A 103952-nucleotide genomic window follows, 5' to 3' on the forward strand; every position below is an offset into this window, starting at 1 on the left:
TTCCGACTCTATCAGACTCTTTCGTGTCCGATTTCCTCGGTGCCTTTCCGGTTCCCGCTTTCGCGTTTCCCTTTCCGGCGGCTCCGACTCTATCAGATCCTTTCGGGCCTGACCCCCAGTCAGCGGGGCTTGTCTTCCCGGCTGTTGGGCCGTTCCGACGAGTGAGACTTTAGCGGAATCCCGGCCCCCGACCTAATCGGGGTTGCGCTCTTTCGAACACGGATTCCTCATTCCGCAAAAGCACACGAAAACGAGCCCATGCCGGAGCGTGGTTCGTTCTAGTGGGTCTTGCGGGATGGTTGCCCGGGGACCGACCAGGAGTCGGCGCTCACGTCGGGCAACCCGGAGAACACTACGGAGGGGGTATGGGCGTGTCAACTCGACGCAGGGCTTCATCCTCCTGGGGTCACCGGCAGAGTTGGGGTGGCTGTGTCCCTTGCTTGACCGTCACCACAGCCACCCCTCCTCAGGGCTCAACCCTGAGGAGATCTCTGCCGTCGACCAGTGCAGGGGGCACGGTGGACGTAGAGCACCAGCGGCGCCCCCGTCGCCCGGTCATGGACGTGTCGTTCGCGCGGCTCGCCCGGTGTGATGGGCCGGTCGCAGCGGTAGCAGATCACGGTCCGCGCGGCGTTCAGCGCGTCGGCCAAGTGCTGGCCGTCCGGGCACAGGGCCGCCCCGGCGCGGCATGTCGGGCAGGCGACGGCGTGGTCGAGCAGCGCCACGTACGCGTTCCGGGTGGCGGGTCTCACCGGGTCCCCTTCCGGGCGCAGCAGGCGCACTCGCAGGGCGGGTACGCCAGCGTCTCGGGCGGGCGCTCGGCGGGGGCCAGCACCCGCGTATAGCCGGAGGTGCGCGCCATGGTTCCTGAGTTGACCCGGTAGACCGTGATGGTCAGGCCCGGGTGTGCATCGTCGGCGATGTCCTCGCCCTTCGACAGCTCGCTCGTCACGCCACCGCCTCCGTACCGATCAGGTGCCGGTCGAGATCGATGCCGTACTCGGCCGCGAGTACGAGAGCCAGGCGCCGTCGCCGCTGCCGGGCGCGTTCCTGTCGCCGCTCGTACTCGACCAAGTACGGGCGGACCAGTGCGCTGTCCGTACCGTCCAGCGGTACGTCCAGCCCGTACGGCGAGCGAGGTCGCGCCCGTTCCGGCCGGGGCGTGACGGGAACAGACACGAGGTGCAGGGGCGCCCTGTCGGTCATGGGTGGTGCTGTGGGCCGGGCATGGTGTCGGCTGCACCCCCGCAAGCCGAACATGAGAATCGCCCACAGAATCAGGGCATGGATAATGCTCACCGTCATCAACCTCCGAGGGTTGGTGGCCACGCCCCGGGGCCCTGCCAGGCCGCCGGGGTCTTCCATCTACAGCGTAGCCTAGCTAGCTAGGGTAGCTAGGCGATCCTGGCTATCTCGTCTCGCTGATCCTGATAGGGCCGCCTAGCGTCCACGGCATGGAATGGGAGCCGGACGTACCACGCTGGAAGCAGGTCTACGCGGTCATTGAGGACCGGATCTCAGACGGGACCTATCCGCCTGGATCACAGCTGCCCGGCGTTCTGGCGATCCAAGGAGAGTTCGGCATCGCACAGATGACCGCACGGCGTGTGTTGACGGAACTGCGGGCCGCGGGTCTGGCACAGATGCACCCGGGGGTAGGAACCTTCGTCCCCGAGCTTCCCGATCGATCCGAGTAACTGACAGTGCCCCGTGCCCCGGATATGGGGCACGGGGCACTGAACGCCGGGGATCAGCCCTTGCCTGAGGCGAGTTCCTTGCTGCGGTCGCGGGCCGCTTCCAGGGCGGCGATGAGGGCTGCTCGTACGCCGTGGTTTTCCAGTTCGCGGATGGCGTTGATCGTCGTGCCCGCGGGTGAGGTGACGTTCTCGCGGAGTTTGACCGGATGCTCGCCGCTGTCGCGGAGCATCACGGCCGCGCCGATCGCGGCCTGGACGATCAGGTCGTGGGCCTTGTCGCGGGGCAGGCCGAGGAGGATGCCCGCGTCGGTCATCGCCTCGACCAGGTAGTAGAAGTACGCCGGGCCCGAGCCGGACAGGGCGGTACAGGCGTCCTGCTGGGCCTCGGGGACGCGGAGGGTCTTGCCTACGCCGCCGAAGATCTGCTCGGCGTGGGCGAGGTGCTCCGCGGTGGCGTGGCTGCCCGCCGAGATGACGGACATCGCCTCGTCGACGAGGGCCGGGGTGTTCGTCATGACGCGGACGACGGGGGTGTTCGGGGCGAGCTTCTCCTCGAAGTACGAGGTGGGGATGCCTGCCGCGCCGCTGATGACCAGGCGCTCGGCGGGGACGTGCGGGGCGAGCTCGTCCATCAGGGTGCCCATGTCCTGGGGCTTGACCGTGAGGATGAGGGTGTCGGCCGTCTTGGCCGCCTCGGCGTTGCTGACCGGGGTGACGCCGTAGCGGGTGCGGAGCTCGTCGGCACGCTCCTGGCGGCGGGCGGTGACCAGCAGGTCGGCGGGGGCCCAGCCGGCCCGGATCATTCCGCTGAGCAGGGCCTCGCCGATCTTGCCGGTGCCGAGTACGGCGACTTTCTCTGTCATCTCGGGTTCGCCCTCCGGGTGCTGGTGTCGTACGGGGCCATCCTCGCACCAGGGGTCCGGCTCGGGCGGGTGTGTCCGATGGGCGGGCGGTACGTGTGGTGCACCCGGGTCCGGGCCGGGTACGGGTCCGGGCTCGGGTGCACCGTACGGCTCAGCTGCCCGGCGTCCAGTCGCCCAGCCAGTCCGTCGGCTCCTGGTCCGCCGCCTGGGCGTCGGTCAGGTGGGGGCGGTCGCCGCTGGCCGGTCCCGCGCCGGGGCCCGTGTTGCCGTACTCGGCGAAGCGGTCGGCCTTCCAGGGGAAGCCGCCCATGTCGGTCCACGGGGTGGACTTGATCGCGGCGCTGAGCGAGGTGTTGCGGACGGTCGCCTGCGGGGAGAGGGTCGCGTTGCCGCCCGCGTGCCAGTTGCGGCCGAGGTGGAAGCTGCCGTCGGAGACGTCGCCGTTGACGACGGAGCGGTTGATGAGGATGCCCTTGCGGTCGGGGGCGGTGCTCGGGGCGAGGATGTAGCCCGCGGAGGTGCCGTTCCAGCGCTTCTTGAGGGTGATCACCGAGCGGTCGATGACGGCCGTCGCGCGGCCGAAGATGAAGTCGACGTTGCCTATGACGTAGGAGTTGGTGACGTGAACGCGGCCCAGCTTGTCCCGGCCGGCCGTGTCGAGGAGCAGGGTGTCCTGGTCGCCGCTGACGATGACCCCGTCGAGCAGGACACGGTCGGCGGCGGTACGGACGGCTACCGCCTGGTGGCCGTCCATGTTCTGGTGCGCCGCCTCGTCGAAGTCGTTGCTGACGCTGAGGTTACGGAGCTGGACGTCGTCGGCCTCGACGGCGAGCGTCGCGCTGCCGGACGTGCCGTAGGTGCCCGATCCGTTGGGCTTCGGGGTGCCCGCCGCGTTGTTGAAGACGATCACGGTGTCCTTGCGGCTGCCGCCGGTGCCCTGGAGGGTGACATGCGGCTTGTTCCTCGGGATCTTCACCGTTTCCCGGTACGTGCCGGGCGCGACGGCGATGACGACGCGGGCGGCGTTGTTCGTGGGCACGGCGTCCACGGCCTGCTGCACGGTCCGGTACTGGCCGCTGCCGTCCTTGGCGACGGTGAGCGTGGTGTCGGCCGCCGTACCGATGGAGCTCTGCGGGCCGGAATCGGCCGTCACGCGCGCGGGGACGTCGGCAGCGCGGTCGAGGCGGTAGTCGTAGTGGGCCTTCGGATCGAAGGCCGTGCCGCCGCTCTCGTTGCGGCCCGAGGTGCCGGAGAAGATGTTGCCGCGCTGGACGAGGCTCGCGGTGCTGTCCTTGATGACCGGGTTCCGCATGCCCTGGAAGTAGCTGTTCTCCAGGACCATCTTGGTCTTGCCGCGGGAGTAGTTGCCGTAGGACGAGGCGATGTCCGTACCCGGGTCGTCCTGTAGGTAGTTGTTGTAGAGGTGGGCGCGGGCGACGTTGTCGGTGGAGGGGTTGCGCTGGGCGGTCTCGTGGAACCAGTTGTGGTGGATCGTGAGGTTCGCGGTGACGTTGTCGGTCCAGCCGATGCCGAAGGTCTTGTTGTTCTCGCTGAGCCGGTTCCAGGACACCGTCACGTAAGTGGTGTCCTTGCGGCTGTCGATCAGGCCGTCGGCCATGTTGCGCAGGTCGTTGTGGTCGATCCAGACATGGTGGGCACCGTCCATCTGGATGGCGTCGAAGTCATGGTCCTTGTCGTTCCACTCGCCCTCGTGGGTGTCGCGGATCGTCAGGTTGCGGATGATGACGTTGTGCACGCCCTTGCCGAGGAAGAAGCCGCCGCCGACGATGTGGCCCGATGTCCCGGCGCCGACGATGGTCTTGTCGGAGGCGACCTTGAGCTCCCGGCCCTTGGGCCGCATCGTGATCTCCCCTGCGACCACGATGACGTACGGCTCGGGCGCGGTCGCGTACTTCTCCAGGTCGGCGAGCGTCTTGACCGTGACGGTCTCACCGCCGCGACCGCCGTACGTGCCCTTCTGGCCCAGCGCGTTGACCGAGGCGAAGCCGTCCGCGGTGTCGTCGGCCCAGACCGGCGCGGCGGCGGCCTGGGGCGCGGTGTCGTCACCTATCGCCAGGCCGTAGGTCAGACCGGCCGCGGTGAGCACCGCCAGCGGGAGGGCGATATTCCGTACGGCCTTGCCTCTGCGGTGCCGTGCCTTGCTGCGGGTGTCGCTCACGTGTGTCGTTCCTTCGCGTGCGGGTGAGGGGACTGATCACGTGAGAGTCGCCGCTGGGGGCTGAAGGGTTGCCGCTTGAGGCTCAGTCAGGGAGTGCGGCGGCGGAGGGTGGCCGCGCCGAGGGCGAGGACCAGCAGGGCGCAGGCGGCGACGATCACGACGTCCCGGACGAAGTCGGCGGTGATGTCGGGGTGCCGCAGGACTTCGTTCATGCCGTCTACCGCGTAGGACATGGGCAGGACGTTGGAGATCTTCTCCAGTACCGGCTGCATGTTCTCGCGGGCGGTGAACAGGCCGCAGAGGACGAGCTGCGGGAAGATCACGGCGGGCATGAACTGGACCGCCTGGAACTCTGACGAGGCGAAGGCCGAGACGAAGAGGCCGAGTGCGGTGCCGAGGATCGCGTCCAGCAGGGCGACCAGGAGGAGCAGCCAGGGGCTGCCGATCACGTCGAGGCCAAGCACCCACAGCGCGAGGCCGGTGGCCAGGAGGGACTGGATGACGGCCAGGGTTCCGAAGGCGATGGCGTAGCCGACGATCAGGTCGGCCTTGCCGAGCGGCATGGCCAGCAGCCGTTCCAGGGTGCCTGAGGTGCGTTCGCGCAGGGTGGCGATGGAGGTCACCAGGAACATCGTGATCAGCGGGAAGATGCCGAGCAGTGAGGCGCCGATGTTGTTGAACGTGCCCGGGCTGCCGTCGAAGACGTACCGGAGCAGGAGCAGCATCACGCACGGGACGAGCAGCATGAGCGCGATGGAGCGCGGGTCGTGGCGCAGTTGGCGCAGGACGCGGGCGGCGGTGGCGAGGGTCCTGGGGGCAGAGAGTACGGAGGGGCTGGCGGCGCTTGAGGGGCTGGCGGGGCTGGCGGTACTCATCGCGTGGACTCCTTGTCGTGCTGGGCCTGCTGAATCCTTTGGCGGGCGTTCGCCTCGTCGACCAGGCGGAGGAAGGCGTCCTCGACGGTTGCGCAGTCCATGCGGGTACGTAGGGCGTCCGGGGTGTCGTCCGCGAGGAGTTCGCCGTCGCGCATCAGGAGCAGGCGGTGGCAGCGCTCGGCCTCGTCCATGACGTGGGAGGAGACGAGGATCGTGGTGCCGCCCTCGGCGATCGTAGAGAAGAGCTTCCAGAGGTCGCGGCGGAGTACGGGGTCCAGGCCGACGGTCGGCTCGTCCAGGACCAGGAGTTCGGGGGTGCCGAGCAGGGCGACGGCGAGGGAGACGCGGCTGCGCTGGCCGCCGGACAGGTTTCCGGCGAGGACGTCGGCGTGTGAGTCGAGGTCGACTTCGGCGATCGCGCGGGTGACGTGCTCGTGTCGGCGGTCGGTGGCGGCGCGGCCTGGGTCGAGGATCGCCATGAAGTAGTCGAGGTTCTGGCGGACGGTCAGGTCGTCGTAGACGGACGGTGCCTGGGTGACGTAGCCGATGCGCGAGCGGAGCCAGGCGTCGCCCGCGGGGTGGCCGAGGACCTCAAGGGTGCCGGTGACCTTGGCCTGGGTGCCCATGATCGACCGCATCAGCGTCGACTTTCCGCAGCCGGACGGCCCGAGGAGGCCGGTGATCTGGCCCCTCGGGACCGCGAAGTCGATGCCCCGGATCACTTCGCGTGAGCCACGGACGACGGTGAGATCCGCGGCGCGGATGGCGGCTGACTGGGGGTCTGCCGCCTCGTCTGGCCCGTTGGTGGCGGAGCCTGAAGCGAAATTCATCATGTGATGAATAATGCGCCTGGGGGCTTCGCCGCGTCAAGCGGACTGGCCCGGTGCGGGCTACGGGGTTTGCTGGGTGGCGGGGTTGCGGGGTTGCGGGGTTGCGGGCTACCGGTCGGCGGCCCCGTCGCGAGCTATCGGGCGGCCTGCCGGATGAGGCGGACGGTGTAGCGGACGATCTGTTCCTTGGTGAACGCCGCTACGCGGCCCCTCAGGATCAGTTCGCGCGGCGTGTCGTCGGAGTGGACCGTCTGGACCAGGCCGTTGCGGCGGCCCAGGCTGACGCACTGGAGCTGGTAGCCGAAGCGGAACGGGCGCGGCTCGGTGCCGTCCAGTGACGCGCGGAGTGCGGCGGCGGCCTGCGTTCCGGTGGGGAGTGCGGTGGCACAGGCCATCCGCAGCGGCCCGGCTCCGGGTGCGGACGCGGCGGCCGCGTCCCCGGCGACGTACACCTCGGGGTGGGAGGCCGAGCGCAGGAACGCGTCGACCTCGACGCGGCCGTTCGACGGGTGCAGGGCGAGACCGGAGCGGGCTGCCAGCTCGGTGTTGGGGACCATCGAGGCCGACCAGAGGACAGCGTCCGCGTCCACGTCGTCGGCGCTGGTGACGCGCTCACCCTCGGCGAGGGAGACGCCGAGTGCGGTGAGGGTCGTACGAACGTGGGCGCGGCCCTTGGCGGACAGGCCTGCGCCGACCTCGCGGGACAGCAGGCGGACGTCCCAGTCAGGGTAGGCCTCGGCGAGTTCCGCGGCCATCTCGATGCCGGTGAGGCCGCCGCCCACGATGGCCAGGCGGCCGGGGCGGTCCCGCAGCCGCTTGCGCAGCGCGTCGGCGGTCTCGGCGGTGAAGGCGCGTTCGCCGCCAGTGTCGGCGGTGTCGGCGGTGCGACTGCCGAGGGCGTAGACGAGGCGGTCGTACGGCAGGCTGCGGCCGTTGTCGGTGGTCACTACGCGCGCGTGGAGGTCGATGGCGGTGGCGCGGGCCGCGATGTGCTCGACGCCCGTGGTGCCGAGGAAGGAGCGCAGCGGGTGGGTGATGGCGGGTCGGCCTGCGGCGAGTTCGTGCTGCCTGACGCGTTCGGTGAAGTGTTCGCTCGGGTCGACGAGCGTGACGCGCGCGTGGGGCGCGAGGGACAGGGCGGCCAGCAGGCCCGCGTAGCCCGCGCCGAGTACCAGGACCTGGTGGTCGTTCTTTGCCGTTGAGTTCGTCATGCAGGGGAGACGACGCGGCGGGCGGGAGTGTGACAGCTCGGCTCGGGACGTTCGAAGCGCGGTACGTGTGGGGTCGTCGGGCGTTCAGAGCTGGTTCGGGTCCAGGTGGCTCAGCTTGTCCGGGTTGACCACCGCTGCGACCTCGGTGATCAGTCCGTTGTGCACCGTGAAGGCGAAGACGGTCACCTGACCCTCGACCGGGTCGACGAAGACCAGACCCGGGGCGCCGTTGACGTCCCGTACGGACATCCGCACCGCCGCCCCCTGGCCGAGGCCACGGGCCAGCCGCTGGGCGAAGCGCGCGACCTGCTCGGCGCCGTGGATCGGAACCCGGGCCGCCACCGCCTTGCCGCCGCCGTCCGAGCGCCACACGACCCCGGGGTCGAGCACCTTCAGCAGCCCGTCGAAGTCCCCCTCCACGGCGGCGGTCAGGAAGGCGTCGACGGCCCGCCGGTGCTCGCCCCGGTCGACCGAGCGGCGGGGTGCCTCGGCACGTACCCGCTTGCGGGCACGGGAGGCGAGCTGCCGTACGGAATCCGGGGTCCGGCCGACGGCTTCGGCGATCTCCGGGAAGGGGACCGCGAACACGTCGTGCAGGACGAAGGCGGTGCGCTCGGCCGGGGTGAGCCGTTCCAGGACCGTGAGCAGGGCGAAGCCGACCGACTCGTCCAGGGTCACCCGGTCCTCGGGGCCCGTGGTGTCGTCGGCGGTCAGTACCGGTTCGGGCAGCCACGGGCCGACATAGCGCTCGCGGCGGGCGCGGGCTGAGCCGAGCTGGTCGTAGCAGATGCGGCTGATCACCGTCGTGAGGTAGGCACGGGGGTCGGCCACCTCGCCATCGGGCAGGGCCTGCCAGCGCAGCCAGGCCTCCTGGACGGCGTCCTCGGCGTCCGACACCAGGCCCAGGATGCGGTAGGCGATGCCCCACAGCCGGGGGCGCTGCTCCTCGAACGCCGCCAGGTGCCGTGCGGACGGAGTCGGGCCTGGCGGGTCCGTCGCGTCCGTCGCGTCCGTCGGGTCCGTCGGGTCTGCCATGTTCTGGGTCCTCTCCGCTGAACTCGCCACACTGTGCGGGGTTTGACGAAGTGGATCAGCGGAGTGTGACAGTGAGGTCCAGGGCGTAGGCCTCCTCGACGACCCCGTCCGGGAACTCGCGCAGTACGTACGCACGCTCCTCCGCCAGCACCGGCGCCGCCCGCTCGGGCCCCATCTCCGCGAAGTGGGATCTGCTGCCCAGGTGCGCCAGATGGACGTCGATGGGTACGCGGCGGGTCCAGTGCAGGCGCCGGGACACCGGCTGGCCGGGGGCGAGCCGGGTGATGATCTCGCCGACGCGGGAACTGAGCTCGTTCGCGTGGTATCCGGCCAGCGTGCGCTTGAGTCGGGCCTCCTGCTCGGCGGCCCAGGCGACGTCGGGGTCGGGCTGGTTCCACCACATAGCGAGGGCACCCCCAGGTGTCAGCACCCGCAGCGCCTCCGGAACGGAACACTCCGGGTCCGTCCAGTGCCAGGCCTGGGCGTACGTGATCAGGTCGGCGCTGCCGTCGGCGAAGGGGAGGGCGTCGCCCACGGCGCGTACGAGCGGGACCATGGGCAGGGCCTCGCGGAGCTGGGCGCCCATCTCGGGGCCCGGCTCGACGGCGATGACATGGGCTCCGCGTTCGGTGAGCAGGCGGGTCGCGATGCCCGTACCGGCGCCCACGTCCAGTACCCGGGCGCCCCGCAGCCCGCTTCCCGTCAGCTCCTCGACCGCGTCGAGGACTCGGGGTGGGTAGCTGGGGCGGGCGGTGGCGTACTGGGCCGCGACCCTGTCGAAGGACAGGGCGTGAGGGGGCAGGGGCCGGGGGTGAGCCGTCGGGACTGGTGTGGTCGGGGCGTGCGCGGTCGAGAAATCCGCGGTCGGGACAGGCGTGGTCGGGACATGCGTGGTCGGCGCGTGATCCGTCATGCCGCCCATCGTGGCCGAACGGAGGGTGTCACTTCTTGCGATTTGGCTTCTTTGTTCGAGCCTTTGGGTTGCCCGAGCGGCGGGCCTGGCGACGTTCGTACTGGTCGCGGGCCGTTTCGTACTCCGCGCGGCGGAGCTTCTCGCCGGGGGCCTCGGACAGCGAGCGGAAGAAGTACGCGAGGAGCGCGCCGACGAAGCCGATGGTCATCATGGTGCGCAGCTTCTGCTGGGACTCCGGGTCCAGGCGCTTGGTGTACGCCTCCCAGGTGCGGCGGAACGCGATCGCGCTGCACACCGCGAACATCACCACGACCAGCACCCCGACGAAGTTGCCGACCTCCGCGATCTGCAACCCCTGGTAGCCGAGCCGCAGCGCCAGGCAGCCGACCGCCGCGGCGGCCAGCGAGCCGACGGCGACGCCGACGCGGCGCAGCGCGTATCCGCCGTCGTGGTCGACCCAGGTGGTGCCGAAGAAACGGATCTCCTCGGGCTCGGGTCCACCGGCCGAGACTGGGGAGACCGAGGTGGCCGGGGAGGCCGGGGAGGCCGGGGAGGCCGGAGAGCCAGCGGCGCTGGGGGTGCGGGTGGTGTCGAGTTCGTCGCTCACGCCGTCGATTATCCCCGGTGCCCCTGGCTCGTCGACGGTCAGCCCAGCTTGGTGACGTCCCGCACCGCGCCCTTGTCGGCGCTGGTGGCCATGGCCGCGTACGCCCGGAGGGCCTGCGAGACCTTGCGCTCACGGGACTTCGGTGCGTACACGCCGTTCAGAGCGGCGCGGCGGGCAGCCAGCTCCTCGTCAGAGACGAGGAGCTCGATGCCGCGGTTCGGGATGTCGATACGGATCCGGTCGCCGTCCTGGACCAGGGCGATCGTGCCGCCCGACGCGGCCTCCGGCGAGGCATGGCCGATGGACAGGCCCGAGGTGCCGCCGGAGAAGCGGCCGTCGGTGACGAGCGCGCAGGTCTTGCCGAGGCCACGGCCCTTGAGGAAGGACGTCGGGTAGAGCATCTCCTGCATGCCCGGGCCGCCCTTGGGGCCCTCGTAGCGGATGACGACGACGTCGCCCTCCTTGATCTGCTTGGTGAGGATCTTGTCGACAGCCTCTTCCTGCGACTCGCAGACCACGGCGGGGCCCTCGAAGGTCCAGATCGACTCGTCGACACCGGCCGTCTTCACGACGCAGCCGTCGACGGCCAGGTTGCCCTTCAGTACGGCGAGGCCGCCGTCCTTGGAGTAGGCGTGCTCGACGGAGCGGATGCAGCCGCCCTCGGCGTCGGTGTCCAGGGTCTCCCAGCGCTCGGACTGCGAGAAGGCGGTGGCGGAGCGGACGCAGCCGGGGGCCGCGTGCCACAGCTCGACGGCCTCGGCGGACGGCGAGCCGCCGCGTACGTCCCAGGTCTTGAGCCACTCGTCGAGGGAATCGGCGTGCACGCTGTGCACGCCCTCGTTCAGCAGACCGCCGCGGTAGAGCTCGCCGAGGATGGCGGGGATGCCGCCCGCGCGGTGCACGTCCTCCATGTAGTACGTGCCGCCGGGCGCGACGTTCGGGGCGACCTTGGCCAGGCAGGGGACGCGGCGGGAGACCTCGTTCATGTCGTTGAGGCCGAAGTCGAGCTCGGCTTCCTGGGCCGCCGCCAGCAGGTGCAGGATCGTGTTGGTGGAGCCGCCCATGGCGATGTCCAGGGCCATGGCGTTCTCGAAGGCCTCGCGGCTGGCGATGGCGCGCGGCAGGACGGTCTCGTCGCCCTGCTCGTAGTGGCGCTTGGTGATCTCGACGATCGTCCGCCCGGCGTTCTCGTACAGCGCCTTGCGAGCGGTGTGCGTGGCGAGGACCGAGCCGTTGCCGGGCAGGGCCAGGCCGATCGCCTCGGCCAGGCAGTTCATCGAGTTGGCGGTGAACATGCCGGAGCAGGAACCGCAGGTCGGGCAGGCGTTCTCCTCGATACGGAGGATGTCGGCGTCCGAGACCTGGTCGTTGACGGCGTCCGAGATCGCGTCGACCAGGTCGAGGCTGCGGACCGTGCCGTCGACCAGCGTCGCCTTGCCCGCCTCCATCGGACCGCCGGAGACGAAGATCGCCGGGATGTTGAGGCGCAGGGCGGCCATCAGCATGCCGGGGGTGATCTTGTCGCAGTTGGAGATGCAGATCAGGGCGTCGGCGCAGTGGGCCTCGACCATGTACTCGACCGAGTCCGCGATCAGGTCGCGGGACGGCAGCGAGTAGAGCATGCCGCCGTGGCCCATCGCGATGCCGTCGTCGACCGCGATGGTGTTGAACTCTCGCGGCACGGCGCCCGCGGCCTGGATGGCCTCGCTGACGATCCGGCCGACCGGGGCCAGGTGCGTGTGGCCGGGCACGAACTCGGTGAAGGAGTTGGCCACCGCGATGATCGGCTTGCCGATGTCCTCGCTCGCTACGCCCGATGCCCGCATAAGGGCGCGGGCGCCCGCCATATTGCGGCCGTGGGTGACTGTGCGGGACCTCAGCTCGGGCATCGTCGCTCGCTCCTTCAGACAGGTGGGGCTGGTGTTGAGCGTACGCCGCTCATCCAAGATCCGGACACCCCGTCCGGAATACGGGACGGCTTGCTCAGAGCCTGGTCACGTCTCGGTGTCACTTCTCGGTCAGGTACCGCTGAAGGGTCGGCGCGACTATCGCGATGATCTCCTCCGGGTCCGCCGAAGCCAGCGGCTCCACCTGGACCACGTACCGCAGCACGGCGATGCCGACCATGTGCGAGGCCGCCAGCTCCGCGCGGAACTTCGGGTTCGGTACGTCCAGGTCGGCCGCGACCGACTCCAGGAGTCGGCGCAGCAGGAACGCGCGCAGGACCTTCGCCGCCGCCTCGTGGGTCACCGCCGAGCGGATCACCGCGAGCAGCGGCTTGCGGGTCACCGGGTTCTCCCAGGTGGAGAGGAAGAAGCGGGCCAGCCGCTCACCGATGCCCTCCGGGCTCTCGCCCAGCACCTGCGGGATGACGAGCGTCGGCTCGAAGGACATCTCGATGGCGGCCGCGAAGATCTCGTCCTTGGTGCCGAAGTAGTGGTGGACCAGGGCCGGGTCCACGCCCGCGGCCTTGGCGATGCCCCGTACGGACGTCTTGTCGTAGCCGCGCTCGGCGAACTCCTCGCGGGCCGCGGTCAGGATGCGGTCGCGGGCCGCGGGGGTGTCCGCGGACTCCGTACGGGACGGGCGGCCCCGGCGCCGGGGAGCGGCGGCGGGGGTCACGGGCGCTCCGTGGGAGTGGGAGTCGGGAGTGTGGTGGGGGCCTGGCGGGTGGTGGGGGCCGAGTGTGCGTCGGAGGCCGGGCGTGGGGTGGATGCCAGATGCAGGCGGGTGAACGCCAGGGCCTCCGCGAGGTCGGCCTCACGTTCGGCGCTGGACATCGCCCGGCGGGTGTTGACCTCGATCACCACATGGCCGTCGAAGCCGGTGCGGGCGAGGCGCTCCAGGAGCTCGGCGCAGGGCTGGGTGCCGCGGCCCGGGACCAGGTGCTCGTCCTTGGCGGAGCCGTTGCCGTCCGCGAGGTGAATGTGGGCGAGCCGGTCGCCCATGCGGTCGATCATCTGCATCGCCTCGGTGCGGGCGGTGGCGGTGTGCGAGAGGTCGACGGTGAAGTGCCGGTAGTCGTCCTTGGTCACGTCCCACTCGGGGGCGTACGCGAGGACCTCGCGGTCGCGGTAGCGCCACGGGTACATGTTCTCCACGGCGAAACGTACGTCCGTCTCGTCCGCCATCCGCCACAGGCCGCTGACGAAGTCGCGCGCGTACTGGCGCTGCCAGCGGAACGGCGGGTGCACCACCACCGTGGACGCGCCCAGCCTCTCGGCGGCGGACCTGGCCCGCTGGAGCTTCACCCACGGGTCCGTGGACCAGACCCTCTGGGTGATCAGCAGGCAGGGCGCGTGGACGGCGAGCACCGGCACCTGGTGGTAGTCGGAGAGCTTGCGCAGCGCTTCGATGTCCTGGCTGACGGGGTCCGTCCAGACCATGACCTCGACTCCGTCGTAGCCCAGGCGCGCGGCGATCTCGAAGGCCGTCGCCGTCGACTCCGGATAGACCGAGGCCGTCGACAGGGCGACCTTCGCACCCTTCACACCCTTCGCGTCCGGGATGCGCACCACTGGTTCTGCCACGAGGGACAGCGTACGGGCCGGGGCGCGCCGATCGGCAGACGCCCTCAGGCCGATGCTCGGCGCGGTGGTGCCACGGTGGTGCCGTGGTGGTCGGCCAGCGCCGTGGTGGTTGCCGCGGTGGTCGCCCAGTGCCGTGGTGTCAGAGCGTGGGCAGATCTTCCGGCATGTGGTCCAGGCGGCGCAGGATGACGCCCTCGCGCAGGGCCCAGGGGCAGACCTCCAGCGTCTCGACGCCGAACAGGTCCATCGCGCCCTCGGCGACCAGCGCCCCGGCGAGCAGCTGGCCCGCCCGTCCCTCGGAGACGCCGGGCAGCTCGCCGCGCTCGCGCTCGGTCATCGCGGCCAGCCGGGGCACCCAGTCCTCCAGGGACCTGCGCTTGAGCTCCCGCTGTACGTAGAGCCCGTCGGCCGAGCGTGCGGCACCCGCGAGGCGGGCGAGCTGCTTGAACGTCTTCGAGGTCGCCACGACGTGGTCGGGCTTGCCGAAGCGGCTGAACTCGCCGACCGTACGGGCGATCTGGGCGCGTACATGGCGGCGCAGCACCTTGACGTCGTGCGGGTCGGGCGGGTCGCCCGGCAGCCAGGCGGCGGTGAGCCGTCCCGCGCCCAGCGGGAGGGACACCGCGGCGTCCGGCTCCTCGTCGATGCCGTACGCGACCTCCAGCGAGCCGCCGCCGATGTCGAGCACGAGGAGTCGCCCGGCCGACCAGCCGAACCAGCGGCGGGCGGCGAGGAAGGTGAGTCTGGCCTCCTCCTCACCGCTCAGGACCTGGAGGTCGACGCCGGTCTCGGCCTTGACGCGGGACAGTACGGCGTCGGCGTTGACCGCCTCGCGGACCGCGGAGGTCGCGAAGGGCAGGACGTCCTCGCAGCCCTTGTCCTCGGCCGCCTGTAGGGCGTCCTGGACGGTGGCGATCAGCTGGTCGACGCCGTCCGGGCCGATCGCTCCGCCGCTGTCGAGGAGTTGCGCGAGCCGCAGCTCCGCCTTGTGCGAGTGCGCGGGGAGCGGGCGCGCGCCGGGGTGTGCGTCCACCACCAACAGATGCACCGTGTTCGATCCCACGTCGAGGACACCGAGTCTCATAGGGAAAACGCTACTGCCCGTTCAGTGGTCGGCGGTCCACACGACCTCCAACGCCCGCATACCCTTGCTGTGTGGCCAAGACGAAAAAGGCGAAGACCGACAAATCCTCCAAGTCGAAGAACGGGGCGAAGAAGGGCGCGGTGGCGGCTGTGCCCGTGGCCTCGGACTCGGCCCCGGACGAACAGGGGCTGGACTTCGCCCGGGCTTGGGTCGAGTTCCCCGACCCGGCCGACGACGAGCAGATCTTCCGCTGCGACCTGACCTGGCTGACGTCCCGCTGGCACTGCGTCTTCGGTAGCGGCTGCCAGGGCATCCAGGCCGGACGCGCGGACGACGGCTGCTGCACGCTCGGCGCGCACTTCTCGGACGAGGAGGACGAGCAGCGGGTGGCGGGCCATGTGGCGAGGCTCACGCCGGACATCTGGCAGCACCACCCCGTCGGTACGGAGAGCGGCTGGACTCAGGAGGACGAGGACGGCGACCGGCAGACCCGCCGCTACAACGGCTCCTGCATCTTCCAGAACCGCCCCGGCTTCGCGGGGGGTGCGGGCTGTTCGCTGCACATTCTGGCGCTGCGCGAGGGGCGGGAGCCGCTGGAGACGAAGCCGGACGTGTGCTGGCAGCTGCCGGTGCGGCGTACGTACGAGTGGATCGACCGGCCGGACGACACCCGGGTGCTTCAGGTGTCGATCGGCGAGTACGACCGGCGGGGCTGGGGCCCTGGCGGGCATGACCTGCACTGGTGGTGCACCTCGGCGACGTCGGCGCATGGCGCGGGTGAGCCGGTGTACGTCTCGTACCGGCCGGAGCTGACGGAGATGATGGGCAAGGCGGCGTACGACCGCCTCGCGGAACTCTGCGAAGCCCGCCTGGCGTCTCGGCTCCCTTTGCTGGCCCCGCACCCGGCGGACCCGGGCCCTCCGGACGCCTGACGCGTCTGCTGGCTGGGTCGTCGGACTTGTGCGGGCCCGCTGTGGCTGGGCGCGCAGTTCCCCGCGCCCCTGAGCGGCCCGAGCGCCGCCGCGACGGCAGGGGTGCGCTGGGTTCCCGCCCGACCGTCGGACATCTGCGGGACCGCCGTGGCCACCGTCGCGCAGTTCCCCGCGCCCCTGAGGGGCCCAACCGCCGCCGCGGCGGCGGGCTGCGCTGGGGTCACCAGCCCGGCGGTTGAACGTGTGCGGGTCCGCGGTGGTCGGTCGCGCAGTTCCCCGCGCCCCTGGGGGGGTCCGAGCACCGCCTCGACGGCGGGGGTGCGCTGGAGTTCGGCCCGGCCGTCGGACATCTGCGGGTCCGCCGTGGTCGGTCGCGCAGTTCCCCGCGCCCCTGGTGGGCCCGAGCGGTCGCCGCAGCGGCGAGCTGCGCCGGGGGTTCCAGACCGGCTCTCGGGCATCTGCGGGACCGTCGTGGCTGGGCGCGCAGTTCCCCGCGCCCCTGGTGGGCCGAGCACCGCCGCGGCGGCGGGGGTGCGTCTGGCGAAACGGTTCACTCCGTGGGGGCGGGGCTCGTGTCGTCGTCGTTTGGTGGTGTCGACGGTGAAGGGTCGGGGGCGGGGGCCCGGTCGGATGGAGTCGGCGTCGGGGTCGGGGTCGGGGTCGGGTCGGGGGGCGATGGTGTGGGCGTGGGGGTGGGGGTTGGCTCGGGGGTGGAGGGGGGTGGGGTGGGGTCCGTGGGTGTGGGTGTGGGCGAAGGGGGTGGGCTTGATGGGGCCGGGTTGGACGGGCCCGGGGGCGACGGGGGTAGGCCGTAGCCGTCGATCACTACCGTCGAGCCTCCCGGGTTCACTGAGATGCGTGCGCGCCAGTGGCCCGTGGGCTGGCGACGCTCGTCGACGTTCACGCGGATCGTGGCGGTTTCGCCCGGCCGGAGTGTCCCGGATGTCTGGCTCAGCGAGAGCCAGGACGCCCCCGTGCCCGCCGACCAGGGCACCGGCTCACCGCCCGAAGCCGTGAGGGTGATCAGCGTCGTGGTGCCGCTCGGCTGCGCGTCGACCGTGAGCCGCCCAGGGCCCACCCCCTCCGTCGCGCGCCCGCGCCCCGCGCCCGAACTGATCACCTCGACCGAGACATCCGGCGAGCGGCCGCCCGCGGTGAAGCGGGAGCCTGGCTCGGTCCTGGCGTTGCCCGCGTTCTCGTACGCGTCCCGCGCCCGCTCGCCGCTGAGCCCGTCCGGCCTGTCCGCCTCGCGCGCCGAGATCGGGTGGCCGTCCTGGCCCTCACCGGTGACCGGCGCTCCCCGGTACGCCGCCCACAGCGCGAGCACCGGCGCGGCCACCACCGTCGCCACGACGGTCGTCGTCACGGCACGCGCGCGTAGCCGGTCGCGCCGCGCTGCACGGTCCTTGGGGTCCATCGGGAATCCACGCCCGTCAAAGCGCGGCCCCGCACCACGCGCGCGTGAACGCGAGCGCGAGCGCGGCGGATGGGCCATGGCCAGCCATACGGCGGCCCGTGGCGCCTGGAGCACCGGCAGCTCCACCGGAGTGATCGCGGTGCCGGGCCAGGCCGCCGGTCCCGCGCGCTCGGCGGTGCGGCGACAGCGCGGGCAGTCGTCCACATGCCGTACGAGCTCCAAGCGCAGGGCGGTGCCCAGCAGCACCTGGTGGTCGCCGGTGAGCCGGGCGACGATCGGACAGGTGCCGGTCTCGACAACCGCGAGCGCGGCCCGGGTGCGCTCCACCTCGCACGCCGCCGCGGCCAGCAGCTCACGGGCCGCCGCGAGCTCCAAGCCGAGTACGGCGGCGACCTCACCGGGCGCGAGCTGGTGGCGTACGGCCAGCTCCAGGGCCTCGCGCTGCTCGGGCGTGGTCCCGGCGGCTTCCGGCCAGGCGAGCAGGGCCAGGTCGCTCCTGCGGCGATGGACCGTGTCCGTGTCGGTGTCCGTGTCGGTGTCCGTGTCGATGTCCGTGACGGTGCCGGTGCCGGTGTCTGTGCCGACGTCTTGGGAGCCTTGGGAGGTGGAGGTGCCGTCCGTGGCCCCCGCCGCATGCGCCCCCTGCCGTCGGCGTCTCGCCTCCGCCAGCTCCCGCAGGCACGTCCAGCGGGCCAGCGCGTAAAGCCAGGCCCTGCGCTCGCCCTCGTCCTCGGGGGCGCGCGCCAACCGGCGTTCCGCGAGCGCGAGGACATCGCCGAGCGCCTCGGTCGCGGAGTCGTGATCGCAGAGCACGGACAGGCAATAAGTGAACAGCCCGTCCAGATAGGGCTCATAGCGCTCAGGGGGCGCCTGCGACGCCGACTGGGGCGCACGGCGATGCGCCCCGCGTGCGCCGGTGCTGGGTGTGGGGTGCTCCGGGCTGGTGGTCGTCACCTGTGCGACCGTAGGCGGCCATAGCGGGGCGGACCCGGCCCCACGGGACCTTTAATCCTTACGGGTGAACAGGCGCCTCAGGTCGGGACAGGAACCTTTCTGTAAGACTGGCATCAAATCGGTGCCGGAGACCGGTCTACGGCCGGTGGACGACGGGTGGAGACCGTGCGGGACCGGTGCCAGCGCCCGTGGTGGGCCCCGCTGTCAGTGGGTGCGGCTACGGTTCCCGCATGGCTGCTCGTACGAAATCCGGCAACGTCGGGAAGCAACGCCCGTCCTATCGCTGCACCGAGTGCGGCTGGCAGACGGCCAAGTGGCTCGGCCGCTGCCCCGAGTGCCAGGCCTGGGGCACCGTCGAGGAGTACGGCGCGCCCGCCGTCCGTACCACCGCGCCCGGCCGGGTCAGCAGCTCCGCGCTGCCCATCGGCCAGGTCGACGGCCGCCAGGCCACCGCACGCTCCACCGGTGTCGACGAACTGGACCGGGTGCTCGGCGGCGGCCTGGTCCCCGGCGCCGTGGTGCTGCTCGCGGGCGAGCCGGGCGTCGGCAAGTCCACGCTGCTGCTGGACGTCGCGGCCAAGGCGGCGAGCGACGAGCACCGCACGCTGTACGTCACGGGCGAGGAGTCCGCGAGCCAGGTCAGGATGCGCGCCGACCGGATCAGCGCCATCGACGATCATCTCTACCTCGCCGCCGAGACCGACCTCGCCGCGGTGCTCGGCCACCTGGACCAGGTCAAGCCGTCCCTGCTCGTCCTGGACTCCGTACAGACCGTGGCCTCGCCCGAGATCGACGGCGCGCCCGGCGGCATGGCGCAGGTCCGCGAGGTCGCGGGTGCGCTGATCCGCGCCTCCAAGGAGCGCGGCATGTCCACCCTCCTGGTCGGCCATGTCACCAAGGACGGCGCGATCGCCGGACCGCGCCTGCTGGAGCACCTGGTCGACGTCGTCCTGTCCTTCGAGGGCGACCGGCACGCGCGACTGCGGCTCGTCCGCGGGGTCAAGAACCGCTACGGAGCCACCGACGAGGTCGGCTGCTTCGAGCTGCACGACGAAGGGATCACCGGCCTCGCCGACCCCTCGGGGCTCTTCCTGACCCGGCGCGCCGAGCCTGTCCCCGGCACCTGCCTGACCGTCACCCTGGAGGGCCGCCGCCCCCTGGTCGCCGAGGTGCAGGCGCTCACGGTCGACTCGCAGATCCCCTCACCCCGGCGTACCACCTCCGGCCTGGAGACCTCCCGGGTCTCGATGATGCTGGCCGTCCTGGAGCAGCGCGGCCGGATCAGCGCGCTCGGCAAGCGCGATATCTACAGCGCGACGGTCGGCGGAGTGAAGCTCTCCGAGCCCGCGGCGGACCTCGCCATCGCCCTCGCGCTGGCCAGCGCCGCCAGCGACACCCCGCTACCCAAGAACCTCGTCGCGATCGGCGAGGTGGGCCTCGCGGGCGAGGTCAGACGGGTCACCGGGGTCCAGCGACGGCTGTCCGAAGCACACCGGCTGGGCTTCACCCACGCCCTGGTTCCGAGCGATCCGGGGAAGGTGCCACCGGGCATGAAGGTCATCGAAGTCGCCGACATAGGAGACGCGCTCCGGGTGCTGCCCAAGAGCCGTCGTGCGGAGGCACCCCGGGAGGTCGATAACCGCCGGTAGACTTTGCCCCGGTCTCGCCCATCCGTACGAGGTCCGGGCGCCAAGGCCCGAGCCAAGTCGCGACCGGAGGAGTGCAGTGGCAGCCAACGACCGGGCGACAGCTCCCGGCAAGCTGGGCGTGAGCGCCAGTACCGACCGGCTGATGCGCGCCTCACTGAGCGCGGTCGCGCCCGGTACGGGACTGCGTGACGGCCTGGAGCGCATCCTGAGGGGCAACACCGGCGGTCTCATCGTCCTGGGCTGGGACAAGACCGTCGAGTCGATGTGCACCGGCGGCTTCGTGCTGGATGTCGAGTTCACCGCGACCCGGCTGCGGGAGCTCTGCAAGCTGGACGGCGGCATCATCGTCGACAAGGACATCACCAAGATCCTGCGAGCCGGGGTCCAGCTCGTCCCGGACCCGAAGATCCCGACCGAGGAGACCGGCACCCGGCACCGCACCGCGGACCGGGTCAGCAAGCAGGTCGGCTTCCCCGTCGTCTCCGTGTCCCAGTCCATGCGGCTGATCGCGCTGTACGTCGACGGGCAGCGACGGGTCCTGGAGGACTCGGCCGCGATCCTGTCCCGGGCCAACCAGGCACTGGCGACGCTCGAGCGGTACAAGCTGCGCCTCGACGAGGTGGCGGGCACGCTGTCCGCGCTGGAGATCGAGGACCTGGTCACCGTGCGGGACGTCACCGCCGTGGCGCAGCGCCTGGAGATGGTCCGCCGGATCGCCACCGAGATCGCCGAGTACGTGGTCGAGCTGGGCACCGACGGGCGTCTGCTCGCCCTCCAGCTGGACGAGTTGATCGCGGGCGTCGAGCCCGAGCGCTCGCTGGTCGTACGGGACTACGTACCCGAGCCGACCGCGAAGCGGTCCCGTACGGTCGACGAGGCGCTCGCCGAACTGAACGCGCTCTCCCACACCGAGCTGCTCGAACTGCCCATCGTGGCCCGCGCGCTGGGCTACACCGGGTCGCCCGAGACGCTCGACTCGGCGGTGTCGCCGCGCGGCTACCGGCTGCTGGCGAAGGTGCCGCGACTGCCGGGTGCGATCATCGACCGGCTGGTGGAGCACTTCGGCGGGCTACAGAAGCTGCTCGCCGCGAGCGTGGACGATCTCCAGACCGTGGACGGGGTCGGGGAGGCGCGGGCGCGGTCGGTGCGGGAGGGACTGTCGCGGCTCGCGGAGTCGTCGATCCTGGAGCGGTACGTCTAGGGCGAAGCGGCGGGAGTTGGTTCTCCTGCCGCCCCGCCGCCCCGCCGCGCTGATCAGGACTTGGTCAGTTCGAACGAGGCGAAGGCCTTCGGGAGGCCGGACGCCTCGGCCTCGACCAGGTAGCGGCCCGGCTTCGCTGAGCCCGGGCGGGGCGTCGCGCACTCCGGTGCGCTCGGCTTGCGGTCCCACTCCACGGTGTGGGTGATCCGGCCCTCGCCCGGCAACCGCAACAGCAGACTGCCGGGGCCGCTCGGGCAGTCGTCGGACGACCAGAGCGGGTCGTCGTCCTCCACCGGCGTGATCGACAACACCGCCTGCTTCGGGCCGAGGTCGACCTTGCAGTCCTTGCCCGACGTGGACTCCGCGATGAGTTCGAACTTCGGCTTCTCGCCGGACTCGTACTTCTTCTTGACGCTCTTCACCGTCAACTTGACGCCGCTCGAGGTGCAGTTGGGCAGCGCGGACCCGGCGGGCACCCGCTCCCCCGCACCGCCGCCCGAACCCGAACCGGAGCCCGCGGCTCCACCAGCGCCAGCGCCGCCACCAGCGCCAGCGCCGCCACCAGCGCCGCCGGTGTCGCCGCCCTTGGCGTCGTCCCCGTCGGAGCCCGTACCGCCGCTGCCAGAGCCGCCTCCCGAGCCCGAACCACCGTCGCCGTCACCGCCGTCGCCGGGTTCATCGCTCGACTCGTCCCGGCCGCCCGGCCGTTCAGTGATCGGCGTGCCAGAGCCGGAGGGGCCAGGGGTGATCGACGGGGTGGGGCCACCCTTGTCATTGGCGCCGTTCGCGCCCGTACTGCCGCTGCCGCCAAGCGAGCTGACGATCCATGCGATCAGCAGCAACAGCGCCGCGGCCATGGACAGCAGAACAGCCCTCCGTCGCCAGTAGATGGAGGAGGGAAGCGGCCCGATCGGATTGCGCAGAGATCCCACGGCGCAAACTGTACGAGAGATCGGCGCCAACTCCCTCCCCACCCGCCGCCTGGCGCCACAACTTTTCGCAGATCATCATCCCGGTTCACGTTTGGTCCACTCCGTCGTTGACCATGTAGGGCATGGACCCGAACACTCCAGTGGACACCTCAGACCTCTATCGAGACATTCTCGACTTCGCGCACACCACCCCCGAGTGGTTTCAAGTGTTCAGCGAGGTCGGGACGGATGCCGGTCTGCTGATCTTCGGCGCGCTCTTCGTCGTGGTGTGGTGGCGCGCCCGCCGTGACGACCCGCGCGCCCTCGCCGTCGCGGTGCTGGCGCCGCTCGCCACGGCGGTCGCCTACGTGTGCAGCGAGGTACTGAAGTCGCTGATCCAGGAGGAACGCCCCTGCCGGGCCGTGTTGGAAGTCGTGGGCCCGCTGGCGGAGTGCCCCCCGTACGGCGACTGGTCCTTCCCCAGCAACCACGCCACCATCGCGGGCGCCTGTGGGGTGTCGCTGGCGCTGGTCTGGCGCGGGATCGCCTGGCTGACGCTGCCGTTGGCGGTGGTGATGGCCTTCTCGCGGGTGTTCGTGGGCGTCCACTATCCGCATGACGTCGCCGCCGGTCTGGTACTCGGCACGCTGGTGGTCTACCTGGTCCTACGGCTGGCCGCGCGGCCCGTGTCCCGGGTGACGGAGACGATGCGGGGGTCGTCGGCGGGTGCGGTGCGCTGGTTCGCGGGGCCGGGGGGGGCCACCGCCGCGCCGATGCCCGCGCCCGCGCCCGCCCCGGCACAACGGCCGTACGGGTCCCAGGAGACGTACGGGTCCTACGGGTCGCACCAGTCACACCAGCCGCACCAGCCGCACCAGCCCACCGACCCGAACGCCACCGCCCCCCACCACAGCGCACACCGGCGCTGACCCAGCGCGACCGCACCCCGACGCACCGCGCCGCCCGCACCCCTCATTGGGCCATTCGCGGGCGGCCCCGTGGGAGGATCGCCCTTGCCATGACTGCGACCGCACTCACTCCCGAACCCGAGCCAGCCGCCGCCCACCCCACGGCCTCCCACGCCACCGACTCGCACACCGCCCTGCACACCCCCGTCATCGCGTGGTTCGCGCAGAACGCCCGTGACCTGCCCTGGCGCCGCCCCGACGCGGGCCCCTGGGCCGTACTGGTCAGCGAGTTCATGCTGCAGCAGACCCCGGTCAGCCGGGTGCTGCCGGTGTACGAGCAATGGCTGGCCCGCTGGCCGCGCCCCGCCGACCTGGCCAAGGAGCCCCCGGGCGAGGCCGTACGCGCCTGGGGCCGACTCGGCTACCCGCGCCGCGCGCTGCGACTGCACGGCGCGGCGACGGCGATAACCGAACGGCACGGCGGCGACGTACCCACGCAGCACGCGCAGCTGCTCGCGCTGCCCGGGATCGGCGAGTACACGGCGGCGGCCGTCGCCTCGTTCGCGTACGCCCAGCGGCACGCGGTGCTCGACACCAATGTGCGCCGGGTCCTGGCCCGCGCCGTCAGCGGCCTGCGCTACCCGCCGAACGCGACCACCGCGGCCGAGCGCAAGCTGGCCAGGGCGCTGCTGCCGGACGACGAGACGACCGCCGCGCGCTGGGCGGCCGCCTCGATGGAGCTGGGCGCGCTCGTGTGCACCGCGCGAAACGAGGACTGCGCGCACTGCCCGATCGCCTCCCAGTGCGCCTGGCGGCTGGCGGGCAAGCCCGAGCACCAGGGCCCGCCACGCCGTGGCCAGAGCTACGCGGGGACCGACCGGCAGGTGCGCGGCAAGCTGCTGGCGGTGCTGCGCGAGGCCTCGGCGCCCGTACCGCAGTCCGTACTCGACCGGGTGTGGGACGAGCCGGTGCAGCGGGCCCGCGCGCTGGACGGGCTGGTCGCCGACGGCCTGGTGGAGCCGCTGCCCGGCGGGATCTACCGCCTGCCGCAGAGCTAGTGCCGAGCTGACTCCGTACTGACGCCGCGCTGGCTCCGCGCTGACGCCGCGCTGACGCCGATCCGACTCCGCGCTGACGCCGCCCCTACATCGCTCATACCGGGTCCCACCGCGCAAAAGATTCACAGGTTTTAGGCGGCTCTTACCTTTGTTACATAACCGAGGGATAGCCGTGCTCCCACCGAAGGCCTCTTCACGAAGCCTCGTTACACCCCATCCGTAGCTTCGTAGATGAGCCGGAGGACGATCCGGTTCCACGGCGTAAACGGAGGCGGTTGAAGATGGCGCACGGAGAGGTGCTCGAGTTCGAGGAGTACGTACGCACGCGGCAGGACGCCCTGCTGCGCAGTGCCCGCCGCCTCGTGCCCGATCCGGTGGACGCGCAGGATCTGCTGCAGACGGCGTTGGTGCGTACGTACCACCGCTGGGACGGCATAGCCGACAAGCGCCTCGCTGACGCCTACCTCCGCCGTGTCATGATCAACACCCGTACGGAGTGGTGGCGCGCCCGCCGCCTCGAAGAGGTCCCCACCGAGCAGCTGCCGGACGCGAGCGTGGACGACTCCACCGAGCAGCACGCGGACCGCGCCCTGCTGATGGACGTACTGAAAGTGCTGGCACCCAAGCAGCGCAGTGTCGTGGTGCTGCGACACTGGGAGCAGATGTCCACAGAAGAGACGGCCGCCGCACTGGGCATGTCGGCCGGTACGGTCAAGAGCACCCTGCACCGGGCGCTGGCCAGGCTCCGGCAGGAGCTGGAAAGCCGGGCCAGCGACGAGGTGGCCGGGCGGGTGCTCGAACGTGAGGAGCGGCGTTGCGCGGCCTAGAAGGCAGCGACCCCGAACAACGACGACGGGGTCCATGGGCGGTGGGTACGGCAGGGGCCGGGCTCACCGCCGCGGCGCTGTTCGCCGGTTCCCTGGTCGCCTGTGGCACAGGGGGCACCGGCGCGCGCGACGAGGGCCCGGCGCGCAGTGGCGACCCGGCGGCCCCGGCCTCACCACTGCCGTCCGCGTCGGACGCGGTCAAGCGGGTGGACCCGGTACAGCTGGTGATGTCCGACCCGAAGGTCAGCAAGTCCGTCAAGCGCGATCTGAAGCCCTGCAACGGCAACGGCTACCCGGTGGACGTGTCCTACGGCAACCTGACCGGAGGATCGTCGTCCGATGTCGTCGTCAACGTACTGACCTGCGCTGACGCGGTCGGCATCGGCAGCTACGTGTACCGCGAGAAGTCCACCGAGAAGTCCAGCGAGAAGTCCAAGAAGTACGAGAACGTCTTCCAGGCCGAGCAGCCCCCGGTCTACTCCGAGATCGACCAGGGTGATCTGGTGGTCAGTACCCAGGTGTACAACGAGGCGGACACGGCTCCGTACCCCTCCGCCGAGGAAGTGGTGACGTACCGGTGGCAGGGCACCCAGTTCGTCAAGCGGGACGTCATGTACAACGAGTACAGCGGTGCGGTGAGCGGCGAGAGCCCGCCGCCCGAGCAGAACTGAGAGAACAGAGAGCAGCGGATGGCTGAGCAGACCCATGTCCTGTTCGTCGAGGACGACGACGTCATCCGCGAGGCCACGCAGCTCGCCCTGGAGCGCGACGGCTTCGTGGTCACCGCCATGCCCGACGGACTGTCCGGCCTTGAGGCGTTCCGCAGCGACCAGCCGGACATCGCGCTGCTCGATGTGATGGTGCCGGGCCTGGACGGGGTGAGCCTGTGCCGCCGCATCCGGGACGAGTCCACGGTTCCGGTGATCATGCTCTCCGCGCGGGCCGACTCCATCGACGTGGTGCTGGGCCTGGAGGCCGGTGCGGATGACTACGTGACCAAGCCGTTCGACGGCGCGGTCCTGGTCGCGCGTATCCGGGCCGTGCTGCGCCGCTTCGGGCACGCGGGGGGTCCGGCCGCCGCGCAGGGGGCGGCCGACGACGGGCGGCAGCCCGCTACGGGCGCGGTGCTGAACTTCGGTGGCCTGGAGATCGACACCGAGGGCATGGAGGTACGCCGCGACGGCGCTCCGGTGGCCCTGACGCCGACCGAGATGCGGCTGCTTCTGGAGTTCTCGCACGCGCCGGGCACGGTGCTCTCGCGCGACAAGCTCCTGGAGCGGGTCTGGGACTACGGCTGGGGCGGGGACACCAGGGTCGTGGACGTCCATGTCCAGCGGCTGCGTACGAAGATCGGCCAGGACCGGATCGAGACGGTCCGCGGCTTCGGCTACAAGCTCAGAGGATGAAGCTGTCCGGCAAACTGTCCAGCCGCCTGCCCAGCAAGCTGTCCGGCGGGCTGTCCAGCAAGGGCAAGCGGCCTGGCGGGCTGTCCGCCAAGCTGCTCGACAGGCTCCCCCGAGGGCTGCGTACCGGCCTGCGCTGGAAGCTCAGTGCGGCGATCGCGCTGGTGGGGGCGCTGGTGGCGCTGGTGCTCAGCCTGGTCGTGCACAGCGCCGCGCGGGTCTCGATGCTGGACAGCTCGCGCGATGTGCAGAACGAGCGCGTCCAGTACGCCCAGCGGATCTACGAGTCGACGGGGCGTACGCAGTTCGGCTCCAAGCTGGACGACCCCGAGCTGCCCGGCGAGCTGCGGGCCAAGGCCGAGGCGGGCCGACGCGCCACCTACGTACAGGAGAACGACGAGGGCGTGCCCGACATCTGGGCCGCGACCCCGGTGAGCGGCGGGCACATCCTGTCGCTGCACACCCGGTTCACCGACCGCAGCGCCACCGTGATCGACGACCTCGACCAGGCGCTGTGGATCGGCTCCACCGCTGCCGTCTTCGGCGGCTGCGCGCTGGGGGTGCTGATCGGCGGGCATCTGTCGCGGCGGCTGCGCAGGGCCGCGGCCGCGGCGCACGAGGTCGCGCGGGGCAACAGCGACGTGCGGGTACGTGAGGCCATCGACGGGGTCGTACGCGATGAGACCGACGACCTCGCCTACGCCGTCGACGCGATGGCGGACGCGCTGAAGCAGCGGTACGAGGCGGAGCGCCGGGTCACCGCGGACATCGCGCATGAGCTGCGCACCCCCGTCACCGGGCTGCTCACGGCGGCCGAGCTGCTGCCGCCCGGGCGGCCGAGTGAGCTGGTCAAGGACCGTGCGCAGGCGATGCGGACGCTGGTCGAGGACGTACTGGAAGTGGCCCGGCTGGACGGCGCCACCGAGCGGGCCGAACTCCAGGAGATCGACCTGGGGGAGTTCGTGTCCCGGCGGATCGCGGCGCTGAATCCCGATGTGACGGTACGCGTGGTGCACGAGTGGCGGGTCAGCACCGACCCGCGCCGCCTGGAGCGCATCCTGGGCAACCTGCTGGCCAACGCCGCACGGCACGGCAAGCCGCCGATCGAGGTCAGCGTCGAGGGCCGGGTGATCCGGGTACGTGACCACGGCACCGGCTTCCCGCCTGACCTGCTCGCCGACGGGCCGAGCCGCTTCCGTACCGGCAGCAGCGACCGCGCGGGGCACGGCCATGGCCTGGGGCTGACGATCGCGGCGGGGCAGGCGCGGGTGCTGGGGGCCCGGCTCACCTTCCGCAATGTCGGCCCTGAGACCGGTGACGGGCCCGCGGAGGGCGCGGTCGCCGTGCTGTGGCTACCGGAACACGCTCCGACGAGCACCGGCAGCTTCCCGATGGTGCGGCTGCCGGGGGACTAAGGCCTAACTAAGGCCTGTCGGCCTGTGGTGCTTCAGGGGTTAGAGCGAGACGCCCACGGAGCGGAGGAAGGCGACGGGGTTGATCGACGAACCGTAGTTCGGGGTGGTGCGGATCTCGAAGTGCAGGTGCGGGCCGCTGGAGTTTCCGGTGTTGCCGGAGAGGGCGATCCGCTGGCCGGCCTTGACCTTCTGGCCGGTCGAGACGTTGATCTTCGACAGGTGGGCGTACTGCGAGTAGCGGCCGTCGCTGTGCTTGATCACCACGGCGTTGCCGTACGCGGGCCCGTCACCCGCGCCGTTCCCGCCGGACTTGACCACGGTTCCGGCGCCCACGGACTCGACCGGGGTGCCGACCGGCACCGCGAAGTCCTGTCCGGAGTGCTTGCTGGCCCACATGCTGCCGCCCTTGCCGTAGCTCGCGGTCAGCGTGTACTTGTCGACCGGGTCCGACCAGGCGGGAGCCTTCTTGGCTGCCTTGGCCTTCTTGGCAGCCGCAGCCTTCTTGGCCGCCGCTGCCTTCTTCGCAGCCGCCGCCAGCTGGTCGGCGGCCTTGAGCTGCGCCTTCGCCTGCGCCTCGATCGAGGCGGCGGCACCGGTCAGCTTCGTGCTCTTGCTCGCGCTCGTCTCGGCGGCTACCGCGACCCCGGTCCCCAGCAGCGCCGATGCTCCCAGGCTGACGGCCACGACGGTGGCCCGCGTACGGAGCAGGGACGAGAGGGGACTGTGGGAGTGGCTGCGCTTCGACATCGTGGGATGACCTCCGTGGCCGGGACAAGAAGAGACCCGGCCACGAGCACCCTTGCGGGAACCCGGAGACCGGGATGGCCATCCCTTGGTAACCCCCACCCCCACTCTCGCCCAAAACCCCCATCTACTACCCAAGCTCGTATAACACCTCCAGATTCACACCCCCTTGACACGACTAAACCTCACTCATCCCCCATACCCGACACTGTCCGAATTGGATCTCCAAAAGAGGTTTAGCCCCACTTCGCGCCCCTGCCCCGAGGCCGGTCAGCCGCCTCTCACCCTCGGCCACGCCGGGCAGGACCAAAGTCCCTTCGGTTCATCGCCAAAGGGCCCGGCCCATCCACCCACGCTCACCACTATTCCTCCTAGTAACGGACAAATCGCCTGTGCGGCATGTCACCGAGCGGCAAGATCCGCCCCCTGCCGAATGTGACGGCGGCTACTCTGACCTGGCCGGTCACCCGGCTGGCAGACCCTTGGCAGGCTCTGTCGCACGGCTTCTGGGGGGAGCAGCGCAATGGACCCGGCACTGATCGGCGTACGGCTCGCGTCGAACGCGGTGTTACCCCTGGTCAAGAAGCTCTTCGTGGCCGAAGGGGCGGGCGCGGGCCTTGTCGACAAGCCGATACGCATCTCGCGGCTGGTCTCCTTCCGCGCCGCCCTGAGCGGCGAAAAGCGCACCCTCGTAGAGGCCGACCTGCGCAAACTCTCCGCGGAGCTGGTCAAGCAGGCCGTGCGCGCGGGAGAGCGCCCCGTACCACCAGACGAGGAGCGGGCGGTCGCCGACGCGCTGGCCCACACGCTGCACACCCTCGGCGACCTGGACCTGAGCGATGTCGAGGCGGTGCAACTCGGGCACGAGGCGTTCGCGGCCTCGCTGCGCCGGGCGAGCGACCGCCCCGACCGCCACCTGTCGGCCGACGCGACGCACCTCTACGCCCGCCTCCTGGACACCGCGTGCCTGCACATCCTGCACTTCTTCACCCAGCGCTCGACGTTTGTCCCGCGCACCCTGGTCGAGCAGAGCCGCCGCCAGGGCGAGCTGGTCGCCAAGGTCGACGAGCTGATCGCCCGGACGCCCCGGCCGGACGCGCGGGACGCGGAGTTCGAGCGGCGCTATCTCGCGTACATCGCGAAGAAGCACAGCAAGCTCACGATCTACGGTCTCGACCTGGCCAACTCGCCGGGGCGGTGGCCGCTGGACGCGGCGTATCTGAGCCTGGAGGCGACGGCGCCGGGGCCACTCCAGAAGGATCTGCCCCAGCTGCTCAGCAGCCTCTCCCATCGGCGCCAGCGGTTCGACCAGTTCCTGGACGCCAAGCTCGACGGCCGCGACACCGGCGTCTTCGAGTTCACGGCTGATGAGGTGGCACAGATGCTCACCGAACCCCGCCCCGCCGACCAGGCCCTGGCCAGCCACGAGCGCGTCCTGCTGCGCGGCGAGGCCGGGTCCGGCAAAACCACCCTCGTCCAGTGGCTGGCCGTGAGCGCCACCCGCCAGGACCCCGACGACCCGATGGCGTACGTCCAAGGCCGCGTCCCGTTCGTCCTGCCGCTGCGCACCCTCACCCGGCACGGCGAGCGCCTCCCCTCCCCCAGGGACTTTCTGTCCGCCGTTGGCTGCCCGCTCGCCGGGACCCAGCCGGACGGCTGGGAGGCCCGCGTACTGGCCTCCGGGCGGGGCCTGGTCCTGGTGGACGGGATCGACGAGGTCCCCGACGCCGAGCGCGCCCGCGCCCGGATGTGGCTCAGCGATCTGATCGAGGCCTATCCCGGCAACCGCTGGCTGGTGACCTCGCGCCCCTCCGCCGTACGCGAAGACTGGCTCGCGGACGAGGACTTCGCCGAGCTGACGCTGACCGAGATGGGCCGCGGCGCCGTGACGGCGTTCATCCAGCGCTGGCACCAGGCCGCGCGCACGGGCGCGGCGGACGAGGACGCCGACCTCGCCGCGTACGAGAGTCAGCTTCTGGAAGCCGTACGCGCGAAGTCCGACCTGGGCCGCCTGGCCACCAACCCGCTGATGTGCGGCCTGATCTGCGCCCTGCACCGGGACAGACGCGGCTTCCTGCCGCACGGCCGCAAGGACCTCTACACCGCCGCACTCTCGATGCTCCTCACCCGCCGCGACCGCGAACGCGACATGCGCGTCCCGGACCTGCGGGAGGAACCCCAGATCCAGCTGCTGCAACGCCTCGCGTACTGGCTGATCCGCAACGGCCGTACGTCAATGGACCGCGCGCGGGCGGAAAGCATCATCCGCGACACGCTGCCCGCCGTCCCTGAGGTGGCCGCCCTCGGCGACACCGGGGCCGTGTACACCCACTTCCTGCACCGCAGCGGCCTGTTGCGCGAACCAGCCCCGGGGACAGTGGATTTCATTCACCGCACCTTCCAGGACTTCCTCGGCGCACGGGCCGCCGTGGAGGAGGGCGACTTCGGCGTCCTGGTCTCACACGCGGCGGACGACCAGTGGGAGGACGTCATCCGGATGGCGGTCGCCCACGCCCGCCCGCGCGAACGCGCCGAGATCTTCAGCGAGTTGCTCGCACAGGGGGACGCCGCCCCGGACAAGCGGACGCGGAGCCGCGTCTACCTGCTGGCGGCCGCCTGCCTGGAACACGCGACGGACCTGGCCGCACCCGTACGGGAAGAGGTCGAACGCCGTACGTCCACGCTCATCCCGCCGCGCGGCCTGGAGGATGCCCGGGACCTCGCGGCGATCGGTCCCATGGTGCTGGACCTGCTGCCTGGCCCGGAGGAACTGCCGCACCATGAGGACGCGCACCGTGTGGTGATCACCGCGACGGATGTGCGGGCAGAGGCCGCGATCCCGTTCCTCGCGCGGTTCGCCCGGCATGAGTCGGTCTTCGTACGCAGACAGTTGATGTGGGCCTGGGACCGCCACGAGTGCCGACCGTACGCGGAGCAGGTCATCGCCCACCTCGACGACGGCGAAACCCACTTCACCGTCGTCAAGGACGAGCAGATCGCGGAGATCACCCGGCTGGGGCTCCGCCCACGGCAGCTGGACATCCGGGCCACGGTGTCCGCCGCCGCCGCTTCCGAGTTGATCACAGCCTGCGCCCCCACACTGCTACGGCTCTCCATCCCGCCCGGGCGCCTCACGCCCGAGGCGCGGGGCGCCGCCCTGCGCGACTTGGAGGCGCTCCGTCTCAACGAGATCGCCGAGCCCTGGAGCCTGGCCGAGTTCCCCGCCGAGGCCCCGCTGCGCGACCTCGGCCTCTTCGACGCCCGCCAGACCCTGACCGACGTGGAGCACATAGGCCGCTGGCCACAGCTCGAATGGGTCATCTTCGGCCGCTCCGACGGTCCGGACTCAGCTGCGGACTGGCAGGCCCTCGCCCGCCTCCCCCACCTCACCCAGCTACACCTGTCATCCGGCAGCCTCACTCACGCGCCGCCTGGGCTGTCCTTGCCCGGCATCACCACGCTGTGGCTGAAGCACTCGGGCGACTGGACCACGGCGGCGGGCCACGTCTCCCGCCTCTTCCCCCACGTCACAGACCTGCGCGTGGACCTGCTCGCCGCCACGGAGCGCATCGACGTCGCCCCCCGGCACTTCCCTCTCCGCCGCCTCGCCCGTGTGCGTGTGTCCGGCGGGCAGACAGACGGCCTGGACGCCCTCCCCGACCACGTCGAGGTGACCCTGCTCCCCTAACCCGTGTCGCGGCCGTGTCACATTCCCGGCGACCGGTCCGTCATAGGTGTGTAGCCACCAGCAACGGCAGAGGAGCACACCATGGAAGCCCGTCTGAACGTCTTCGCCAGCCCGGTCGCAGGCAAGCTCATCAAGCACCTCGGCTCGGCAGGCAAGGTGATCGCGGACTCGGAACTACCCGCCGCCACACAGGAACTGGTGAAGATCCGCGCGAGCCAGATCAACGGCTGTGGCTTCTGCACCGACATGCACACCAAAGACGCCACCGCCGCCGGAGAGACCTCGCTGCGCCTCAACCTGATAGCGGCCTGGCGCGAGGCCACGGTCTTCACCGACGCCGAGCGCGCCGCCCTGGAACTGACCGAGCAGGGCACCCGCATCGCGGACGCGGCCGGTGGCGTCACGGACGAGGCCTGGGCGAACGCCGCCAAGCACTACGACGAGGAACAGCTCGTCGCCCTGATGTCCCTGATCGCCCTCATCAACATGTACAACCGCCTGAACGTCATCGTCCGGCAGCCCGCCGGCGACTACCAGCCCGGCCAGTTCGGGTAACAGGCAAGCCCGGGAGGCCCGGGAACAGATACGGGCGTACGAAAAGGGGCCGCCCCGGAACCGAAGTTCCGGGGCGGCCCCTTGTGCGTGCGCGGTGCGAGCGTCACACGTCCTTCGTCAGGTTCGGGCCAGAGCCGCCCGTGGCCTGCTCGATCGGCGGAACGTCCGGCAGCGGGGACTTCTCCTCGCCGCGGAAGGTGAACTTCTGCTCGGCGCCCTCGCCCTCCGTGTCGACGACCACGATGTGACCGGGGCGCAGCTCGCCGAAGAGGATCTTCTCCGAGAGGATGTCCTCGATCTCGCGCTGGATCGTGCGACGCAGCGGCCGCGCGCCCAGCACCGGGTCGTAGCCACGCTTGGCGAGGAGCGACTTGGCGGTCGAGCTGAGCTCGATGCCCATGTCGCGGTCCTTCAGGCGCTCGTCGACCTTGGCGATCATGAGGTCGACGATCTGGATGATGTCTTCCTCGGTGAGCTGGTGGAAGACCACGGTGTCGTCGACGCGGTTGAGGAACTCGGGGCGGAAGTGCTGCTTGAGCTCTTCGTTGACCTTGTTCTTCATGCGCTCGTAGTTGGTCTTCACATCCCCCTGGGCGGCGAAGCCCAGGTTGAAGCCCTTGGAGATGTCCCGCGTGCCGAGGTTGGTCGTCATGATGATGACCGTGTTCTTGAAGTCCACGACGCGGCCCTGGGAGTCGGTCAGTCGACCGTCCTCAAGGATCTGCAGGAGCGAGTTGAAGATATCCGCGTGGGCCTTTTCGACCTCGTCGAAAAGCACGACCGAGAACGGCTTGCGGCGCACCTTCTCGGTGAGCTGGCCGCCCTCTTCGTACCCGACGTAGCCGGGAGGCGAGCCGAAGAGCCGCGAGACGGTGTGCTTCTCGCTGAACTCCGACATGTCGAGGGAGATCATCGCGTCCTCGTCCCCGAAGAGGAACTCGGCGAGGGTCTTCGACAGCTCCGTCTTACCGACACCGGACGGACCGGCGAAGATGAAGGAGCCACCGGGACGCTTGGGGTCCTTGAGGCCAGCGCGGGTGCGGCGGATCGCCTGCGAGAGCGCCTTGATGGCGTCTTCCTGGCCGATGACGCGCTTGTGGAGTTCGTCCTCCATGCGGAGCAGGCGGCTGGACTCCTCCTCGGTCAGCTTGAAGACCGGGATGCCCGTCGCCGTGGCGAGGACCTCGGCGATGAGCTCGCCGTCGACCTCGGCGACAACGTCCATGTCGCCGGCCTTCCATTCCTTCTCGCGCTTGGCCTTGGCGGCCAGGAGCTGCTTCTCCTTGTCGCGGAGGGAAGCGGCCTTCTCGAAGTCCTGGGAGTCGATGGCCGACTCTTTGTCGCGACGGACTCCGGCGATCTTCTCGTCGAACTCGCGGAGGTCCGGCGGCGCGGTCATCCGGCGGATACGCATCCGGGAGCCGGCCTCGTCGATCAGGTCGATCGCCTTGTCCGGGAGGAAGCGGTCCGAGATGTACCGGTCGGCCAGCGTGGCGGCCTGTACGAGGGCCTCGTCCGTGATGGAGACGCGGTGGTGGGCCTCGTAGCGGTCGCGCAGACCCTTGAGGATCTCGATGGTGTGCGGCAGCGACGGCTCGGCGACCTGGATGGGCTGGAAGCGGCGCTCCAGCGCGGCGTCCTTCTCCAGGTACTTGCGGTACTCGTCGAGCGTGGTGGCGCCGATGGTCTGGAGCTCACCACGGGCGAGCATCGGCTTCAGGATCGAGGCGGCGTCGATCGCGCCCTCGGCGGCGCCCGCACCCACCAGGGTGTGGAGCTCGTCGATGAACAGGATGATGTCGCCGCGGGTGCGGATCTCCTTGAGGACCTTCTTCAGGCGCTCTTCGAAGTCACCGCGGTACCGGGAGCCGGCGACCAGGGCGCCGAGGTCCAGGGTGTAGAGGTGCTTGTCCTTGAGGGTCTCGGGCACCTCGCCCTTGACGATGGCCTGGGCGAGGCCCTCGACGACGGCGGTCTTACCGACGCCGGGCTCACCGATCAGGACCGGGTTGTTCTTGGTGCGGCGGGACAGCACCTGCATGACCCGCTCGATCTCCTTCTCGCGCCCGATGACCGGGTCGAGCTTGGATTCACGAGCGGCCTGGGTGAGGTTCCGGCCGAACTGGTCCAGGACGAGAGAGGTCGAGGGCGTGCCCTCGGCCGGGCCACCTGCGGCGGCGGTCTCCTTGCCCTGGTAACCGGAGAGCAGCTGGATGACCTGCTGCCGTACCCGGTTGAGGTCTGCGCCCAGCTTGACCAGGACTTGGGCTGCGACGCCCTCGCCCTCGCGGATCAGGCCGAGCAGAATGTGCTCCGTGCCGATGTAGTTGTGGCCCAGCTGAAGGGCCTCCCGGAGCGACAGCTCCAGGACCTTCTTGGCACGGGGGGTGAAGGGGATGTGACCGGACGGGGCCTGCTGCCCCTGGCCGATGATCTCCTCCACCTGCTGGCGGACCGCCTCGAGCGAAATCCCGAGGCTCTCCAGGGCCTTAGCGGCGACACCCTCACCCTCGTGGATCAGGCCCAGGAGGATGTGCTCGGTGCCGATGTAGTTGTGGTTGAGCATCCGGGCTTCTTCCTGAGCCAGGACGACAACCCGCCGCGCGCGGTCGGTGAACCTCTCGAACATCGTTAATCGCTCCTCAGAGCGGTCAGGCAGTAAGGGGTCGGTCCCCTCCCTGTCCTTCCGCAGCTTAGTCCCGCAAGCGGGGACCGCTCATTCCAACTGCCGACACCCGTCCATGGCCTCCTGACCCCGAACGCCGACAACTACTCCAACCCCATGGTCCGAGACGATGTTCCCGCAGGCCAGGCAGATACCCTCTTCGCCAGTACGCCGATGGCGAACGTGAGACGGCCAGGCCAGCGTGTCGCCCCTCCCCACTAGGAATGTCTTACCCGTTCCGACGGACACTCCATGCGGCGCACCCCGGTTCCCTCCGCTACGGGCGAACAGGCTTGCGCCCTCGAACGCGCCCGTACGCCCCCATAGCGGACACCCTGTGCGTCCGTCACGGAACTAAGCGTAACCATGGTGGCTTTCGGGAGTTGCTCCAGACATGGCCCACACCCCGCCCGCTTCCGTACCCGCTCCCCGCGGCCCGTTCCCCGTGCGCGACCCGGTGCGGCAGTGGTACGAGACCCAGCTGGGCTGGGCGACGGCGCCAGGGCCGCCCGTACAACTGCTGACGGGCCTACGGTTCGACGTCCTCCAGATGCCCGCCGAGGCCGGGTTCGCCGTGCTCCGGCGGCTCGGGGGCGCGCCGCCCGCGGGCCCGGTCGCCCTGGCGCGGCAGGGCGACGTGATGCGGTGGCTGGTCGCGGCGGGAAGCGCGGACGAGCTGCCGGGGCTGCTCGCCTGGCTGGAGTGGGGTTCGCTGGCGCTTGACCTGACCGCCATCGGCGCGGGCGGCCAGATCACGGCGCCAGCGCCCCCTGGAGGGCCTGTGCCGGTGCCTGGCTCGCGGGAGACCGCCAGGTGGGTGCGGCCCCCCGAGCCGGGGTGCGAGGTGGAGCCGACGCTGCCGGCTTTCACCGGGTTCGGACCGCGCACGGACGCGGGCGGGGGCGCCTGCGGCTCCGCGCGCACCGATTTCGTACGCCTCGTGGAAACGGCGGCGACGCAGTGCCACCGCGTCCGGCTGTCGCGCGGCTGCGCTCAGGCGTTGGCCTTCTCGTAGGCCTCGCGGATGGAGGCGGGAACGCGGCCGCGGTCGTTGACCTCGTAGCCGTTCTCCTTCGCCCAGGCGCGGATCTGCGCGGTGTTCTCGCTGCCACCAGCGGCCGCGCGCGCCTTGCCACGGCCACCCGAGGCACGGCCTCCGGTGCGCCGGCCACCCTTGACGTAGGGCTCGAGCTGCCCGCGCAGCTTCTCCGCGTTGGCGGTGGTGAGGTCAATCTCGTACGTCTTACCGTCCAACGCAAACGTCACGGTCTCGTCTGCCTCGCCGCCGTCGAGGTCATCGACAAGAAGGACCTGAACCTTCTGTGCCACGGGATTTCCCTTCATCGATAACTTCAGAGACCGGTGTCAACGGCGCGCCCGCCGCTGTTTCACCGTCTCCGGTTATATGGAGTACGTCCGAAAGCAAACCGCTTTTCTCCGGAAAACACAAACCCTTGGGGAGAAGAGGACGGCTGAAGAGACCTTGAAACGTGCGCGTTTCGGACATAGCTACCGCATCGCTGGTCGCTCGGTAACGGATCGGGAACGGGAAAGCGCGTAGTCGATCACAGATGCAGAAGCATCCGACTGTTACCCAGGGTGTTGGGTTTCACTCGTTCGAGTCCCAGGAACTCGGCGACACCTTCGTCATAGGAACGCAGTAGCTCGCTGTAGACATCTCCGTCGACCGGCGTCTCACCAATCTCCACGAAGCCGTGCTTGGCGAAGAAGTCGACTTCGAAGGTGAGACAGAATACCCGGCGCACACCGAGCCAACGCGCTGTCTGCAGCAGCTTCCCGAGTAGCTGATGGCCCACACCGGAGCCCCTGAGCTCGGGGTTCACCGCGAGGGTGCGGACTTCTGCCAGGTCTTCCCACATCACATGCAGGGCACCGCAGCCGACGACCTGTGCGTTGTCGTCGCGTTCCGCGATCCAGAACTCCTGGATGTCCTCGTAAAGCGTCACGGTCGCTTTGTCGAGCAGGATGCTTCGGCGGGCGTACGCGTCGAGGAGCTCGCGCACCGCCGCGACATCGCCGGTCCTCGCCCGGCGGATCGTGACGGCTTTGCCAGGGGCATCGGGATACGCGGGGAGCTCTTCGGACATGAAGCGGACGCTATCGCCCCGCGTCGCCCGCTGCCTCGTCGGGGCTCTCGGGAGTCTCGGAGGTCTTGGGGGGCTCGGAGGGCTCGGCGGTCTCGGACGCCTCGGGTCCCTGCACCATACGTACCGCGTCCGTGAGTGCTTCTCGTTGCTTTGGGGACATCATCCCGAAGAAGGCGACGAGCGCGGCGGCCTGGTTGTCGCTCTGCGACCAGGCCTCGTTCATCAGTGCGGCCGCGTAGGCGGCGCGGGTCGAGACCGCCTCATATCGATAGGCCCGGCCTTCCGCTTCCCGGCGTACCCAGCCCTTCTGATGGAGATTGTCCAATACGGTCATGACCGTCGTGTAGGCGATGGACCGTTCCTGCTGAAGGTCTTCCAAGACTTCTCGAACGGTGACCGGGCGGTTCCAGTTCCACACCCGCGTCATGACCGCGTCTTCGAGATCTCCCAATGGGCGAGGCACAGCAGGAACAATAGTGGGAGATGAGCCTCGGATGCACTATTTGGCCAACAAAAAGGGCGTACGGCTCGAAAAGTGAGCGAGCCGTACGCCGCTGAGGTGCTGTGCGCTGGGTCAGGCCTCGCCGGGGCCGGTTGCCGGGGGCGAGGCCGCCGCGGGCTGGTGGTGGTGGACGTGCGCGGCGCGGGCGACGGCCGCGTCGACCGCGCCGTCCTCCTTGGCCTTGTTTGCGCCGCCCTGGGTCTTGACGATCGTCACGATCAGGCCGATGAAGAACGCGGCCATCACTACGGGTGGCAGGAGCGCGGAGACGTAGTCCATGCCCTCCAGAGTAGCTATCCCGCGACGAGCTTCTGCGGCGGGGCGGGTCGCTCCGGGGCCGGTTCGCGCTCGGGGGCTGGCGTGGGGCCAGGGGCGGCCGGGCGGCGGCGGGGCGGGAAGGCTTCGGCCGGGGTGGGCACCGGGCGGGCGGGGGCGGGGCGGCTGGCCGGGGTGGGCTTCTTGGGGTCGGCGGCGGCCGCCTGAGGCTGTGGCTGTGCCTGTGCCTGTGGCCTGCCGCCGGGCAGGGCGCGCAGGTGGGAGCGGGACACCGGGACCGTGCGGCCTGCCAGCTTGGCGCGTACGGCCTGCTCGGCGAGGGCCTGGCAGTGGGCGAGCAGGGCGGCGGCGGCCGGGTTGCCGCGCAGGGCGCGGAGCGCGGCGAGGTCGTCGGGCTCCGGGCGGTAGCCGGTGGTCAGGGCGTCGGCGAGCAGGTCCAGGTAGCCGGTGGCGGTGCCGGGGAGCGCCTGCCGGTAGCGGGCCAGGTCGGCCAGCAGGAAGGCGCGGAGTCTGGCGCCCTCACGGACCGCCTCCTGGACCGATCCTGCGAGCCGCAGGCAGTCCTGGACGTCCTGGTCGGAGGTAGGGCTGGGGTGGAGGGCAAGGGCGAGGGCGCGTCGGAGCACACGCAGCTCGTCTGCGCTGAACGCCATGCCGCCGCGGGTTCCGTATGGCGTGGGCATGAAACGACGATACGCACTAATCAGACAAAACCCGCTGCACGTTCACTCAGTGGGCGCGGCGGGCGCGGGCCGCTGCTCGACGATCCGGACGTGGAGGCGGTCAGGGCGGGCTCGACCAACGGGCCGCCGCTGGCCTTGGACTTCCCCCGGGGTGGGCGGCTGCGGCTAGTTGCGGGACACGTTGCGTTCGTAGACCATGCGCAGCCCGATCAGGGTGAGCCAGGGCTCGTGCTCGTCGATCACGGTGGACTCGCCGAGGACCATGGGGGCCAGACCGCCGGTGGCGATCACCGTGACGTCGTCGGGGTCGCCCGTGGGGCCGACGAGCTCGCGGGCCATACGGCCGACGACGCCGTCGACCTGGCCGGCGAAACCGTACAGGATGCCGGACTGCATGGCCTCGACGGTGTTCTTGCCGATGACGCTGCGCGGGCGGGTCAGTTCGATCTTGCGGAGCTGGGCGCCCTTGACGCCAAGTGCCTCCACGGAGATCTCGATGCCGGGGGCGATCGCGCCGCCCGCGTACTCACCGCGCGCGGTGACCGCGTCGAAGGTGGTCGCCGTACCGAAGTCGACGACGATCGCCGGGCCGCCGTACAGCTCTATCGCCGCGACCGAGTTGATGATGCGGTCGGCGCCGACCTCCTTGGGGTTGTCGGTGAGGATCGGCACGCCCGTCTTGACGCCGGGCTCGACCAGCACGGCGGGTACGTCGCCGTAGTAGCGGCGGGTGACCTCGCGCAGCTCGTGCAGCACGGAGGGGACGGTGGCGCAGATGGCGATGCCGTCGATGCCGTCGCCCAGTTCCTCGCCCAGCAGAGGGTGCATGCCCATCAGGCCGTTGAGCAGGACGGCGAGTTCGTCGGCGGTGCGGCGGGCGTCGGTGGAGATGCGCCAGTGCTCGACGATCTCCTCGCCGTCGAAGAGGCCGAGGACGGTGTGGGTGTTGCCGACGTCGATCGTGAGCAGCATCAGACCTTCGCCTCACGCAGGTCGAGGCCGATGTCGAGGATCGGCGATGAGTGGGTGAGCCCGCCCACGGCGAGGTAGTCGACGCCGGTCTCGGCATAGGCGCGGGCGGTGTCCAGGGTGAGGCGTCCGGAGGACTCCAGCAGGGCCCGGCCCTGGGTGAGGGCGACCGCTTCGGCCGTCTCCTGGGGCGTGAAGTTGTCCAGGAGGATCAGGTCGGCTCCCGCGTCCAGGACGTCGCGGAGCTGGTCGAGAGTGTCGACCTCGACCTCGATCGGCAGGTCCGGGAACCGCTCGCGTACGGCCTTGAACGCGGCCGCGACACCGCCCGCCGCCACGACGTGGTTGTCCTTGACCAGGGCGGCGTCGGAGAGGGCCATCCGGTGGTTGACGCCGCCGCCGCAGCGCACCGCGAACTTCTCCAGGGAGCGCAGTCCTGGGGTCGTCTTGCGGGTGTCGCGGACCTTGGCGTTCGTCCCGTCGAGCACGTCCGCCCACGCGCGCGTGGCGGTCGCGATGCCGGACAGGCGGCACAGGATGTTCAGCGCGCTGCGCTCGCCGGTGAGCAGGTCGCGGGTGCGGGTGGTGACCGAGATCAGCTTCTGGCCCGCCGCGACCCGGTCGCCGTCCTCGACGTGCCGCTCGACCTCGAACTCGTCCGTGCAGACCACCGAGAGGACCGCTTCGGCGACGCGCAGGCCCGCGACGACGCCCGCCTCACGGGCCGTGAAGTCTCCGGTGGCGACGGCGTCCTCGGGGATGGTGGCGACGCTGGTGACGTCCACACCACCCGCCAGGTCCTCGGCGATCGCCATATGGGCGATGTCCTCGACCTCTACGGGGTCGAGCCCGGCATCGGCGAGCAGGGCCGCCAGTGAGGGGTCGAGGCCGCACTCCATGGGGTCGGGTCCGTCGGCCGCTAGGTCGCCTTCCGCCGCGCAGCCGCAGGCGTCACCGCAGCCGCCGCCCGGGTTCTGGGCGAGCGGGAGCTCGGAGCTTTCGGGGGTGCCAGGGGTGCTGGGGGCGCTCACTTCGGTCACTGCTCCTGGGGCCTGGTGGGAGGAAAGTCGGGCGAGTCGGTGGTGTGTACGGCGAGGGTGCGGTCGGGGTTCAGGCGTACGACGATGTGGCGCCGCCAGTCGGTGTCGTCGCGCTCCGCGTGGTCCTCGCGCCAGTGGCAGCCGCGGGTCTCCTGGCGGCGCTGCGCCGCGGCGACGAGCACGCGCGCGACGCAGAGGAGGTTGGTGGTCTCCCAGGTGTCGGTGCCGGGTTCCGCGGTCTTGCCGTTCTCGGTGAGCTCGCCGCGGGCCTCGGTGTGTACGCGCTGGAGTTCGGCGTCGGCGTCGGCGAGGCTTTCGGCGGAGCGCAGCACTCCGGCGCCGGTGGTCATGATCCGCTGGATGGTGAAGCGGGCGGCGGCGGGGAGCAGGGGGTGGGCGGGCCGCTCGGGTTCCGGAGTGATGACCGGGGTGGCGACCGGGGCGGAGGCCTCCTCGCCTACGCGCGCGTGGGCGGCGATGTCGTCCGCGATGCGTTCGGCGTAGACCAGGCCTTCCAGCAGGGAGTTGGAGGCCAGGCGGTTGGCGCCGTGTACGCCGGTGCAGGCGACCTCGCCGCAGGCGTAGAGGCCGTCGACCGTGGTGCGGCCCAGCCGGTCGGTACGGACGCCGCCGGACGCGTAGTGGGCGGCCGGGGCGACGGGGATCGGCTCGGTCACCGGGTCGATGCCGTGGGCGCGGCAGGCGGCGAGGATGGTGGGGAAGCGGGTGGCCCACATCTCGGCGCCGAAGTGCCGGGCGTCCAGGTACATGTGCTCGGCGCCCTGCTCGGCCATCCTGCGCATGATCGCCTTGGCGACGATGTCCCGGGGGGCCAGTTCGGCGAGTTCGTGCTGGCCGAGCATGAAGCGGGTGCCGTCGGCGTCGACGAGGTGGGCGCCCTCGCCGCGTACCGCCTCGGAGACCAGCGGCTGCTGGCCCTCGGCGTCCGAGCCGAGGAAGAGCACCGTGGGGTGGAACTGCACGAACTCCAGGTCGCTGATCTCCGCCCCGGCCCGCAGCGCCAGGGCCACGCCGTCGCCCGTCGACACCGAGGGGTTGGTGGTGGCCGAGAAGACCTGGCCCATGCCGCCGGTCGCGAGCACCACCGAGCGCGCGTGGACCGCGCCGACGCCGTCGTGCTGGCCCTCGCCCATGACGTGCAGGCTGACCCCGGCCGCGTGGCCTTCGGCGTCCGTCAGGAGGTCGAGTACCAGGGCGTTCTCGACGGTACGGATCCCCCGCTCGCGTACCGCGTCGACCAGGGCGCGGGAGATCTCCGCGCCGGTCGCGTCGCCGCCCGCGTGGGCGATACGGCGCCGGTGGTGGCCGCCTTCGCGGGTGAGCTCGATCTCGCCGGAGGCCGAGGTGTCGAAGTGCGCGCCGGTGGCGATGAGGCGGCGTACCGCGTCGGGGCCTTCCGTGACCAGGAGCCGTACGGCTTCCTCGTCGCAGAGGCCCGCGCCCGCCACCAGGGTGTCGTCCAGGTGCTGTTCGGGGGTGTCGCCGTCGCCGAGCGCGGCCGCGATGCCGCCCTGCGCCCAGCGGGTCGAGCCGTCGTCCAGGCGGGCCTTGGTGACGACGACGGTGCTCAGGCCCGAGGTCGCGCAGCGCAGTGCGGCGGTGAGGCCCGCCACGCCGGAGCCGACGACGACCACGTCGGCGTCGATGGCCCAGCTGGGGGCCGGGGCGTGCAGCCGTATGCCGGTGCCGGTGCCGGTCACGGAGGTGCCGTTCAGGGGGCTCATGAAGCGGCTCCGAACGTGAGAGGGATGTTGTCGATCAGGCGGGTGGCGCCGACCCGTGCGGCGACCGCGAGGATCGCCTCGCCGGTGAAGCCGTCCGGGACCTCGGTGAAGTCGGCCGGGTCGACCAGGGCCAGGTAGTCCAGGACCAGCGGGGGCCGGGCGGCCGCCGCGTCGTCCAGTACGGCCCTGGCGGCCGCGCGAACCGCGGCCGGGACGCCGAGCGACGCCTGCGCGACCGCGTGCGCGTCGGCCGCGGCACGGGCCTCGCCGAGGGCGCTGAGGGCGACGGCGCGCTCTCGGGCCGCCGGGGTGGCCGCCGCGCGCGCGTGCAGGGCCTGCTGGGCGGTGAGCCGGTCGCGGCCCGCGAACAGGGCGGTGGCCAGGGCGAGCGCGGTACGGCGCTCGGCTGGCGAGAGGTAGCGGTTGCGGCTGGACAGGGCCAGGCCGTCCGCCTCACGCACGGTCGGTACGCCGACGATCTCCACCGGGAAGTTCAGATCGCGGACCATGCGGCGGATCAGGGCGAGCTGCTGCGCGTCCTTCTGCCCGTACAGCGCGACATCGGGGGCGGTGAGGTGCAGCAGCTTGGCGACGACGGTGAGCATGCCGTCGAAGTGTCCGGGGCGGGTGCGGCCTTCGAGGAGCTCGCCCATGGGGCCCGCGGAGATGCGGACCTGCGGCTCACCGCCGGGGTAGACCTCCTCGACCGAGGGGGCGAAGACCAGGTCGGCGCCGGACTGTTCGGCGGTCTTGAGGTCGGCGTCCAGGGTGCGCGGGTAGCGGTCCAGGTCCTCGCCCGCGCCGAACTGGAGCGGGTTGACGAAGACGGTGACCACGACCTGCCCCTCGGGGCCGACCAGGTCGCGGGCTTCGCGGACGAGGGTCGCGTGTCCCGCGTGCAGGGCGCCCATCGTCATCACAACGGCCCTGCGGCCCTGGCCCTGTACGCGCGCGTGGCCGTGCGGGTGGAGGTCGGCGGCGGTGTGCGCCAGCGTGGTGGTCATCGGGTGCCGCCTCCCTCGGCGTTGCCGTGGCCCTGGCCGTGGCCTGGGTCGTGGCCTTCGTGGGACAGGACGCCCAGCAGGTCCTCGGCGAGCTCCGGCTTGAGCAGGCCGTGGGCCAGCGCGCGGTCGGCGGTGGCGCGCGCCATGGCCAGGTACCCGGCGACCGTGCCGGGAGCGTGCTCGCGCAGCTCGGCGACATGGGCGGCGACGGTACCCGCGTCTCCGCGCGCGACGGGGCCGGTGAGCGCCCCGTCGCCGGAGCGCAGCGCGTTGTCGAGCGCCGCGCCGAGCAGCGGACCGAGCATCCGGTCCGGGGCCTCGACGCCTGCCTGCCGCAGCAGGTCCATGGCCTCGGCGACCAGGGTGACCAGGTGGTTCGCGCCGAGCGCGAGGGCCGCGTGGTAGAGCGGGCGGGCCGCTTCGGCGATCCACTCGGGCTCGCCGCCCATCTCGATGACCAGGGCTTCGGCGGCGAGCCGCAGCTCGTCGGGGGCGGTCACGCCGAAGGAGCAGCCAGCGAGGCGCTGTACGTCGACGGGGGTGCCGGTGAACGTCATGGCGGGGTGCAGGGCGAGCGGCAGCCCACCGGCCCGGAGCACCGGATCGAGGACCCTGGTGCCGTACCGCCCCGAGGTGTGCACCACCAGCTGGCCCTGGCGTACGGCACCGGTCTCGGCCAGCCCCTCGACCAGCCCGGGCAGCGCGTCGTCCGGGACGGTGAGCAGGACGAGGTCGGCGCGCGCGAAGACCTCGGCGGGCGGCACCAGGGGCACGTCGGGCAGCAGCAGAGCCGCGCGGCGCACGGATGCCTCGGAGACGCCGGACGCGGCGACCGGGCGGTGCCCGGCGAGTCGCAGCGACGCCGCGAGCGCGGGTCCGACCCGACCGGCGCCCACGACGCCGACGGTGAGCCGGGCAGGGCGGTCCTTCGGGTCCGGTGGGGGACCCGGGTGCTGAGTTGCGTTCACGCGTCGACGGCCTTCCGTTCCAGTCCGCGCGGGGTACCGGACGATTTCTCGTCATGCTAACGCGAGGTGTTCGCGTGAGGCTCGGGCTGTCCACAGGCGACGGTGGGGCCAGCGCGGAGTTATCCACAAGCGAGGTGATCCACACGAGGTGATCCGTGAAACAAGAGGTGATCCGCAAAAGGTGTGGCCGGGGCGGAGACGCCTACGAGAGCATCAGCGGATGAGTGAACTGGAACGGCGACGGGCGGCACGGCGGGGTGCCACACGAGCCCTGTGGGAGCCGATGTTCGACCTCACGCTCGGGGAGCGGCTCGCTCACCTGACGGCGGAGGCGCCCGCTGTGTACGACCTCGACCAGGTGACCGACATCTACGGCAACGGCGTGGTCGAAGAGCTGGAGCGCCGGGTCGCCAACCTGCTCGGCAAGGAGGCGGCCGCGTTCTTCCCCACCGGGACCATGGCGCAGCAGGTCGCCCTGCGGTGCTGGGCGGGGCGTACGGGCGACAGCACGGTCGCGCTGCATCCGCTCGCCCACCCCGAGCAGCACGAGCGCGGTGCCTTCGGCGCGGTCAGCGGGCTGCGGACGGTGCACCCCACCCGGGAGCCACGGCTTCCCACGGCGGACGAGATACGGGACTTCGACGAGCCCTTCGGGACGCTGATGCTGGAACTGCCGCTCAGGGAGGCCGGTTTCGTCCTCCCCACCTGGCAGGAGCTGACCGAGGTCGTCGAGGCCGCGCGGGAGCGGGACGCGGTGGTGCACTTCGACGGGGCGCGGCTGTGGGAGTGCGTCACGCACCTCGGGCGGCCGCTGGACGAGATCGCCGCGCTCGCGGACAGCGTGTACGTGTCGTTCTACAAGTCGCTGCAGGGACTCGGCGGGGCGGTACTGGCCGGTCCCGAGACGCTGGTCGAGGAGGCGCGGGCCTGGCGGCACCGGTATGGCGGGCAGGTGTTCCAGCAGTTCCCGACCGCGCTGTCGGCGCTGCTCGGCCTGGAGCGGGAGCTGCCCCGGCTACCGGAGTACGTCGCCCACGCGCGCGTGGTCGCCGAGGCACTGCGGGAGGGGTTCGCGGCGGCGGGAGTGCCGTGGGTTCGGGTGCACCCGGAGGTGCCGCACACCCACGAGTTCCAGGTGTGGCTGCCGTACCCGCCCGAGACGCTGAACGAGGCGGCCGTCACCCAGGCCGAGGAGACGAAGACCGTGCTCTTCCGGTACTGGGACGCCGTCGGCCCTGGGCTGTCCCGTATCGAGTTGACGGTGGGGGGCGCGGGGCTGGAGTGGACCGCTGAGGACGTCCGGGGCGCGGTCGCGGACTTCGTCCAGCGCGTGGACTCTGCGGCGATGGGCGCGGACGGCTGAGGGCACGGCGCGGCGCCCCAGCGGGAGCGGCTCACGAGCCGGAGCGGCTCACGCAACGCGTCCCCGGAGCAGGCGGGTGAGGAGGCGGCCGTGGGGCTTGCGTACGGGCACCCTGGGGGCGTCGCGGAGTTCCTCAAGCAGGCCTCGGTCGTAGCTTCCCGGCGCTGGCAGCTGGGGTTCACCGTGCTGGGCGGCGCGGTAGGAGTCGAGGGCGAACTGGGCGGTGATGCTCATGGCGTTCCTCCGGTACGGATGGGGTGAGGTGCTTCGAGACTCCGCCCGGCACCCCGCCCCGGTCACGTCGATTGATGGGAGCCGTCAATCGACGGGGCGTTGTCAGACCCCGGGTGCACCATGGGGTCGTGAGCGTGACGATCGACATCAGCGGACTGCCAGCCGAGCGGGTCACCGCCGCCCCCTCGCCGTTGGCCGAACTGGGCATGGCACTGCACGCGTTGACCGAGCCCAGCCACCACCCGAGCCTGCGCGGCTGGGCGAGCGCCACCGCCACGCGGCTGGACTGCTGCCTCGCGGACCGGCTCTCCGAGGCCGAGTTCCTGTGGCGTACGTCGTTCTCGGACGTCTTCCTGCCGTTCGCCGGGGCACCAGGGGGCCGTGCCCTGCCGGGCGCCACGCTCGCCGACGAGCTCGACCAGCTGGACAAGCTGAGCGACAGCCAGTTCGTGGCCGCCGCGCTGGAGTTCACCTGCCAGACCTTCTACGGCACAGTCGCCGAGCCCGACGCGCTGACCGACCCCGCCGCCCGGCAGCGTGCTCTGGACCTGACCGCGACGCGCGGGCCGCAGCAGCTCAACTTCACCCGGCGGCTGCTGGATGACCCGCCCGTCCTCCGCCGCTGGTTCCGGGAGCTGGTGCAGGACTGCGACGAGGCGTTCTTCGCGGACACCTGGGCCCGCCTCGGCCCGGAGCTCGCCGCCGACGCCCGGCACAAGAACGAGCTGCTCAGGCACCGAGGGCTCGGCGAAGCGCTGGCCGCGACCTCCAAGGCCGTCGTGCTGGACGAGAAGACGTCCACCGTGTCCGTCGACAAGCTGGCCGACGGGCACACCCGCACAGGAAGCGGCGGGCTTCTGCTGGTGCCGACCAGCCTCGGCTGGCCGCACCTGATGGTGCTGTCCCGCTACGCCTGGCAGCCGGTGATCCACTATCCGGTCACCCCGTCCGCGTTGTCCGCCCGTTCGTCGGTACGGGAGCTGACGCGGCGTATGGAGGCACTGGCCCACCCCGCGCGGATGCGGTTGTGCCGGTTCCTGGCCCGTGCCCCGCACACCACCAGCGAGCTGGCGGACGCGCTGGGCATGAGCGCGCCGGAGATATCCCGGCACCTGGCCGTGCTGAAGAAGGCCGGTCTGCTCACGTCCCAGCGGCGCGGACGCTATGTCCTGCACCAGCTGGACCTGACCACGGTGGCGCGGCTCGGCAGCGACTTCATCGAGGGCGTACTCCGCTGACCCCGGCCGCGCGCCCGCTCAGGCCGCGCCCGCTCGGGCCACTCCAGTTCAGGCCGCGCCGGTTCAGGCCGCGCCGCCCCCGGCCCGTACCAGCCCCGTCTCATAGGCGAGCACCACCACCTGCACCCGGTCGCGCAGCCCCAGCTTGGTGAGGATGCGGCCCACATGGGTCTTCACCGTGGCCTCCGAAAGCACCAGCCGCGCCGCGATCTCACCGTTCGACAGGCCCTGGGCGACGAGCACCATCACCTCGCGCTCGCGGTCGGTGAGCCGCTCCAGCTCCTTGAGCTGGGGCTGCGCGCCGGTCGACGGCAGCATCGACGAGAAGCGGTCCAGGAGCCGCCGCGTAGTGGACGGTGCCACCACCGCGTCCCCGCTGTGCACCGAGCGGATCGCGGCCAGCAGTTCGCCCGGCGGCACGTCCTTGAGCATGAAGCCGGACGCCCCGGCCTTCAGCCCCGAGAAGGCGTACTCGTCCAGGTCGAAGGTGGTGAGGATCAGCACCTTGGGCGGATCGTCCTGGGCGCAGATACGGCTGGTCGTCTCGACGCCGTCCAGCTTCGGCATCCGTACGTCCATCAGCACCACATCGACCTCGGTGGAGCGCAGCCGCTCCAGGGCCTCGACGCCGTCGCCCGCTTCCGCGACGACGTCCATGTCCGGCTGGGCGGCGAGCACCATCCGGAAACCGGTACGCAGGAGCGCCTGGTCGTCGACGAGCATCACGCGAATCGGCATGCGGGTCCCTCCAGGGGATCACGGGGTCTCGATGACAGGTGTCAGTGGGCAGGCTTGAGCGGCAGCAGCGCGCTGATCCGGAACCCGCCGCCTGGCCGGGGTCCGGCGTCCAGCGTGCCGCCGACCATACCGACGCGCTCGCGCATGCCGATGAGTCCGTGGCCGGCGCCGTCGGCGCCGCCATCCTGGTACAGCTCCTGCGGCGCGCCCTTGCCGTCGTCCTCGACGAGCAGGCCGAGCCCGTCGTCGAAGTAGACGATGCGGACGCTGGCGCCCGCGTTGGGGCCGCCGTGCTTGCGGGTGTTGGTGAGGGCTTCCTGGACGATGCGATACGCGGTGAGCTCCACGCCGCTGGGCAGCGGCCGCGGGGTCCCCTCGATCTTGAAGTCGACCGTGACGCCGGCGTCCCGTACCTGCTCGACCAGCTCGTCGATCTGCTGGACGTCGGGCTGCGGCACGTACTCCCCGGCCTCCTCGTGCTCGCCGGTACGCAGCACCCCGAGCAGTCTGCGCATCTCGGCGAGCGCCTGGCGGCCGGTGCCCGAGATCGTCTCCAGGGCCTGTTTCGCCTGCTCAGGGGCGGTGTCCAGGACATAGGCCGCGCCGTCGGCCTGGACCACCATGACGGAGACGTTGTGCGCCACGACGTCGTGCAGCTCGCGGGCGATCCGCGCGCGCTCGGCCGCGACCGCGACCTTGGCCTGCGCCTCGCGCTCCTTCTCCAGCCGGGTGGCGCGCTCCTCGACCTCCGCGAAGTAGGCGCGGCGGGTGCGGACCGAGTCGCCCATGACCCAGGCGAGGGCGAACGGCACCATCATCAGCGCCGCGTAGAGGCTGTTCCCGAACGCGCCCGTATCGGCGGCGGGCCAGCGCAGCTGCGCGAGTGGCGCCGCGACCAGCCCGCCGACCAGCGCGAACCTACGGGCCCAGGGCGCGCCGATGGCCGCCACGGTGTAGATCACGACCAGCATCGCGAAGTCCGCCACCATCACCCCGACCCCGGTGAGCAGCTGGACGACACCGGCCCCGGCGGCCAGGAGCAGCATCTTCTCGGGCGCGCGGCGGCGCAGCGCGACCACGGTGGCCAGGGCAAGGACGACCAGCAGCGCGGGGACCCGCGGGCCCCGGTGCTCGTAATCCGCCGTGGAGAGCTCGCCGACCCCGGACACCATCAGCAGGACGACGGCCCAGAAGCTGTCGACGCCCGTCGGGTGTCTGCGGAGAAAGTCATAGAAGCGCTGCACGTAACCCAGCGTAGGGATACGTCCTGTGTGCGGGGGTCAACCGCAGGTTCGATCCGGGGCCCGGCCGCGTACTCCCCAAGGTGGAGGGCCGCATACCCTTTCCGCTGTGACTTCCGCTGTGACGAACGACCGGTCTGGTGCGTGGCGCGGGTGGCGGGAGGCGACCGAGGCCGCGTTGTACGGGCCGGGCGGCTTCTATCTGCGCCCCGAGGGGCCCGGAGGGCATTTCCGCACGTCAGTGCACGCGTCCGGGCTGTTCGCCGAGGCGGTGGCGCGGCTGCTGTGCCGGGTGGACACCGCCCTGGGGCGGCCGCCCCGGCTGGACTTCGTGGATGTCGGCGCGGGGCGCGGCGAGCTGGTCACGGGGGTGCTCGCGGCGCTGCCCGCCGAGGTGGCGACGCGGGTGCGGGCTTACGCGGTCGAGCGGGCGGCGCGCCCCGCGGACCTGGATGATCCCCGGATCGAGTGGACCGGCGGCGTCCCGGACGGCGTCACCGGGCTGCTCTTCGCCAACGAGTGGCTCGACAACGTACCGGTTGACGTGGTGGAGGTGGACCCGTCCGGGGTTCCGCGCCGGGTTCTGGTGCGCGCCGACGGTACGGAGTCGCTGGGCGACCCGGCGACCGGCCCGGACGCGCGATGGCTGGCGCGCTGGTGGCCGCTGTCGGATGAGCCGGGGCTGCGGGCGGAGCCCGGGGCGCCCCGGGACGCGGCGTGGGCGGCGGCGGTGGGGCGGCTGACGCGGGGGCTGGCGGTCGCGGTGGACTACGGGCACGCGCGCGGGGACCGGCCCGCCTTCGGGACCCTCACCGGTTTCCGGGAGGGGCGGGAGTGCCGTGCGGTGCCGGACGGTACGTGTGACATCACCGCGCATGTGGCGCTTGACGCGTGCGCCGAGGCGGGCGCGGGTGTGGTGGATGGTGCGGGCGCGGTGGTGGAAGGCGCGGCGGGCGTGGCGCCGCGGCTGCTGACACAGCGGGACGCGCTGCGCGGGCTCGGGGTGCGCGGGTCGCGGCCGCCGCTCGCGCTCGCCTCCAGTAACCCCGTGGGCTATCTGCGGCGCCTGTCCGGCGCGGGCGAGGCCGCCGAGCTCACCGCGACCGGTGGGCTCGGGGACTTCGGGTGGCTGGTGCAGCCCGTGGGCGTCGGTATCGGCGTACCAGCCGGGCTATTTGTCGACGTCACCGACGACGAAGAACAGTGACCCGAGGATCGCGACCATGTCGGAGATCAGCGTGCCGGGCAGCAGTTCGGTGAGTGCCTGGATGTTGTTGTACGACGCCGAGCGCAGCTTCAGCCGGTACGGGGTCTTCTCGCCCTTGGAGACCAGGTAGTAGCCGTTGATGCCGAGCGGGTTCTCCGTCCAGGTGTAGGTGTGCCCTTCAGGGGCCTTGAGCACCTTCGGCAGGCGCTGGTTGATCGGGCCGGGGGGCAGCTCGGCGATGCGGTCGAGGCAGGCGTCCGCGAGGTCGAGGCAGTTGTGGCTCTGCTCCAGCAGGCACTCGAAGCGGGCCAGGCAGTCACCCTCCTGCCGGGTCGCCACCTTCAGTACGGACTGCAGCTCGCCGTACGCCAGATACGGCTCGTCCCGCCGCAGGTCGAAGTCCACGCCCGAGGCACGGGCGATCGGCCCGCTGACTCCGTACGCGTGGGCCACCTCGGGCGTCAGCACGCCGACACCCCTGGTGCGCGCGCGGAAGATCTCGTTGCCCAGGACGAGGCGGTCGTACACCTCGATCCGCGACCGTACGGACGCGACCGTGTCACGCACCCGGCCGAGCCAGCCCGCGGGCAGGTCCTCCTTGAGGCCGCCGACGCGATTGAACATGAAGTGCATACGACCGCCGGAGACCTCCTCCATGACGGCCTGGAGCTCCTCGCGCTCCCTGAAGGCGTAGAACACCGGGGTGATTCCGCCCAGTTCCAGCGGGTACGAACCAAGGAACATCAGGTGGTTGAGCAGACGGTTCAGCTCGGCCAGCAGGGTCCGGGTCCAGACCGCGCGCTCGGGCACCTCCATGCCGAGCATCCGCTCGACGCCCAGGACCACACCGAGTTCGTTGGAGAAGGCGGAGAGCCAGTCGTGGCGGTTGGCCAGCATCACGATCTGCCGGTAGTCACGGGCCTCGAAGAGCTTCTCCGCGCCACGGTGCATATAGCCGATCACCGGCTCCGCGCGCTGGATGCGCTCGCCGTCGATGACCAGGCGCAGGCGCAGTACACCGTGGGTGGACGGATGCTGAGGCCCGATGTTGAGCACCATGTCGGTGCTCTCCGCGGCGCCGCCGATGCCGACCATGGTCTCCGTCTTGGGCGTCATGGAGACAGTCTGTCGTACGTAGGGTGGGTCTATGGAGACCGGGACAGCGGAGATGCCGGACACACCGGATACACCAGACACGTCGGGCGGGGAACCTGCCTGGATCGGGCTCCCGCGCGCTCTGCTGAGCCTGCGCAGGCTGCTGCTCGTGGTGTGGCTGACGCCGCTGACCGTGGCCACGGGCGTGCTGCTGGGGGTGTTCGCCGGGCCCGTGTGGGCCGTGTTCGCGGTGCTGCCGGGGGGCCTGATGGCCTGGGGATGGCTGCTGCTCGGCCGTAACTGGCGCTCCTGGCGGTACGCGGAACGCGTCGATGACCTGCTGATCAAGCGCGGGGTGTTGTGGCGTGAGGAGACGGTCGTGCCGTACGGGCGGATGCAGCTCGTGGAGGTGACGTCGGGGCCGCTGGCCCGGAAGTTCGGGCTGGCGAGCGTGCAGCTGCACACGGCGGCCGCGGCGACGGACGCGACCCTGCCGGGGCTGGTCCCCGAAGAGGCGCAACGGCTGCGAGACCGGCTCACGGAGCTGGGCGAGGCACGATCGGCGGGCCTGTGAGCACGCCACCGCCGGACGCGCGGTCGGAGCACCAGGACGCGTCGCGGCCCGACGGGTCCCGCGCCCCCGATCCCGTACGAGACGCCGGGGCCGACGCCGACGCTGCGGCCGAGGCAGAGGCCGCGGTCGAAGCAGAGGCCGACGCCGCGTCGGAGAGTGGGCGGCGGGAGCGGCGGCTGCATCCCGTTACGCCTTTTCGGCGTGCCTGGGCGCCGATAGCGGTGCTCGCGGGTACGGCGTTGCACGACCCCAACCGGGCACAGCGCACGTTCACCGAAATGACCTTCACCTCGCTGCTCTTGGTCATCGGGGTCGTCGTGCCGCTCGCGGCCCTCTACGGCTTCCTGAGCTGGTGGGTCACCCACTTCTCGGTCACCGACACCGAGCTGCGCATCCGCACCGGGCTGCTGTTCCGGCGCACCGCGCACATCAGGCTCGACCGGCTCCAGGCCGTGGACATCACCCAGCCGCTGCTCGCCCGCTTCTTCGGCGTCGTCAAGCTCAAGATGGACGTCATCGGCACCGACTCCAAGGACGAGCTGGCCTATCTGAGTGAGCGGGACGCCCGCGCGCTGCGGGCCGAACTCCTGGCGCGCGCCGCCGGGTTCGCGCCGGAGACCGCGCACGAGGTGGGTGAGGCGCCGGTGGAGCATCTGCTGTACGTCCAGCCGCGCACCCTGGTCGTGTCGTTGCTGCTCAGTGGGTCGGTCTGGGCGCTCGTCCTGGCCGGACTGATCGTTCCGCCGCTGCTCTGGATGGCCACCCACAGCGTCGGCGTGCTGATCGCGACCGGGCTGCCGCTCCTGGGTATGGCCGGGGCGAGCAGCGTGGGGCGGTTCGTGAAGGAGTACGGCTGGACGGTGGGCGGCTCCCCGGACGGGCTCCGCATCGACCACGGGCTGCTCGACAAGCTGCACGAGACGGTGCCGCCGGGGCGGGTCCAGACGGTGCACATCGTGGAGCCGCTGTTGTGGCGGCGGCGCGGCTGGGTACGGGTGGAACTGGCCGTGGCGGGCTCGTCCAATGACCTGCTGGTACCGGTGGCGCCGCGCGCCACCGCCGAGGCGCTGGTCGCCCGGGTCCTGCCGGGGGTGACGGTGCCGCGCGAGCTGAGCCACGCGCCGGGCCGGGCGGGGTGGGTCACGCCGGTCTGGTGGCGCGGGTACGGACTACGGGTCACCGACACCGTCTTCGTGGCCCGGACGGGGCTGCTGACCCGGCGTCTCTCGCTCGTGCCGCACGCCAAGGTGCAGAGCGTACGGCTGACCCAGGGCCCGTGGGAGCGGAAGCACCGGATCACGGACGTCCATGTGGACACGGGCGCCAACAAAACGGTCACCGCCCGGCGGCGGGACGCCGACGAGGCCGCCGCGCTGCTCTCCGCGCAGGCGGACCGCTCCCGTACGGGCCGCCGCGAGGCCCGCCCCGACCGCTGGATGGCGTCACCCGGGACTGACCGGCCGGGCGACCCGGAGGGCGACCGGCCAGGCTGACGGCGACTTCGGTATCGGTATCGGTATCGGCGTCGGCGTCGGCGTCGGGCGGGGCTGTCGTCCTACGAGATCGCGGTACGCAGCTCGCTCATGTTGATCTGCTCGGTCTCGTCGTGCTCCGTCAGGTCGATGACCTGACCCGCCACCCGCTGGCCCGGGGGCAGCGCCTTGGCGTCCGGGCCCTCGGACGCCGTGTCGGCGTCGTCCGCCGCCGCGGACGCCTCCGCCAGGTCCGCCTGGGATTCAGCCTCATGGATGGCCATGACCTCCTCGCCCACCACATCGGCGAGGTCGTCCTGCGTACCGAAGAAGTCGAAGCCGCCCACCACGCCGCGCCGCACGGGCGTGTGCGGTACGACGGCCGCGGCGGCCGGAACCGTGTAGTGCCCGGCGGCCGCACGCTCGTGCACGGCGACCGCCTCGGGCTTCCCCTGCCCCGCGCCCGCCTCCTCGGCCGCCGTGGCGTCGCGCCGCTCGGGCGCACCGCCCCGGGCGAGCCGGTCGAGCGCGTCGTTGGCCCGCGCGTACAGCGAGGCGCGCGGCACATCACCGGAGGTGCCACCCCCGGACGCGGCGCCTGACGCGGCATCGGACGCACCGCCGGACGCACCGCCGTCAGCGAGCGCGGGCGGCAGCGCCGCCCGAGTCGGCTCGGCCGCCCCGATCGCGAGCTGCCGACGTCCCTCCAGGGCGCTGGCGCGCTCGGTCTCCGCCGTGGCGTACCGGCGCAGGAGCGCGGCGTGCTCCGTGCGCAGAGCGGCCAGCTCGACGCGCTTGGCCCGGAGCTTGGCCTCCAGTTTCCCGCGCAGCTCCCGGGACTCCTCCAGGTCGGCCTCCAGCTCGGCCGTCCGCTCCTCGTGCCGCCACCCGTCGCTCGTTCTGGCGCGGGTGAGTTCCGCGACCCGCTTTCCGGCCTGTAGGTCCCACTGGCGCGTCACGACCGCGCCCACCACAGCGGCGGCAGCGGCGGCCGCCGCCAGGGCGCGGATCATCACGGGTTCCGCGAACAGCCAAGCGGCTGCCGCGCACACGACGGCGGCGCCCGCGACCCCGGAGGGGGGAAGCAGCCTGTGCAGGGGTGGGGAATGGCGGTGGCGTCCTCGTGGCATGGCCAAAAACTTACCGTGCGTGCGTACGGCGCGGGGGCCCGCCCGTCAATCCGCCCCGTTTTTTGCCGCCACAGCCACCACCGCCCGTCCCGCGGCTACTTCTTGAGCAGTCCCTTGGACTCCAGATACTCCTTCGCCGCGTCCGCCTCCTTCACGCGTTCCGCGTCGACCTTGCGATTCAGTTCCATCAGGTCGTCGGTGGTCAGGGTGTCGGTCAACTTCCCCAGTACGTCGGCTATCTCGGCGCTGCCCGCGTCCTTGGCGTTCACCACGGGGACGACGTTGTCGGCGTTCTGGAGCTTCTTGTCGTCCTCAAGCAGGACGAGGTCGTAGTTGTCCAGCGTCGCGTCCGTCGTCGTAGTCAGCACCAGTTGGTCGGTGCCGTCCTGGACGGCCTTCTTGGACTGCGGGGTGCCGACGCCCTTGGGGTCGATTCCGGCGACGTCGATGCCGTACGACGCCTTCAGCCCGGGAGCGCAGAACGGCCGGACCTCGCACTCGTCACCGGCCGCGATCCTGACCTTCAGCTTCGACTTGCCGAGATCCGACAGGGTCTTGAGGTTGTGCTTCTTCGCGTATCGCTCACTCACCGCGAAAGCGTTCTGGTCGACCGCTTCGCCGTGCGGCAGCACCTTCAGCCCGCGCGGCTTGGCCAGCTTCCGCAACGCGGCCACCGTGTCGTCCGCGTCGCTGGAGGCGACGGGCTTCTCCTCGGGGGCCTTCGGGCCGTTCTCCTTGGCGTTCAGGAATTCGGCGAGGGTCGCGGCGTATTCCGGCATGACATCGATCTGGCCCTTCTCCAGGGCGGGCGCATAGATCTCGCGGTTCTCCACCGTCTTGATCGACGTGCTGTATCCGGCGTCGCTCAGCAGTTGCGCGTACAGCTCCGCCAGCACCTTGGACTCGGTGAACTTGGCCGCGCCGACCACGAGTGAGCCCTTCTTGTCCTTCTCACCCGCCTTGCCCGAGTCCTTGTCCTCCAGACTGTCGCCGCCACAGGCGGTGAGCCCTACGGACAGCGCCAGGGCACCGAGCACCGTCCCGGCCATGCGCGTACCGCGCGGAAACGTCTTCATATCCCTCACCATCCATAGGAATGTCATGTCGCTGGCCGCTAGGCCGTTCTGCCCCGCATCGGGTCGCACCACCTGCCCGCCAGCACCAGCGCCCCCTCCACCAGCAGCGCGAGCGCCGCGACCAGGGCCGCACCGGCCACCACCTGGGGCGTGTTCTGCAGGTTGAAGCCCTCGGTGATGATCCGGCCGAGGCCGCCTTGGCCCGCCATCGCGGCCAGCGTGGCCGTGGCGACCACCTGGACCGCGGCGGACCGCAGCCCGGTCATGATCAGCGGGTACGCGAGGGGGAGTTCGACCCGTAGGAAAACCTGGCGGCCGCTCATCCCCATACCCCGCGCCGCCTCCACCACCGCCCGGTCCACCTCGCGCATCCCGATGTAGGCGTTGGTCAGCAGCGGCGGCACGGCGAACAGCACCAGCGCGATCAGCGTGGGCAGGTCGCCGTACTTCCCCAGCGGGGTGAGGGTCAGGAGCACCAGCACCGCCAGGGTGGGTATCGCCCGACCCACATTGGAGATGTTGATCGCGAGCGCGCCCCCCTTACCGAGGTGGCCGAGCAGCAGCGCGACCGGCAGCGCGATCAGACAGGCCACCAGCAGGCAGGTCCCGGTGAAGTACAGGTGCTCGCCGAGCCGGTTCCAGACGCCCTTCTCGCCCTGCCAGTTGGCGCTGGTCGCCAGCCAGCCGTAGGCCTCCGAGAGCATGTTCATATCGCCCCGGCCGCCTCTGGCTTAGCGTCCGACGTCGCGTCCGACGTCGCGTCCGACTCCGCGGGCAGCTCCGCCGCCGCGCGCCCCGGCGTGGGAGCCGCGCGCCGCGTGCGTATGCGAGTCCAGGGCGTCAGCCACCGCTGGAGCCCGAGAAGGAGCAGATCGGCGGTGACCGCGAGCAGGACACACAGCACCGACGCCGCCAGGACCTGCGCCTTGAAGTCCGTCTGCAGCCCGGACATGATCAGCCCGCCCAGACCGCCGTAGTCCACGATCGCGCCCACGGTCGTCATCGCGACGGTGGCGACGGTCGCTATCCGCACCCCCGCGAACAGCGCGGGCAGCGACAGCGGCAGCTCGACCTCCCACAGCAGCCGCCAGGAGCCGTACCCCATCCCCCGCGCCGCCTCCCGCGCGTCCTCGGGGACGGCTTCGAGTCCGGCCAGGATGTTCCGTACGAGAATCGTCAGCGAGTACAGCACCAGGCCGGTGACGACCAGCGCGGCAGAGAGCCCGAACACCGGCAGCAGCAGCGAGAACATGGCCAGCGACGGAACCGCGTACAGCACGGTGGTCAGCCCCAGCACCGCGCCCGCGAAAGCGCGGTGCCGACGCGCGAACAGCGCCAGCGGAAACGCGATCAGCAGGCCGATCACCACCGACACCGCGGTGATGCCCAGGTGCTGGACCGTCGCGTCAGTCAGCTCCTGGCTGCGCGTGCGGAGGTACTCACCGCACACCCAGTCATTGGCCACCAGGCAGTTGGGCTCACTCACCCCGCCGCACCTCCCCCGATCCCCGCCCGCGCCGGAATCCCGAATCCGCGTGGTCCCGAACGCGTGTCTGACAACTCCTCAAGACCCTAACCCTGAGCACTGACAATCGCCGAGAGCCACCGTCGTGCAGCACCATGGTGGGTCCGCGAACCCACCACAATGGGGAGTCATGATCCGGTTCGAGCACGTCAGCAAGCGGTACCCCGACGGCACCACCGCCGTGGACGACCTGTCCTTCGAGGTCGCCGAGGGCGAACTGGTCACCCTCGTCGGCCCGTCCGGCTGCGGCAAGACCACCACGATGAAGATGATGAACCGGCTCATCGAACCCACGTCGGGCCGGATCCTCCTCGACGGCGAGGACATATCCACCGTCGACCCGGTCCAGCTCCGGCGCCGTATCGGCTATGTCATCCAGCAGGTGGGCCTGTTCCCGCACAAGACCGTCCTGGACAACACCGCCACCGTCCCGCACCTGCTCGGCTGGAAGCGGGGCAAGGGCCGCGAGCGCGCCGCCGAACTCCTCGACCTGGTCGGCCTGGACCCCGGCGTCTACGGCGACCGCTACCCCGACCAGCTCTCCGGTGGACAGCGTCAGCGCGTCGGCGTCGCCCGCGCGCTGGCCGCCGACCCGCCCGTACTGCTGATGGACGAGCCGTTCGGCGCCGTGGACCCGGTCGTACGCGAGCGCCTCCAGTCGGAGTTCCGCAAACTGCAGTCGACGCTGCGCAAGACCGTCCTCTTCGTCACCCACGACATGGACGAAGCGGTCCGCCTCGGCGACCGCATCGCCGTCTACGGCGCTGGCCGCATCGAGCAGTTCGACGCCCCGGCCGCCGTGCTCGGCGCTCCCGCCACCGAGTACGTGGCCGACTTCGTCGGCGCCGACCGGGGCCTGAAGCGCTTGTCGGTCACCCCCATCGAGGAGAGCGACCTCGAACAGCCCCCGGTGGTACGCCTGGACGACCCGGTCGCCGATGCCGCGCGACGGCTGCGCGCCAGCGACGCCCGCTGGGCGGTCGTCCTGGACGGCGAGGACAATCTGCACGGCTGGATCTCCGCCGAACACACCCAGCTCGCCGGGACCGTACGCGACCACGCCCGCCGTATGGAGGCCTGGCTGCCCGTCGGCGCCCCGCTGAAGCAGGCGTTCGCGACGATGCTCCAGCACGACGCGGGCTGGATCGCGGTCATCGACGAGCGCGGCGACGGCCGCTTCCTGGGGGTGCTCACCCCCGCGACACTGCACGAGGCGCTGCGCCGCTCGACCACCGCGGACGCGCGCGACGTCGCACGCAGCGAGGTGGAGTTGGAGACCGTCAGCGGCCGCTGAGAGCCTTTCTTCAAGTGGCGGAGAGGCGGCCGCTGAGCCACTCCAGGGCAGGCGGGATCTCCCGCCGCCAGGTGGTGAAGTTGTGCCCGCCGCGCTCGAGGATGATCGATGACACCCGGGTCGGCGGCCGCACCTTGTCGATGAGCCGCAAGGTGTCGCGGTAGTTGCCCTCGCCCTCCTTGCTGCTGGTCACCAGCAGCGAGACGGGCGGCGGCGGTTCGTGGTCCAGCAGCCACAGCAGGTCGGCGCGCCGCTCCAGGCGCTTGTCACCGTGGAAGAGGTCGCCGGTGTCGCGGTCCTGGGGGGCCTTGTAGCCAGCGGAGAGCCCGGCGCCCGCGGCGAAGCGGTCGGGGTGCTTCACCGCGATCTTCAGGGCGCAGTAGCCGCCGGTGGAGTTGCCGATCACGCCCCAGTTCTCGGGTTTCTCACCGACCCGGTAGTGGCGGGAAATCGCCGTGGGCAGGTCCTGCGCGAAGAACGTCTCGGTCTGCGGGCCGTTCGGAACGTCCACACACTCGGTGTCCCGTGGCGGGGCGACCGTCGGCCGCAGCATCACCAGGACCATGGGCCGCATCGTGCCCTTGCGGGCCTGCTCATGGGCGGTTGCCGGGTAGCGCAGGCCGTTGAGCAGGTTCTCCGCGGTGCCGGGGAAGCCGGTGATCACGACCGATGCGGGGAAGGTACGGTCCTCGTACTCCGGCTGAAAGTACTCCGGTGGCAGATATACGTAGGCGTTGCTGGCGATCCGCGACGTCTGCCCCGAGATCTCGACCCGCTGGATCTGGCCACCGATGGTGGGCTCGGAGCTGCCGGGCACATGGTTCACGCGCTGCTTGCCCAGCACCTTGACCAGGGTGCTCGCGCCACCGCCCGCGGCGTGGTCCTGGACCACGCCCATCTGCCGCTCCTGGCCGAAGAGATCGGACCAGGAGGCGTAGAACTCGAACGTCCTGTTGGCGGAGAGCCCCACCGTGGAGAACACCAGCGCCTGGGTGGCCGCCAGCAGCGTGACGCGGCCGAGTACGGCGCGCCAGGTACGGCCAGCGAACCTCGGCCACAGCCAGACGGTGCCGATGAACAGCAGGAGTGCCAGCGAAGCCGCCAGTGCCAGCACAAGGTTGCTCTTGAGACCCATGGGGTGTTCCTGTCCGCACTTCCTGCCCGGTCCGAAGTCCTGGCTGAGGTTCTGGCTGAGGTTCCAGCTGAGGTTCTGGCTGAGGTTCTGGCTGATCTGAGTAAACCGGCCTCCCGTCCGGAGCGTCCTAGAGAGCGCAAATTGTCCCGCCATAAAGGGCGGGCTACGGCTCTCTCGCGGAACTACGGGATGCGATGTCTGTCAGAGTAGATGGGGAAATATCAGCAGAGGTTCCGGGGAAGCTGCGCCGCGCACTCCGAGGTCCAAGCCCGGCGAAGGTCCCCGCCCTGGTCGCCACCGCCTGCACCATCGTGGGTCTGCTGGACATCGCCGCGGGCGCGATCCCGCGCTTTCGGCACAGCCGTATGCACGCCATCGCCGAGGTGCTCCCCGGCGCACTCGGCCCCTTCGCCGCCGCCCTCTCGATCAGCGCGGGCGTCCTGCTGCTTCTGCTCGGCCACGGGCTGCGGCGTGGGAAGCGGCGGGCCTGGCGGGCCGCCGTGGTGCTGCTGCCGGTCGGTGCGCTGGCCCAGCTGCTGTACCGGAACTCCTTCGTCGGCACCCTGATCTCGCTGGTTCTGCTCGCACTGCTGCTACGGCACCGCGGCGAGTTCGCCTCCCTGCCCGATCCGCGCAGCCGCTGGTACGCGCTCGCCAACTTCGTGCTGGTGGGCACCGGTTCGATCAGCCTGGGCCTGGTCATCGTGAGTACCCGCCCGCGCCACGTCGTCGGCGACCCGAGCATCGCCGAGTACCTCTCGCACGTACTGTTCGGCCTGGTCGGCTTCGCGGGCCCGGTCGAGTACACCGGACGTACGGCCACGACCGTGGCGTACTCGCTGGGCGCGCTTGGCCTGCTCACCGCGATCACCACCGTCTATCTGGCGTTCCGCCCCGAGCACCCGGCGGCCCGCCTCACCGAAAGCGACGAAACCCGGCTACGCGAACTCCTCGCCCGGCACGGTGCCCGCGACTCGCTGGGTCACTTCGCGCTGCGCCGCGACAAAGCCGTCGTCTTCTCGCCCAGCGGCAAGGCGGCCGTCTGCTACCGCGTCATCTCCGGCGTGATGCTCGCCAGCGGTGACCCCATCGGCGACGTGGAGGCCTGGCCGGGCGCGATCGAGCGCTTCATGGACGAGGCCAAGCGGCACTCCTGGACCCCCGCCGTGATGGGCTGCTCGGAGACCGGCGGCGAGGTGTGGACCCGCGAGACCGGTCTGGACGCCCTTGAGCTGGGCGACGAAGCGGTGGTGGATGTCCCGGATTTCTCCCTGTCCGGGCGCCCGATGCGGAACGTGCGCCAGATGGTCAAGCGCATCGAACGGGGTGGGTACGAGACCCGGGTACGGCGCGTCCGTGACCTCAGCGACACCGAACTGGCCCGCATCCAGCGCGCCGCGGCCGACTGGCGCGGCACCGACACCGAGCGCGGCTTCTCGATGGCGCTCGGCCGGATCGGCGACGCGGCGGACGGCGACTGTCTGATCGCCACCGCGCACAAGCGGGACGAGCGGGACGTGCAGGCCGTGCGGGACGTGCAGGCCGTGCGGGACGTGCAGGCCGTGCGGGACGTGCGGGACGAGCAGCCTGGGCCGTACGGGGATCTGAAGGCCGTACTGCACTTCGTGCCCTGGGGCTCGGATGGCGTCTCGCTTGATCTGATGCGCCGGGACCGCGCGGCTGACCCCGGGATGAACGAGCTGCTCATCGTGGCGTCTTTGCTGGCCGCGCCGAAGCTGGGCGTCAACCGGGTCTCGCTCAACTTCGCGATGTTCCGCTCGACACTCGCCCGCGGCGAGAAGCTGGGGGCGGGGCCGGTGCTGCGGGTCTGGCGTGGGCTGCTCGTGTTTCTCTCCCGCTGGTTCCAGATCGAGTCCCTGTACAAGTTCAACGCCAAGTTCCGCCCCCGCTGGGAGCCCCGCTTCATCGTCTTCCGCACCACCCGCGACCTGCCCCGCATCGGCATCGCCGCGATGCGGGCCGAGGGTTTTGTGACCCTCGCCCTGCCCCGCTTCCTGCGCCTGGGAGCAAGGGGGCCACGCCCCTGCCCGCACCGGCCGTCAATGGAGTGCCAGGACCCCGAGATCCGGGCCGCCTAGCCGAGCACTCGTGGCCGACCTGCGGGCCCCTGGGGCGCGGCAGCTACTCCGTCCGGGCCTAGGCTGGAGGCATGAGTACGTTGTATGGCCGAGGGTCGGTCGAAGGCCTGCCTACGTTCGACCGCTGCGCGGTCATGGGCGTCGTCAATGTCACGCCGGACTCCTTCTCCGACGGCGGGCGCTGGTTCGACACCACGACCGCCGTCAAACACGGCCTGGACCTGGTCACCGAGGGCGCCGACCTGGTCGATGTCGGCGGCGAGTCCACCCGCCCCGGCGCCAGCCGCGTCGACGAGGCGGAGGAGCTGCGCCGGGTCGTGCCGGTGGTGCGGGACCTGGTCTCCGAGGGCGTCACCGTCTCCGTGGACACCATGCGGGCCAAGGTCGCCGAGCAGGCGCTCAAGGCGGGGGCCAGGCTGGTCAACGACGTCAGCGGTGGCCTCGCCGACCCCGCCATGGTGCCGACCGTCGCCGCCGCTGGCGCCCCCTTCGTGGTCATGCACTGGCGCGGCTTCAGCGCGGACATGAACAGCAAGGCGGTGTACGAGAACGTGGTCAGCGAGGTCGTCGCCGAGCTCCACGCGCGCGTGGAGGCCGTCGTCGCCGGGGGGATCGCCCCCGAGCACCTGGTGATCGACCCGGGTCTGGGCTTCGCCAAGCAGGCCGAGCACGACCTGGCGCTGATGGCCCACCTGGCGGACCTGCGCGCGCTCGGCCGCCCGATCCTGGTCGCCGCCTCCCGTAAGCGCTTCCTCGGCCGCGTACTCGCCGGGCCCGAGGGAGCCCCGCCGCCCGCCAGGGAGCGGGACGCCGCCACCGCCGCGGTCTCCGCGATCGCCGCGCACCAGGGCGCCTGGGCGGTACGGGTCCACGAGGTACGCGCCACCGCGGACGCGGTACGCGTCGCCCGCGCCATCGAAGGCGCCACCACCATCGAGGGCGTCGCCACTCCCGGTGCCGAGGGAGCCCAGTGACGTCGTCGCAGACCGAAGCCGTCACCCAGGCGAACACAGCCTTCTACGAGGCGATGGAGCGCGGCGACTACGACGAACTGGCCGCTCTGTGGCTCGACGACGGTTCGGGCGATCCCGACGCCTGGTCGGACGTGTCCTGTGTGCACCCCGGCTGGCAGGTGCTCACCGGGCGCGGCGAGGTTCTCAGGTCGTACGCCGCGCTGATGGCGCAGATCGAGTACATCCAGTACTTCCTGACCGATCTGCGGGTCCGCGCGTACGGTGACACCGCCATCGTGACCTGCACCGAGAACATCCTGCTCGGCGGCCCCACCGAGGAGGGCAGCGAGCTCGGCCCGCTGGTCGGCCAGCAGTTCGTCGCCACCAACGTGTTCCACCGCACACCCGACGGCTGGAAGATGTGGGCCCACCACTCCTCGCCGGTCCTCTCCGACTCCGACGAGGAGGAAGACGGCGAAGGCGGCGGAGGCGGCGGAGGCGGCGAGTCACCCGCCTGAGTGGGGCGGGGACCGTACGGGATTGGGATCGCCGATCACGGGGTATAGGCCGCTACCAGCCATGGCCCCGGCTGTCCATAGCCCCCGTGGGCGAGCGCTGTCGGTGCGCGCAGGTAGATTCGCCCTCAGGCCCGCGCGGCGACCGCACTCGGCGAGGGGCTGCCCAACCAACGATTGCAGGAGTGATTCGCGTGGATCGTGTCGCGCTGCGCGGCCTGAAGGCCCGTGGGCACCACGGTGTGTTCCCCCGGGAGCGCGAGGAAGGCCAGACCTTCATCGTGGACCTGGTGCTCGGCTTGGACACCACGGCGGCCGCGGCCGACGACGACCTGGCGAAGACCGTGCACTACGGCGAGGTGGCCGAGGAGGTCGTGGCGGTCGTCGAGGGCGAGCCCGTCAACCTCATCGAGACGCTGGCTGAGCGCATCGCCCAGCGGTGCCTCAAGCATGAAGGGGTGCTGGAAGTCGAGGTGATCGTGCACAAGCCGGACGCTCCGATCACCGTGCCCTTCGACGACGTGACCATCACCATCACCCGGAGCCGAGTATGAACTCTCCCAGCGACCCCACCGTGCAGCCGGTGCCCGCCTCCGTGGTTCAGCAGGTGGACGCCGCCGACACCACCCTCAGCAACCCCAAACGCGCGGTGATCTCACTGGGCGCGAACCTGGGCAACCGCCTGGAGACCCTGCAAGGCGCCGTCGACGCGCTGGAGGACACCCCGGGGCTGCGGGTCAAGGCCGTCTCGCCGGTGTACGAGACCGAGGCCTGGGGCGTCACGCCCGGCAGCCAGCCGTCGTACTTCAACGCCATCGTCATCATCAAGACCACCCTGCCCCCCTCCTCCCTCCTCGAGCGCGCACACGCGGTCGAGGAGGCGTTCCACCGCGTCCGCGGCGAGCGCTGGGCGGCCCGCACCATCGACGTCGACATCGTGGCGTACCAGGACGTCATCTCCGACGACCCGGAGCTCACCCTCCCCCACCCGCGCGCCCATCAGCGTGCCTTCGTCCTCGCCCCCTGGCTCGACGTGGACCCGGAGGCCCAGGTGCCGGGCCATGGATCGGTGGCCCAGCTGCTGGCGGAGGCCACCCGCGAGGGCGTGTCCCGGCGCGACGACCTGGAACTCCGACTGCCGGACTAGTCGTTAACGGTGAGCCGAGAGCCGTTCGCCGACAAACCGTCAGCTGACAGACCGTCAGCCCGTCAACAGACCAAAGCGAAAGGGCCACCGTGAAGCAGTTGCGCATCAGGACGCTGATCGGCCTGTTCCTGGTGGCCGGAGTGCTGTCCTGGGGCGGGGCCGGGTTGTGGGAGTCGTTCGGCACACTGCCGAGCGTGCCGTCGGCGGCGCCGATCGTGCTGGGGGCGATCGCGGCCGTACTGCTGGCGACCGCGCTCTCCCTCCGGAACAGGCTGCGCGCCCAGCGGGAGCGGCGCCCCGGCGCGAAGGGCGTGGAGCCGCTGATGGCCGCTCGCGCCGTGGTCTTCGGGCAGGCCAGCGCGCTGGTCGCCTCACTGGTCGCCGGTGTGTACGGCGGCGTGGGCGTCTTCCTGCTCGGCCGCCTCGATGTGCCCGCCCGCCAGGACCAGGCGGTCTACGCGGGCTTCTCGGTGCTGGCGGGCGTGGCGGTCGTCGCGGCCGCGCTCTACCTGGAGCGGGTCTGCAAGCTGCCGGAGGACGACGACACGGCAGAGGGCGCGGCGCCCGCGTAGGCGGGCGCCGGACGCCCGCTACACGGCTGCTCAGCGGCTACGGCTACGGCTACGGCTACGGCTACGGCTACGGCTACTTGGCCAGTATCAGGCTCATCGCCTCGGCGCGGGTCGCCGCGTCCCTGAGCTGCCCACGCACCGCCGAGGTCACGGTCCTCGCGCCCGGCTTGCGGATCCCGCGTACCGACATGCACATGTGCTCGGCCTCGACGACCACGATCACGCCACGCGCCTCAAGAATCCGCATCAGCGAGTCGGCGATCTGCGTGGTGAGTCGTTCCTGCACCTGCGGCCGCCGGGCGTAGACCTCGACGAGCCGGGCCAGCTTCGACAGCCCGGTGATCTTGCCGCTGTCCGCGGGGATGTAGCCGACGTGCGCCACGCCGTGGAACGGCAGCAGATGGTGTTCGCAGAAGCTGACGATCTCGATGTCCTTGACCAGGACCATCTCGTCGTGGCCCAGGTCGAACGTCGTCGTCAGGACGTCCTCAGGCTGCTGCCACAGTCCGGCCAGCAGCTCCCGGTAAGCCCGCGCCACCCGCCCGGGGGTTTCCCGCAGCCCTTCGCGGTCCGGGTCCTCACCGACCGCGATGAGCAGCTCCCGTACGGCGTTCTCGGCCCGCTTCTCGTCGAACTCGCCGATCGAGCCCTCGCCGTCCAGCGTCACCGGGTCGGTCATCTCTGCCTCGTTCCTGTGCGTCTTGCGTGCGGGCTCATGGAAAAGCCGCACCCCCCAAGGCTAGAACCTGGGGGGTGCGGCTTTCATTCCGGGCCCTGTGAGGCTGCCGGGGCAGCCTCACAGGCGGGGTCGGTCAGCTCTCCGGCCGGTCCTCCGGGGCTGGCTCGGGGGCCTGGGTGATGTCCACCGCGGCCTTGCCGAGGTCCAGCGTGGAGCCCGCCGCCACCGCGGGCGGCGTGGAGCCGTTGGTGAGCGACAGCTCCTTGGGAGAGAGCACCGGCGGGCGCGTCGACGGCGTACGCCGCGAGGAGCCCGTCCACGCCGGGCGGGCCGGACGCTTCACGATCGGGGCGAAGATCTCGGCGATCTCCTCCTTGCCGAGCGTTTCCCTCTCCAGGAGTTCGAGAACCAGGTTGTCCAGGACGTCGCGGTTCTCGACCAGGATTTCCCAGGCCTCGTTATGCGCGGTCTCGATGAGCTTCTTGACCTCTTCGTCGACCAGCGCGGCGACCTCTTCCGAGTAGTCACGCTGGTGGGTCATGTCACGGCCCAGGAACGGCTCGGTGTTGTCGCCGCCGAACTTGATCGCGCCGAGCCGCTCGGTCATGCCGTACTGCGTGACCATGGCTCGGGCCGTGGCGGTGGCCTTCTCGATGTCGTTCGCCGCACCCGTGGTCGGGTCGTGGAAGACGAGCTCCTCGGCCGCGCGGCCGCCCAGCATGTACGCGAGCTGGTCCAGCATCTCGTTACGCGTGGTGGAGTACTTGTCCTCCTCGGGCAGCACCATGGTGTAACCCAGGGCACGGCCGCGGGACAGGATCGTGATCTTGTGCACCGGGTCGGAGTTCGGTGAAGCCGCCGCGACCAGGGCGTGACCGCCCTCGTGGTACGCGGTGATCTTCTTCTCCTTGTCCGACATGACCCGGGTCCGCTTCTGCGGGCCCGCGATGACGCGGTCGATCGCCTCGTCCAGGAAGTGGTTGTCGACCAGCTTCTTGTCACTGCGGGCGGTGAGCAGCGCCGCCTCGTTCAGGACGTTCTGCAGGTCGGCACCCGTCATGCCCGGCGTACGCCGGGCGACGGCGGAGAGGTCGACGTCCGGGGCGACCGGCTTGCCCTTCTGGTGAACCTTGAGGATCTCCAGACGGCCCTGCATGTCCGGGCGGTCGACGGCGATCTGCCGGTCGAAACGTCCGGGGCGCAGCAGCGCCGGGTCCAGGATGTCGGGCCGGTTGGTGGCGGCGATCAGGATGACGCCGCCCTTCACGTCGAAGCCGTCCATCTCGACGAGCAGCTGGTTGAGCGTCTGCTCGCGCTCGTCGTGGCCGCCGCCCATGCCGGCGCCGCGGTGGCGGCCGACGGCGTCGATCTCGTCGACGAAGACGATCGCCGGGGCGTTCGCCTTGGCCTGCTCGAAGAGGTCGCGGACACGCGAGGCACCCACACCGACGAACATCTCGACGAAGTCGGAACCCGAGATGGAGTAGAACGGCACCCCGGCCTCGCCCGCGACAGCACGCGCGAGCAGCGTCTTACCGGTGCCGGGCGGGCCGTACAGCAGCACGCCCTTGGGGATCTTGGCGCCGACGGCCTGGAACTTCGCCGGTTCCTGGAGGAACTCCTTGATCTCGTGGAGCTCCTCGACGGCCTCGTCGGAGCCCGCGACGTCCGAGAAGGTCGTCTTGGGGGTGTCCTTCGTGATCAGCTTGGCCTTGGACTTCCCGAACTGCATGACGCGGGAGCCGCCGCCCTGCATCTGGTTCATCAGGAAGAGGAAGACAACGATGATCAGGATGAAGGGCAGGAGTGAGAGCAGGAACGTGACGAACATGTTCTGCTTCTCGGGCGAGACCGTGTAGCTCTTCTCGATGTCGCCGTTCTCGTAGTGCTCCTGGAGCTTGTTGGCGAGCTGGGTGCCCTGGTCGCCGATGTAGCTGGCCTGGATCTTGGCACTGCCGCCGTATTTGTCCTTGTCCGCGCCGTCCTTCAGCTCGACCTTGATCTTTTGCTCATCGCCGGTCGTGAGCTTGGCGCTCTCCACCTGCTTGTCGTCGATCGCCTGTACGACCTTGCCGGTGTCCACTGTCTTGTGGCCGCCGGAAGAACCGACGACCTGCATCAACACGACCACGGCGAGGACGGCCAGCACGATCCACATGACCGGCCCACGGAAGTATCGCTTCACGTCCATCCATACGGAGCGGTGTCGCCCCGTCCCTCCTGCCATAGTGAGTTTGATAAAGACTGAAAAGACTGATCTGAAGACTGCTCTTCGGACGGTACCTCAGCATTGTCACCCGAAGCCGCAGGGGACGGCGGGCAAACCCGTCTTCCCCTGCTCCAACGGCGGGAACCCGAGAAGGGTTCCCGGCCGGGGCGGGCAACGCGCTGGGGCCGGGTCAGCCGCCGTAGACGTGCGGGGCGAGGGTGCCGACGAACGGGAGGTTCCGGTACTTCTCGGCGAAGTCCAGGCCGTAGCCGACGACGAACTCGTTGGGGATGTCGAAGCCGACCCACTCCACGTCGATGGCCACCTTGGCCGCCTCCGGCTTACGCAGCAGGGTGCAGACCTTCAGCGACTCGGGCTCGCGGGAGCCGAGGTTGGAGAGCAGCCAGGACAGGGTCAGCCCGGAGTCGATGATGTCCTCGACGATCAGGACGTGCTTGCCCTTGATGTCAGTGTCGAGGTCCTTGAGGATGCGCACCACGCCGGAGGACTGGGTGCCCGCGCCGTACGAGGAGACGGCCATCCAGTCCATCGTGACGGGGGTGGACAGGGCACGCGCCAGGTCCGCCATCACCATCACGGCGCCCTTGAGGACGCCGACGATGAGGAGGTCCTTGCCCTCGTACTCCGCGTCGATCTTCGATGCCAGCTCGGCCAGCTTCGCGTCGATCTCTTCCTTGGTGATGAGTACCGACTTCAGGTCGGTTCCCATGTCTTTCGCGTCCACCCGCACATCACTTTCGGTTCGCCGGTCAGCCTTGCCGAATGACCAGTCTGCCACCCTGGCGGCGCGCCTCAACGCGACCGGGGAGGTTGATGGCCCGCTGGCCGCGCCAGGCGGTGATCAACCGGTCGACTTCCTCGATGTGCCGGGCGAAGAGCGAACCGGCCGGTGAACCCGCCTCGATGGCCGCGCGGCGCAGCACCCGGCGGCGTACGGCGGGTGGCAGGGCGTAGAGCTCGGCGCAGCGCAGCTGGCCGTTTTCGTCGCGTACGGAGGTCTCGGCCTGGGCGGCCCAGGCGTCCAGGGCGTCAGCGTCATCGCGGGACAGCTGGGCCGTACGGGCGAGGGCCTCGACGACGCCCTTGCCGAGAGCTTTCTCCAGTGCGGGGAGGCCTTCGTGGCGCAGGCGGGAGCGGGTGTAGGCGGGGTCGGCGTTGTGCGGGTCGTCCCAGACGGGCAGCGACTGGACCATGCAGGCCTTGCGGGCGGTCTGCCGGTCGAGCTGGAGGAAGGGGCGGCGGTAGCGGCTGGTGGCGCCGGGGCGTCCGGAGACGGCGGCCATGCCGGACAGGGAGCGGATACCGGAGCCACGGGCCAGGCCGAGCAGGACGGTTTCCGCTTGGTCGTCGCGGGTGTGGCCGAGCAGGACGGCGGCGGCGCCGTGGTGCTCGGCGGCGGCGTCAAGGGCGGCGTACCGGGCGTCGCGGGCGGCCGCTTCCGGTCCGCCGTCGCGGCCGACCGAGACCGCTACGGAGTCGATGGGGTCGAGGCCCAGGGCGGTGAGGCGCGCGACGACTTCGGCGGCGCGCAGGTCGGAGCCGGGCTGCAGGCCGTGGTCGACGGTGATGCCACCGGCCCGGATGCCCAGCTTGGGGGCTTCGAAGGCGAGGGCGGAGGCGAGCGCCATGGAGTCGGCGCCGCCGGAGCAGGCTACGAGCACGAGCGGCGTGCGAGGCGGCCCGGCCGCGGGGGCTACGGGAGGTGCCGGGGGTGCGGGGAGTGCGGGGGGTGCGGAGGCCGAGGGGGACGCGGTGTGCGCGTAATCACGTACGCGGTCGTGCGCGTGACCGTGCGCGTGCTCTCGCTCGTGCTCGTATGCGGGATCGTGTGCGGCTAGATCGGTGAGTACGTCATGGAGGACGCGGCGAACTGCCAGGCGTATCGCCGCGACCGCGGGATGGGGACCCATTGCCCGTTCCCTTCGTGAAGTTCGGGGGGTGGACTCGACTCTGCGACCAAGGAATGACGAAATGACCACGGAGCAACCGAGGATCGGTCACTCAGAGTGTGTCGATGGTGACAGAGCCGAGCCGCTACCCGAGCATTGCACGCCTACTCATGGCTCACGGTCCCTCGGACGGGTGATTGCCGGGGCTTCCTTCTGCCATCGGCAGCAAACAGCTCACGACTCTGCCTTACGGTGCACCCTCGCGACCCAGTCCGCCGGTTTGGCGATCTCTGCCTTGGTGGGGAGTGTGTTGGGCGACGTCCAGACGCGGTTGAAGCCGTCCATGCCCACCTCGTCAACGACGGCGCGGACGAAACGTTCGCCGTCGCGGTACTGACGGAGCTTGGCGTCCAGGCCGAGGAGCTTACGGAGCGCCTGGTCAAGGCGGGAAGCGCCGCGGGCCCTGCGCTGCTGGAACTTCTCCCGGATCTCGGCGACGGAGGGGACGACGTCCGGTCCGACGCCGTCCATGACGAAGTCGGCGTGCCCCTCGAGCAGGGACATCACCGCGGTCAGCCGGTTGAGGATCTCCCGCTGCTGGGGCGTCTGCACCAGTTCGACGATGGACCGGCCGCCGTCGTCGTCATCGCCCTCGGGACGCTGGCCCGCGAGCGTGGACGCGGCCTCCCGGAAGCGCTCCAGGATGGTCATCGGGTCGACCTCGGTCTCGCCGAGGAATGACTGGATCTCGCCCTCAAGGTGATCGCGCAGCCAGGGCACGGCGGTGAACTGCGTGCGGTGGGTCTCCTCGTGCAGGCACACCCAGAGCCGGAAGTCGTGCGGGTCCACTTCCAGTTCGCGCTCGACATGCACGATGTTCGGGGCGACGAGGAGCAGCCGGCCGCCGCCGTTCGGCGCGGCGGGGAGGTCGCGGCTGGCGGGGGCGAAGGTCTCGTACTGGCCCAGCACCCGGGAGGCCAGGAACGACAGCAGCATGCCCAGCTCGACGCCGGTGACCTTGCCGCCCACGGCGCCGAGCATGGCGCCGCCGGGGCCGCCGGGGCGGCGGTCCTGCATCTTCTCCAGGAGGGGCTTCAGTACCTCCCGGAACCCGGCGACGTTCGCCCGCACCCAGCCGGGGCGGTCGACGACCAGCACCGGGGTGTCGTGCAGCGGGCCGCCCTCACCTCCGTGATCGGGTCCCATCCGGGTGAAGGACCGGACATGTTCCTCCGAGGACTTGGCATGTCGACGCAGCTCCGCGACGATGGCCCGCGCCTCGTCGCGACTTACCTCTGGACCCGGCCTCACCAGTCGGGTCGCGGTCGCCACCGCGAGATTCCAGTCGACCATCTCCGCACCACCGATGCTCGTCATGCGTCAACCGTACGTGCTCGACCGCCCCAGCGGTGAGCCTTACGACGGCCCCACGGCCAGCCCGCCCCCGGCCGGGGGTCCGGGGGTTGTCCCCCGGGAGAACACAGCCAGTCGACCAGCTCCGCACCGCCGATGCTCGTCATGCCCCACCCCGACCACCCAGGCCAACCGCCCTGCGGTGAGCCCTGCGACGGCCCCTCCGTCGGCCCGCCCCCGGCCCCGCGTCCCGTGCGGGGAATGCGGGCGGGTGTGTGCGGCCTCACGCCCCTTGGCTAGTGGCAGGGGCAGTTGGCGACGGTGGTGGCCAGTTGGTCGAGGGTGGTCTGGGCCGCCTTGGGGTTCGTGGTGCCCGAGGCCGTGAAGGCGAACGCGAGGAGGCGGCCCTCGGCGTCGACGACCGTGCCCGCGAGAGTGTTGACGCCGGTGAGGGTGCCGGTCTTGGCGCGGATCAGGCCGGTGCCGGTGGCCGTGGCGGGGTCGTCGTAGCGGCCGCGCAGGGTTCCGGTGAAGCCCGCGACGGGGAGGCCGGTGAGGGCAGGGCGCAGCTCGGGGTGCTCGGGGTCGGCCGCGCGGGCGAGCAGCGCCGTGAGCAGCCGCGAGGTGACCTTGTCCGCGCGGTCCAGGCCGCTCCCGTCGGCGAGCCTGGCGCGGCTCAGCGGAAGTTCCAGCGCGGCCAGGGCGTCCGTGACGGCCCGGCGGCCACCGTCGAAGCTGGCCGGTTCGTCGGCGGCGAGCGCGGTCTGCCGTACCAGCGCCTCGGCGATGTCGTTGTCGCTGCGGGTCAGCATGCGTTCGACCAGGGCGGCCACCGGGGCCGACTTGGCCCGCGCGAGGGTCGTGGCGCCGTCGCCCGCCTTCGCGGGGTGCGGATCGCCCTGCACCTGGACGCCGCGGTCGCGCAGCAGCCCGGCGAAGGCGCGGGCCGCCTCCAGAGCGGGGTCGGCGACGCGCGGCGCCGGACCGGCGGTGGAGTCGTCCAGACGCCCCTGGTCGACCATCAGGGCGGAGACCGGGGCGATGTTGTCGTTGGGGCCGATGGGGTGCAGTACGGGTCCCGAGTACAGCGAGTCGTCGTACGAGAGCCGCACGCTCTCGCCCTCGCCGCCGTCGCCACCCTGCCCGCCGTCCCGTCCGCCGGAACGATCCTTCAGCGCCTTGGCCGTGGCATCGGCCAGCGCCCGCAGGCTCGCCCCGCCTCCGGTGTCCTCGCGTGCGCTGAGCGTCGGATCGCCGCCGCCGACCAGCGTGATCTCCCCGCCGTCCGGCTCCGCGACCACCCGCGTCTCGACGCGGTGGTCAGCACCGAGCGTGGAGAGCGCCGCGACCGCCGTGGCGATCTTGATGGTCGACGCGGGGGTGACCGCGTCGCCCGCCCGGGACCCGTACACCTCATCGCCTGTCACCGCGTCGACGACCGACGCGGTACGCAGCTCGCCGAGCGAGGGGTCCTTCAGGAGCGGATCGAGTACGTCCGCGATGGCGTCCCCGGCCGGTCCGGGACCAGCGCCGGTACGCGCCCCCAGCGCGGCCAGCACCGGCGGCGCGCTCAGCGCGGGCCCAGGCCCGGGCCCCTTCGGCGTACCGCGGCCGTGATCTGCGCCACCGTCGCGGCTCTGCGAAGCCGCCCACTCCCGCTCGGCCGTACGCTGGCCTGAGTCCCAGGGACCGGCCGCGGTCACCAGCCCGGCCGCCAGCGCCAGGCCAACCGTGGCCGCACCCGCTGTGACCTGCCAAGTCTGGAGTTTCCTCGCCCTCGCGGGCCGCGGAATCTCCGGGAGCTTCAGACGTCTCGGCCACCGCCGGGCCTTGAGCTCGGGCACCACGGGACAGCCCCTTTCGCGATCACCAGCTTGCGTGAGGGACACTTAATCACTGCGTCTTGCCGCGGGATCGCATCCCGGTGGCCGTGGCCACCCAAAGGGCTGGGGGTTCGGGGCCCGTGGCGACACCACTGATGTGGTCGTGCCCCGGGAGGACGCAGCACCCATTCGTTTTCGTTGTATGTGCTGATCATGGAGGAGCCACCGGTGGAGTTCGACGTAACGATCGAGATTCCGAAGGGTTCGCGGAACAAGTACGAGGTGGACCACGAGACCGGTCGTATCCGCCTGGACCGCCGCCTGTTCACGTCGACCAGCTACCCGGCCGACTACGGCTTCGTCGAGAACACCCTCGGCGAGGACGGCGACCCGCTGGACGCGCTGGTCATTCTGGACGAGCCCACCTTCCCGGGCTGCCTCATCAAGTGCCGCGCCATCGGCATGTTCCGTATGACGGACGAGGCGGGCGGCGACGACAAGCTGCTGTGCGTCCCCGCGTCGGACCCGCGCGTGGAGCACCTGCGGGACATCCACCACGTCTCCGAGTTCGACCGCCTGGAGATCCAGCACTTCTTCGAGGTCTACAAGGACCTGGAGCCCGGCAAGTCCGTCGAGGGCGCCAACTGGGTCGGCCGCACCGAGGCCGAGGCCGAGATCGAGGCCTCGTACAAGCGCCTCCAGGCGCAGGGCGGCCACTGAGGCACCTGGCGTGTGAGCGCACCTGGCGCGTTAGCGCACCTGACTGGCGGACGGGCCGGGCAGCTCCCTGAGGGGGGCTCGCCCGGCCCGTTCGCGTGTCCATGCGCATACTGGGCCTACCGGAGGCCGAACCCCGGAGCGACAGAGAGCTAAGAGGCAGAGAGAGGCCGGAAAGACGAGGTTGGATTCAGTGGGTGGCTCGGTAGGTGGCGTCGCGTCGGACGACGACGACCGCAAACCGCAGTCGGACGAGGCACACAGCGCCTTCGCTCCGGTGGGCGGCTACGACACGGCGCTCCCGGTCGAGGCCGAGGAACATCCGACGTCGGAGTTCACCGTTCCGCGGGGCCTGCGGATTCCGCCCGCTCACGAGGACGCGGAGAGCTCGGCCTTCACCCCGCCCCCCTCCTTCGAAGCTCGCCCACCGGCCCACTTCACGCCCGCCGAGGGCGTCCCCATGATCAAACTGATCAGGGGGGCGCCCTGGCAGGACCAGATGCGTACGATGCTGCGCACCCCGGCGGCCGAACGCCCGGCGCCGGAGGCCACGCAGCGGCACGAGGACGAGTCGGGCCCCGCCGTTCCGCGCGTCCTGGACCTGACCCTGCGTATCGGCGAGCTGCTGCTGGCGGGCGGTGAGGGCGCCGAGGACGTGGAGGCGGCGCTGTTCGCCGTCACCCGCTCGTACGGGCTCGACCGCTGCGAGCCGAACGTCACCTTCACCGAACTGTCGATCTCGTACCAGCCGTCCCTGGTGGAGGACCCGGTGACGGCCACCAGGACGGTACGCCGCCGGGGCACCGACTACACCCGGCTCGCGGCCGTCTACCGCCTGGTCGACGACATCGGCTCCACTCAGGTCGAGGTGTCCCTGGAGGAGGCCTACCGGCGGCTCGCCGAGATACGGAGGAACCGCCACCCCTACCCCGGCTGGGCGCTCACCGCGGCCGCGGGACTGCTGGCCGGGGCGGCGGCCACACTGGTCGGCGGTGGTGTGGTGGTGTTCGTGGCCGCCGCGCTCGGGGCGATGCTCGGCGACCGGCTGGCCTGGCTGGCCGCGGGGCGCGGGATGCCGGAGTTCTACCAGTTCGTGGTGGCGGCGATGCCTCCGGCCGCGATGGGCTGTGCGATCAGTCTGCTCGACCTGCCCGGCGTGAAGGCCTCCGCGGTGATCACCGGTGGGCTCTTCGCGCTGATCCCGGGGCGGGCCCTGGTGGCGGGCGTCCAGGACGGGCTGACCGGCTACTACCTCACGGCCGCCGCCCGGCTGCTCGAAGTCGCCTATCTCATCGTCGGCATCGTCTGCGGGGTCCTGATCGCGCTCTCCCTGGGCCTGGCGCTCGGCGCGGGGCTGAACCCGGAGACGGCGATCCACAGCCCCAGCCGCCCGCTGATCCAGATCGCGGCGGCCATGGCGCTGAGCTTCTCCTTCGCCGTACTGCTCCAGCAGGAACGTTCCACCGTGCTCATGGTGACCCTGAACGGCGGGGTCGCCTGGGTCGTGTTCGGCGCGATGGCCACCGCGGGTCACATGTCGCCGGTGGCCGCGACGGCGGCCGCGGCCGGTCTGGTCGGGCTCTTCGGGCAGCTGCTGTCGCGCTACCGGTTCGCCTCCGCGCTCCCATACGTGACGGCGGCGATCGGGCCGCTGCTGCCGGGCAGCGCCTTCTACTTCGGCCTTCTGGAGATCGCCCGTAGCGACATCCCGCAGGGTCTGTCCTCGCTGTCCAAGGCGGTCACGCTGGCCCTGGCCATCGCCATCGGCGTCAACCTGGGCGGGGAGCTGGCCCGCCTCTTCCTGCGACGGCCCGGGGCGGCGAGCCCGGCGGGCCGGAGCGCGGCGAAGCGGACCCGCGGCTTCTGAAGCGGACCCGCGGCTTCTGAGGGTGCCTGCCACAGGCCCCCGGAAGCCGCCGGGCGCATCCCGAGCGCGTCCCTGCTACCGGCATCCCGGCTACAGGCATGCCGACGCGGCGCCTACGATAGTCGCCTGCTGCCCTTCCGCTGCCGAGCGCCGAGCCTCGCCCCAGAGCCGAAACCCGGCCGAGGGCCGGATCACGGCCAAGAGCCGAAAGTCGAAAACAGGAGATCATGGCGAAGCCATCCGGCCACCACGTCTTCAACGCCTTCCGTGGCGCGCTCATCGGCACCGCGGAGGCCGTGCCCGGCGTCAGCGGCGGCACCGTCGCCCTGATCACCGGCGTGTACGAGAAGCTGATCGGCGGCGCCGGTCATGTCACCAGCGCCCTGCGGCTGGCCGTGAGCGACCTGCCGCGCGGACGCGGCGGCGCCCGGGCCAAGGCCGAGCTCAGGAACGTCGACTGGAGCGTCCTGGTCCCGCTCCTGGTGGGCATGGCGGCGGCCCTGGTGCTCGCGGCCAAGCTGATCGCCCCCGTGGTCGAGGAGCACCCGCAGTTCGCGTACGCCACGTTCTTCGGCCTGGTCCTCGCCTCGCTGTGGGTGCCGTACTCCGGCTCGGGGCAGCGCTGGACCGCCGGGAACTATGTGCTCTGCCTGGTGTTCGCGGTGGGTGCCTTCACCCTGACCGGGCTGCCGCCCGGCAACATGCCCACCAACCCGGTGGTGGTCGCCCTCTCGGGCTCGATCGCCATCTGCGCGCTGGTGCTGCCGGGCATCTCCGGCTCGTTCCTCCTGCTGACCATGGGCCTCTACGAGCCGACGATCGACGCCGTGAACGAGCGCGACTTCGGCTATGTCGGGGCCTTCGCGCTGGGCTGTGTGGTGGGGCTCGCGCTCTTCGTGAAGCTGCTGAAGTGGCTCCTTGAGAACTACCACCACATGACGCTGGTCGTGATGACCGGCCTGATGGCCGGTTCGCTGCGGGCGCTGTGGCCCTGGCAGGACGACGACCGCAACCTGCTCTCCCCCAGTGGCTCGGTCGGTCTGACCTTCGGTCTGGTCGCGCTCGGCGCCGCCGTCGTGATCGCCGTACTGGTGTGGGAACACCGCGCGCAGGGCAAGCCCCCGGAGCCGCCCACCACCCCCAAGCGCGGCCGCCACGCGCGCGTGCCCTCGGGCTCCCGCCAAGACTGACCGTCCTGGGGGCGACCTGACCGTCCTGGGGGCGACGCCGCGCTACTCGGCGGGCAGGGCCTCGCGGATCGCCTGGGCGACGCCCGTCGGGTCGTAGCCCTCGGGGACGCCGGGCGTGGCGTCCTCCCGTTCCGTGAGTCGGTCGGTCGGGCAGGCGGTCGGGCTTCGTACGCGAACGATCGTGGCATGGCCGTGCTCCGCACTCGATTACCTGCCAGGTAAGCGAGTGCGGAGCGGCCCGTCAGCTGTTGCGCGCGGCGTTCGCCCGGATCGCGTCGCGCAGGTACGCCGCGAGGCCGGGCCGGATGGACTCGTAGAACGCGGTGAAGCGCTCGTCCGCGACGTACATCTCGCCGAGGCCGGTGTGGATGTCGTACGAACACGCGTAGTGGTGCCGTGAGATGAAGCCGCGGTGCTCCTCGGCGACGTCCATCGCCTCGGCGGAGTCGGCCGGGAGGCCCCGGGCGAGCAGGTCGCCCATCCGGGCGTGGATCGCGGCGAACTCGTCGTTGATGCGCTGCCAGTCCTCCTTGGTGTAGCTGGCGGTCCTGCGCCGCGACTCCTTGTAGGCGTCGGAGTCGCCCCAGCGCTGGGCGGCCTCCTCCGTGTACGCGTCGGGGTCGAAGTCCCCGAAGACCTCGAACTTCTCCTCGGGTGTGAGGTTGATGCCCATCTTCTGTGCCTCCATGGCGGTTTCGACGGCGGCGGCCATCTCCTGGAGCTTGACGATCCGGGCGGACAGCAGGTCGTGCTGGCGCCGCAGGTGCTCCCGCGGGTCCGTTTCCGGGTCGTCCAGCAGGGCCGCCACCTCGTCGAGCGGGAATCCGAGCTCCCGGTAGAACAGGATCTGCTGCAGCCGGTCCAGGTCCCGGTCGTCGTAACGCCGGTGGCCCGCGTGGCTGCGGCCGCTCGGGCTGAGCAGTCCGATCTCGTCGTAGTGGTGCAAAGTGCGCACCGTGACCCCGGCGAAACCGGCGACCTGTCCTACTGAGTAGCTCATCGCCCGCTCTCTTCGTGTCGTCGTGTGTTCGTCGTGCTCGGTACGTCACTGAGCCTGATGCCTCACGTCGCGTGAGGTGCAAGCCCGGTTTCTCTCGAGCTGCCATGTCGGGTTTGTCCACATACTGTGAACCGCGTGGCATCCAGCACGGCAAAGGAGCCCCCATGACCACGCCCACGCCCGTGAACGTCGCCGTCATCTACTACTCGTCCACCGGCACCGTGGCCGAGATCGCCAAGGAGCTGGCCGAGACCGCGGAGCGGTCCGGGGCGGAGGTACGGCTGCGCAGGGTGCAGGAGCTCGCCCCGCAGTCCGCGATCGACTCCAACCCGGCCTGGGCCGCCAACGCGAAGGCCACCGCCGATATCCCTGAGGCCACACCGGATGACATGGTCTGGGCGGACGCCGTGCTGTTCGGCTCGCCCACCCGGTACGGGAACGTCACCTCGCAGCTGAAGCAGTACCTCGACACCCTGGGCGGCCTGTGGCAGGAAGGGAAGCTGGCCGACAAGGTCTACAGCGGATTCACCGCGTCGGCCACCCTGCACGGCGGGCAGGAGTCGACGCTGCTCGCCCTCTACAACACCATGCACCATTTCGGCGGCATCCTGGTCGCCCCCGGCTACACCGACCCCAGCAAGTTCACCGACGGCAACCCGTACGGCACCTCGCATGTCTCGGGCGGCGAGGGTGAGCTGGCGGTGGAGGAGACGACCCTGACCGCCGCCAAGGTGCAGGCCGAGCGGGTCGTCAAGATGACCCGGGCCCTGAAACGGGGACTGGCCGCCGCCGAGGACGAGGACTAGCCGCCAGCCGCGCGAGCTGAGGAAGGCCGTACGTGGCAGCACTGCACCGAGGCGTCGGCGACCCCGACCGCGCGCTCTCCCTCAATCCCTTCGTCGAGGCCGACCCGGCGGCCGGGATGGTCTCCGCCCCGCCCCGGCACCGGCTGCCGGACGGTCCGCTCGCCCCCTCACTCGCGTATCAGCTGGTCCATGACGAGCTGATGCTCGACGGCAACTCCCGGCTCAACCTGGCCACCTTCGTCACCACCTGGATGGAGCCGCAGGCCACGGTCCTGATGGCGGAGTGCCGGGACAAGAACATGATTGACAAGGATGAGTACCCACGCACGGCCGAGTTGGAGCGGCGCTGTGTGACGATGCTCGCCGACCTGTGGAACGCCCCCGACCCGTCGGCCGCCGTGGGCTGTTCGACCACCGGCTCCAGCGAGGCCTGCATGCTCGCGGGCATGGCGCTGAAGCGGCGCTGGGCGCGGCGGAACGCCGACCGTTACCCGGCCTCCGCGCGCCCCAACCTGGTGATGGGCGTCAACGTCCAGGTCTGCTGGGAGAAGTTCTGCGCCTTCTGGGAGGTCGAGGCGCGTCAGGTGCCCATGGAGGGGGAGCGTTTCCATCTCGACCCGGGGGCCGCCGCCGAGCTCTGCGACGAGAACACCATCGGCGTGATCGCCGTACTCGGCTCGACCTTCGACGGCTCGTACGAGCCCGTGGCGGAGATCTGCGCGGCTCTCGACGCGCTGGAGGAGCGCACCGGGCTCGACATCCCCGTGCATGTCGACGGCGCCTCGGGGGCCATGGTCGCCCCCTTCCTCGACGAGGATCTGGTCTGGGACTTCCGGCTGCCGCGGGTCTCCTCCATCAACACCTCCGGGCACAAGTACGGCCTGGTCTATCCCGGTGTCGGCTGGGCGCTGTGGCGGTCGGCGGCGGAGTTGCCCGACGAACTGGTCTTCCGCGTGAACTACCTGGGCGGCGACATGCCGACGTTCGCCCTGAACTTCTCCCGGCCCGGAGCCCAGGTGGTCGCCCAGTACTACACGTTTCTGCGCCTGGGCCGCGCGGGCTTCCGGTCCGTCCAGCAGTCGACGCGGGATGTCGCTCGGGCCCTCGCGGAGCGGATCGACTCCCTTGGCGACTTCGTGCTGCTCACCCATGGCGATGAGTTGCCGGTCTTCGCCTTCACCATGGCGCCGGATGTGCGGGCGTACGACGTCTTCGACGTGTCCCGGCGGCTGCGCGAGCACGGCTGGCTGGTGCCCGCGTACACCTTCCCGGCGAACCGGCGGGATCTGTCCGTCCTGCGCGTGGTCTGCCGCAACGGCTTCTCGGCCGACCTCGCGCAGCTGCTGGTGGACGACCTGCGGCGGCTGCTTCCGGAACTGCGGCGCCAGCCGCACCCGCTGGGTCAGGGCGAGGCGAGGGCGACGGCTTTCCACCACTGAGGGCACTGGCACTGTGCTGGCACTGGCACCGTGCTGACACTGTGCGCGCGCCTAGCGCTGATCCTCCGCGTGCGGCACCCCCGTCGCGTACGGATTCTCCTCGCCCTCGCCCAGTACGCCCACGAACGGCTGCCCCTCACCGGCGAAGGTGTACGCGCCCGACTCGATCCGCTCGACCAGACCCTCGGTCCACTCCGCCCCGGCGTCCGCCTGGTGCACCCACAGGTTCATGAGCTCGCCGATATGGCCCAGCGACTGGGGCCCCTCCTCGGGCGTGTAGTACTCGGTGACCGAGCGCCGCCACTCCCTGAAGCCCGCGACCCGCTCGCGGAGCAGCGCGACGGCCTCGTCGCGCGGCAGGTCGACGATCAGGCCGATGCCCGCGGACAGCACGTCCGCCTTCTGGTCGTACGTGCGCAGTGCCTCGCGCAGCAGCGCGAAATACTCCTCGGTGCCGTGCTCGGTGACCTCGTACTCGGTACGCGGGGGGCCACCGGCCGTGGAGGGGGCGATCTCGTGCGCCTTCAGCAGGCCCTGCTTCGCCATCTGCTTCAGCGCGTGGTAGATCGACCCGGGCTTGGCGTTGGACCACTCATGGGCGCCCCAGTACTCCAGGTCGTTGCGCACCTGGTAGCCGTGTGCCTGCCCGTGCTGGCGGATCGCGCCGAGCACCAGAAGCCGGATGGCTGACATGACCCACTCCCTCTCCCTTTGTATTCAACTTTGACTAGGCTACCTCCATGGCGGAGAGGACGATGGGCGACCTGTCGTGACTTCTTGTCCAGCCCTAGGCGCGGCTCTCGGCGCTCTGGAGCGCGATCAGTTCGAACGCCGTCTTGCCGTCCAGCGTCTCGCGGATGATGTCGGCGTGGCCCGCGTGCCGGTCCATCTCGCTGATGAGCCGGAGCATCACCCAGCGCATCGAGACGTTCTCCTTGGGCAGCCACGGGTCGTCCGGCAGCGCGAAGGTGTCGTCCAGACTCGGCACCGTACGAATGAACTCCTCGGTCTGCTGGGAGACTTTCTCCCACAGGGCCAGTTGCTGCGCGACGGTCTCGTCGCCGACCAGCCGGAAGCACTCGTGCCAGTTCGACTCGTCGCGCGCCACGGCCGGCTGCTCGCCCCTGGCCCGGGCCATCCAGCCCTGTTCGACCTCGGTCACATGCTTGAGCAGCCCGGCCAGCGAGAGTTCGCTGGCGCTTGGCGCGGTCGACGCCTGCTCGTCGGTCAGTCCGAGCAGGGAACGGCGGATACCGCCACGCGCCTCGTCGAGAAAGCCCAGCAGGGCGCCGCGCTCGTCACCAGGGGCTTCGGCGTTGACGTGAGTGACCATGGAAAGGGCCGCCTTTCGCTGGGGTGGTGCTGTGCTGTTCCTTTGACACCCACCACGCTACGGACCCTTGCGGTCAGCCCCCGTCCGCAAGGGTCCGCATCAGCCATTCGGACCAACAACTCCCCCAGCCGCTCCCGGGTCAGAACGGGAACTGGCTCCTGCCGTGCTGCACGGAGATCCACTTCTGGGTGGTGAACGCCTCCAGCGTCGAGTCGCCGTTGAGGCGGCCGAGCCCGGAGTTCCCCTCGCCGCCGAACGGCACCGGCGGCTCGTCGTGCACCGTGCTGTCGTTGACGTGGAACATCCCGGAGTCGATCTGCCGCGCGAAGTTCACGCCACGCTCGATGTCAGCCGTGTGCACGGCCCCGCTGAGGCCGTACGGAGTGTCGTTGGCGATCCGTACCGCCTCGTCCTCGCCGTCGAAGGGGACGATCAGCGCCACGGGGCCGAAGATCTCCTGCCGCAGGAGCTCCGAGTCGCCCGGCAGACCGGCGAGCACACTCGGCTCCACCAGCGTGCCGACCGTACGGCCGTGCACGAGCGCGGTGGCCCCCTCGGCGATGGCCTGCTCGACCACCGAGGTGAGCGACTCGGCCTGCGAGGCGTTGATGACCGGGCCGATCACGGTGCCCGCCTCGCGCGGGTCGCCGGTCTTGAGGGTCTTGACCTTGGCGACGAACCGCTCGGTGAACTCCGCCTCGATCGAGCGGTCCACCAGGATGCGGTTGGCGGCCATACAGACCTGGCCCTGGTGGACGAAACGGCTGAAGACCGCCGCGTCGACGGCGTAGTCCAGGTCGGCGTCCTCCAGGACGACCAGCGCGCTGTTGCCGCCCAGCTCCAGGACGGCGTGCTTGAAGTGCGCGGCGCAGACGGTCGCGACATGCCGCCCGACCTTGTCGGAGCCGGTGAACGAGATGACCTTGGGGACCGGGTGCTCCAGCAGCGCGTCCCCGATCTCCGCGATGTCGGTGATGACCACGTTGAGCAGGCCCGGCGGCAGGCCCGCGTCCTCCATCACCTTGGCCACCAGGGACCCGCCGCAGATCGGCGTGTTCTGGTGCGGCTTGAGCACCACCGCGTTGCCGAGCGCCAGCGCCGGGGCGACCGACTTCAGCGACAGCAGGAAGGGGAAGTTGAAGGGGCTGATGACGCCCACGACGCCGACCGGGACGCGGTAGACGCGGTTCTCCTTGCCGTCGGTCGGCGAGGGGATGATCCGCCCCTCGGGCCGCAGCGCCACCTGGATCGCCTCGCGCAGGAACTCCTTGGCCAGGTGCAGTTCGAAGGCGGCCTTCAGCGGGGTGCCGCCCAGCTCGGCGATGATCGCCTCGGAGAGCTCCTGCTCCCGCTCCTCGATGATCCGCAGCGCCCGCTCGATGACCGCCCGCCTGGCGTACGCGTTGGTCTTGGCCCAGCTCTTCTGCGCACGCTCGGCGGCTCTGTAGGCCTGGTCCACCTCATCGGCCGTGGCGACGGTGATCGCGGCCAGCTTCTCACCGTCGTACGGGTTGAAGTCGATGATGTCCCAGGAGCCGCTGCCGGGGCGCCATTCGCCGTCTATGTACTGCTGAGCGAGATCAGTGAAGATGGACATGCGACCCCTTAGCGTCAAGGCTTCGACGTGGCTGACGTAGTTGACGTACTGATGTTCCGTCATCGTACTGATGCCTCAACGCGCTTGCGCCTCAGGAGAGTTGAAGCAGGCCACGGAGCAGGTCACGGCTCTGCTCCGGGCCCGGGCTGTCCTGCTGGAGGCGCTCCATGACCCGCTCGTACTGGGCGACCTCCTCGCGCTTGTCGAGATAGAGCGCGCTGGTCAGCTGCTCCAGATAGACGACGTCCGAGAGATCGGACTCCGGGAAGCGCAGCAGCGCGAAGGAGCCGGACTCGCCCGAGTGGCCGCCGAAGCTGAACGGCATGACCTGCAGGGTGACGTTGGGCCGCTCGGAGAACTCGATGAGGTGCTCCAGCTGGCCGCGCATCACGTCACGGTCGCCGTACGGACGGCGCAGCGCCGCCTCGTCCAGTACGCAGTGGAAGCGGGGCGCGCGCTCGGAGACCAGCGCCTTCTGCCGCTCCAGGCGCAGGGCGACCCGTCGCTCGACCTCGGCCGTGCCCAGGCGGGGCGATCCCCGCAGGACGACGGCGCGCGCGTACGCCTCGGTCTGCAACAGGCCGTGCACGAACTGGACCTCGTAGACCCGGATCAGGGACGCGGCGCCCTCCAGGCCGACGTACGTCTGGAACCAGCCGGGCAGCACATCGGAGTAGCTGTGCCACCAGCCCGCGACATTGGCCTCCTTGGCGAGGGCAAGCAGCGGGCCGCGTTCGGACTCGGCCGTGACGCCGTACAGCGTCAGCAGGTCCTCGACATCCCTGGCCTTGAAGCTCACCCTGCCCAACTCCACCCGGCTGATCTTCGATTCAGAGGCACGGATCGAGTAGCCGGCCTGCTCCCTGGTGATGCCACGCTCTTCCCGAAGGCGCCTGAGCTGTGAGCCCAGCAAGATCCGCCTTACCACCGAGCCACTCGACTCTGCGGTCATCACTCGGTTCACCCTCCCGTGTCGCACCCGGCCCCCGGCGCCTGAAGTCTGCCATTAAAACGCTCCGGCCCGTACTTGTTCGGTTACAGAAACGACTCCCTTACGGGATGACTACGAAAGTGAACGTAGGAAGAAAAGAGCAAGAACCGGTACGGGAGTGCCCAACTCCGGCGCGTGCACGTGCATCTGCCCTTGCATCCGGTCTACGCATTCGGAACGATGGGGCCCGCGCACCACCGCAACATCGCCAGGACCGCGAAAACGGGGAGTGCCTCGCATGGGGACGAATGGATCGACCATGCTCGAGCCGTTACGGCAGGGGCTTCCACCGATAGACCCCTCGGCCGTGTCGAGCGCCGCGTCCTGCACGCTGCCCGCACGGTACGAAGCGGTCCGCGGAGCACGGAAGTTCACCCACCGGACCCTGGGCGACTGGAACCTGGACGACCGCTTCGACGATGTGGCCCTGGTCGTCTCGGAGTTGGTCACCAACGCGCTGCGGCACGGCCTGCCCCTCTCCCACCACCACCCTTCACCCGAGGCCCTGCGGGCCACACCTCCTGATTCCGCCGACGTACCACGGGACGAGGACGCCCCCGTACGGCTGCACCTGATGCACTGGGCCTCGCGGCTGGTGTGCGCGGTACGGGACCCGAGCGTGGTGGGGCCGCCTCAGACGCACGGCGGCGGCCAGGACCCCACGGGCGACCTGGCCGAACTCCCGGAACTCCCGGACTTCTCCGCCGAGTCCGGGCGCGGGCTGTTCCTGGTGGAGTCGTTCAGCGACAGCTGGGGGTGGCACCCGCTGGCGGGGGCGCTGCGCGGGAAGGTCGTCTGGGCGCTGTTCCGGCTGGCGGAGGACTAGTACGGCTGGAAACCGACCAAGTACGGCTGACAGGCGTCAGTTCAAGCTGACGGGCGTCAGATCAAGTGGTCGAACTCGCCGTCCTTGATGCCCAGGAGCATCGCCTCGATCTCGGCACGCGTGTAGACCAGGGCAGGCCCGTCCGGGTGGCGTGAGTTGCGTACCGCCACCCGGCCACCGGACAGCTTGGCGAACTCCACGCAGGAGCCCTGGGAGTTGCTGTGCCTGCTCTTCTGCCAGACAGCCCCGTGGAGCTCTGTGGCAGCCATGCCGTTGTACGCGCGGTCCACAGGTCGCTCCCCCGGTAACGCAGTCATGATCTAAGGGCGGTTGATGTAACGGTCAACTGCTCTGGATCATAGCTGCGTTCACATGCGTACGCACGGACGGATGCACGTGCACGCGGGGTGGTTCTCTGGTTACCGCGCCTTACCGCGCCGCGGTGGAATACGGGAGCAACCCCATTTCCCGGGCGTTCTTGATGGCACGCGCCAACTGGCGCTGCTGCTGGGCGGTCACCCGGGTGACCCGGCGGCTGCGGATCTTGCCGCGGTCGGAGATGAACTTCCGCAGCAGGTCGGTGTCCTTGTAGTCGACGTAGGTGATGCCTGCCTGGTCAAGGGGGTTGGGGCGGGGCTTGAGCGACTTGCCGGGCTTGCGGCCGTCGGAGCGGCGGGGGGACATCAGACCTCCAGGAGGGTGTCAAAGGCGGGCGGAAGCCGCTTCCAGGCATCGCGTCCCGCGGCGTATTCGGCATCGGTGAGCAGGCAGGACTCCAGGACCTGGGAGAGGCCGTCCCGGTCCAGGCCGGGCGAGGTGAAGACCAGGTGCTGGCAGCAGTCGCCGTGTTCGGGGTGCCAGTCCAGGGCGGCCGCGGCGCGGCGGACCGGGGGCACCATCTCCCAGGCCGCGTCCGGCAGCGAGGCCAGCCAGGGCCCGGCGTTCTCCACGCAGAGCGCGCCGCCGGCCGCGTCCCAGGCCAGCAGGGTGTCCGGGCGGTCGGCGAGCCAGAAGCGGCCACGGCTGCGGGCCGCCGCGCAGGTCAGGTCCTCCAGGGCCTGGTAGAGCCGCTCGGGGTGGAAGGGGCGGTGGGCATGCCAGACATACGTACCGACACCCGCGTCGTCCGCCTCTTGGGGGAGCAGCGCGCAGGCGGGGTGCTGGGCGGCGGCGGCCGCCTCCACATCGAACCCGGCCAGCGCGGCGGCGGCCAGGTCCGCGCCGCGCTCGACGGGGATCTGCCGCGCGGTGGGGTGCAGTTGGGCGAGCAGGGCCCGGTCCTCGGCGTCCGCCTCGTCGTTCTCGATGACGGCCAGGACCGGGGCGTACTCCAGCTGGCGGGCCCAGGTGTCGGCGACGGTGCGCTGATCGGTGGTGGCGGCCGCGAGGCCGGCCTCGATCAGGTCGTCGCCGTTGGCGAGGTACGGAAGCAGCAGTGCCGGGTCGACCGCGGTGATCACGGAGCTCACCGTCAGCCCGCTGGCCGCGACCACCTCGGCCATCGCCTTGGGCTCGACGGAGTCCCACAGTTCGACGACCGCGAGCCGGGTCAGGCCGCTGTCGGCCAGCCGCTCCAGCTCGGGGACCAGGTCCTCGCGCAGGGCGCAGCAGGCGCAGTCATTGACCAGCGGTGCGTCGCCGCTGGACAGCAGGCCGGTGTGGTCGCGGACGGTGCGGGTCACCGTTCCCTGGACGGCGGTCGCCAGGTCGTGGTGGAGCGCGACGCTGTCCGGCACGGACGCGAGCAGCCGGTCCACCGCCGCCTTACGGGCGTCGGAGTGCAGGCCGCCGACGATGGCGACGAACAGCTTGGGGGGTTCCGCTGCCATCAGTGGGCCCCGCGTCGGCCGTAGCGCTGCTCGAAGCGCTCCACGCGTCCGGCCGTGTCCAGTACGCGGGCGGTGCCCGTGTAGAAGGGGTGGCTCGCGCTGGAGATCTCGACGTCGATCACCGGGTAGCTGTTGCCGTCCTCCCAGTCGATGGTCTTGTCGCTGGTCGCCGTGGAACGGGTGAGGAAGGAGTAGTTCGCCGCACGGTCCCGGAAGACGACCGGTCCGTACGCGGGGTGGATGCCCTCTTGCATGTCAGCGCTCCTCCTTGAAGTCGACGTGGCGTCCGACACGCGGGTCGAACTTGCGCAGGACCATGCGGTCCGGGTCGTTACGGCGGTTCTTGCGGGTGACGTACGTGAAGCCGGTCCCCGCCGTGGACCTGAGCTTGATGACGGGACGTAGTTCGTTGCGGGCCATGTGGGCTAGAGTAAATGGAAACGGTTTCCATTACCAACACGACGGAAGAGAGGTACGCCACCTTGTCCGCGCACTGCATGCTGACCGGCCGCCAGCCCGGCTTCGGCAACAACATCTCCCACTCGCACCGGCGCAGCCCGCGCCGCTTCGACCCCAACATCCAGCGCAAGCGGTACTGGCTGGAGAGCGAGGGACGGCATGTCCGACTGACCCTCAGCACCAAGGGGATCAAGACCATCGACACGATCGGGGTCGAGGCGGCCGTAGCCAGGATTCGCGCGCGTGGGGTGAAGGTCTGATGGCCAAGCAGAGCAAGATCGCGAAGAACGAGCAGCGCCAGCGGATCGTCGCGCGGTACGCCGCCCGGCGGGCGGAGCTGAAGGAACTCATCCGCAGGCCGAGCACTCCCGAGGCCGAGCGCCTCGCCGCGCAGCGCGAACTGCGGGCGCAGCCACGGGACGCAAGCGCGACGCGGGTGCGCAACCGGGACAGCGTGGACGGTCGCCCGCGCGGCTATCTGCGTAACTTCGGGCTGTCGCGGGTCAATCTGCGCAAGCAGGCGCACGCGGGCTTCCTGCCGGGGGTGCGTAAGTCGTCCTGGTAGCTTGGCCCGGCTCTCACATCTTTCCCGTAGAGCCGACTGTCGAGTCTTCTGGGGGACTTCCCGTGCTCAAGCCCGTTCGTCGCGTACGTGTACGTAACCTGCGTCTGTGTGCCGCCGCCGCTGGTGTCGCGGCCGCCCTCGCGCTGACCGGCTGTAGTGACAGCGGGTCGGACGGGAACGCCGACGACAAGGACACCGCGAAGCCCACGACCAGCGCCGGCGCGTCGGCCGGAACGGGTGGCGGTTCGGGCGACGGTGATGGCGAGGGTGGTGGCAGCGGCGGCGACGGGAAGAGCGCGAGCCTGGACGGCAGTTGGGTCGCGATGACGGACGGCAAGCCGATCGGGCTGATCGTCGACGGCAAGAAGGCCGCGCTGTTCGGCCTGGAGGGCACCACATGCTCCGGCTCGGTGGGCGACGTCAAGGGCAGCCAGGCGTTCCGGCTGACGTGCAAGGGCGACAGCTCGCGCACGGCGGGCCGCGTCGAGTCGGTTGACGCGACCTCCATGAAGGTCTCCTGGGAGGGGCTCGGCGACGAGACCTTCCAGAAGTCCGATGACGGCAAGCTGCCTGGCGGCTTGCGGACGCCGCTACCGCGGCCCTGACGTCCGGTGGGGGCCGCGGGCAGGCCAGCCCCCTACGTGCCAGTAGTGGCTACAGGCCCGTCGCGCGGTCCGCCGCCGCCGTGCCGTGGGTCCAACCGGCCTCGTCCGTGGCCCCACGGAGCCGGGTGGCCGTCGTCTCCGGGAACAGCTGGTCCGTACGCCCCGCGACCGCGACGTCGCGCGCGGCCAGCACCGGGAGGAACGACGCGCCCGCCTCGCTGGCAGCCCGCTCGCTGGTGGCCCGCGCGGCCGTGTCCGAGAGACGGGTGCCGATGCGGTGCGCGTAGGCCAGCAGGAACGACTGACGGAACGTCTTGGTCCGCTTGCGCCCGGCCGCGCGCTGGGCAGCCTCGGCCTTCGCCATCGCCGCGTTCCCCTGCACCAGCAGTGACGTATAGAGCAGCTCGACCGACTCCAGGTCGGGCTCGAAGCCGACCACCGTCGAGAAGCCCAGCGCCTCCTGCCACACCGCGCGGCAGTGGTTCGCGGTCGCGGCCGCGTCCAGCAGGATCGCCTTGGCCGTCTCATACGGGGCGTCGACCCCGATCCGGCACGCGGCGGGGGCGTCCCCCGACGGGCCCTTGGCCGCGAGCAGCGCCTCATCGACGCTGTGCCGCGCCATCAGCTCCTGCGCCTTTGCGGTGAGCGCCTCCGCCTCGTCGGGGAAGTCCGTCGCCTCGGCCTTGGCGAGCAGGGCGCGGATACGGGTGAGCAGCCGGGACTCCTGATGCGGCGGCGGTACGTGGACGGGGGCGCCCGGCACCGCCCCGACCGGCGTGATCGCGGGCAGCCGGAGCAGCAGCCTGAGCACCTCCAGTACGGCCGTGGCGAGCGAGAAGCGATCCGCCGACTCACGGCGGGCCAGCGCGTCGGCGTACCCGGTGTCGTCCGCGCCCCACCAGGGCTCGGCCGCGTCCAGGTCGCGCAGTTGCCCGGCCCACCGGGGCTCAAGCCGGGTGTAGCGGCGCGCCTCGGCGGCGATCAGGTCACCCGCGATACGGGCGTGCCGCGCGTCCGGCAGCTCACGGCGCAGCAGCCGTACGACGTCGGCGGGCTGCCAGCCACGCTCCCAGGCGCGCCGCACGAACTCCGCGCCACGGCGCAGCAATTCCCGGCCCGTCTCCGGCGCGGGCGCGGCGGCGAGCAGCGAGGCGCCGAGGTCGAGGCCGTCGTCGCCGTCCGCGTACAGGGCGGCGGCGAAGGCCCGCTCGACCGCCCGCGTGGCGGCTTCCGACTGGTCCATCAGCGGGGCGTCGATTCGGAGTGGTCGGCGTGGTCGGCGTGGTCGGCGTCGTACGCGGCGCGCGACGCGGCGATGTCCGGGCGGTGCGCGATGGACCAGTCGGCGAGCACCTTGACGGGGTGCGAGAAGCTGCGGCCCAGCGGCGTCAGCTCGTACTCGACCTGCGGCGGAACCGTGGGGTAGACCGTGCGCTTCACCAGGCCGTCGCGCTCCAGGCGGCGCACCGTGAGGGTGAGCATGCGCTGCGAGACGCCGCCGGGTATCGCGCGCTGCAGCTCCTTGAAGCGGCGCACGCCCGTGGTGAGTTCGACCAGGACGTAGACGGACCACTTGTCGCCGAGCCGGTCCAGCACGTCCCGGACCCCGCACTCGCCCTGTGGGGTCTCGCAATGGATCACCGGGTCGGCCGCCCCGGCTACCTCGGTTACCTCGGTTACCTCGGTGTGCCCTACTGACATCAAAGTGCCTCCTTACGCTCCCGCACCCGGCCCATAACGATGGTTCCAGTCAACACGCACCACGAAGAACCACGAAAACGGGGGGAACCATCCCATGCTGCTGATCACCGGAGCCTCGGGCGGACTGGGCAAGCTCATCGCCGGGCGGCTCGCCGGGCGCGCCGACGTCGTACTCGGCACCCGCGCGCCCGCCGCTGGCGAGCGCCGCATCGACTTCGACGACCCCACGTCGCTCGCCGACGGGTTCGCCGGAGTGGACACCGTGCTGCTGATCTCGGCCGGATTCGGGGAGGACGACGTCGTACTCGCCCGCCACGAAGCGGCGATCGCGGCGGCCGAGAAAGCCGGGGTCAGCCACCTCGTCTACACCAGCCTGAGCGGCGACGGCGACCACCTGGCGTACGCGCTCGCCCACCGCTGGACCGAGCGCAGGCTGCGTGCCTCGACACTGCGGGGCTGGACGGTGCTGCGTAACGGCCTGTACGCGGAGTTCCTCGCCGCGATCGCCGCGCCGGGTCCCGATGGCACGATCACCGCGCCGCTGGGTGCCGGTCGGCTCGCCGCGGTCGCCCGGGACGACCTGGCGGAGGTGGCGGCCAGGATCGCCACCGATCCCGCGCCGCACGCCGGTGCGGTGTACGAGCTGGTCGGCGAGACCGCCCTGGGCGGGGCGGAGCTGGCGGCCGCGGTCGGCGGTTCCTACGCGCCCGGCACGCTGGACGCGGCGCGCGTGGCCGCCGCCGGGTGGGTGGAGCGGGACTTTCAGATACCGATGATCGTCGGGACGTACTCGGCGATCGCGGGCGGCTTCCTGGACGGCGGGGGCGTCGCGGCGGCGGGCACGCTGCGGAGGCTGCTCGGCCGCGCGCCGCGGTCGGCGATCGAGGCGTACGTGGCGGCGGTCGAGGATCGATCCTGATCCCCCTCCCTATCCCCCTCCCTTTAGGGAGGGAAGGGTTCACGCTTTAGGGAGGGAACGGTTCACGGAAGCAGCACCAGCTTGCCCCGTACGTGGCCCCCCTCGCTGACCTCCATCGCCTTCGCGGCGTCGGCGAGCGGGAACCGCCCCGCGACCGGAACCCGCAGCGTGCCCCGCGCCGCGAGCGCCGCGTGCCGGGCGAGCGCCGTCGCGTGATGGCTGCCACCGTGCAAGAGGGTGACGCCGAAGTCGGGCGCGTTCGGGTCGGCGATGGTGATGATGCGGTCGGTGGTGCCGCCGCGCAGGGCGATGGAGTCCGGCAGCGCGCCTCGCCCCGCAGCGTCGAAGACCGCGTCGACCCCCTCGGGGGACACCTCGCGGACCCGGGAGGCCAGGCCGTCGCCGTAACGGACCGGCACCGCGCCCAGGACGCGCAGGTAGTCGTGGTTCGCCGGGGACGCCGTGCCGATGACCCGCGCACCCCGGGCCACCGCCAGTTGCACCCCCGCCGTGCCGACCGCGCCCGCCGCCCCGTGCAGCAGCAACGTCTCCCCCGCTCCCACGGCCAGCAGGTCCAGGACGCGCTGTGCCGTCTCGGTGGCCACCGGGAGCGCCGCGGCCTCCTCCCAGCCCAGTTCGGGCGGCTTGACGGCCACCACCGTGGCCAGCGCGCACTCGGCGTAGGCACCGGTGTCGGTCCAGCCGAGCACCTCGTCCCCGCCCTTGAGCTCGGTGACGCCGTGGCCGACCTCGTCGACCACCCCGGCCGCCTCGATGCCGGGCGTCGCCGGGAACGTCGTGGGAACGACCCCCTCCAGCCAGCCATAGCGGATCTTGTAGTCGATGGGGTTCACGCCCGCGGCCTGAACCCTCAGGCGTACCTGGCCAGGCCCCGGATGCGGCTCATCGACGTCTGCGAGCCGCAGGACTCCAGGGCCGCCGAACTTCTCGTAGACGATCGCTTCCATCGCGGACTCCTCCGTCGTCCCCCGTCGTCCCCCGTCGTCCCCCGTCCTGGCCTCCCGGCCTCCCGGCCTCCCTTGCCACTATCTCTCCGTGCGCCGGGTTCCGCTGGCTGTCACCGGCTGACTGTCAGTGGCGGGTGCCAGACTCGATCCATGAGTACGCGGTGGGCGATCTCCGGCGATGAGGGCGGCGGGGCACTCCTGGTGCCGCTCGACCGGGAGGGCGGGGCCGCGGGCGATGTGATCAAGGAGCCGGACCTGGTGGCGGCGGTGCGGGCCCGCCCTGACGTGACGCGGTGGGTGTGGCGGTCGACGGCGGAGATCTATCCGCGGCTGCTCGCTGCCGGAGTGCGGGTCGAGCGCTGCTACGACATCGAGGACGCCGAGCTGCTGCTGCTCGGCCACGAGGGGCGACTCGGCGAGCCCCGCTCCGCTGCCGCCGCCTGGGCGCGGCTGCACCACCGGCCCGTACCGCCCGATCCGCCGCAGCGCGCGGCCGCGCCCGGCGCCCAGTCGTCGCTCTTCGAGCCGGGCCCCGTACAGCTGCCGCTGGACGGACTCCTGGAGGTGTACGCGGACCAACTGCGGCGGTACGAGGCGACCGCGCACCCCGACCGGATGCGGCTGCTCACCGCGACCGAGTCGGCGGGGATGCTGATCGCCGCCGAGATGAACGAAGCGGGCCTGCCCTGGCGCGCCGACGTCCACCGCGAGGTGCTGCGCGAGCTACTCGGCGAGCGGTACGCGGGCGGCGGCGAGCCACGTCGGCTGGCCGAGCTCGCGGACGAGGTGTCGGCGGCCTTCGGGCGCCGCGTACGGCCCGATCTGCCCGCGGACGTGGTGAAGGCCTTCGGCCAGGCGGGCATCAAGGTCAGCTCCACCCGCCGCTGGGAGATCGAGGGCATCGACCACCCCGCCGTGCCGCCGCTGCTCGCGTACAAGAAGCTGTACCGCGTCTGGGTGGCGCACGGCTGGTCCTGGCTCCAGGACTGGGTTCGCGACGGTCGCTTCCGCCCGGAGTACCTCCCCGGCGGCACGGTCACCGGGCGCTGGGTGACCAACGGCGGCGGAGCGCTCCAGATCCCCAAGGTCATCCGGCGCGCCGTGGTCGCCGACCCGGGGTGGCGGCTGGTCGTCGCGGATGCCGACCAGCTGGAGCCACGCGTGCTCGCCGCGATCTCCCGCGACCCGGGCCTGATGGAGGTCGCGGGCCGGTCCGACGACCTGTACCAGGCGGTGTCGGACCGGGCGTTCTCCGGCGACCGCGAGATGGCGAAGCTGGCGGTGCTCGGCGCGGTCTACGGCCAGACCTCGGGCGACGGCCTGAAGAACCTGGCCCTGCTGCGCCGCCGCTTCCCCCAGGCCGTGGCCTACGTCGACGACGCGGCCCGCGCGGGTGAGGAGGGCCGCCTGGTGCGCACCTGGCTGGGGCGCACCTGCCCACCCGCCGTAGGCGAAGGGGCGGACGACGAGGCGGGCCTCCCCCAGGAACCGGAGGCGGCCACGGAGCCGGAGCGCGAGGACGCCTGGGTGCCGGGCTACGCCTCCACCAACACCCGCGCCCGCGGCCGCTTCACCCGCAACTTCGTCGTCCAGGGCAGCGCGTCCGACTGGGCCCTGCTGATGCTCGCCGCGCTCCGCCAGGCCACCGCCGACCTCTCCGCCGAACTGGTCTTCTTCCAGCACGACGAGGTGATCGTGCACTGCCCGGCCGATGAGGCGGACCGCGTGGTCACCGCCATCCACGAGGCCTCGGAGCTCGCCGGTCGCCTCACCTTCGGCGAGACACCGGCGCGGTTTCCGTTCACCACGGCCGTGGTGGAGTGCTACGCCGACGCCAAGTGACGGGGCAGGCCGCGTCAGCCCATCGGAGGCGGCGGCATCATCCCGCCGGGTCCACCCATCGGCTGACCACCCATGCCGCCCATACCGCCCATGCGCTGGCGGTTCTGCTCTTCCTCGACCGCCCGGTGGATCATGTTCTTCAGACCTTCCGGGTCCGGCACATGCTTCAGCGTGAGCATCCCCTGCTCGGAGGCGGACTGGACGTTGAGCGTCCCCTCACGCAGTATCCGCTCCCACAACGTGGCGCGGAACGACACGTCGTTCACGCGGGCGAGCGGGATGCTGCGCCCCGTCTTCGTCAGGAAGCCGCTGCGCTGGTACACGCGCTTGGTGGTCAGGAGGTACAGCGTGCTGCGCCACTTCAGCAGCGGGATCAGCCAGAACCACACCGAGGCGACCCCGGCCGCGCCGAGCACCACGTACGAGGCGTACGTGCCCCAGTCCTCGTCGCGCGGCAGCACCCACAACAGCGCGCCGGCGACGATCCAGATGAGCACCAGGACGATGAACTCCCCGACCATTTCGGTCCAGTGCTGCCGTGTGGCGTGCAGCAGTTCCTCGTCCTCGGCGATGTAGCGATCCGCGTATGACATGCGGGGATGGTGACACACCGCGGGCCGGGCCGATACCCGCCCACCCCTACCCCTACCCCTACCGCACGGTGCTCCGCGTCAGGCGGGCGACCTCCGCCTCCGTGAGCCGCAGGTCGGCCGCCTCCGCCGAGGCCCGTACCGTCTCCGGGCGGCTCGACCCGGGGATCGGTACGACCACCGGCGCGAGCGCCAGCAGCCAGGCCAGGCACACCTGCTGCGGGGTGACCCGGCGCTCCCGTGCGACCTCGTGGAAGGCGGCGTACGCGGGCGCCCGTGACCCGTCGAGTGCGGACGGGCCGTCGAGGGAACTGCGGGAGATCCCGCCGAGCGGGCTCCAGGGCAGGAAGGCGATCCCGAGCTCGGCGCAGAGCCGCAGTTCGGGCTCGCTGTCTTGGACCTCGGGCGAGAAGCGGTTCTGCACGGAGACGAGACCGTCGCCCAGGAGGGCGTGCGCCTCGCGGATCTGCGCCGTGTCCACGTTCGAGATCCCGGCCGCGCGGATGCTGCCCTCGGCCAGCAGGTCGCTCAGCGCGCCCAGGGACTCGGCCCAGGGCACCTGCGGGTCCGGCTTGTGGAGTTGGTACAGCCCGATCGCGTCGGTGCCGAGGCGCTTCAGCGAGGCGTGGCAGGCGCGCTTCAGGTGCTCGGGGGTGCCGTTCACCGTCCAGGTGCCGTCGCCGGGGCGCCCCCGGCCGCCCTTGGTCGCGACGAGCACCCCGGAGGTGTCACCGCCGTACGTGGCCAGCGCGCGGGCGATGAGCTGTTCGTTGTGGCCCACCTCGTCCGCGTGCCAGTGGTACGAGTCGGCGGTGTCGATCAGCGTCACCCCGGCGTCCAGCGCCGCGTGCACGGTGGCGAAGGACCGGTCCTCGGCCGGGCGGCCCTCGATGGACAGGGGCATGGCGCCGAGGCCGATCACGCTGACAGCGGTGGAGCCGATGCGGCGGTACTGCACGAATGTCACTCCTCAACGTCACGGAAAACGAACACGGGAAAGGAACACGGGAAAGGAAAGGAACACGGAAAACGAAACGGATTACGCGGCAAGCGCCTCGGCGACGGCCTCCGGCAGCCAGTCCGCCGTGTGCGAGAAGCTGAACCCCAGCTCCTCGCCGCGCGCGTTGCTCATCGCGTAGTGCCGGTCGTACGAGAACGGCGAGGCGTTCGCACCATCGATCCGGTAGACCGGCTCCCGGCCCACCTGCCCGGCGATCAGTTCGCACAGCTCCCGCACCTCGACCGGTCCATGCGAGCAGGCGTTGACCGGCCCGGTGAACTCCGCGCCCGCCGCCCACTGGAGTACGTCGGCGATCTCCCGGTGGTGTGTGAAGACCGTCGGCACGGTCTCGGCGTGCACGGCGATCTCCTCACCCTTCAGGACGCGCTGTACGTAGTGGTCCAGTCGGCCGGTGAACTCCTCGGCCCCGCCGCCCAGGACATGGGTGCTCCGTACGGAGACGAACGGCAGCCCGCTCTCGCGCGCGAACACCGCCTCCGACTGACGCTTGCCCTCGGCGTAGTGGGCCGCGAGGAAGTTCTCGTCAGTCCAGGGGAGTTCACTCCGTACCGGCCAGCTCAGCGGGTCCACCATCGTCTCCGGCACCGGCGCGTCCACGGCGGTGGGCCGTACGGCACCCGCGGCGGCGGGCTCGGTGAGGGTCGCGGGGTCGTACACCTCGATCGTGGAGGTCATGACGTAGCGCCCGGCCCGCCCACCGAACACGCGGGCGGCGATCGCCGCCTGGACCGGCGTGTAGCAGACCTGGTCCAGCACCACGTCGAAGGTGCGGGAGCCGATCGCTGTGGCAAGGGCCGCCTCGTCGTTCCGGTCGGCGACGAGGTGGGTGACGCCCGGGGGCGGCGCGGTGGAGCCGCGATTGACGACGCTGACCTGGTGCCCGGCGTCGTACAACTGCCGAATCAGGCGCTTACCGAAGTACCGGCTGCCGCCAATGACGCATATCTCGCTCATCTGTCGGTCGCTCGCCTTCCGTGCTCAACGCGGGGGTGGACGATCGAGCGTAGGTCAGCGCCCCCGTCAGTCGTCGTCCAGCCTGCGGTATTTGGCATTCCGCAACCTCAGCAGTACGGAGGCGCCCACCGCGGCCGCGAGCGAGCCGAGCAGGACAGCCGCCTTGATGACCTCGAGTTGCGCCGGATCGGGGTAGGCCAGCTCCGCGATCAGCAGGGACACCGTGAAGCCCACGCCGCCGAGTATCGACAGAGCCAGTACGTCCGCCCAGGCCAGATCGGGGTTGATCTGGGCACGGGTGAAGCGCGCGGCCAGATACGTACCGCCGAAGATGCCCACGGTCTTGCCAAGCGCCAGACCGAGCGCCACGCCGAGGGGCTCGGGGCTTCCCATGACGTCGGTCAGCGTACTGGCCGAGACCGGCACGCCGGCGGCGAAGAGGGCGAACAACGGGACCGCGATCCCCGCCGAGATCGGGCGGGTGAGGTGCACGATGTGCTCGGCCGTTCCCTTCTGGTGTGGGTCGTGGGAGCCGCTCTTGGTGACCCGGAGCAGCAGACCGAGCGCGACTCCGGCGACGGTGGCGTGGACGCCGCTGGTGTACATCAGCGCCCAGATGGCGAAGGCGAGCGGCAGATACCAGTACCAGCCCTTGACGCGCTTGACGTGGTGCATCCAGAAGAAGAGGCCGAGGCCCAGTACGGCCCCGCCGAGCGCCGCCAGATTGATCGACGACGTGAAGAAGAGCGCGATGACGATGATCGCGCCCAGGTCGTCGACGATCGCGAGGGTGAGCAGAAAGGCCCGCAGCGCGGAGGGCAGATGGGTGTTGACCACGGCCAGCACACCGAGGGCGAAGGCAATGTCGGTGGCCATGGGAATGGCCCAGCCGTTCCAGGTGCCGCCGCCTGACGTGGCCACGACCCCGTACACGAGCGCGGGGATCACCATGCCGCTGACCGCCGCGACCACGGGCAGCACCGCCCGTGCCGCACTGCTCAGTTCGCCGACCACCAGCTCGCGCTTGAGTTCGGCGCCCGCGACGAAGAAGAAGATCGCCAGCAGGCCGTCCGCTGCCCATTTGCGTACGGACAGGTCCAGTGGCCCGAAGCCGAAGTGGGTGCTGCGGACCGTGTCGTAGGAGGCGTCCCACGGTGAGTTGGCCCAGAGGAGTGCGGCAGCGGCGGCGACGAGCAGGAGCATCCCGCCGACTGTCTCGGCCCGCAGGGTGTCCAGGACGATGTTGCGCTCCGGGCGCGGCAGGTTCCCGAAGAAGAGCGGCCAGCGGCTGCTGCCGCCCCCGCTACCGCCGCCGTTCCCTGGGCGCTTACCTCGCATGACCGCTCCTCGGCGCTGACGGTCCTGGCCGGGTGTGACGTAGGGGCGAGCAAGGTCGAAAGTCGAAAGGGGCTGGGGTAGGGGTAGGGGAAGGGGGCTGTGATGACGACCTGTCCATGGTATTGAGCGACGCCGGGGGCGACCGGGACGGCCGGGGCGGCGGCGGGGCCAAGTCCGCCCGCACCGCCGCCTCCGGGTACGTCCGCGGTCGGCTACTCGGCGGCCTCTCGCCGCCGTCGTCGCGCCGCCACGACGAGGACCGTTCCTCCGGCGGCGACGAGGGCGGTCGCCAGCCCGCCGACGAGCACCATCTCATCGGTGGACACGGCAGCGCCGGTGTCGGGCAGCTCACCACCGCCGGTGCTGCCACCGGAGCTGCCGCCGGAGCTCCCGCCCGTGTTACCGCCAGAGCTGCCGCTGGTATTGCCACCCGTGGTGTCTCCGGTGGGGCTGGGATCCGGGGTCGGGTCGGGTGAGGGGTCTGGCGACGGATCCGGCGAAGGATCCGGCGACGGATCGGGGGACGGGTCTGGGGACGGGTCGGGCGACGGATCCGGCGACGGGTCAGGCGACGGGTCAGGCGAGGGATCAGGCGACGGGTCCGGCGACGGATCGGGCGAGGGATCCGGGGACGGATCCGGCGAGGGATCCGGCGACGGATCCGGCGACGGGTCCGGCGAGGGATCCGGGGACGGATCCGGTGAAGGGTCCGCACACGTAGGCAGGTCGCCGTTGAACGGATAGGCGTGCAGCTCCTGCCCACCCCCGCCCCCGACCGGGGACGTATGCGTCAGCGAACCAGTGGTGAAGAGGCGCCCGTTCACTCCGGGCAGCGTCACCGTCGTCGTACTGGCGGCGTTGCCCACCAGCACGCTGCCCGCGAACTGCCCACTGCCCGTCAGCTCCACCGTGGTCGCGTCCGGGAAGTTCCACAGCGTCCGCTCGCGCAGCCCGTCCGGCAGCCCCGCGATATACGTGTTGATCATCCGCGTGTCGCCCGTGAGGTTGACCAGGACGGTGGCGCCCGCCGGGATGTCGTTGAAGGCGAACCCCTGTGCGCCGCCGCGCCCGCTCGCGAGGTCGAAGTCCACGTTGAAGACCTGGATCGCCGACGAACCGTCGCCGGTGAAGACGGTCGTGTCGCCGTTGTTGACCGCGGTGCCGGTGGCTGTCCGGGGCTCCCCGCCCTCGTACGCGTAACACTGGCTCGCGGCGGTGAGGTCCAGCCGCAGCCTCTGGTACGAGTCCACCGCGCCGGGGTCCGAGACCGGCGCGGGGATGACCGTGCCGGAGAGGTCACCGCCGTACCGTACGACTCCGGAGACCGAGCCCTCCTCGGCGAGCAGCCGCTGACCGGGCGCGACGGTCAGGTCACCGCCGACGGAGAGAAAGTCCGTCCCGTTGTCCGGGGGAACCCGGGAACCCACACCCGCGACTCCCACGTTGTAGACCTGGGAGGCCCCGGGCCTCTTGTTCATGTCGAACTCGCCGAGTACGACCACCTTGCCCTCGGCCTCGGCGGCTGCCTGCTGGACGAGGAAGTTCCCGCCCACGAAGACGTTGATGTTGTTGTCCCGCCCGGCGATCGGCCCGTTGTTGAGCTCGGGGTAGGGATCGGGGCAGTTGTCTCCCAGGCAGGGGCCGAGCCCGCCCGGCAGAGGGTCCGCGAAACCCCAGGAGGCGAAGAGACCCACGAGTACGGCCGCCCCGAGCACGGCCGCCGAGGCCGAGGCGGTTCTCCGGCGGGTCCTGCTGCCACGGCGTGTTGTACGCACATTCTTCATAGCTGGAAATATGCATAAAGCGGACAGGTGACAGCGTCGGACACGCACCGGCCTCACTCCGATGGCGGGCAAAAGAAGGGCCAGGTCAGAGGAGATCTGACCTGGCCTTCGGTGTTGCGCGCCGCGTTCTCAGTAGTCGATACGGTCGGTCTTGGCCAGCCACGCGTCGAACGGCGCCGTACGGTTCGGCAGGTCCAGGTGCTCGACCTGCGCGGGCCACATCGACTGCGGCCGCTTCTCGAACAGGTCGTAGAACTTACGGTCGTCGAAACCAGCCACCGCGGCGTCGTCACGGTCGGCGGCGAAGACGATCCGGTCGACGCGCGCCCAGAGCGCGGACGACAGGCACATCGGGCACGGCTCGCACGACGTGATCAGGACGCAGCCCTCGAGCGAGAAGGTGCCCAGCTCCTTGCAGGCGGCCCGCATGGCGTTGACCTCGGCGTGCGCCGTCGGGTCAAGGTTCGCGGTGACCTGGTTGTTCGCCCGCGCGACGACCTCACCGTCCTTGACGACCAGCGCGCCGAACGGGCCACCGCCGTTCCTCACGCTGGTGGTGGCGACATTGATCGCCTCGTCCATCCAGGCGCGCTCGCGCTCGTGGAGATTCGTTTCTTCGGCCTGTGCGGTCATGGTCACTTCTTTCCGAGACGGTGGGGCCTCCCCGGGTGCGCTGTCCGTACGGAAGTACGGGACACCGCACCCGAGGCGACGATGGGGGGCTCGCAGGAGGTCAGCGCGGCTAGGAGCCGCAGATGTGCTCCGGCTTGACCGGGGCGTGAGTCAGGCTCAACCCCGTCGCATTGCGGATGGCGTTCATGACCGCCGGGGTGGCGGAAATGGTGGGCGGTTCGCCGACACCGCGCACGCCGTACGGCGAGTTCGGGTCGGCCTTCTCGATCACGTCCACCGTCATCGGCGGCGTATCCAGAATGGTCGGGATCAGGTAGTCGGTGAACGACGGGTTGCGGATCTTGCCGTCCTTGACCTGGATCTCCTCCATCACGGCAAGGCCGAGGCCCTGTGTGGAGCCACCCTGGATCTGCCCGACGACGGCGTCCGGGTTGACCGCCTTGCCGACGTCCTGCGAACAGTCCAGCTGTACGACCTTGACCAGCCCCAACTCGGTGTCCACATCCACCACGGCACGATGCGCGGAGTAAGCGTGCTGGACGTGCACCCGCTGGCTTTGTCCCGCCTCCGGGTCCATCCCGTACGTCGGCAGGTGGTGGTACTCCCTGGTCTCCTCGATCGCGTCATCACCGAGTACGTCGACGAGATCGGCGAGGACACCGGTGACCGCGGAGACGACCTTGCCGCCGGACAGTGACAGATCCGCCGGGCTCTCGCCGAAACGCTGGGCGACCCGCTCGAAGAGCACCTCGCGGACCGCTTCACACGCGTTCTTGACGGCACCGCCGGTGATGTAGGTCTGCCGGGAAGCCGAGCTCGACCCCGCGTCGCCGACCTGGGTGTCGCTCGGGTGAATGGTCACCCGCTCCACGCCGAGCTCGGTGCGGGCGATCTGCTGCTGCACCGTGTCCACGCCCTGGCCGACCTCGGCCGCCGCGCTGTGCACCAGCGCCACCGGTTCGCCACCGATGGCCTCCAGACGCACCCGCGCCGTGGAGTAGTCGTCGGCGCCTTCCGCGTAGCAGACGTTCTTGATGATCACGCTGTAGCCCACACCGCGGACCATGCCTTCGCCGTGCGTGGTGTTGGATACGCCGCCCGGCAGGTCCCGGACGTCCGCCGGTTCGGTGCGGTTCTCCGGGGGCAACGGCATGTCCTTGAGCCGCTGGAGCAGCTCGGCGACGGGCGCGGGGGAATCCAGCACCTGGCCGGTGTGCATCGTGTAGCCCTGCTCGACCGCGTTGCGCTGACGCAGCTCGACCGGGTCCATGTCCAGCGCCTTGGCCAGCTTGTCCATCTGGGACTCGACGGCATAGGCGGGCTGTACGGCACCGAGGCCACGCATCGCGCCGCACGGCGGGTTGTTCGTGTAGAGGCCCCAGCCCTCGATCTTGACGTTGGGCACCTGGTACGGCCCGGTGCCCAACGAGGTGGCGTTGCCGACGACGACCGGGGTCTTCGAGGCGTACGCGCCGCCGTCGAAGTACATCTTCGCCTTGACGTAGACGAGCTTGCCGTCCTTGGTCGCGCCGTGCTCGTAGTACATCTTCGCCGGGTGCCGGTGGACGTGCCCGAAGAAGGACTCGAACCGGTCGTAGACGATCTTCACCGGCTTGCCGGTGTGCAGCGCCAGCATGCAGGCGTGGATCTGCATGGACAGGTCCTCGCGGCCGCCGAAGGCACCGCCGACACCGGACATGGTGAAACGGACCTTCTCGGCCGGGAGCCCGAGCGCCCGTGCCGTCTGCCGGTGGTCGGAGTGCAGATGCTGGGTGGCGAGGAACAGGTCGACACCGCCGTCCTCAGCCGGGATGGCCAGACCGGACTCGGGGCCGAGGAACGCCTGGTCCTGCATGCCCAGGGTGTACACGTCGGACACCACGACGTCGGCCTTGGCCTCCGGGTCGCCGCAGATGACCGGCTGGTAGCGCACCACGTTGCCCTCGGGGTGCAGCTTGGGGAGGGTGTCGTCGTGCGCGGCCCGCTCCGGGTCGGTGATCGGCTCGAGTACCTCGTAGTCGACGACGATCTTTTCCATCGCGCGCCGGGCGGTCTCCGGGTGATCGGCGGCGATCAGGGCGACGGGCTCGCCCTGGTAGCGCACATAGCCCTCGGCCAGCGCCGGCGTGTCGGCGATCTTCAGGCCGTAGATGTTCTCGCCGGGGACGTCCTTGTGGGTCAGCGCCGCGTACACGCCGGGCTGCTTGAGCGCGGGGCCGACGTCGATCGACTTGATCCGCGCGTAGGGGTGCGGGCTGCGCAGCGTCGCGCCCCAGAGCATGTCCTCCGCCCACAGGTCCGAGGAGTACGCGAACTCGCCGGTGACCTTGAGGGTGCCGTCGGGGCGCAGCGGGCTGTCGCCGATGCCGCCGGTGATCGCGTCGTTGAGGTCCTGCGGGGTGCGGGCGGGAGAAGTCTGGTTGCTCATCAGGAGGCCTCCACTGTCTCTGCCTGACGGGCGGCCGCCAGGCGGACCGCGTCCAGGATCTTTTCGTAACCGGTGCACCGGCAGAGGTTGCCGGACAGCGCCTCACGGATGTCCGCGTCAGACGGCGAGGCCTCACGCTCCAGCAGCTCATCAGCCGCGACCAGCAGACCCGGCGTACAGAAACCACACTGCACGGCACCCGCCTCGATAAACGCCTGCTGGATCGGGGAGAGGTCACCGCCCTCACCGGTCTGCGAATCGGTGCCCTTCGCGCTCCACTGCTGAGCCGCGTCCAGCGACGTACCCGAGGTGCCAGAGGTGCCGCAGGCACCGCTCGCGCAGCCACCGGCGTGGGCGGCCTGCTCGCGCTGTTTGGCGAAGTCCGCCAGGCCCTCGACCGTGACGACCTCGCGGCCCTCGGCCTGACCGGCCGCGACCAGACACGAACACACCGGCACACCGTCCAGACGCACCGTGCACGAGCCGCACTCACCCTGCTCACAGGCGTTCTTCGAACCCGGCAGGCCCATCCGCTCACGCAGCACGTACAGCAGGGACTCGCCCTCCCACACATCGTCGGCTTCCTGCTTACGGCCATTGACCGTGAAATTGACGCGCATGGTTACGCAGCTCCTTCGACAGCGCCGCGGCCATTGCCACCGCGGTAGGACTCCCAGGTCCACATCAACGTCCGGCGGGCCATCACACCCACCGCGTGACGGCGGTAGCTGGCACTGCCCCGCACATCGTCGATCGGGTTACAGGCCCCGGACGCCAGCTGGGCGAACTGCTTCGCGATGGACGGAGTGATGATCTTCCCGTTGTCCCAGAAGCCACCCTCCTCCAGCGCCGCGTTCAAAAACTCCTCCGCCGCCGTCGCCCGCACCGGCGTCGGCGCCGCCGAACCGATCCCCGTACGCACCGAACGCGTCCGCGGATGCAGCGCCAGACCGAACGCGCACACCGCGATCACCATCGCGTTACGCGTACCGACCTTGGAGAACTGCTGCGGCCCATCCGCCCTCGGAATGTGCACAGCCTTGATCAGCTCGTCGGGCTCCAGCGCATTGCGCTTCACACCCTTGTAGAAGTCATCGATCGCGATCAGCCGCGCACCACGCGCCTGCGACTCGACCTCCACATCGGCCCCCGACGCCAGCAGCGCCGGATGCGCGTCACCCGCGGGCGAGGCACAGCCCAGGTTCCCGCCCACCCCGCCACGGTTACGGATCTGCGGAGACGCCACCGTGTGCGACGCCAGCGCCAGCCCCGGCAGCTCAGAGCGCAGATTCTCCATGATCTTCGTGTACGGGACAGACGGCCCCAGCGCGACCTTCTCCTCGCCGACCGTCCACTCACCGAGCTCACTGATCCGGTTCAGGTCCAGCAGGTACTCAGGACGCCGATGATCAAAGTTGATCTCGACCATCACATCGGTGCCACCCGCAATCGGCACAGCCGTGGGATGCGCTGCCTTCACGGCAAGCGCCTCCTCCCAGCTGGCGGGGCGAAGGAAGTCCAT

The 103952-nt window shown here is 70.8% G+C and carries 102 protein-coding genes; 36 read left to right on the forward strand and 66 right to left on the reverse strand.

Translation table 11 applies throughout. From position 1 onward, the window contains the following. Window positions 1–473 precede the first annotated feature (473 nt). From GCN81_RS27725 to GCN81_RS27735, 3 genes are read right to left on the reverse strand one after another with little or no spacing between them, the layout of a single operon-like run. The gene (locus GCN81_RS27725; protein ID WP_156727320.1) at window positions 474–752 is read right to left on the reverse strand and encodes a hypothetical protein; all 279 of its coding nucleotides are present in this window, start codon (window positions 750–752) and stop codon (window positions 474–476) included. Continuing rightward, window positions 749–952, reverse strand: coding sequence for a hypothetical protein (locus GCN81_RS27730; protein WP_156727321.1), 204 nt, complete (start codon window positions 950–952; stop codon window positions 749–751). The genes GCN81_RS27725 and GCN81_RS27730 overlap by 4 nt, the downstream gene beginning before the upstream one ends. Next, entirely contained in the window at window positions 949–1206 is a 258-nt protein-coding gene (locus GCN81_RS27735; RefSeq protein ID WP_325065138.1) for a hypothetical protein, read from the reverse strand. Before GCN81_RS27735 ends, GCN81_RS27730 begins: the two co-directional genes overlap by 4 nt. A 248-nt stretch (window positions 1207–1454) precedes the next feature. On the opposite strand from GCN81_RS27735, the gene GCN81_RS27740 reads away from it, so the two are divergent. Beyond that, window positions 1455–1697 (forward strand): GntR family transcriptional regulator, encoded by a 243-nt coding sequence (locus GCN81_RS27740; protein WP_156727323.1) that lies wholly within the window; start codon window positions 1455–1457, stop codon window positions 1695–1697. A 53-nt stretch (window positions 1698–1750) separates the two neighbouring features. Here the strand turns inward: GCN81_RS27740 and proC are convergent, their stop codons facing one another. From proC to GCN81_RS27800, 12 genes are all read right to left on the reverse strand, one after another. Then, entirely contained in the window at window positions 1751–2560 is an 810-nt protein-coding gene (gene proC, locus GCN81_RS27745) for a pyrroline-5-carboxylate reductase (protein WP_156727324.1), read from the reverse strand. 151 nt (window positions 2561–2711) lie between these two features. Then, window positions 2712–4739, reverse strand: a complete 2028-nt coding sequence (locus GCN81_RS27750; RefSeq protein ID WP_156727325.1) for a pectinesterase family protein — start codon at window positions 4737–4739, stop codon at window positions 2712–2714. A gap of 86 nt (window positions 4740–4825) precedes the next feature. Beyond that, window positions 4826–5614, reverse strand: a complete 789-nt coding sequence (locus GCN81_RS27755; protein ID WP_156727326.1) for an ABC transporter permease — start codon at window positions 5612–5614, stop codon at window positions 4826–4828. Continuing rightward, window positions 5611–6447 carry an ABC transporter ATP-binding protein gene (locus tag GCN81_RS27760; protein ID WP_156727327.1) on the reverse strand — a complete coding sequence of 279 codons (837 nt, stop codon included), beginning with the start codon at window positions 6445–6447 and terminating at the stop codon, window positions 5611–5613. The genes GCN81_RS27755 and GCN81_RS27760 overlap by 4 nt, the downstream gene beginning before the upstream one ends. Before the next feature lie 131 nt (window positions 6448–6578). Next, window positions 6579–7655 (reverse strand): NAD(P)/FAD-dependent oxidoreductase, encoded by a 1077-nt coding sequence (locus GCN81_RS27765; protein ID WP_156727328.1) that lies wholly within the window; start codon window positions 7653–7655, stop codon window positions 6579–6581. 84 nt (window positions 7656–7739) lie between these two features. Continuing rightward, window positions 7740–8690 carry an RNA polymerase sigma factor SigJ gene (gene sigJ / locus GCN81_RS27770; RefSeq protein ID WP_156727329.1) on the reverse strand — a complete coding sequence of 317 codons (951 nt, stop codon included), beginning with the start codon at window positions 8688–8690 and terminating at the stop codon, window positions 7740–7742. A gap of 55 nt (window positions 8691–8745) precedes the next feature. Further along, window positions 8746–9603 (reverse strand): class I SAM-dependent methyltransferase, encoded by an 858-nt coding sequence (locus tag GCN81_RS27775; RefSeq protein WP_156727330.1) that lies wholly within the window; start codon window positions 9601–9603, stop codon window positions 8746–8748. 28 nt (window positions 9604–9631) lie between these two features. Beyond that, complete coding sequence (locus GCN81_RS27780; RefSeq protein ID WP_156727331.1) at window positions 9632–10210, reverse strand: hypothetical protein; 579 nt, start codon at window positions 10208–10210, stop codon at window positions 9632–9634. Window positions 10211–10248: 38 nt separating this feature from the next. Continuing rightward, complete coding sequence (gene ilvD / locus GCN81_RS27785) at window positions 10249–12099, reverse strand: dihydroxy-acid dehydratase (protein WP_156727332.1); 1851 nt, start codon at window positions 12097–12099, stop codon at window positions 10249–10251. Between the two features lie 118 nt (window positions 12100–12217). Further along, entirely contained in the window at window positions 12218–12832 is a 615-nt protein-coding gene (locus GCN81_RS27790; protein WP_156727333.1) for a TetR/AcrR family transcriptional regulator, read from the reverse strand. Next, complete coding sequence (locus GCN81_RS27795; RefSeq protein WP_156727334.1) at window positions 12829–13740, reverse strand: sugar phosphate isomerase/epimerase family protein; 912 nt, start codon at window positions 13738–13740, stop codon at window positions 12829–12831. The genes GCN81_RS27790 and GCN81_RS27795 overlap by 4 nt, the downstream gene beginning before the upstream one ends. A 139-nt stretch (window positions 13741–13879) precedes the next feature. Beyond that, a complete protein-coding gene (locus GCN81_RS27800; protein ID WP_156727335.1) occupies window positions 13880–14824 on the reverse strand; it encodes a Ppx/GppA phosphatase family protein in 945 nt (314 codons plus the stop codon). A gap of 71 nt (window positions 14825–14895) precedes the next feature. Between GCN81_RS27800 and GCN81_RS27805 the strand changes: the two genes are divergently transcribed. Beyond that, window positions 14896–15756, forward strand: coding sequence for a hypothetical protein (locus GCN81_RS27805; RefSeq protein ID WP_197287808.1), 861 nt, complete (start codon window positions 14896–14898; stop codon window positions 15754–15756). Window positions 15757–16306: 550 nt separating this feature from the next. Here the strand turns inward: GCN81_RS27805 and GCN81_RS27810 are convergent. Further along, window positions 16307–18127, reverse strand: coding sequence for a BACON domain-containing protein (locus GCN81_RS27810; protein WP_156727336.1), 1821 nt, complete (start codon window positions 18125–18127; stop codon window positions 16307–16309). A 230-nt stretch (window positions 18128–18357) separates the two neighbouring features. Between GCN81_RS27810 and radA the strand changes: the two genes are divergently transcribed. Both radA and disA read left to right on the forward strand, forming a co-directional pair. Then, the gene (gene radA / locus GCN81_RS27815; protein WP_156727337.1) at window positions 18358–19776 is read left to right on the forward strand and encodes a DNA repair protein RadA; all 1419 of its coding nucleotides are present in this window, start codon (window positions 18358–18360) and stop codon (window positions 19774–19776) included. Between the two features lie 76 nt (window positions 19777–19852). Beyond that, the gene (gene disA / locus GCN81_RS27820) at window positions 19853–20977 is read left to right on the forward strand and encodes a DNA integrity scanning diadenylate cyclase DisA (RefSeq protein ID WP_156727338.1); all 1125 of its coding nucleotides are present in this window, start codon (window positions 19853–19855) and stop codon (window positions 20975–20977) included. Window positions 20978–21030: 53 nt separating this feature from the next. Here the strand turns inward: disA and GCN81_RS27825 are convergent, their stop codons facing one another. Then, window positions 21031–21909: a hypothetical protein gene (locus tag GCN81_RS27825; RefSeq protein ID WP_156727339.1), complete on the reverse strand. Its 879-nt coding sequence runs from the start codon at window positions 21907–21909 to the stop codon at window positions 21031–21033. 122 nt (window positions 21910–22031) lie between these two features. Here GCN81_RS27825 and GCN81_RS27830 point away from each other — a divergent pair, with 122 nt between their 5' ends. The 6 genes from GCN81_RS27830 (at window position 22032) to cseC (ending at window position 27499) form a co-directional block, all read left to right on the forward strand. Next, window positions 22032–22817 carry a phosphatase PAP2 family protein gene (locus tag GCN81_RS27830; RefSeq protein WP_156727340.1) on the forward strand — a complete coding sequence of 262 codons (786 nt, stop codon included), beginning with the start codon at window positions 22032–22034 and terminating at the stop codon, window positions 22815–22817. Window positions 22818–22906: 89 nt separating this feature from the next. Continuing rightward, window positions 22907–23854: an HhH-GPD family protein gene (locus tag GCN81_RS27835; protein WP_156727341.1), complete on the forward strand. Its 948-nt coding sequence runs from the start codon at window positions 22907–22909 to the stop codon at window positions 23852–23854. A 281-nt stretch (window positions 23855–24135) separates the two neighbouring features. Continuing rightward, the gene (locus tag GCN81_RS27840; RefSeq protein WP_156727342.1) at window positions 24136–24681 is read left to right on the forward strand and encodes a SigE family RNA polymerase sigma factor; all 546 of its coding nucleotides are present in this window, start codon (window positions 24136–24138) and stop codon (window positions 24679–24681) included. Next, complete coding sequence (locus tag GCN81_RS27845) at window positions 24669–25352, forward strand: hypothetical protein (RefSeq protein ID WP_407698027.1); 684 nt, start codon at window positions 24669–24671, stop codon at window positions 25350–25352. Before GCN81_RS27840 ends, GCN81_RS27845 begins: the two co-directional genes overlap by 13 nt. A gap of 18 nt (window positions 25353–25370) precedes the next feature. Continuing rightward, window positions 25371–26087, forward strand: a complete 717-nt coding sequence (gene cseB, locus GCN81_RS27850; RefSeq protein ID WP_156727344.1) for a two-component system response regulator CseB — start codon at window positions 25371–25373, stop codon at window positions 26085–26087. Beyond that, window positions 26084–27499, forward strand: coding sequence for a two-component system sensor histidine kinase CseC (gene cseC, locus GCN81_RS27855; RefSeq protein WP_156727345.1), 1416 nt, complete (start codon window positions 26084–26086; stop codon window positions 27497–27499). The genes cseB and cseC overlap by 4 nt, the downstream gene beginning before the upstream one ends. A gap of 39 nt (window positions 27500–27538) precedes the next feature. Here cseC and GCN81_RS27860 read toward each other — a convergent pair whose 3' ends face one another. Further along, window positions 27539–28246 (reverse strand): M23 family metallopeptidase, encoded by a 708-nt coding sequence (locus GCN81_RS27860; RefSeq protein ID WP_156727346.1) that lies wholly within the window; start codon window positions 28244–28246, stop codon window positions 27539–27541. Window positions 28247–28766: 520 nt separating this feature from the next. On the opposite strand from GCN81_RS27860, the gene GCN81_RS27865 reads away from it, so the two are divergent. Both GCN81_RS27865 and GCN81_RS27870 read left to right on the forward strand, forming a co-directional pair. Next, the gene (locus tag GCN81_RS27865) at window positions 28767–31931 is read left to right on the forward strand and encodes an NACHT domain-containing protein (RefSeq protein WP_156727347.1); all 3165 of its coding nucleotides are present in this window, start codon (window positions 28767–28769) and stop codon (window positions 31929–31931) included. 81 nt (window positions 31932–32012) lie between these two features. Beyond that, complete coding sequence (locus GCN81_RS27870; RefSeq protein ID WP_156727348.1) at window positions 32013–32486, forward strand: carboxymuconolactone decarboxylase family protein; 474 nt, start codon at window positions 32013–32015, stop codon at window positions 32484–32486. A 103-nt stretch (window positions 32487–32589) separates the two neighbouring features. On the opposite strand, the gene GCN81_RS27875 is transcribed toward GCN81_RS27870, so the two are convergent. Beyond that, window positions 32590–35115 (reverse strand): ATP-dependent Clp protease ATP-binding subunit, encoded by a 2526-nt coding sequence (locus GCN81_RS27875; protein ID WP_156727349.1) that lies wholly within the window; start codon window positions 35113–35115, stop codon window positions 32590–32592. A 430-nt stretch (window positions 35116–35545) separates the two neighbouring features. On the opposite strand from GCN81_RS27875, the gene GCN81_RS27880 reads away from it, so the two are divergent. Next, on the forward strand, window positions 35546–36166 hold the full coding sequence (locus GCN81_RS27880) for an SCO3374 family protein (protein WP_156727350.1): 621 nt from the start codon (window positions 35546–35548) through the stop codon (window positions 36164–36166). Here the strand turns inward: GCN81_RS27880 and GCN81_RS27885 are convergent. The 10 genes from GCN81_RS27885 to GCN81_RS27930 all read right to left on the reverse strand — a co-directional run bounded on the left by GCN81_RS27885 (window position 36145) and on the right by GCN81_RS27930 (window position 44446). Further along, on the reverse strand, window positions 36145–36480 hold the full coding sequence (locus GCN81_RS27885; RefSeq protein ID WP_156727351.1) for a histone-like nucleoid-structuring protein Lsr2: 336 nt from the start codon (window positions 36478–36480) through the stop codon (window positions 36145–36147). The two genes, GCN81_RS27880 and GCN81_RS27885, sit on opposite strands and share 22 nt — an antisense overlap. A 236-nt stretch (window positions 36481–36716) precedes the next feature. Next, the gene (locus GCN81_RS27890; RefSeq protein WP_156727352.1) at window positions 36717–37259 is read right to left on the reverse strand and encodes an amino-acid N-acetyltransferase; all 543 of its coding nucleotides are present in this window, start codon (window positions 37257–37259) and stop codon (window positions 36717–36719) included. A gap of 10 nt (window positions 37260–37269) precedes the next feature. After that, window positions 37270–37722 (reverse strand): BlaI/MecI/CopY family transcriptional regulator, encoded by a 453-nt coding sequence (locus tag GCN81_RS27895; protein ID WP_156727353.1) that lies wholly within the window; start codon window positions 37720–37722, stop codon window positions 37270–37272. A 111-nt stretch (window positions 37723–37833) separates the two neighbouring features. Then, the gene (locus GCN81_RS27900) at window positions 37834–38040 is read right to left on the reverse strand and encodes a hypothetical protein (protein ID WP_156727354.1); all 207 of its coding nucleotides are present in this window, start codon (window positions 38038–38040) and stop codon (window positions 37834–37836) included. A gap of 14 nt (window positions 38041–38054) precedes the next feature. Next, on the reverse strand, window positions 38055–38690 hold the full coding sequence (locus tag GCN81_RS27905) for a hypothetical protein (protein ID WP_197287813.1): 636 nt from the start codon (window positions 38688–38690) through the stop codon (window positions 38055–38057). Window positions 38691–38885: 195 nt separating this feature from the next. Continuing rightward, window positions 38886–39692: a type III pantothenate kinase gene (locus GCN81_RS27910; protein WP_156727356.1), complete on the reverse strand. Its 807-nt coding sequence runs from the start codon at window positions 39690–39692 to the stop codon at window positions 38886–38888. Next, on the reverse strand, window positions 39692–40729 hold the full coding sequence (gene nadC / locus GCN81_RS27915; RefSeq protein WP_197287809.1) for a carboxylating nicotinate-nucleotide diphosphorylase: 1038 nt from the start codon (window positions 40727–40729) through the stop codon (window positions 39692–39694). The genes GCN81_RS27910 and nadC overlap by 1 nt, the downstream gene beginning before the upstream one ends. Further along, window positions 40726–42474, reverse strand: coding sequence for an L-aspartate oxidase (locus GCN81_RS27920; protein ID WP_156727358.1), 1749 nt, complete (start codon window positions 42472–42474; stop codon window positions 40726–40728). Before GCN81_RS27920 ends, nadC begins: the two co-directional genes overlap by 4 nt. Beyond that, entirely contained in the window at window positions 42471–43478 is a 1008-nt protein-coding gene (gene panC, locus GCN81_RS27925; protein WP_156727359.1) for a pantoate--beta-alanine ligase, read from the reverse strand. The genes GCN81_RS27920 and panC overlap by 4 nt, the downstream gene beginning before the upstream one ends. Continuing rightward, entirely contained in the window at window positions 43475–44446 is a 972-nt protein-coding gene (locus GCN81_RS27930) for a Rossmann-like and DUF2520 domain-containing protein (protein WP_156727360.1), read from the reverse strand. Before GCN81_RS27930 ends, panC begins: the two co-directional genes overlap by 4 nt. 220 nt (window positions 44447–44666) lie before the next feature. Between GCN81_RS27930 and GCN81_RS27935 the strand changes: the two genes are divergently transcribed. Next, window positions 44667–45809, forward strand: a complete 1143-nt coding sequence (locus GCN81_RS27935) for a threonine aldolase family protein (protein WP_156727361.1) — start codon at window positions 44667–44669, stop codon at window positions 45807–45809. Window positions 45810–45857: 48 nt separating this feature from the next. On the opposite strand, the gene GCN81_RS27940 is transcribed toward GCN81_RS27935, so the two are convergent. After that, window positions 45858–46043 carry a hypothetical protein gene (locus GCN81_RS27940; RefSeq protein WP_156727362.1) on the reverse strand — a complete coding sequence of 62 codons (186 nt, stop codon included), beginning with the start codon at window positions 46041–46043 and terminating at the stop codon, window positions 45858–45860. 128 nt (window positions 46044–46171) lie between these two features. On the opposite strand from GCN81_RS27940, the gene GCN81_RS27945 reads away from it, so the two are divergent. Continuing rightward, window positions 46172–47281 carry a DUF5937 family protein gene (locus tag GCN81_RS27945; protein ID WP_156727363.1) on the forward strand — a complete coding sequence of 370 codons (1110 nt, stop codon included), beginning with the start codon at window positions 46172–46174 and terminating at the stop codon, window positions 47279–47281. 63 nt (window positions 47282–47344) lie between these two features. Here GCN81_RS27945 and GCN81_RS27950 read toward each other — a convergent pair whose 3' ends face one another. Then, on the reverse strand, window positions 47345–48019 hold the full coding sequence (locus GCN81_RS27950) for a response regulator transcription factor (protein ID WP_156727364.1): 675 nt from the start codon (window positions 48017–48019) through the stop codon (window positions 47345–47347). Between the two features lie 41 nt (window positions 48020–48060). Beyond that, entirely contained in the window at window positions 48061–49263 is a 1203-nt protein-coding gene (locus GCN81_RS27955; protein WP_156727365.1) for a sensor histidine kinase, read from the reverse strand. 118 nt (window positions 49264–49381) lie between these two features. Here GCN81_RS27955 and GCN81_RS27960 point away from each other — a divergent pair, with 118 nt between their 5' ends. Beyond that, a complete protein-coding gene (locus tag GCN81_RS27960) occupies window positions 49382–50467 on the forward strand; it encodes an SAM-dependent methyltransferase (protein WP_156727420.1) in 1086 nt (361 codons plus the stop codon). On the opposite strand, the gene GCN81_RS27965 is transcribed toward GCN81_RS27960, so the two are convergent. Beyond that, window positions 50432–51583, reverse strand: coding sequence for an NADH-quinone oxidoreductase subunit D (locus GCN81_RS27965; protein ID WP_156727366.1), 1152 nt, complete (start codon window positions 51581–51583; stop codon window positions 50432–50434). The genes GCN81_RS27960 and GCN81_RS27965 overlap by 36 nt on opposite strands. A 31-nt stretch (window positions 51584–51614) precedes the next feature. On the opposite strand from GCN81_RS27965, the gene GCN81_RS27970 reads away from it, so the two are divergent. Together GCN81_RS27970 and GCN81_RS27975 are read left to right on the forward strand one after the other, a co-directional pair. Further along, window positions 51615–52136, forward strand: coding sequence for a PH domain-containing protein (locus GCN81_RS27970; RefSeq protein WP_156727367.1), 522 nt, complete (start codon window positions 51615–51617; stop codon window positions 52134–52136). A gap of 176 nt (window positions 52137–52312) precedes the next feature. Further along, complete coding sequence (locus tag GCN81_RS27975) at window positions 52313–53629, forward strand: PH domain-containing protein (protein ID WP_231627038.1); 1317 nt, start codon at window positions 52313–52315, stop codon at window positions 53627–53629. Window positions 53630–53691: 62 nt separating this feature from the next. Here GCN81_RS27975 and GCN81_RS27980 read toward each other — a convergent pair whose 3' ends face one another. The 4 genes from GCN81_RS27980 to GCN81_RS27995 form a co-directional block, all read right to left on the reverse strand. Beyond that, on the reverse strand, window positions 53692–54738 hold the full coding sequence (locus tag GCN81_RS27980; RefSeq protein WP_156727369.1) for a coiled-coil domain-containing protein: 1047 nt from the start codon (window positions 54736–54738) through the stop codon (window positions 53692–53694). Between the two features lie 95 nt (window positions 54739–54833). Continuing rightward, window positions 54834–55814, reverse strand: coding sequence for an ABC transporter substrate-binding protein (locus GCN81_RS27985; protein WP_231627021.1), 981 nt, complete (start codon window positions 55812–55814; stop codon window positions 54834–54836). A gap of 38 nt (window positions 55815–55852) precedes the next feature. Continuing rightward, complete coding sequence (locus GCN81_RS27990; protein ID WP_156727370.1) at window positions 55853–56524, reverse strand: ABC transporter permease; 672 nt, start codon at window positions 56522–56524, stop codon at window positions 55853–55855. Then, window positions 56521–57300, reverse strand: a complete 780-nt coding sequence (locus GCN81_RS27995) for an ABC transporter permease (protein WP_156727371.1) — start codon at window positions 57298–57300, stop codon at window positions 56521–56523. The genes GCN81_RS27990 and GCN81_RS27995 overlap by 4 nt, the downstream gene beginning before the upstream one ends. Window positions 57301–57469: 169 nt before the next feature. Here GCN81_RS27995 and GCN81_RS28000 point away from each other — a divergent pair, with 169 nt between their 5' ends. Beyond that, on the forward strand, window positions 57470–58633 hold the full coding sequence (locus GCN81_RS28000) for an ABC transporter ATP-binding protein (protein ID WP_156727372.1): 1164 nt from the start codon (window positions 57470–57472) through the stop codon (window positions 58631–58633). A gap of 10 nt (window positions 58634–58643) precedes the next feature. Here GCN81_RS28000 and GCN81_RS28005 read toward each other — a convergent pair whose 3' ends face one another. Beyond that, entirely contained in the window at window positions 58644–59768 is a 1125-nt protein-coding gene (locus tag GCN81_RS28005; RefSeq protein ID WP_156727373.1) for an alpha/beta hydrolase, read from the reverse strand. Window positions 59769–59962: 194 nt separating this feature from the next. Here GCN81_RS28005 and GCN81_RS28010 point away from each other — a divergent pair, with 194 nt between their 5' ends. From GCN81_RS28010 to GCN81_RS28035, 6 genes are all read left to right on the forward strand, one after another. Next, window positions 59963–61867, forward strand: a complete 1905-nt coding sequence (locus tag GCN81_RS28010) for a phosphatidylglycerol lysyltransferase domain-containing protein (protein ID WP_197287810.1) — start codon at window positions 59963–59965, stop codon at window positions 61865–61867. A 71-nt stretch (window positions 61868–61938) separates the two neighbouring features. Then, window positions 61939–62841, forward strand: coding sequence for a dihydropteroate synthase (gene folP, locus GCN81_RS28015; RefSeq protein ID WP_156727374.1), 903 nt, complete (start codon window positions 61939–61941; stop codon window positions 62839–62841). Beyond that, window positions 62838–63338, forward strand: a complete 501-nt coding sequence (locus tag GCN81_RS28020) for a nuclear transport factor 2 family protein (protein WP_156727375.1) — start codon at window positions 62838–62840, stop codon at window positions 63336–63338. The genes folP and GCN81_RS28020 overlap by 4 nt, the downstream gene beginning before the upstream one ends. Before the next feature lie 191 nt (window positions 63339–63529). Continuing rightward, window positions 63530–63889 carry a dihydroneopterin aldolase gene (gene folB / locus GCN81_RS28025; RefSeq protein ID WP_156727376.1) on the forward strand — a complete coding sequence of 120 codons (360 nt, stop codon included), beginning with the start codon at window positions 63530–63532 and terminating at the stop codon, window positions 63887–63889. Further along, on the forward strand, window positions 63886–64482 hold the full coding sequence (gene folK, locus GCN81_RS28030; protein WP_156727377.1) for a 2-amino-4-hydroxy-6-hydroxymethyldihydropteridine diphosphokinase: 597 nt from the start codon (window positions 63886–63888) through the stop codon (window positions 64480–64482). The genes folB and folK overlap by 4 nt, the downstream gene beginning before the upstream one ends. A gap of 89 nt (window positions 64483–64571) precedes the next feature. Further along, window positions 64572–65054 (forward strand): DUF3180 domain-containing protein, encoded by a 483-nt coding sequence (locus GCN81_RS28035; RefSeq protein ID WP_156727378.1) that lies wholly within the window; start codon window positions 64572–64574, stop codon window positions 65052–65054. A 73-nt stretch (window positions 65055–65127) separates the two neighbouring features. On the opposite strand, the gene folE is transcribed toward GCN81_RS28035, so the two are convergent. The 6 genes from folE to dacB all read right to left on the reverse strand — a co-directional run bounded on the left by folE (window position 65128) and on the right by dacB (window position 73052). Further along, a complete protein-coding gene (gene folE / locus GCN81_RS28040) occupies window positions 65128–65733 on the reverse strand; it encodes a GTP cyclohydrolase I FolE (protein ID WP_156727379.1) in 606 nt (201 codons plus the stop codon). Window positions 65734–65866: 133 nt separating this feature from the next. Continuing rightward, the gene (gene ftsH, locus GCN81_RS28045) at window positions 65867–67924 is read right to left on the reverse strand and encodes an ATP-dependent zinc metalloprotease FtsH (RefSeq protein WP_156727380.1); all 2058 of its coding nucleotides are present in this window, start codon (window positions 67922–67924) and stop codon (window positions 65867–65869) included. Between the two features lie 208 nt (window positions 67925–68132). Next, complete coding sequence (hpt, locus tag GCN81_RS28050; protein WP_156727381.1) at window positions 68133–68672, reverse strand: hypoxanthine phosphoribosyltransferase; 540 nt, start codon at window positions 68670–68672, stop codon at window positions 68133–68135. 40 nt (window positions 68673–68712) lie between these two features. Beyond that, window positions 68713–69873, reverse strand: a complete 1161-nt coding sequence (tilS, locus tag GCN81_RS28055) for a tRNA lysidine(34) synthetase TilS (protein ID WP_156727382.1) — start codon at window positions 69871–69873, stop codon at window positions 68713–68715. 213 nt (window positions 69874–70086) lie between these two features. Next, window positions 70087–71229 (reverse strand): zinc-dependent metalloprotease, encoded by a 1143-nt coding sequence (locus GCN81_RS28060; RefSeq protein WP_156727383.1) that lies wholly within the window; start codon window positions 71227–71229, stop codon window positions 70087–70089. 272 nt (window positions 71230–71501) lie between these two features. Next, entirely contained in the window at window positions 71502–73052 is a 1551-nt protein-coding gene (dacB, locus tag GCN81_RS28065) for a D-alanyl-D-alanine carboxypeptidase/D-alanyl-D-alanine endopeptidase (RefSeq protein WP_407698028.1), read from the reverse strand. A 204-nt stretch (window positions 73053–73256) separates the two neighbouring features. Between dacB and GCN81_RS28070 the strand changes: the two genes are divergently transcribed. From GCN81_RS28070 to GCN81_RS28080, 3 genes are all read left to right on the forward strand, one after another. Continuing rightward, window positions 73257–73748: an inorganic diphosphatase gene (locus tag GCN81_RS28070; RefSeq protein WP_156727384.1), complete on the forward strand. Its 492-nt coding sequence runs from the start codon at window positions 73257–73259 to the stop codon at window positions 73746–73748. A gap of 181 nt (window positions 73749–73929) precedes the next feature. Further along, window positions 73930–75612 (forward strand): threonine/serine exporter family protein, encoded by a 1683-nt coding sequence (locus GCN81_RS28075; protein WP_156727385.1) that lies wholly within the window; start codon window positions 73930–73932, stop codon window positions 75610–75612. Window positions 75613–75839: 227 nt separating this feature from the next. Then, on the forward strand, window positions 75840–76802 hold the full coding sequence (locus GCN81_RS28080; protein WP_156727386.1) for a DUF368 domain-containing protein: 963 nt from the start codon (window positions 75840–75842) through the stop codon (window positions 76800–76802). Between the two features lie 241 nt (window positions 76803–77043). Here the strand turns inward: GCN81_RS28080 and GCN81_RS28085 are convergent, their stop codons facing one another. Next, window positions 77044–77802, reverse strand: coding sequence for a MerR family transcriptional regulator (locus GCN81_RS28085; RefSeq protein ID WP_156727387.1), 759 nt, complete (start codon window positions 77800–77802; stop codon window positions 77044–77046). Window positions 77803–77966: 164 nt separating this feature from the next. Between GCN81_RS28085 and wrbA the strand changes: the two genes are divergently transcribed. Both wrbA and GCN81_RS28095 read left to right on the forward strand, forming a co-directional pair. Further along, the gene (wrbA, locus tag GCN81_RS28090; protein ID WP_156727388.1) at window positions 77967–78608 is read left to right on the forward strand and encodes an NAD(P)H:quinone oxidoreductase; all 642 of its coding nucleotides are present in this window, start codon (window positions 77967–77969) and stop codon (window positions 78606–78608) included. A 32-nt stretch (window positions 78609–78640) separates the two neighbouring features. Further along, on the forward strand, window positions 78641–80047 hold the full coding sequence (locus GCN81_RS28095; protein WP_231627025.1) for a glutamate decarboxylase: 1407 nt from the start codon (window positions 78641–78643) through the stop codon (window positions 80045–80047). A gap of 51 nt (window positions 80048–80098) precedes the next feature. Here GCN81_RS28095 and GCN81_RS28100 read toward each other — a convergent pair whose 3' ends face one another. The 4 genes from GCN81_RS28100 to GCN81_RS28115 form a co-directional block, all read right to left on the reverse strand. Next, on the reverse strand, window positions 80099–80740 hold the full coding sequence (locus tag GCN81_RS28100) for a PadR family transcriptional regulator (RefSeq protein WP_156727389.1): 642 nt from the start codon (window positions 80738–80740) through the stop codon (window positions 80099–80101). Window positions 80741–80834: 94 nt separating this feature from the next. Beyond that, complete coding sequence (locus GCN81_RS28105) at window positions 80835–81380, reverse strand: DinB family protein (RefSeq protein ID WP_156727390.1); 546 nt, start codon at window positions 81378–81380, stop codon at window positions 80835–80837. Window positions 81381–81519: 139 nt separating this feature from the next. Continuing rightward, on the reverse strand, window positions 81520–82977 hold the full coding sequence (locus tag GCN81_RS28110; RefSeq protein ID WP_156727391.1) for an aldehyde dehydrogenase family protein: 1458 nt from the start codon (window positions 82975–82977) through the stop codon (window positions 81520–81522). A 91-nt stretch (window positions 82978–83068) separates the two neighbouring features. Beyond that, window positions 83069–83929 (reverse strand): helix-turn-helix domain-containing protein, encoded by an 861-nt coding sequence (locus tag GCN81_RS28115; protein WP_156727392.1) that lies wholly within the window; start codon window positions 83927–83929, stop codon window positions 83069–83071. Window positions 83930–84206: 277 nt separating this feature from the next. Between GCN81_RS28115 and GCN81_RS28120 the strand changes: the two genes are divergently transcribed. Further along, a complete protein-coding gene (locus GCN81_RS28120) occupies window positions 84207–84794 on the forward strand; it encodes an ATP-binding protein (protein ID WP_156727393.1) in 588 nt (195 codons plus the stop codon). Between the two features lie 56 nt (window positions 84795–84850). Here GCN81_RS28120 and GCN81_RS28125 read toward each other — a convergent pair whose 3' ends face one another. From GCN81_RS28125 to rpmG, 5 genes are all read right to left on the reverse strand, one after another. After that, entirely contained in the window at window positions 84851–85084 is a 234-nt protein-coding gene (locus GCN81_RS28125; RefSeq protein WP_156727425.1) for a DUF397 domain-containing protein, read from the reverse strand. 139 nt (window positions 85085–85223) lie between these two features. Further along, window positions 85224–85478: a 30S ribosomal protein S18 gene (gene rpsR / locus GCN81_RS28130; protein ID WP_156727394.1), complete on the reverse strand. Its 255-nt coding sequence runs from the start codon at window positions 85476–85478 to the stop codon at window positions 85224–85226. Beyond that, window positions 85478–86623, reverse strand: a complete 1146-nt coding sequence (locus tag GCN81_RS28135) for a CobW family GTP-binding protein (protein ID WP_156727395.1) — start codon at window positions 86621–86623, stop codon at window positions 85478–85480. Before GCN81_RS28135 ends, rpsR begins: the two co-directional genes overlap by 1 nt. Next, a complete protein-coding gene (locus GCN81_RS28140; RefSeq protein WP_156727396.1) occupies window positions 86623–86877 on the reverse strand; it encodes a type B 50S ribosomal protein L31 in 255 nt (84 codons plus the stop codon). The genes GCN81_RS28135 and GCN81_RS28140 overlap by 1 nt, the downstream gene beginning before the upstream one ends. Window position 86878: 1 nt before the next feature. Continuing rightward, complete coding sequence (gene rpmG / locus GCN81_RS28145) at window positions 86879–87043, reverse strand: 50S ribosomal protein L33 (protein ID WP_156727397.1); 165 nt, start codon at window positions 87041–87043, stop codon at window positions 86879–86881. Window positions 87044–87105: 62 nt separating this feature from the next. Here rpmG and rpmB point away from each other — a divergent pair, with 62 nt between their 5' ends. From rpmB to GCN81_RS28160, 3 genes are all read left to right on the forward strand, one after another. Continuing rightward, window positions 87106–87342, forward strand: a complete 237-nt coding sequence (rpmB, locus tag GCN81_RS28150; protein WP_156727426.1) for a 50S ribosomal protein L28 — start codon at window positions 87106–87108, stop codon at window positions 87340–87342. After that, complete coding sequence (gene rpsN, locus GCN81_RS28155) at window positions 87342–87647, forward strand: 30S ribosomal protein S14 (protein WP_156727398.1); 306 nt, start codon at window positions 87342–87344, stop codon at window positions 87645–87647. Before rpmB ends, rpsN begins: the two co-directional genes overlap by 1 nt. 62 nt (window positions 87648–87709) lie before the next feature. Then, entirely contained in the window at window positions 87710–88252 is a 543-nt protein-coding gene (locus GCN81_RS28160; RefSeq protein ID WP_231627027.1) for a hypothetical protein, read from the forward strand. Between the two features lie 49 nt (window positions 88253–88301). On the opposite strand, the gene GCN81_RS28165 is transcribed toward GCN81_RS28160, so the two are convergent. Both GCN81_RS28165 and GCN81_RS28170 read right to left on the reverse strand, forming a co-directional pair. Continuing rightward, window positions 88302–89495 (reverse strand): DUF2786 domain-containing protein, encoded by a 1194-nt coding sequence (locus GCN81_RS28165; RefSeq protein WP_156727399.1) that lies wholly within the window; start codon window positions 89493–89495, stop codon window positions 88302–88304. Further along, a complete protein-coding gene (locus GCN81_RS28170) occupies window positions 89495–89953 on the reverse strand; it encodes a winged helix-turn-helix transcriptional regulator (RefSeq protein ID WP_156727400.1) in 459 nt (152 codons plus the stop codon). Before GCN81_RS28170 ends, GCN81_RS28165 begins: the two co-directional genes overlap by 1 nt. 94 nt (window positions 89954–90047) lie before the next feature. Between GCN81_RS28170 and GCN81_RS28175 the strand changes: the two genes are divergently transcribed. Then, window positions 90048–90872 (forward strand): NAD(P)H-binding protein, encoded by an 825-nt coding sequence (locus tag GCN81_RS28175; protein ID WP_156727401.1) that lies wholly within the window; start codon window positions 90048–90050, stop codon window positions 90870–90872. A gap of 62 nt (window positions 90873–90934) precedes the next feature. Here GCN81_RS28175 and GCN81_RS28180 read toward each other — a convergent pair whose 3' ends face one another. Further along, window positions 90935–91840: an NADP-dependent oxidoreductase gene (locus tag GCN81_RS28180; RefSeq protein ID WP_156727402.1), complete on the reverse strand. Its 906-nt coding sequence runs from the start codon at window positions 91838–91840 to the stop codon at window positions 90935–90937. 150 nt (window positions 91841–91990) lie between these two features. On the opposite strand from GCN81_RS28180, the gene GCN81_RS28185 reads away from it, so the two are divergent. Next, a complete protein-coding gene (locus GCN81_RS28185; protein ID WP_156727403.1) occupies window positions 91991–93682 on the forward strand; it encodes a bifunctional 3'-5' exonuclease/DNA polymerase in 1692 nt (563 codons plus the stop codon). A 14-nt stretch (window positions 93683–93696) separates the two neighbouring features. Here the strand turns inward: GCN81_RS28185 and GCN81_RS28190 are convergent, their stop codons facing one another. The 9 genes from GCN81_RS28190 to GCN81_RS28230 all read right to left on the reverse strand — a co-directional run. Further along, complete coding sequence (locus GCN81_RS28190) at window positions 93697–94275, reverse strand: PH domain-containing protein (RefSeq protein ID WP_156727404.1); 579 nt, start codon at window positions 94273–94275, stop codon at window positions 93697–93699. 58 nt (window positions 94276–94333) lie between these two features. Then, window positions 94334–95230 (reverse strand): aldo/keto reductase, encoded by an 897-nt coding sequence (locus tag GCN81_RS28195; RefSeq protein ID WP_156727405.1) that lies wholly within the window; start codon window positions 95228–95230, stop codon window positions 94334–94336. Window positions 95231–95311: 81 nt separating this feature from the next. Continuing rightward, window positions 95312–96247, reverse strand: coding sequence for an NAD-dependent epimerase/dehydratase family protein (locus GCN81_RS28200; protein ID WP_156727406.1), 936 nt, complete (start codon window positions 96245–96247; stop codon window positions 95312–95314). Between the two features lie 66 nt (window positions 96248–96313). After that, a complete protein-coding gene (nhaA, locus tag GCN81_RS28205; protein WP_156727407.1) occupies window positions 96314–97585 on the reverse strand; it encodes a Na+/H+ antiporter NhaA in 1272 nt (423 codons plus the stop codon). Window positions 97586–97797: 212 nt separating this feature from the next. Beyond that, window positions 97798–99369, reverse strand: coding sequence for a choice-of-anchor A family protein (locus tag GCN81_RS28210; protein WP_156727408.1), 1572 nt, complete (start codon window positions 99367–99369; stop codon window positions 97798–97800). A gap of 129 nt (window positions 99370–99498) precedes the next feature. Then, entirely contained in the window at window positions 99499–100002 is a 504-nt protein-coding gene (locus tag GCN81_RS28215; protein WP_156727409.1) for a nucleoside deaminase, read from the reverse strand. A gap of 109 nt (window positions 100003–100111) precedes the next feature. Next, window positions 100112–102430 (reverse strand): xanthine dehydrogenase subunit D, encoded by a 2319-nt coding sequence (pucD, locus tag GCN81_RS28220; protein ID WP_156727410.1) that lies wholly within the window; start codon window positions 102428–102430, stop codon window positions 100112–100114. After that, the gene (locus tag GCN81_RS28225) at window positions 102430–103050 is read right to left on the reverse strand and encodes a (2Fe-2S)-binding protein (RefSeq protein ID WP_156727411.1); all 621 of its coding nucleotides are present in this window, start codon (window positions 103048–103050) and stop codon (window positions 102430–102432) included. The genes pucD and GCN81_RS28225 overlap by 1 nt, the downstream gene beginning before the upstream one ends. 2 nt (window positions 103051–103052) lie before the next feature. Further along, a partial coding sequence (locus GCN81_RS28230) for an FAD binding domain-containing protein (RefSeq protein ID WP_156725394.1) occupies window positions 103053–103952 on the reverse strand: 900 nt, incomplete at its 5' end.

The sequence above is a fragment of the Streptomyces apocyni genome (assembly GCF_009739465.1).
Taxonomy (GTDB): domain Bacteria; phylum Actinomycetota; class Actinomycetes; order Streptomycetales; family Streptomycetaceae; genus Streptomyces; species Streptomyces apocyni.

Bases quoted from the DNA above. Each gene is read 5' to 3' on its own strand.
- GCN81_RS27735 (WP_325065138.1), bottom strand. From the start codon at position 1,206: ATGACCGACAGGGCGCCCCTGCACCTCGTGTCTGTTCCCGTCACGCCC.
- GCN81_RS27740 (WP_156727323.1), top strand. From the start codon at position 1,455: ATGGAATGGGAGCCGGACGTACCACGCTGGAAGCAGGTCTACGCGGTC.
- proC (WP_156727324.1), bottom strand. From the start codon at position 2,560: ATGACAGAGAAAGTCGCCGTACTCGGCACCGGCAAGATCGGCGAGGCC.
- GCN81_RS27755 (WP_156727326.1), bottom strand. From the start codon at position 5,614: ATGAGTACCGCCAGCCCCGCCAGCCCCTCAAGCGCCGCCAGCCCCTCC.
- GCN81_RS27760 (WP_156727327.1), bottom strand. From the start codon at position 6,447: ATGATGAATTTCGCTTCAGGCTCCGCCACCAACGGGCCAGACGAGGCG.
- GCN81_RS27765 (WP_156727328.1), bottom strand. From the start codon at position 7,655: ATGACGAACTCAACGGCAAAGAACGACCACCAGGTCCTGGTACTCGGC.
- sigJ (WP_156727329.1), bottom strand. From the start codon at position 8,690: ATGGCAGACCCGACGGACCCGACGGACGCGACGGACGCGACGGACCCG.
- GCN81_RS27775 (WP_156727330.1), bottom strand. From the start codon at position 9,603: ATGACGGATCACGCGCCGACCACGCATGTCCCGACCACGCCTGTCCCG.
- ilvD (WP_156727332.1), bottom strand. From the start codon at position 12,099: ATGCCCGAGCTGAGGTCCCGCACAGTCACCCACGGCCGCAATATGGCG.
- GCN81_RS27800 (WP_156727335.1), bottom strand. From the start codon at position 14,824: ATGAGACTCGGTGTCCTCGACGTGGGATCGAACACGGTGCATCTGTTG.
- radA (WP_156727337.1), top strand. From the start codon at position 18,358: ATGGCTGCTCGTACGAAATCCGGCAACGTCGGGAAGCAACGCCCGTCC.
- GCN81_RS27830 (WP_156727340.1), top strand. From the start codon at position 22,032: ATGGACCCGAACACTCCAGTGGACACCTCAGACCTCTATCGAGACATT.
- GCN81_RS27835 (WP_156727341.1), top strand. From the start codon at position 22,907: ATGACTGCGACCGCACTCACTCCCGAACCCGAGCCAGCCGCCGCCCAC.
- GCN81_RS27840 (WP_156727342.1), top strand. From the start codon at position 24,136: ATGGCGCACGGAGAGGTGCTCGAGTTCGAGGAGTACGTACGCACGCGG.
- cseB (WP_156727344.1), top strand. From the start codon at position 25,371: ATGGCTGAGCAGACCCATGTCCTGTTCGTCGAGGACGACGACGTCATC.
- cseC (WP_156727345.1), top strand. From the start codon at position 26,084: ATGAAGCTGTCCGGCAAACTGTCCAGCCGCCTGCCCAGCAAGCTGTCC.
- GCN81_RS27860 (WP_156727346.1), bottom strand. From the start codon at position 28,246: ATGTCGAAGCGCAGCCACTCCCACAGTCCCCTCTCGTCCCTGCTCCGT.
- GCN81_RS27865 (WP_156727347.1), top strand. From the start codon at position 28,767: ATGGACCCGGCACTGATCGGCGTACGGCTCGCGTCGAACGCGGTGTTA.
- GCN81_RS27870 (WP_156727348.1), top strand. From the start codon at position 32,013: ATGGAAGCCCGTCTGAACGTCTTCGCCAGCCCGGTCGCAGGCAAGCTC.
- GCN81_RS27875 (WP_156727349.1), bottom strand. From the start codon at position 35,115: ATGTTCGAGAGGTTCACCGACCGCGCGCGGCGGGTTGTCGTCCTGGCT.
- GCN81_RS27880 (WP_156727350.1), top strand. From the start codon at position 35,546: ATGGCCCACACCCCGCCCGCTTCCGTACCCGCTCCCCGCGGCCCGTTC.
- GCN81_RS27890 (WP_156727352.1), bottom strand. From the start codon at position 37,259: ATGTCCGAAGAGCTCCCCGCGTATCCCGATGCCCCTGGCAAAGCCGTC.
- GCN81_RS27900 (WP_156727354.1), bottom strand. From the start codon at position 38,040: ATGGACTACGTCTCCGCGCTCCTGCCACCCGTAGTGATGGCCGCGTTC.
- GCN81_RS27905 (WP_197287813.1), bottom strand. From the start codon at position 38,690: ATGGCGTTCAGCGCAGACGAGCTGCGTGTGCTCCGACGCGCCCTCGCC.
- GCN81_RS27910 (WP_156727356.1), bottom strand. From the start codon at position 39,692: ATGCTGCTCACGATCGACGTCGGCAACACCCACACCGTCCTCGGCCTC.
- GCN81_RS27920 (WP_156727358.1), bottom strand. From the start codon at position 42,474: ATGAGCCCCCTGAACGGCACCTCCGTGACCGGCACCGGCACCGGCATA.
- panC (WP_156727359.1), bottom strand. From the start codon at position 43,478: ATGACCACCACGCTGGCGCACACCGCCGCCGACCTCCACCCGCACGGC.
- GCN81_RS27935 (WP_156727361.1), top strand. From the start codon at position 44,667: ATGAGTGAACTGGAACGGCGACGGGCGGCACGGCGGGGTGCCACACGA.
- GCN81_RS27940 (WP_156727362.1), bottom strand. From the start codon at position 46,043: ATGAGCATCACCGCCCAGTTCGCCCTCGACTCCTACCGCGCCGCCCAG.
- GCN81_RS27950 (WP_156727364.1), bottom strand. From the start codon at position 48,019: ATGCCGATTCGCGTGATGCTCGTCGACGACCAGGCGCTCCTGCGTACC.
- GCN81_RS27965 (WP_156727366.1), bottom strand. From the start codon at position 51,583: ATGACGCCCAAGACGGAGACCATGGTCGGCATCGGCGGCGCCGCGGAG.
- GCN81_RS27970 (WP_156727367.1), top strand. From the start codon at position 51,615: ATGGAGACCGGGACAGCGGAGATGCCGGACACACCGGATACACCAGAC.
- GCN81_RS27980 (WP_156727369.1), bottom strand. From the start codon at position 54,738: ATGCCACGAGGACGCCACCGCCATTCCCCACCCCTGCACAGGCTGCTT.
- GCN81_RS27985 (WP_231627021.1), bottom strand. From the start codon at position 55,814: ATGAAGACGTTTCCGCGCGGTACGCGCATGGCCGGGACGGTGCTCGGT.
- GCN81_RS27990 (WP_156727370.1), bottom strand. From the start codon at position 56,524: ATGAACATGCTCTCGGAGGCCTACGGCTGGCTGGCGACCAGCGCCAAC.
- GCN81_RS28000 (WP_156727372.1), top strand. From the start codon at position 57,470: ATGATCCGGTTCGAGCACGTCAGCAAGCGGTACCCCGACGGCACCACC.
- GCN81_RS28005 (WP_156727373.1), bottom strand. From the start codon at position 59,768: ATGGGTCTCAAGAGCAACCTTGTGCTGGCACTGGCGGCTTCGCTGGCA.
- GCN81_RS28010 (WP_197287810.1), top strand. From the start codon at position 59,963: ATGTCTGTCAGAGTAGATGGGGAAATATCAGCAGAGGTTCCGGGGAAG.
- folP (WP_156727374.1), top strand. From the start codon at position 61,939: ATGAGTACGTTGTATGGCCGAGGGTCGGTCGAAGGCCTGCCTACGTTC.
- folK (WP_156727377.1), top strand. From the start codon at position 63,886: ATGAACTCTCCCAGCGACCCCACCGTGCAGCCGGTGCCCGCCTCCGTG.
- folE (WP_156727379.1), bottom strand. From the start codon at position 65,733: ATGACCGACCCGGTGACGCTGGACGGCGAGGGCTCGATCGGCGAGTTC.
- ftsH (WP_156727380.1), bottom strand. From the start codon at position 67,924: ATGGACGTGAAGCGATACTTCCGTGGGCCGGTCATGTGGATCGTGCTG.
- hpt (WP_156727381.1), bottom strand. From the start codon at position 68,672: ATGGGAACCGACCTGAAGTCGGTACTCATCACCAAGGAAGAGATCGAC.
- tilS (WP_156727382.1), bottom strand. From the start codon at position 69,873: ATGGGTCCCCATCCCGCGGTCGCGGCGATACGCCTGGCAGTTCGCCGC.
- GCN81_RS28060 (WP_156727383.1), bottom strand. From the start codon at position 71,229: ATGACGAGCATCGGTGGTGCGGAGATGGTCGACTGGAATCTCGCGGTG.
- GCN81_RS28080 (WP_156727386.1), top strand. From the start codon at position 75,840: ATGGCGAAGCCATCCGGCCACCACGTCTTCAACGCCTTCCGTGGCGCG.
- GCN81_RS28085 (WP_156727387.1), bottom strand. From the start codon at position 77,802: ATGAGCTACTCAGTAGGACAGGTCGCCGGTTTCGCCGGGGTCACGGTG.
- wrbA (WP_156727388.1), top strand. From the start codon at position 77,967: ATGACCACGCCCACGCCCGTGAACGTCGCCGTCATCTACTACTCGTCC.
- GCN81_RS28100 (WP_156727389.1), bottom strand. From the start codon at position 80,740: ATGTCAGCCATCCGGCTTCTGGTGCTCGGCGCGATCCGCCAGCACGGG.
- GCN81_RS28105 (WP_156727390.1), bottom strand. From the start codon at position 81,380: ATGGTCACTCACGTCAACGCCGAAGCCCCTGGTGACGAGCGCGGCGCC.
- GCN81_RS28110 (WP_156727391.1), bottom strand. From the start codon at position 82,977: ATGTCCATCTTCACTGATCTCGCTCAGCAGTACATAGACGGCGAATGG.
- GCN81_RS28115 (WP_156727392.1), bottom strand. From the start codon at position 83,929: ATGACCGCAGAGTCGAGTGGCTCGGTGGTAAGGCGGATCTTGCTGGGC.
- GCN81_RS28120 (WP_156727393.1), top strand. From the start codon at position 84,207: ATGGGGACGAATGGATCGACCATGCTCGAGCCGTTACGGCAGGGGCTT.
- rpsR (WP_156727394.1), bottom strand. From the start codon at position 85,478: ATGTCCCCCCGCCGCTCCGACGGCCGCAAGCCCGGCAAGTCGCTCAAG.
- GCN81_RS28135 (WP_156727395.1), bottom strand. From the start codon at position 86,623: ATGGCAGCGGAACCCCCCAAGCTGTTCGTCGCCATCGTCGGCGGCCTG.
- GCN81_RS28140 (WP_156727396.1), bottom strand. From the start codon at position 86,877: ATGCAAGAGGGCATCCACCCCGCGTACGGACCGGTCGTCTTCCGGGAC.
- rpmG (WP_156727397.1), bottom strand. From the start codon at position 87,043: ATGGCCCGCAACGAACTACGTCCCGTCATCAAGCTCAGGTCCACGGCG.
- rpsN (WP_156727398.1), top strand. From the start codon at position 87,342: ATGGCCAAGCAGAGCAAGATCGCGAAGAACGAGCAGCGCCAGCGGATC.
- GCN81_RS28165 (WP_156727399.1), bottom strand. From the start codon at position 89,495: ATGGACCAGTCGGAAGCCGCCACGCGGGCGGTCGAGCGGGCCTTCGCC.
- GCN81_RS28170 (WP_156727400.1), bottom strand. From the start codon at position 89,953: ATGTCAGTAGGGCACACCGAGGTAACCGAGGTAACCGAGGTAGCCGGG.
- GCN81_RS28175 (WP_156727401.1), top strand. From the start codon at position 90,048: ATGCTGCTGATCACCGGAGCCTCGGGCGGACTGGGCAAGCTCATCGCC.
- GCN81_RS28180 (WP_156727402.1), bottom strand. From the start codon at position 91,840: ATGGAAGCGATCGTCTACGAGAAGTTCGGCGGCCCTGGAGTCCTGCGG.
- GCN81_RS28185 (WP_156727403.1), top strand. From the start codon at position 91,991: ATGAGTACGCGGTGGGCGATCTCCGGCGATGAGGGCGGCGGGGCACTC.
- GCN81_RS28190 (WP_156727404.1), bottom strand. From the start codon at position 94,275: ATGTCATACGCGGATCGCTACATCGCCGAGGACGAGGAACTGCTGCAC.
- GCN81_RS28200 (WP_156727406.1), bottom strand. From the start codon at position 96,247: ATGAGCGAGATATGCGTCATTGGCGGCAGCCGGTACTTCGGTAAGCGC.
- nhaA (WP_156727407.1), bottom strand. From the start codon at position 97,585: ATGCGAGGTAAGCGCCCAGGGAACGGCGGCGGTAGCGGGGGCGGCAGC.
- GCN81_RS28210 (WP_156727408.1), bottom strand. From the start codon at position 99,369: ATGAAGAATGTGCGTACAACACGCCGTGGCAGCAGGACCCGCCGGAGA.
- GCN81_RS28215 (WP_156727409.1), bottom strand. From the start codon at position 100,002: ATGACCGCACAGGCCGAAGAAACGAATCTCCACGAGCGCGAGCGCGCC.
- pucD (WP_156727410.1), bottom strand. From the start codon at position 102,430: ATGAGCAACCAGACTTCTCCCGCCCGCACCCCGCAGGACCTCAACGAC.
- GCN81_RS28225 (WP_156727411.1), bottom strand. From the start codon at position 103,050: ATGCGCGTCAATTTCACGGTCAATGGCCGTAAGCAGGAAGCCGACGAT.